Source organism: Thermostichus sp. MS-CIW-36 (assembly GCF_054059035.1).
Window position 1 is genome coordinate 1 of sequence record NZ_JBSSBR010000009.1, and the last position, 104,832, is coordinate 104,832.

Below are 104,832 nucleotides of genomic sequence, written 5' to 3' on the forward strand. Positions count from 1 at the left end.
TGAAGACTTCTTTACTACTGATCAATCCATCCTCCTTCCGAAGTTGGTTTGCTAAGTGCTGCTATTGTACCCCTTGAGCCCTTAACAGGCTGTATTCAGAAATGCCGCAATACTCTCTTGAAGCTGAGGTAACTGCGAAATTAATGTCAGGCCCAGCACTGCGGTCATACTGGACAGGAGAATAACCGTAATAAAAGTTACCAAATAAACTGAGAAATTGTGAGAGAAAAAGCGGCTCAACCAACCCACTGGATAGCTGAGCAAATAGGCCAGAATAGCCGCCAACACAAAAATAGTGATGACCAGCTCAAAATAAGCCAGCACTTGGGATATCGCCCAAGCACAAGCCAAGGTCAGTAAAATGCGCAACAACTGAGAGTTGTTGAGTTTAGCCCAACCAGGCCAACGGGAAGGGGCAGGCATCAGGCTCCCGTCTGAATGGTTTTCCTATCTTGGCTTAATCTCTTGCGGTATCACATCGGGATGTTGATTCGGGTAGATCTGGGTGTCTGCCTAGCTAACAGTGCTCATTGGGACAAGGCCAGCGGACTGGTTTCCAACCTATTCCCAAGTTAGCCATCCAGGCGGCCAAGAAAACTCCACCCACGCCACCAACTGGCCACCCCCGTAAGCAAGGGGAATGTCGAACAAAAACATGCGGGTCAAGGACGTGACCGGTAAGATCCAAGCAGGGATCCCAGAAAAGAAGTAGAAACCAACGTGCGACATCAAGTTTTGGGGTTAGGCATTGCGGGGCTGGCGGCAGCGCGACTGTTGCGGGCCCAGGGCTATGAAGTGCTGGTTTGGGATGAGCAAGATTCCCCTCTTCTCAGACAGCGGCAGGCCGAGCTCAATCAGGAAGGGATCCCGGTTCGGCTGGGGCAGCCTTTTCAACTGGCCGAAGGAGTGGAGCAGGTGGTGGTCAGTCCGGGCATTGCCTGGGATCACCCGCTGCTGCAGGCGGTGCGTCAACAGGGGATCCCGGTGGTGGGAGAGGCGGAGCTGGCCTGGATCTATCTTGACCACCTACCCTGGGTGGGGATCACCGGCACCAACGGCAAAAGCACCACCACGGCTCTGGTGGCGGAAATGTTCAAGGCGGCGGGGTTGCAAGGGATCCCCTGCGGCAACATTGGCCTGCCCCTGTCGCAAGTGGCTTTGGCAACGCTCCAGGGAAAGCTCAAGCCGGATTGGATCGTGGCGGAGCTGAGCAGCTATCAGTTGGAAGCCAGCAGCCGCCTCATGAGCAGTACTCCTGGAGGCCCGCCGCGTATTGGGGTGTGGACCACCTTCACCCCCGATCACCTAGAACGGCATGGGACGCTGGAGCGCTATGCCAGCTTTAAGGCTCGCCTTTTGGATCGGGCCCAGTGGCGGGTGCTCAACGGCGAGGATCCCTACCTGTGCTGCCGCCGGCAGGACTGGGAAAATACCTATTGGACTTCCCTTGTTGCTACCCAAGGCTGTTGTGACCGGGATCCCACCGCAACCCTTGACCTGCGGGAAAACCGCCTCTACATCCAGGGGGAGATGGTGGCGGAGCTGGAGGACTTTGCAGAACGCTGCCCTGGCCAACACAACCTGCAAAACCTGCTCTTGGCGGCAGCAGCAGCACGTCTAGCTGGGCTCCCCAACGCTGCCATTCAAAAAGCCATCCGATCTTTTGCCGGCATGCCCCATCGACTGGAGCGGGTGGCGCAAATCCAGGTGGGATCCACCCCTATCCGCTTTGTCAACGACAGCAAGGCCACCAACTACGAGGCCGGCTGGGTGGCGCTCAACGCCCTCTCCCCACCCATTATTCTGATTGCCGGGGGAAGGGCCAAGCAGGGGGATCCCAGTGCCTGGCTGCAGTTGATTCGGGCCAAGGTGGCCCGCGTGGTGCTGATGGGGGAGTCTGCCCCAGCCCTGGCGGAGGCCCTCCAGGGGATCCACTATACTGACGTTGAGCTGGTGCCAACCCTAGATGTAGCGGTGGAAAGAGCCTTTGCAGCGGCTTGTTCCCTTTCCCGTCAAGCTCAGAGCTTGGGGAAGCCCGCTCAACCCATCACCGTTTTGCTGTCCCCCGCTTGTGCCAGTTTTGACCAGTACTCCAGCTTTGAACACCGTGGCAACCATTTCCGAGCCTGCTGCCAAGCCCTTCAGGGATCCCTGGAATGCTGAGGCTCGCTGGCTGCGCTGGCTCACCTTGATCTGGCTGGTGCTGGGGCTGCTGATGCTGTTTTCCGCTTCCTACCCGGTGGCTCAGCGGATCACCGGCGATGGCCTCTACTTTTTCAAGCGGCAATTGCTCTGGGCCGGGTTGGGTCTGGGCTGTTTCTGGGCTCTGGTGCAGATCCCGCTGCGGCGCTGGTTCCCCTGGGCCGGGATCCTCTGCTTGCTGGGAGTTGGCCTGGTGTGGGCCACCCAGGTGCCGGGGTTGGGGGTTTCCCGCCTGGAAGCCAGCCGCTGGCTGGATTTGAAGGTGATCCCTGTTATCCAGCCCTCGGAATTGCTCAAGCCCCTGTTGGTCTTGCAGGGATCCTGGATCTTTGGCCGCTGGTTTCACCATCCCCTCTGGTTCCGCATCCTCTGGGTGGTTATCTTCGCCTTTGCGCTCTTGGGGATCCTCGCCCAGCCCAACCTGGGCACCACGGCCATCTGCGGCCTCACCCTCTGGGCTATGGCTTGGACCGCCGGGATCCCAGCTTTCACCCTTTTGGCCACAGCGGGGCTGGGGATTCTGGCGGCTGTGGTGAGCATTCTCAGCAAAGATTACCAACGACGGCGCATCCTGGCCTTTTTGGATCCCTGGGGTAACGCCCAAGGGGATGGCTATCAGTTGGTGCAAAGCCTGTTGGCCATTGGCTCCGGCGGCCTGTGGGGCAAAGGGTATGGCCTTTCCCAGCAAAAGCTGTTCTACCTGCCCATCCAATACACCGACTTCATCTTCTCGGTGTATGCAGAAGAGTTTGGCTTGGCCGGATCCCTGTTCTTTCTGGGGTTGCTGACTTTCTACACCTTGCTGGGCTGGCGAGTGATGGGGCGCTGTCGAGAGCTGACCATTCGCTTAGTAGCCTGCGGCTGCCTGATGTTTTTGGTGGGTCAGTCACTGATGAACATCGGCGTGGTCACTGGGATTTTGCCCACCACAGGCGTGCCCCTGCCTTTGTTCAGCCATGGGGGTAGCTCCATTCTGGCAGGGCTGATCACAGCAGGATTGTTGGTGCGGGCAGCCCGCGAAGCAAGATGAAGGGATCCTTTCACCCAAGCAGCAAACCCAGAGGGCCAGGGATCCCTATTGGTTGGCCTCTGCTTTAGACCGGCTTCTTATGCGGCAAAATCCAGAGCTGACGTTGCAACCGAGCCTAGATCCAGCCCATTTCATCCAAAACGAGGGCAAATACGGTCGCACAACAAGCCACCAACAGTGACACATGAGCCGGTTGACCGTGGGCAATGCAAACGCCGGCTGCCACCGAAGCGCCCGTAGCAGCGGAAAAGGTGCGACCTGCCCAATTGCCTTTGGAGGGTTTGTCAGAAGGATTGAATTTGTTAAACATTTTTACAGCAGAAAGAGGATACAAAAGGAATAAACTTCATTAGGAAACGGCCTCAGATTATCACCCCCCGACCTGACTCAAGAAGGATCCAAGGCCATTCTCAATATTTCTTCGCTTAGGCTTCAATCTTTCGTAAAATTGCGCTGAGATGCTCATAATCATCCCGCAACAGAGAGCTCAACTGCCGACCTGCCTGTAAAAGCCAGTTGCGATCTCGGTTCAGGATTCGGTAAGTCTGGCGGATCACGGCAGCCACCAGCTCATCGGTTGGGATCCCGTTAACCTGTAGTAGGGTGCGCAAAAACTCGAAAGAGCGGCAAAATTCCCTCACTTCCGTATCGGAGCAGAGATAAACCGGCTGGTGAATCTGGGGAGGCCGTGGCGGCAAGTACTGGTAGACTCGTCCCCCGCTGACAAAGCCGACAATGGCCGCGCGGAAATCGGTGCGCAACATGGCAAAAATTTGGGGCTGTTGCTCCCGCAGCTCCTGAGGGGAGAGGCCCAAAGCCCTGGCGCGGTGGACGGTGTCGATGGGGGCGATGGCGGCATAGCAAACCACCCCGTAGATTAGGTTGCCGGTCTCTTCGTCTTGGGAGCGCGTCCAACTGCCGAGAGCAGGCATGGGTGGGAAGGTCAGACGTTCCGGCTCGAAGCACTGGGCCACAAAGGTTGTGGTGTTGGCTTCCACCACTTCTCCAAAAGCAGAGGCTGGCTGGGGGGCTCTCATCGGGATCTCAGACTTCTCAAGGGTTGCTGCTGCAGAGGCCGGCGAAGGGAGGTGGAATTCAGACCCACAGACAAGTCAAGAGAAAATAGAATCTTTCTAGGTTTTAAGACTTGTGAAGATAGGGGCAATCCCCTCGCTCAACCTTTTACCCCTTCTGCAACATTTTTCCCATCCCCGGACGGCAACTCAGCAACTCAACGGCTTATGAGATCCTCATTGCTAAGAAAGTTAGCCGATTTTGGGGATCCCTGCGTAATATATTTTTTCACACGCTCCCGTGCAAATTCGCCATCCTAAATATTAGCCATTCTAAGTATTGAGCAGTTTGCGAGCGGAGGGAGAAACAATGAATGCTCAGCAACGCGGCCAAATCATCGCTTCTGAGTGGATGATCGACAGCCAAAACCCGGTACACTCCATTTCTCGGCTCAAGCGCCGGGCAACCTATTCCGATGTAACCCTCTGGTGGTTGGTGGTGCAGCTAAACCTGATGGAACAAAACTCTATTCATACCGATCACCGATAGAATGGACGGCGCAAGAACAATCGGCCACAAGAAAATCCCAGCCCAGGGATATCCCGGATCCCAAACCCAACCTTAAAACTTAAAAAAAACAAAAGAAGAGCTGAATGTTGAGTGGGGCTGCTCCTCAAACACCAGCTCTTCTGGACAGAGAAGAAGTAGATAGAGAAAGACCGAACAAAGGGAAGCCGAGCCCTCGACCTCCTTTCAATCCTCCAGGGGCAGAGCTGCCACCTGGGCCGGTTGCACTGGCGAGGGGAAGAAAGGCCGCTGCACGATTTCAGTTGCCAACACACTGCGCAACTGGGCAGCTACCGCCACCGTCGTGACATCGTAGGTTTGGGTAGCCAGGCGTGGGTAGAAGCCAATGCCGAGGATCGGCAACAGCAGACAGAGGGCCACCGCCATTTCCCGCGGGCGCATATCCCCCAGGTAATCTTCCAAAACTAGGCCGGGATCCTGAGCCCCGTAGAACACCTGACGCAGCATGGAGAGCAAGTAAATGGGCGTCAAAATGATGCCCACTGCCGCCAGCAGGGCAATTCCAGCTTTGAAGGTCGGCGCATAGGCATCGCTGGTGGTCAAGCCCAAGAACACCGTCAGCTCACCCACAAATCCACTCATACCCGGCAGCGCCAGAGAGGCCAGGGATCCCGCCGTAAACAGGGCAAAAGCCTTCGGCATCTGCTTGGCCAACCCTCCCAACTTGTCGAGGGCAAGGGTGTGGGTGCGCTCGTAGGTGATCCCCGTCAGGAAGAACAAAACTGCAGCGATCAGACCGTGGGAGATCATTTGCAGCACTGCCCCATTGATGCCCAGCTCCGTAAAGGCGGAGATCCCGATCAACACAAAGCCCATGTGGGCGATGGATGAATAGGCCAAGCGCCGCTTGAGATGGTTCTGACCGAAGGCGGCCAACGCCCCGTAGATGATGTTCACCACACCCAACACCGCCAGCACCGGGGCGAAGTACACGTGGGCTTCCGACAACATGCCCACATTCATGCGGATCAGGCCATAGCCCCCCATCTTGAGCAGAACCCCCGCCAAGATCATGGAAATGGGAGCAGAGGCTTCGCTGTGGGCATCCGGCAGCCAGGTGTGCAGCGGGAAAATCGGCAGCTTCACCCCAAAGGCGATCAGCAAAGCCGCATAGGCCAACAGCTCCAAGGCCACCGGGTAAGACTTAGCGCTCAGCTCTGCCATCTCCAGGCTAAAGCCCTCGCCATAGAAGGCCATTGCCAGGGATCCCACCAGGATAAAAATAGAGGCGGCAGCGGTGTAGAGGATGAACTTGGTGGCGGCGTACTGGCGCTTCGGCCCACCCCAGATGGAGATGAGCAGATAGACCGGCACCAGCTCGATCTCCCACATCAGGAAGAAAAGGAGCATGTCCTGCGCCAGAAACACGCCCACCTGGGCACCGTACATCAGCAGCAGCAAGAAGAAAAACAAACGCGGCTTATGGGTGAGATTCCAAGCCGCCACAATCGACAGGGTTGTGATCAAACCCGACAGCAACACCAGCGGGAAGGAGAGGCCGTCCACCGCCAGCGACCAGTGGAACCCAATTTGGGGCACCCAGGCGTAGCGCTCCGCCAGTTGCAGAGAAAAGTCCTGCAGGTCATAGTGCCGCGCAAAGACATAGACCATCAGGCCCAAATCAAAAGCCCCCACAGCGAGGGCATACCAACGCACCCAACGGCTCTGGGGGATCAAGGGGATCCCGAAGGCTGCCAGCAGAGGCAAGAGCACCAGCACCGACAGCCAGGGAAACTCAAGAGGATTGCTCATGACCAGGAATAAATACTCATGCTCGATACCTCAATGATATGAAGCTGTGTAAACAAATGGGAAGCGATATTTACAAAAAAATCTGCGCAATAGCGCAGATCTCGAGAAGGTTTCTCCAATGCCAATCATCGAGGATCCTCAAGGGATCCGGCGCGATAGCGCTCCGTCGGGTGGATAGGCCGCCCGAGCTGGCCAGGGATCCTCCGGCCAAGCAAGATCTCGGCTCCTGAACTCCCCCGGTACCTGGGGGGGTCTACTCATCTTCGGCAAAGACAAAGCGGTGTAGCTCGTCCAGAGTGGGCTCTGGGCTTTCCAGGGCAAAAAGAACCGCGTCCTCAATCACGGCGCTGACCTCCGCGTGGATGGCTTGGAAGTCTGCCTCGGTCATTAGGTTGTGCTCCAGGGCATAGCGTTCCAGTTGCTTGATGGGATCCCGCTGCCGCCAGAACTCTTTTTCCTCAGGACTGCGCAGCTCGTCAGGGTCGGCCAGAGAATGGCCCCGGAAACGATAGGTGATGCACTCCAGCAAGGTGGGGCCTTCTCCGGCACGGGCGCGGGCGATGGCCTGTTGGGCGGCCTCTCGCACTGCTAGCACATCCATCCCATCCACCTGGTAGCCGGGCATGCCAAAAGCCGGGCCTTTGCGGTAAATATCGGTGTCGGAAGTGGCGCGTTCATGGGCCATGCCAATGGCCCAGAAGTTATTTTCCACCACATAGATGATGGGCAACTTCCAGAGGGCAGCCATGTTGAGGCACTCGTAAAACTGGCCGTTGTTGCAGGCTCCATCCCCGAAGAAGCAGGCGGTTACCTGGTCAGTGCCCCGGTATTTGGCAGAAAAAGCAGCCCCCGTCGCCACTGGGATCCCTTCGGCCACAAAGGCATAGCCCCCCAAGAAATTGTGCTCCGCCGAGAAGAGGTGCATGGAACCACCCCGACCCTTGCTGCAGCCGGTGGCCTTGCCGAACAACTCTGCCATGACCGCCCGCGGCGGGATCCCTGTGCTGAGGGCATGCACATGATCGCGGTAGGTGCTGCACACGTAGTCGGTGGGCTTGAGCGCCTTGATCACCCCCGTAGAGACGGCCTCTTGGCCGTTGTACAGATGCACAAAGCCGAACATCTTGCCCTTGTAGTACATTTCGGCGCACTTGTCTTCAAACAGACGGCCCAGCACCATGTCTTCATAGAGAAGACGAGCCTCTTCGGCAGAAATGCGAGCAGTTGTGGAGCGCGAAGTAAGTTCTTGAACCATGCTGCGGTGCAACGAATCAGAGGTATCTTAGGCGGTCAGCAGTGAGCTTTGCGGTTTGCCCATTATCTCATGCTCCAGTCTGTCTGCCACCTTACCTGGAAATCCCATCCTGCAGGGCCGAAAGCGGTTGTTTCGAGGCCAAGGGAGTTAAACTGAAACGCTAGGGCAAGAGGCGTTTCCATTGCAGCAGCCGCATCAGGACTCCGTCCCGCAAACGCGAATCTTGAACACCAGAGGGGGGGTTTCTTCTGCTCTCGGCTTGGACGTCGATCTGCTGGAGCCGGGGGCAAGAGGTATTTGGCCAGCCAACGTGACGGGGTGCGCCCATGGGAGCCCGTTGGGTTAGCGGTTTTGCGGCGGTGTTGTTTGCGTTGGCGGTCACCCTGCTAGGGGGCTGGTATTTTACTGCAGCCATTGGGCTAATCATTTTTTTGGCCCAGTTGGAGTTTTTTCGCTTGGTGCAAGCCAAAGGCAATGCGCCGGCCATGCGCACCACCATGTTTTCCAGCCAGGTGCTGGTTGTTTTACAGCAGGTCAAGCCCGAGTGGACCAGCCCTGCTTTTATCGTCGCCGGTTCTGTGATCTGCTTTTATCTGCTTTTTAAGCCTAAGCTCGCCACCATTGCCGATATTGCCACCTCAATTTTGGGACTGTTTTACTGTGCTCTGCTGCCCAGTTTTTGGATTCGGGTCAGGGCTTTGTCTTTATCCAAGGGCATTGGCGAAGGGCTATGGATTACGCTGTTGGCCATTGGCTGCGTGATCGCTGCCGATGTGGGGGCCTACCTGTGTGGTCGGGCCTTTGGGCGCACCAAGCTCTCCATCCTCAGCCCGAAAAAGACGGTGGAAGGAGCAGTAGCCGGCATTGCCGCCAGCATGACCCTTGCGGTGGTTGGAGCCTATTACCTGGGCTGGCCGTGGAGCTGGTTGAGTGGGGGCATTCTGGGGTTTTTGATTGGGTTAACCAGCCTGCTGGGCGACCTGACCGAATCGCTGATGAAGCGAGATGCCGGCGTCAAAGATTCCGGGGATCTAATCCCGGGCCACGGTGGCATCTTGGATCGGGGAGACAGCTATGTGTTCACCGCGCCACTGGTGTTTTACTTCATGGAATGGCTCAACGCTTACTCTGGGCTGTAGAGCCAGCTTGCAAGTTTGCCAAACCCAGGAGCGCCCACTAGCCGAAGGTGCGGAAGGCCCTCAATTCAAAATGGCTTGGCAGTCGGGACTCTCTAAAAACACCTCTCGCGAAATGGAGTCTCCGAAGTATCCCAGAGGCGTGACCACTATTCTTGGCTGCTTCAGGCGAAACTCAGTCTCGTCGTAAACCACCAGTTGGCTGATACCGAAAATGGGATCTGCCGCCACCTGGAGAATACGGGCCTTCCGCTGGATAACTTGGGGGGTCTCTACCTCCAGTTCAGAAGGGGTCAGGGGGCGATCCAAACCGAAGAATAGCCGTCCACTTCGACCCACATAAATCTCCTCTGAGTCATCGAACTTCTCTGTACCCACAAAGCAAAAGCTATAGGTGGTGTATGGGATGAAATACAGGCCTACCAACTGGGATTGGCTATTAGACTGAGAGGGGGTTCGCTCGAGGTACGAAAGCAACAAATCTGCTAACAACTGGGGCGCGGATTGGTTATCAGACTGAGAGTAGGTGTAGGAACCCAAACTCAAGCAAGCCTCAAAACCTGCCAAAGAGTCTAGATGAGATACCCCCTGACAAATCAGGATGTCACCATCTAAGCTCTCCTGGTCCTGTTGCGCCAAGGCAGGGATCCCAGGGGATAGAGCCATCAGGGCCATCAGGACCGTTGCCGTCAATGATCTGGACATAACGCAGTACCCAAAGCTGAGGATGGTAGTACCCTAGCTCGAAATCCCTCTCTGGCTGTGTGATCGGGGTCAAGACCAACGGGCCACTCTACCCCGAAGGGCAAGGGGTTAGACTGCTACTCTATAAAGTGATTTATCCTTCTCAGCCGTTGGCCTATTCTCCCCATGACTGCTGCAATTTCCTCTGTCAACCTGCCCAGCCAGTACAACCCCTTCGAGACCGAGCCGAAGTGGCAGCGCTTTTGGGAGGAGAAGGGCTTTTACGTGGCGGATCCCAAGGCGCCGGGAGAGGCCTTTAGCATGGTGCTGCCCCCGCCCAATGTGACGGGCAACCTGCACATGGGCCATGCTTTTGCCTTTACCCTGCCGGATGTGGTGACGCGCTACAAGCGCATGCGCGGCTACAACGTGCTCTGGCTGCCCGGCACAGACCATGCCAGCATCGCCGTGCACACCATCCTGGAAAACCAACTGCGCCAAGAGGGCAAGACCCGCTTCGATCTGGGCCGCGAGGCTTTTCTGGAGCGAGCTTGGGCTTGGAAGGAGCAGTCGCAGGGAGCTATCAAGAGCCAATTGCGGCGGCTGGGTCTCTCGCTGGACTGGACGCGGGATCGCTTTACCCTCGACGAGGGGCTGAGCCGGGCGGTAACCGAGGCGTTTGTGCGGCTATACGAGGCGGGGTTGATTTACCGGGGCGAGTATTTGGTGAACTGGTGCCCGGCCACCCAGTCGGCGGTGTCAGACATTGAGCTAGACGACAAAGAGGTCAAGGGCCACCTGTGGCATTTTCGCTATCCCTTGGCCGAGGATCCCAGCCAGTATCTGGTGGTGGCCACCACTCGGCCCGAGACCATGCTGGGGGATACGGCGGTGGCGGTGAACCCCCAAGACGAGCGCTATTGCCATCTCATCGGCCAGTTCATTCGCCTGCCCATTAAAAATCGCCTCATCCCCATCATTGCGGATGAGTATGTGGATCCCTCCTTTGGCTCCGGGTGTGTGAAAATTACCCCGGCCCACGACCCCAACGACTTTGAAATCGGCAAACGGCACCAATTGCCCTTCATCAACATCCTCAATAAAGACGGCACCCTCAACGAAAACGGGGATCCTTTCACCGGCCTAGATCGCTTTGTGGCCCGAGAAAAGGTGGTGCAGTGGTTTGCCGAACATGGCCTGCTGGAGAAGGTGGAGGACTACACCCACACCGTTCCCCACAGCGACCGCGGCGGCGTGCCCATCGAGCCTTTGCTTTCCATTCAGTGGTTTTGCGATGTCTCGGGGATGGGGGCTCGCTGTTTGGAAGAGGAATACCAACGAAATAGCCCCCGCTTTATCCCTGAGCGCTGGACCAAAGTCTACACGGGCTGGCTGGAAAAGCTGCGCCCCTGGTGCATTTCTCGGCAGTTGTGGTGGGGCCATCAGATCCCAGCTTGGTATCCAGTCCTCAATGGCCAGCTTCTCGAGGATCCCCAAGCTTTTGTGGTGGCCCGCAACGGCGAGGAAGCGCTGCTCAAGGCACGGGAAAAGTTTGGCCCAGAAGTTGAGCGGGTGGAACAGGATCCCGATGTGCTGGATACCTGGTTTAGCTCTGCTCTGTGGCCCTTTTCAACCCTGGGCTGGCCGGAAGAGACCGAGGATTTCAAACGCTACTATCCCAACTCCCTGATGTCCACGGGCTTTGACATCATTTTCTTCTGGGTGGCCCGCATGGCCATGATGGGATCCCAATTTACCGGCCAGATCCCCTTCAAAGATGTGTACATCAATGGCCTGGTGCGGGATGAGCACGGGGCGAAAATGTCCAAGACCAAGGGGAATGGTATCGATCCCCTGGAGCTGCTGGACAAATACGGCACCGACGCCCTGCGCTATGCCCTGGTCAAAGAGGTGGTGGGGGCAGGGCAGGATATCCGCCTGGCCTACGACCGCAAGACCGGCGAGAGCGCCAGCGTGGAGGCCGCCCGCAACTTTGCCAATAAGATCTGGAACGCCTCCCGCTTTGTGTTGATGAACTTGGAGGGACAGACCCCCGCCCAACTGGGATCCCCTGCCCCCGAAGCGCTGGAATTGGCCGATCGCTGGATCCTGTCGCGGCTGCACTCCACGGCCACCCAAGTTATCGCCGAGCTGGAAGCCTATGGCCTGGGCGAGGGGGCGCGCCTGCTCTACTCTCTCATTTGGGATGACTTTTGTGACTGGTACATCGAGCTGGTCAAGCCCCGGCTGCGGGGAGAAAACTTGGCTTCCAAGCGCGCAGCGCAGCAGGTGCTGGCCACCGTTTTGGAAACCATTCTCAAGCTGCTGCACCCCTGGATGCCCCACATCACCGAGGAGATCTGGCAGCTGCTCACCCAGGCCAACCAAACCACCTCTATCTCCGTGCAGCCCTATCCCACCCCGGATCCCACCTGGATCGACCCCCAACTGGAGCGGGAGTTTGGCTTGGTGATCCAAACCATTACCAGCCTGCGCAACCTGCGGGCAGAAACCGGCCTCAAGCCCCAGCAGGCCGTCACCGCCCTCCTGGTTACCGACGATCCCACCCAGCAGCAAATTCTCAGGGCTGCCCAAGCTTATATCCGGGATCTGGTTAAGGCCGAGGCTTTGGAGATTACGGGATCCCTGGCCACGGAGCCCAAACAGGTGGCGGCTGCAGTGGTGGGCACGGTGCAGGTGCTGATGCCCTTGGCGGGATTGGTGGATGTGGAAGCGCTGCGGGCCAAGCTGCAAAAAGACCTGGCCAAACTGGAAAAAGAGGCCCAAGGGATCCGCGCCCGCTTGGAGAACCCCAATTTTCTCAACCGGGCCAACCCTGAGGTGGTGCAAGCCAGTCAGGAACAACTGGCGGAGCTGGAAGCCCAGATGAGGTTACTGGGATCCAGGCTGGAGAAGCTGGGCTGAGGTGGCGTCAGCGCAGGTAGAGCGGCGGGGTGATGAAGGCAATCTTCCCAGGATTTGGAAAAATCGGAGTGGCGAGCCCCTACTTCTGTGTTAGGATGGGGGACGAGATCGTTGTCGGTTGTAGTGCTCGTTTCTTCTAGTCTTGACGGATTTTCACGTTTTGTATTGGCAGACGGCTCTCCGAACATCTCACCCTTTGTTACTCTCTCTTTCGGAGATCGTCTATGTCGATTTATGTTGGCAACCTTTCCTTTAAGGTGACAGAAGCGGATTTGACCGCTGTTTTTGCTGAGTACGGTTCTGTGAAGCGGGTGCAGATCCCCACTGACCGCGAGACAGGCCGCATTCGAGGCTTCGGGTTTGTGGAAATGAGCTCTGAAGCAGAGGAGCAGGCTGCCATTGCTGCTCTGGATGGGGCAGAATGGATGGGGCGCGACCTCAAGGTGAACAAAGCTCGCCCGCGAGAAGAACGCCCCACCTCAGGTTTCCGCTCTGGTAACGCGAACAGTGGCGGTGAGCGGCGGCGGAGTTTTCAATCTCGCTATTGAAACGCCCGCTAGGGCTTCCCGGTAGCTGGCCAGGGGGCACCTAGGCGCGAGCCGGTCTTGGGCTACGATTCCGGGATCCAGCTGTTTCTCTAGCCTGCTTCCATTGTTCCAACAGAGGAGTTGATGAGGGATCCCGATCAACTCCTCTTACTCTTAAGATTCTTCCTTGCTCCCTGAGAGAGGAAAATAAAACGCTTGGCTTGGGTTACGGCGAGTTCGGGGATCCCTCTGGCCAAGGATCTGTCAGGTCGGCGGTCAAGGGATCCCAGTCCCATCCCCAATCGCGGGCAATGGCCTGAGTAATCCCCAGTTGCCCGTGGCCAGGGTAGCGGGCCAGGGCTACCACCAGATCAACAAGCTGCTCACCGGCAGGGATTCGACCAAAGATGTGCAGCCCATCGCGAATCTGAGATTCTTTTAGCTCGCAAAGATAGCCATCCAGGCGATTCCAATCTTCTTCTTTTTCCAGGTTGAACTGTTGGTCTAGATGCTCTGCTCGAACCAGCTCCTGAATCTGGGCGCGAATCAGGGGACAACGACTGGGATCCAACTGTTGGGCCTGCACGTACTCATCCATCAACCGTTCCAAGTCCGCCAGGGGGCCGTACAGCTCAGCACGAGTAAGGGGCGGGGTGAGGTGGTCGATAATCACTGCCTGGGCTCGCCGCTTGGCCTGGGATCCCTCTCCCGGATCGTTGACAATGAAGGGGTAGAAGTGGGGCAGCGGCCCCAGGGCCATCTCCGGGTAGCAGGTGGCGGAAAGGGCGGATCCCTTGCCGGGCAGCCATTCCAGGTTGCCGTGCTTGCCCACATGCACCACCGCTTGAGTGCCGAAGACCTGCCGCAACCACAGGTAAAAAGCCAGGTACTCGTGGGGGGGCACCAGATCCGGGGCGTGGTAGTTCAACGAGGGATCCCGGTCGTAGCCTCGCGGGGGCTGGATGCCAACAAAAACGTGCCCCAACTGGAGACCGGCGATGGGGATGTTTTGGGCGGGCGGATCTCCCCACTGCCGGACGAGGTCGGTCTGGATGGGCTCAGGCAAGCGGGCAAACCACTCTCGATAAAGGGCAGCAGAAAGGCATTGCCGAGCCGGGCGCAGGGATCCCAAGGGGTCGTAGGTCTGGCCTTCGGTTAGCCAATGGATGAGTTCATCTCCAGTCTGGGGCAGGGGATCTACTGAGTAGCCAGCTCCCGCCAAAGCTTTGAGAATTTCCACACAACTGGCAGGGGTATCCAACCCTACCCCATTGGCCAACCGCCCGTCCCGACTGGGGTAGTTGGCCAGGATCAAAGCCAGTCGCCGCTGGGAAGGGGGGGTACGCCGCAATTTCACCCAGTTGGCCGCCAAATCGGCTACAAACTCCACCCGATCCGGCACAGCCGCATAGGCCACCACCTCCGTTTGCAAGTGGGGATCCCGCTGTTGAACCGCTTTGAAGGAAATGGCGCGGCTGATGATGCGCCCATCCACCTCCGGCAAAGCCACATTCATGGCCAGATCCCGCGCCCCCAATCCCCGCGTGGAGTTCTCCCAGCTCTGCCGGGATCCACCGCTGAGGATTACCTGCAAAACAGGCACATCCAACTCCTGCCACAGCCTCACGTCGGGCTGGTGGCTGTCCAACCGCGCCAGAGAAAAGCTGGTGGTGTTGAGCAACAGGTCAATCTGGCTGCCAAAGTGATCCCGAATGGCCTGGGGCAAGTCGGGATCTTGAAGGCTGTAGGTGTAAAGGCACAGAGGCTGCAGCCCCCGCTCCACCAAGGCTTTTGCCAATTGATCCACCGGCTCTGTATTCCCCGCCAGAACATGGGCCCGGTAGAGTAAAATCCCCACCTTGGGAGCTTGGGGATCCGTCGGCGAGGCTACGGGAGGTTGGTAGATCCCAAGACGAGGCAACCCTTGTGGATCCGGCGCCGAATATTGGCCCCCTAGGAACTCCCCAGCCAGCAACAGCAGACAGGCAGCCACATTCTCCGCTCCCCCCTCCAGCCAGTACCGCCACACCCGATCCGCCACCGCCAGGGGCACAGTGGAATGGCTCACCAAATCCCAGTCGGGGCGATCGTCCCCAGGAATGACGATCAGGGTGGATCCCTCCTCGGCGGCCACCTGCTTGGCTACCTCCAGGCCATAGCTCCAGTAGGCCCTTCCCCCCAACAGGCGAAGGAGCACCACCTGCGCCCGCCGCAGCACCTTCTCGGCGTAGTCATCCAGGCTGAGGGGCTGTTGCAACTGCAGCAGATTAGCTGCCCGTATGGCCGGAAAGTCTTGGGGCAAAAGACGGATGGCCGCGCTCAAAGCCGTGAGGTCCGTATCGGCTGCCGAAAGGATAACGATGGGAGCGGGATCCTGCTCCAAGAAAATGACGCCGGATTGGGAAGGATCCCATCCCCCTGGCAAAGCAGCTATTCGGTGCATGGCCGCTCTCCCAAGGGAAGGAAGCTCAGGCTTAGCGACTGTACTTGAAGCACAGAAGCACCCCAGCTCCCAGCGCTCAACTGGTCAGGAAGGGCTCCCGTAGTGGTTCCCGCTACCCAAGCATTGCCCTGTCCAAAGTGCTCCGCACCGCTGGCGCGATCGACAGCAATAGAGTCAGCCACCTCATTCGCAGGAGTTCCGAACTGGCGAGCCCACTCGATTGAATGCGAACCGTAGGCTCTCAGAAGAATTGAACTGGCAAAAAAAGTTAAAGCACTTGCGAAAACTACCCTGCCCACCCTTTTTTTCATATCCTTCAAGTCCCCCCTTGCCGACTAGGGCAGCACCGCCTAGAGCCTAGCATGGGGCAGCTTTCTGCTGGCTACTGGGGTGTTGAGCTGCCGCAGAGGGATCCCGCCCTGGCAAAGCCTCAGCCTAACGAGCGTATTTGAGTACCAAGACATCTTTCATGCCCGCAAGGACTCCGTCCCGCTGACGCGAAAGGACTCCGTCCCGCTGACGCGATCGGGGTTGGTCAGGAAAGGCTCCCCAAGTTACCCCCGCCACCCAAAGATTTCCCCTTCTATCCGAAGCAAGAGAACCGATCCATTGACATTCTCTCCCGCCTAAAGGCGAGGGATTCTTTCCCGGTTTGTGAAACGACTTTCACTTGCCGGGCTACATTGGGCGTGAGGCCAATACCTCAACCCAATGGGGGATGCCATCACCCCAACTACTGGGACGTCAAATGACCCCAGATACTTCCGTCTCAAATTCACTGCACCCACACCGTCGCGGTGAAACCTAAAGCCACAGGCTCGGCAATGATACTCCCTACCACTGGGCTTGTGGAGCATGTTGCAGCGCGGGCACTTCTGCGAGGTGTACCGCTCCTCTTGCAACACCACCCGCATCCCCAACTGCTCTGCCTTGTAGGTGAGCATCCGCCGCACCTGTCCCGACAGCATTTGGTGGATTTTCTGGTTGGCTACCTTGTTGTACTGGGCCGACCGCCGGATATCCCGGATGTCCCCAATCACAACCGTCTGCACGCCTCTTGCTTGGAGCGTGGAGACCAACCTGGTCGTCTGCTTGTGGAGAATGTCCGCCATCTGCTTTGCCAGCCTAGCTAACTGACGCTGCTTAGAACGAACTAACCGCTTCCACCGCCGTGAGTCTCTCTTCTTGCGAGCTACTAGCCTGGAGAGCTTGCCCTTCAGCTTGTTCTGGTAACGCCTTTGGGAACGCAGCAACCGCCCGTTGGCTATGAAAGTTTCCTTCCCATCGTGGGCAACGGCCAGATGCACTTCTCCCAAATCCACCCCTGCCACTTCCCCGGCCTTTGGTGTTTCCTCTTCTTTCCTCTCCGCCTGCCGTTTGCTGAGGTCGTAGCAGGCCCGCAGCTCGTACTGCTTGCCGTCCCAGCCGATTTCTACTTGGACTGGAGTCTCCCACGCCCAAGAAATGACCACAGGCGGGTTGGTCTTGCCGTTGGAAAGAACTAACTTCCCACCCCGAACCCTAATGGCAGAGGACTTCCAGATGACCTTGAAGTAGCGCCGCCGTCTTTTGGGGGGCTTGGCGGTGGGGTCGCTGTTGCGGCGGCTGCGCCAGGATTTCAGGGCAGCACAGAAGCTCTGCACTACGGCGTCAGCACTGTGGGCATGGAGCTCATTTTCTGGGCTGTTGGGGAACCAGCGCATTAAGCTTGCGGGTTTCAACCACAAACCTTTTTTACGGACTACCCGCCAAAAGGAAACGAGGGTTTGGGAATACAGCTGGCCTGCTGCCAAAGCCAACTGGTGCAACTGTGGGGAAGTTCCTAACTTGAGCCTGCGGACGCGATACACTTACTTTCACCGGTGCCCCGACTAAGACAGACTATAGCGCTCTGCGCCGCCGCAGGCGTCCGCGAAAGCGTCACGTAGCGATGAAGTAAAAGCCGCCCTTAAGGGCAGGGCTTGCAACCCAGTTTTCTTGGTCAGGGGTTCCAAACTGGTGGCTCCAGAGTTCATTGCCGATGGCATCGTAAAGGCGCACAAAGGCATCGCTAGGCAACTGACCCGGTCTGCTCGGGAAGAGTTCCACTCGCCGCAGGCACCCAAAAGAGCCGAGCTGGCAAAAGCCAGCCCTAGAGAGACAACCCTCTCCAGCGGTCGCTTCCTGTTCATATGCGTACGGCACCCTGACGGGAAAGGACTCCGTCCCGCTACCGCGATCGGCGCTTCTTGACAAGGGGGCACCGCCTAGAAGTTAGCACGGGATAACTGACGGGATAACTGTTGGATGATTCTCCAACGGCAGGACTGTCCTCTGGCTGGGAACCTTCCTTTAGGCGACTTGGGGTACGGGCTCAGGGTTGGGCAGCAGGCCAGCTAGGCGCGGGGAAAAACGCAGTGCTGCCTGCACAAAGGCTTGAAACAGACGGAAGTGCTCGGCTTCTTCAAAGGTGAACTCGGGGTGCCACTGCACGGCAACAGCCCAGGGGTGGGTTTCGTGTTCAATGGCCTCGATCAGCTCATCTCGAGAACGGGCAGCCAAACGCCAACCTGAGGGCACATCGCGGATGGCCTGATGGTGCCAAGAGACCACAGAGATTTCTTCTGCGCCGACGATTTGGTGTAGCCGTGTGGAGCGGATCAGGCTGACATTGTGGCGAATGGGCTTGCGATCAGCGGGGTTGAAGTGATCCAGCTCGTCGTACACATCAGGCACATGGGGGATCAGCTTGCCGCCACTGACCACATTTAACAATTGCATCCCCCGGCAAATGCCTAAAACAGGGATCCCCTGGGCCAGCACGGCCTGAGCCAAGGCCACCTCAAATCGATCCCGCTCCGCGTTCACATAGCGCACCTGGGGATGTTGCGGATCTTCTCCGTAGGTGCTGGGGCAGAGGTCGCCGCCACCGGTCAACACCAGGCCATCCACCCAAGACAGCAAAACCTGGGGCTCGCTTTCGCCTGGGGGAAAAAGAACAGGGATCCCTCCGGCAGCGCGAATGGCATCCACATAGCGGCCTGGCGCTACAAAGTCTCCCTCGTCATTGCGGTTGCGGGTGGTAACGCCAATGAGGGGTCGATTTGAAAAAGGGGATGTCCGATTCATCCTTCTACGATAACCCCATTTCCCGATGTTGATGGTGCTATGCCTACGGCAGAGGAACCGCACCACTGTCCTGAGCAGAAAAATCCAAAGTTTTCCCCCGCGATAGGAGTTAAATCTCGTTGTTGCGCAACGCTAACGCAAAGGGATCCCAGGAATTGCCGAAGCCAATGAACTACCCCACCGCATAGGCGGATGGGGTTTCTGATGCCCCATCCACTTGACGGCAGGATTTTAGTCTCTTCCTCTGCCCCAGTTGCTTCATAGACCCGCAGGTCTTTGAAGTAGAGCTGAGACATCCAAGACTCACGAGGCTGGTTCCCAACCCCGGTTGCCGATTAGTGGCAACGTTGTACATCACCATCACCGAGCCGCGATCCCTGGGGATTTCAAACCCACAAGCCGAGCAGACATGATAACGGTTGCTCAAGTCCGCCCAGTTCGGGTGTACCGCACCACACTTGGGACAGCGTTGGCTCGGTTTGATGGCCTTGGTGGGAAGCAGGAGAACCAAACCTCCCTTCTGTTCGATTTTGTAGGTCAGCATCCGATTGAGTGTGCCGAAACCCACCGACAAAATCGACTTGTTTAGCCCTGCCTTGCGCTTCCCACCCTTGCGGGTCATCCCTTTGATATTTAGCTTCTCCGTTACGCCGTTCGCCTACGGCGGCGCGGAGCGCTTCGCCATAACGACAAGCTATCTCTGACGTAACTTTGTGTTGCCAGTCTTTGCGCTGACGGGCAACTTTGGCTTTGAGTTGCGCTTCCCGCCGGTGGATTTTCTTCCACCTTCTGGAAGCCTTGACGCCCTTTTTAGGGGCACGCTTTCTGCGCTTCAGTCTGGCGACTCTGCGAATCTTCTCCTCGCTCCGCTGGGTAAAGCGGGGATTGGCGATCTCCTGAAACTCCGCCCCATCAAACAAAGTCAGGGCGGTCTCTGTACCCAAGTCATAGGCAACTATAGATTCGTACTGCAAATCCGACTGCGAACCAAACTTTGGCTCAGGTACTGCCACCTCCACCGTGAACGACGCAAACCACTGCCGTCGGGAGGGCTTGTAAACAAGGGTCAGAGTGGTGGGCACACCCCAGTCTTTGGCTTTACCCCGCATTTTCAGGGTCATGCCCAAGTCATTGAGCGTGACCGTGCCATGCTTTCCCGTGCTATTTACTTTCCAACCTGACTGGGCAGGATACGTCCAGCCTGAATACCGGCGAATGGACTTGAACCTTGGCTTCCTGTTCAGTCCTTGGAAAAACCGTTGGTAAGCCACATCGACTCGCTTGACGGTGGCTTGCAGGGCTTGGGAGTTCAGTTGAGCAAACTCCGGCCACACCTGCTTGAACTCAGGCAGCAGATTCTGTTGCTCCAAGTAGCTAACCGTCCTGCGGTTGCGTTTGTATTCATACTCCCGATGAGCGATGCAGGCGTTGTACAAGTAGCAGTGGAGACGACGAGCAGACAACAAAACCTTTTGTTGTGCTTTGTTTGGATACAGTCGAAATGTCTGCCTTCTTGTTACCACTGCCCTTTTACCTAGCTCTCGCCCTTCAGTCGATTATTAGTATATCAAATTTTTGCGGTTAGGAGAAATTGCCATGACCCAACTAACTTAGGAGCGGCGCTCATGTCGTTTTCAGGATTTACCTGCACATTGTGTTTGTGACCAAGTACAGGCGCAAAGTTTTGACTGAAGCGATGTTAGAGGCGATGAAACCTGTTTTGGAATGGGTACTATCTGCAAACCGATGTTTTCTAACCTGAATTTCAAGAGGAACCGGATCATGTACATTTGCTGATTGACTTGCATCCCGATAACAATATTTCCCATCTAGTTTCGTCTCTAAAGTCAGCATCAAGCCGAATACTGAGGCAGCAATTCAAAGCAGAAATAGACAAGGTGTACTGGGGTAAAGCCAAGCTTTGGCATGATTCCAAGTGCATTATTTCCTGTGGCGGCGCACCGTTGGAAACAATAAAATCCTGTATCTAAAATCAGTCGGGCGGTGCTATCTATCCCCACCCTGTAGAGGGTGGGGAATTCCGCACGTTTTGTTAACCTTTCCCCAGGAAATAGCGGCGGCTGATCCCTTGGGCCAGCAAGACGAACAACACCAGGGATCCCTGAATCACACCGGCCAAAGAAGACTCCAATTGCAAAGAGAGAGGCAGTTGCAAGCTGCCGATGTTAAGACTGCTGAAGAAAAAGGCAATCGGCAAAATCAGCAGGGGGTTAAAGCCTGCCAGCATCACCACCAACAAGGCCAGAAAGCCCAAATTGCTGGAGATATTGGGGATGAGGCGATGGAACAGAGCCAACACCTGCAAGGCGCCCGCCAGCCCTGCTAAGCCCCCACAGCAGGCAAATGCCATGAGCAACCTGCGGGTAGCCGGGATCCCCAACCGGAAAGCAGCTACAGGGTTTTTCCCCACCGCCCGCAACTGCAGGCCGAAGCGAGTGTTGCCCACCACCAGCACCGTCAGGGCCAAAGCCAACAGGGCCAGCAGCAACGCCACCGGACTGGCCTCTGACCGCCCCCAGGTGGGCAACCACAGACGGGGATCCAACACTTCCGTCCCGCTCATGGAAGCCACCCCCGGCCTTTTCCAAGGGCCGAAGATCAGGTAGAGCACCCAACCTTGGGCAACAAAATTCAGCCCCAGCCCAGCGAAGATCTCGTTGACCCGCCCCCACACATTCAGGATCCCAGCCAACAGGCCCCAGCCCGCCCCCCCCAGGATCCCGGCCAAAAGCGCCAAGGTAATGGCCAGTGGCGGCGGCAACCATCCCGCTTCCAGACGCACCAGAAACGTGGCCGCAATTGCCCCGACCACCATTTGCCCTTCGATGCCCAAGTTGTAGAGACCGGCAACAAACGTAAACACCAGCCCACAGCAGCAGAGGACAAGGGGAGCCAGCGTTGCCAAAACCCGGCCAAACTGAGCTTCAGTGCCGAAGGCCCCCTGCCACATGCTGGCCGCCACCTGGAGAGGTGAAGCCCCCGCCAGCAGGATCACCCCCGCCACAAATAGCAGCGCTGCCAGCCAAGCCAATCCCTGGATTACCCAGGTACGCTCTAGAGACACCCACGACCGGCCCGATTCCGCTATTCCCGCCATGCTTTAACACTTCCTAGGATTCTTAAACTTAAGATTTTTAAACTCAAAGAGGCTCCCCGCTGCCCTGCTCCAAGAGGGGATCCAAACGGCGCACCAGTTGCCAGCCCTCCACCGCCGCCAGAGGTTGTAACCCCAAATCCCGGATCTCCACCTGTTCTGCCTGCACCGGAGAAACCCAAAGGTAGTCTCCATATTCCCCTCGTTGCAGAGCCTGATCATCCACCCATCTCCCCGGATTAGGGGTATAAAAAGCGATGGCCTGGGCCTGACAGACATCCGGCAAGCCGCTGCGGCCAATATCCACCACCGTCTCCCCAGCCTCTGTCGAGGACTCCGTCCCGCTAACGCGAACGGACGGGGGCAGCATCTGGCTCCAATCCATGCGGGCAAAAGCAGGGCTGAAGTTGCCGAAATCAGGCCGCAAGACGATGGTGATCATAGCGAGGATCCCGGCCAACAAGAGGGTTCCCACCCACAGACTGCCGGCACAGCGCAACACCCGCCGCCAACTCCAGATCCCCGGCAGCAAGAGGTACAAAAGACCCATCGCCACCAGCGGCCAAGCGTGGGATTGCAGAAGCTCCAGACCGTCTACGCCCAGCCGGACGGCCACCCCCAAACCCAACAGCAGCAGCCCCACCGCTGCCAGGCCCCAGGAGATCACCTGAGCCAGACGGGGCTTTAAGTGCAAGGACTCCGTCCCGCTAACGCGATCCGCACCGCTGACGCGACCCCGCATAGCCAACGCTTGATCCAAGGCTACCCCGGCCAAGAGAGCCAGCCAGGGGTAAAGCTGCACGGTGTAGTAGGGGGTTTTGGTGGGATAAAGCTGCAACAACAACAACAGCAGCAGGGGGAAAGACCAGATCAGCAGCGTGGATCCCGGCTGCTGGCGCACCAGGAGAAAGCCACCCACCAAAGCCAAAACCGTCCACGGGAAGCCATGAACGGGAATGTGCCAAAAGTAGTACCAGCCGGTGGCATCCGCATGGAAGGGCTCTTGCCCCAGATCCCACACCTTCCCCACCAGGGTGGTCAGCACCTGTGGGCCATACACCTGCATGGCTGGACCTAGCCAGAGGCCAAAAATCCCCAAGCCCAGCCCAAGCGCCAGCCAAAATGGGGCGGATCCCATCCAGCGGCGCCGTTGCTGCACGAGATAGGGGATCAAAGCCGCCCCCGGCAGCAGGATCATGGCACTTTTCATCAACAGGCCCAGCCCAAAGGCTACCCCGGTCAGCCAAAACCAAACCTTGTGGCCGTGGATGCCGTTGATCAGCCCCAGGATCCCCAGCAGCTCCAGAAAGGTGAGAGGTACATCCTGCCCCACCAGCCGCCCCTGCTGCACCCAGAGGTAGCACAAGGGCAAAATTGCCATCCCCAAAAGGACCGCCCGCATTGGCAAAAAAGGTCGCCCAATCCAGCCCACCAGGGGAATGGAGAGCAGAGCAGCGAGGATCCCCGGCAGCCGCGCCGCCCACTCATTCACCCCGTATAGGGCAAAACTGAAGGCCACGCTCCAGGTGAGCAGAGGGGGTTTCTCGAAAAAGGGCTCTCCCAAAAAAGTGGGCCCCAGCCAATCCCCTCTCCGCAGCAGCTCGCGGGCCATCTGGGCGTAAAAGCTCTCGTCGCAGCCGGCCAAACTGGGATCCGCCCCCGAGAGCACAAACAGGGGCACCGCCAAGCCCATCATCAGCAGGCTGAGGCCCCAAAAGGGCAGCAGATGAGGATTGCGGCGAAACCGGACAAAGGAGCTGGATCCCAGGGATCCCCTGGGGGGAGAAAAGCCTGGGCTGTTGTGACTACGCAACGCTGACGCGAAGAGGTGACTCAAAGGACGCATGGGACAAGGGAACGACAACAAGCAGCAGCCCTGCCCCAGCTTAAACTCTGCCGTGAGGGATCCGGTCTCCTCTCTTCAAGGAAGTTCCACGGATCCCTGTTCCTCCTGCACGGCGGCTAGCCCCTGAAACCACCCAAAAAATTGGTCGGCATAGGGTTGCAGAGCCGGTTCGAGAAAGTAGAAGTTCTCCCCTCGATCGGTGAACTCCCAGAACGAGGACTCCGTCCGAGTAGCGATAACAGCCGTGGTGGACTGTAGCTCTTGCCGGATGCTCTGTAGGCGCGCCAGGGGCTCGTGCTGCATATCCCAATAGATCAGCTTGGCCAAATCCTCCCGCCCACACCTGAGGAAATAGGCTGCCACCCGCACCTGGGTTTTGCGGATCCCACGCAGGGTAGTTTCCTGTTGCTCGCTTAAGGACTCCGTCCCGCTGACGCGAACGGGGTCTTGATCCAGGCGTAACAAGGCTTGCACAATGGCTTCCGTTGTTTCAGAGCCCAGAGCACAGCTCGACTGGGCCAACATTCCCAAATCGAAGCCAAAGGTTTCGGACAAGAAAAAGAGGCCCGCTCTGTAGGCAATCAGGCTGTAATAGCGAAAGTAGCCAACAATCTGCAAGACCAGAGCCGAATGGCGCTGTTGCAGGGCTGCCTCGGCCAACAAACGGTATTGCTTGAGCAGGTTGTAGCCGCTGCGGATGTCTCGCGCGTTGATGACGGCCCGCAGATAGGTATTGAAAAACTTGATCACCCACCCCGCTACCGTGAGTTGTTGGGTTTCCAGGGCGCGGATCCCCAGTTCCCGGCTGTGAATGGCCACCAGGGTGCTTGCCTGGCGCATGCCGTTTAGCCCCTCGGCAAACAAGGCTTGATACTGCCGCAGTATCTTCAGCTCCAGCCAGGATCCCTCTGCCTCAATCTGGCTCAAGAGTCCCTTATCCACCGAAGCAAAGTCTGGATCCCGCCGCAGAGCCGGGGTAAAGAGAAACCAGGCAGGGGGCAGTTGTGCTTTGTGAGCAGCATAGAAGACCCACAGAGACTTCAAGCTGTCCAAGGCTTCCAGGAGAATGCTCCCCTCCTACTGACGGAGAGCACTGGTGGCGATGCTTTTGATTTCATCCAGAGCCGAGAGGCAGCGCTGATGAGCTGGCGAGCATTCGCCCATTGGAGAGTGCTGCTCTGTTGCTATGCCTACGGCACCCTGTATTCCTGCGCATCGCTGTTGCTGCACAACGTTGTCGTGACGAGGCCGCAGTTGCAGTGAACAACGGGAGAAATAGCCCCTCTTGGATCCGGAGTCCGATCCTGATCTCCTGGAAGCAAGGGATCCCAGGATGGCCTGCCGCACTTGCTGCTCAATGCGATGGATAATCGAAGCCGGCTGCAAAAAGTGAAACACGAAGCGAAAGTAGGGGATCAGCATCAAAAACGAAGCTGTGCCCAGCAGCAGATTCAGACCGATGAGCAGCCCCAGACGTTGTTGCTCCACACCGCCGACGCGAACGTAAAGGCTCAGGGCTGCCGAACTCCACAAACTGACCACATTGGCCAGAATCAGGAAAAAGAAGAGGTAGAAATTGACTTTCTCGCGCAAAAACAGCTCCGTGACCTTGGGGGTGAAGCGATCCGCGCTCAACTGCACCACAATGGCCACCACCGAGAGGGTAAAGCCCAGCACCCCCGACAACACCTGAGCCAAGGTGGTTACAAATTCCTGCAAAGCTTCTGTATCCTGCGTGGATCCCGCCCGAACCAGGTTCAACCCGCTCTGGATCCAGCGGTGCCCACCCCAAGCCCAAAGCAAACCTGCCCCCACCACTGCAGCACTCCAGGGTAGAAAGCGGGGGCGACGCCCAACAAAGCCTGGATCTGTGTGTCTCTCTTTCACAATGGCCCTTCTCAGAGAGGGGGTGCCTCAATACTCGCTTAGAAGAGCTTCCACAAACTCGTAGCTGGAAAAAGGCCGCAGATCTTCTAGCCCCTCGCCGGCGCCGATAAAGCGGATGGGCAGGTTCATCTGCTGCGTAATGGCCAGGGCAATCCCCCCCTTGGCGGTGCTATCCAGCTTAGTCAGGATCACGCCGCTCAACTTGGCAGCCTCGGCAAATACCTCGGCTTGGCGCAACCCGTTTTGCCCTTGGGTGGCATCCAGCACCAGAAGGCTTTCTACCTTGGCTTCAGGAGCTTTTTTATCGACGATGCGGCGGATCTTGGCCAGCTCGTCCATCAGGTTTTTCTTGTTTTGCAGACGGCCTGCCGTGTCCACCAACAGCAGCTCTGTGCCCCTGGCCTTGGCGGCTGTGATGGCGTCAAAAACCACCGCTGCCGGATCGGCATTGGGAGAGGGATTGGCGATCACCTCTACCCCTGCTCGCTCTGCCCAAACCTTGAGCTGCTCCACAGCAGCAGCCCGAAACGTATCAGCAGCAGCAATCAGACAGCGGTACCCAGACTCGCGGGCAACATGGGCAATTTTGCCAATGGTGGTGGTCTTGCCCGCCCCATTCACCCCGACAATCAACCAAATGTTGAGCGTGTCCCGTTGCGGCGCAAAGGTGGGATCCCCCACCGTCAACATCTGCCGCATCTGCTGCTTGAGGTATTTGACGGCCTCCTCTGGGGGCACCACCTCCTCTCGCATACGCTTTTGTAGGGCTTGGATGATCTGCTCGGTGGCGTCGATCCCCACATCGGCCTGCAGCAACAGGGCCTCAATTTCTTCCACAGCCTTCTGATCCAGAGGGCCGCGGCCTACCAGGGCTTTCAACTGGTTGATCAGGTTAAGGCGGGTTTTGCCCAAGCCTCGCCGCAGCTTTTGCAGCCAGGAGATTTCCTCAACGGAAATCTCTTCCGGTTTGCGCCCTTGGGCCGCCAGGATCTCGGCTGACCAGCGGAAGCCCTCATCGAAGACCAGCTCTTCCGGCCCCGTCTCTGGAGAGGGAGCAACGGCTGGAGTCACCGGCTCGGGTTTGGGCTCATCCACGGCGCTGGCTTGCAGGGCTTGGAGACGCTCAGCAGCACGGGGAGCCAGATCGAAAAACGAGGGAGCTGCCGCCGGCTGCACAGGGGGCGATTCTGGAGATGCTGGTTCTTGTGTTGGAGTGGAGGACTGGACGGGTTCACGGGGTTCTGCTTGGGCAAGTGGGCCGGAGTCCTCAGTCGAGGCCGGTGGCTGCAGCTGGACGGATTCTGCAGGGATCCCTTCCGCTGGCGCAGGTGGGACAGAGTCCTGGGTTGCCGGTGGGGCTTGGGCAGCAGCACGGGCCTTCAGGTTGGCATAGGCGGCTTTGGCGAAGGCCAAATAGTCTTCCGGGGAGATCTCCGCCGGTTCCGGGGCCGGTGGCGAAGGCTCTGCTTCACCAGAAGAGTCGGTAGAGTCGGTATAGCGGCGGCGAAACCAATCGAAGGCCATAATCCCATCTCCAGCCTGGCTGATCTTTATCCAGTTTGACAGAGCAGCTCTCCTGCTAGAGCGCAGCCCTGGGGAGCTCATCCCTGCTCAATGGGGATCCCCGTTAGCGGGACAAAGTCCTTTCCAGCGTCTCCACCCGCACAAACCCAATCACCTGCAATTGGTCAGGCTCTATCTCCAGGCTGAGCACCCGCACCAGAATCCCGCTCTCTTCCAGCTCTTGCAGGTCAAACACCTCATTGAGCCCGCCCAAAAACGCTGCTGAGATCTCATCAGGAACCCGTACAGAACCGATCACAAACTCCGGATTCTCCAGCTTTAGGCTGCGCCCTTCCTCCATGCGGATTCCAGCGTTGAACACCACCTCCACTGCTCGCGTTGGCTGGACGGAGTCCTTCTGCTCGGTACCGCCGTCTTCCTCCACCAAAAGGGCAGAGAGCTGAATGCGGTTGGGATCCAAAAACTCGACGCGGGGCTGACGCAGATCGAAACGGCGAGCTTCCCTTCCCGCTCCCCCAAAAGGCAGATCGGCCCGGAGATCCTGAAACTGGCGGAGCACCTCTGGCATGTTGAGGGCAGCATTCAAGTCCTCTTCTCGCACCACCACCCGCACCGCAGCTTGCAGAGGTCGCGTCAGGCGCAAGGGAGCCCCCTGGAAAAAAGAGGGGTCAATTGCCACCGGATCGGTTTCCAGCTCCAGAAGCTCGATGCGGGGAAAGGGCGCTCGATAGAGCCCGCGACCGGCGATCAGCAGGCGATCCGCTTGGCCATTCAGCAGCCGGTAATTGGGCTGGCTTTGGATGCGCACCTCCAAAACCTCTGCCCGATCCAACTGATCCAACAGAAGCTGCCGCGCCGTCTGATCCGCCAGATAGCCCGCTCCTCCTCCCAAGCCCGCCAACAGCCCCAAGAGAACTGCCAGGATCTCCATGATCACTAACCGGATGTGCCCCAACCCAGGTTAGCAAGGGGATCCCTGGCCCACCTTGGGGATCCGGGCTAGCGCATCACCTTGAGGGGGCTGGCCTCAATGGGGCGATTGCCCATAAAGGTTTTGGCAATTTTCAGGCCATCAGCCATTATCGGGCGATTGAGCGCGGGGTCATGGATGAATTTGGCGCCAGAGGCAACCGTTGGGCGTCCCTCGCCCCAGGTGTCCACGACTTTGAGAGTTGCAGCAGTAACTGGACGTCCGTCGGCATAGTAATCCACCACTTTCAGGGTCGAAGCCCCAACCGGACGGTGGTCAATCTCAATTTCGCTGAACTTGACAGGGCTGGGAAACACCGGTGGGCCGGATTTCTCCTCCAGCAGTACCGGCATCTGAGCAGCCCCGGAGGCTCCATCAGCAGGCAGGGGAGCCAGGTTTAGAGCATTACCCGTTTGCGTTGGCGGAAGAGCGTCCTTTCCCATAGAAGAAGCCTCTTGCTCTGGAAGCGTGCCGGAATGACCATTTGGAACGGCCATAAGAAACTCCTGAGTTGGTAGAGATAATAGAGATAATGAACAAAACAGGACGGGAAAGGGCAGGAAGCTAGATCCCAGTGGAGCGCTGCAGAAGAGGGATATCCTTGGCAAGGCTAAAGGTTGGCCTCCCCAAGTTCAAATGAGTGAGACTGAATCTCGAATCTAAAAATATTCTAAACCAAAGTTTGGCATGGGATCCGCCGGCTGTGACCCAACGGTTCCTGAGACGATGCCGGCCAGTCGCGTTAGCGTTGCGCAGCTATGACGTCCTCTTCGCTTCAGCCACTCCCTGGCAAAATCCAAAGCGGACGGTACACTAGTGAGTTAGCAAAGTCTATGGCAGGGATCCCCTATTCCTATTGGCGCTGGGCAAGGTGGGCTACACCGGCTCTGTGGGCGTTGCTGCTTTGGTCTGCTCCTGCGGCTTGGGCTTCTGCCCCGGATGCGCCCCCATTTGACTTGGGTGTCGTCCGCTCCCGTTCTTTGCCGTGGAGACATCCTCTCCTTATTCCCGAGCAGAAGGATCCCATCCCAGCCACTCGCGTTAGCGGGACGGAGTCCTGGGTTGAGGTCGAGGTGACAGAGCATCCCTTTCTGGAGTTCACCCTTGAAGAAAGCAACGCAGCTATTGCCCTATTCGGCTGTGATTGCCCGGCCCACCTCAACCAGTTGCGGAGACTGCGTGGCCTGCCTTTGCTGTGAAGCATAGCTCCACCAGTAGCCATCCCCGACCAAGAAACACAGGAAGTCATCAAGGCCAAAGATTGGGAGCGAGAGCCATTTCAGCCGGCCTTGGGCAGAAGGGATCCCTCTGTGCCGAGTTAGGGCAGGACAGGGAGTAGCGGCAGGATCTCAATCTCGGTGCGTTGGGTTTGTTCGGGGGATCCGGAGGGCCAAATGGAGCCGCCGGAGCCGTGGAGTGGAACGGTCTGACCGGCTGGGCTGACCATGCCGTGCTGAATGATGAGCTGGTTGAGGCGGGCAATGCGCTCCGAGACGGGGGGATGGGTGCGCAGGAACTCTGGCACAGATCCGCGGGATTGCAACTTGGCCAAAAATTGCGGCATGCCCTGCGGGTCAAACCCGGCGCGATAGGCTGCCCCCAGACCTTTTTCATCGGCGATAAACTCGTTTTCACGGCTCTGCGGGCGCCGTACTCCCAATTCCAGGGCCAGAGCGGCCAGGGTACTGTCGTTGAGCCCCAACAATTGAGCCCCAAACTGGGCAGTGGCAGCCTGCTGCAGTTGTTGCAGGCCGTGGCGTTCGCCGATGTGGGCCACCTCGTGGGCCAGCACGGCGGCAATCTGGTCGTCGTTGTCGGCGGCTGCGAGGGCACCAGTGGTGATGTAGACAAAGCCTCCCAGTGTGGCAAAGGCGTTGATGTCGGGATCTTCCACCACTTGAAAGGTGTAGGGCAGATGGGGCCGTTCGCTGTGGGCGGCCACCCGTTGGCCAATGCGGTTCACCCGCTCGACCCAGTAGGGATCCGAACTGAGGCGAAGTTGTCCCCGCGCTTTCAGTTGTCGATCGATCTGGCGGCCTAAGCTCACCTCTTGGGCATCGTTCAACTGGCTCACCTGCAGCCACTGAAGGCCATGAATCAGCAAACGGCCCAGATCTTGGGCATGGGCAGGGGATCCCATCCCAGATGCCGCAAGAATGCTGAGTAGGGCAATGGCGACCGGTCTCACCGCGCGAGAACTCCACCCCTTGGAGAGGAGAGGATCCTGTCCTGCTGGCGCGAGCAGCCTGAGGGTGTGGCGAGGTTTCAACATCAGGAATTGGCTCCATCAAGTACCCTCAAGTTAGCGATCCCGAAGCAAGATTGTCCTGCCACCCAAGCGAAACCGCTTTGCTATCAAGGGCAACCGCCGAGAGAGTTTCCCCTGGCTTGGGGGAATGGAATAGGATAGGGCTCTATATTCAGGCAGACGTTTAAGGGCGGTCATGACGGGATCCCCTACATGGAACCCTGAAATCTCCCCATCTCCAGACTCCTGGGCCACGGGCAGCGTTTACTTTCGGTCGGATGCACAAGGGATTCATCTGCACTTGCCCAGCACCTTACCTTGGGAAGAGCTTTGGGAAAACCTGGTTTGGCAGTTGCGCAGCCGCAAACCCTACTGGGCCGGGGTCGCTCCCCTCACCCTCTGGAGCCAGCAGCGAGAGCTGGACATGCCCACCCTACAACTTCTTGCTGCCCTATTGTCTCAGCATGGACTGCAACTGTGGCGCGTTCAAACTCGATCCCGCTCGACAGCGATTGCAGCAGCGACGTTGGGGTATTCTGTGGAGCAATCTTCCCTTTTGGAGGCAGTTCCCCCTGCTCCCCCAGACACCACACCTCTGTACCTACGTTCGACAGTGCGCTCTGGCATGTCCGTGCGTCACAGAGGATCCGTATTCCTGTTGGGGGATCTCAACCCCGGCGGCGAGATCGTTGCCGGAGGAGATGTTTGGGTTTGGGGACGCTTGCGCGGCTTGGTTCACGCGGGGGCCAACGGCGACAAGGGGGCTGTAATCTTGGCATTGCAGTTGGAGCCCACTCAGTTGCGCATTGCCAATCAGGTGGCCCGTCCGCCAGAAGGCGGATCCCTGCCCAACACCCCTGAAGTGGTTTACCTACAGGAAGATGTCATCTGCATCGCCAGCCTTCAAGATTTTCTGCGGAGAGGAGTATGAGCCGAGTCATCGTCATGACCTCTGGTAAAGGTGGAGTCGGCAAAACCACCGTGACGGCCAACCTGGGCACTGCCTTGGCGCGCTTGGGTCGCTCGGTGGTGGTGGTGGATGCAGACTTTGGCCTGCGCAACCTGGACTTGCTGCTGGGGCTGGAGAATCGGGTGGTGTACACGGCCCTAGAGGTGATTGCCGGGGAGTGCCGCCTCGAGCAGGCTTTGGTGAAAGACAAGCGCACCCCCCATCTCTCGCTGTTGCCGGCAGCCCAAACCCGCAACAAAACGGCGGTGAATCCGGATCAGATGCGCCAGTTGATCGAGAAGCTGGCCAGCAGCCATGACTACGTGCTGATCGATTGTCCAGCAGGGATCGAACAAGGGTTTCGCAATGCCATTGCCGGGGCCAACGAGGCCATCATCATCACCACCCCAGAAGTGGCAGCGGTGCGGGATGCAGATCGCGTGGTGGGCTTGTTGGAAGCCGCCCAGATTTCATCGACTCAGCTCATTGTCAACCGCCTGCGCCCGGACATGGTGGCAGCCGGCCAGATGATGTCGGTGGAAGATGTGGTGGAGGTGCTGGCCATCCCGTTGGTGGGTATTATTCCAGAAGACCGCGAGGTGATCGTCTCCACCAACAAAGGGGAGCCCCTGGTTCTCTCCGCCAATCCAACTCTGGCTGCTCAGGCCATCCAGCGCATTGCCCGACGGCTAGAAGGGGAAGCGGTGGAGTTTCCCAAGCTGGCCAGCTTGAGCGAGTCTTTTTGGGAGCGGGCCAAACGGTTTTTAAACCAAAAGGTGCTCTGACAACTGTTTTGTCGTTTTTCCCCACTTTATCCAGATTGGAATGGCAATTTTGACCTGTTCACAACTTTCACAACTGAGTAACAAGGCCGGCAAAACCTATGCTCCTCGATTTTTTGGATCAGCTTTTTTCTCGGCACTCCGGCAACAGCCGCCATCAAGCCAAGCAACGGTTAAAGCTGATCTTGGCCCATGACCGCGCTGATCTCACCCCAGCGGCACTGGAATCGATGCGCCTAGAGATTTTGGGGGTGGTGTCGCGCTATGTGGAGCTAGATTCAGAGGGGATGCAGTTTCATTTGGCTACGGAAGGGGGAACGACTGCTCTCATTGCCAATCTGCCCATCCGTCGCGTTAAGCCCTTAGAGACGGGTCTCAGCCACCCGGAAGGCGAGAAAGCCTAGAAGGGGAGATTTTTGGCAGCATGTCGATTTGCTTTCAATTCCCAACAGAGCTGCCCAACGCCAGAGTGGTCGTCAAGCCCGCTCTGTGATACGTTGAGGTAGGTCGTGTGTACTGTAGCGAGAAGCAGGCTGAGTGTAGCTTTTGCAACTTCATGGGGCCGACACACATGAGTTAGCTCTGCGTGTTTGGGCTCATGAACTGCTGACGTGATGGGTAGAGCCCCCTTGACGATTGGAGACTTTTCAGCAGTTTGTATTGGCGTTAGCGTTGCGGAGCAACAACGACGTTAACGATGGCAGCGACGAGATTGTTAGCGTTCAGTAGCTGGAAAGGTAAGGGCTCCGTCCCGCTATTGCGTTCGGTTAAGCCTCAATATGCAAGATTCATTTGAGCTGACGATCCTGTTTACGCTAGCCCTGGTGGCTGGGATCGCTGCTCAGGTGCTGGCCAATTTTGTCAAAGTGCCCAGCATTGTATTCCTGCTGCTGTTTGGCCTGTTGCTGGGGCCAGATGGTTTGGGCTGGGTTCATCCCCAAGTCATGGGATCCGGGCTGGAAGCGCTGGTGTCGTTGGCGGTGGCTCTGATCTTGTTTGAGGGGGGACTGAACCTGCGGCTGCAACGTCTCAATCCGGTATCGGATAGCCTGCGCAATTTGGTTTTGTTGGGATCCCTGCTGACCCTGGTGGGGGGAGCGGCAGCAGCTCACTATCTGGGAGAGTTTCCCTGGCGGCTGGCTTTTTTGTTTGGATCCCTGGTGGTGGTAACAGGGCCGACGGTGATCAACCCCATCTTGAAGCGGGTACGGGTCGATCCGGCAGTCAGCACGCTCCTGGAGGGAGAAGGGGTGCTGATCGATCCCATCGGGGCCATTCTGGCAGTGGTGGTGCTGCAGGTGGTGCTCTCCGGCCATCCCAGTTTTCTCATGGCCTTGGAACAGTTGTCCAGCCGTCTGGCCATCGGGTCGGCGGTGGGAGCGCTGGGGGGCTGGCTGATGGGATCCTTCCTGCTTTGGTCGCGGCAGTTTTTAACCGAGGAGCTGCGCAACTCGGTGGTGCTGGCGGGGGCCCTGGGGGTGTTTGCCTTGGCCCAGTCGCTGCGATCGGAGGCGGGGCTGATGGCGGTGGTGATGGCGGGCCTGGTGGTGCGGCAGAAGGCGGCCATTGCCGAGCGGGGTGTGCGGCAGTTTCACGGCCAGTTGGTGGTGTTGGCCATCTCGGTGATCTTTATTTTGCTTACCGCCACGCTCTCCCTCAAGGCAGTGTTTGCCCTGGGCTGGGGATCCCTGGCCACGGTGCTGTGTTTGATGCTGGTCATCCGCCCCTTGAGCGTGTGGCTGTGTACCTGGCGCAGCGACCTGAATTGGCGGCAGAAGCTGTTTGTGGCTTGGCTGGCTCCTCGGGGCATTGTGGCGGCTTCGGTGGCCTCCTTGTTTGCCATTCTGCTGACAGAACGCGGCATTACTGGGGGAGATGCCCTCAAGGCGCTGGTGTTTTTGACCATCTCGGTGACGGTGACGGTACAGGGGCTGACCGCGGCTTGGGTGGCCCGTTGGCTGGGTCTGGATCAGGGCAGTTCCACCATAATCATCGGCGATCATCCCCTCACCAACCAATTGGCCCAGTTGATGCGCTCGCTCAACCAGACGGTCGAGGTGATCCCGTTGGTTTCTGGGTCTTCCAAAAATGGGCACGGCAGCTACAAAGCTCCCCACCCAACAGACGGTAAGGACTCCATCCCGCCATCCCGTAAGTCCTCCACATCCCTGCCAGGAACGCCGAAGCGTCGTCCAGCAGATGGCTTGCCCCCACAACTTCATTCCTCTGACGGCAACGGCACCCACAAGTCTGCCCCAAGCCAGGAAGTCGGCAAGCCAGAAGCCATCCCCGGATCCCTGCAGGAAGCTGTACTGAACGAGTCTGCTTTGTTGAAGGCCGATATCGACCATGCGGAAACTCTGTTGATCCTGACTCTGGATCCGCAGGTGAACTGGGCCATTGCCGAGTTGATGGTGAAACTCTCGGTTTCGGCCACCATCTGGACGGTGTTGCTGCCGGATATGCCCATCTCAGAAGGGATCCGCACCTTGCAGCCTTCCTTCCCCCAACTGCAGCGCTGGGCCGGCTATCTGGAGGCCAACCGGGCTGAGCTGCGCTCGATCACCCTACCCACGTTGGCAGACCTGGGCCTGCCTCTCCCTTTATCGCTACGTGACACTTCTGCGAATGCGGCCTCAACCCTGCCGGAGGCAGTGCGGAGCAATAAAGCTGATGTCTTGACGGCTCAAGAGTCGTTCCCGACAGCGGTGCGGAGCGCTTTTTCAGCACCAGCGCTGCCCAATCCCTTCCTGGCCCAGATGGGACTGGAGGATCCCACCCTTGAACGGCTGCGGGATCAGTTTGCCTATCGAATCAAAGCCGATCTATGCCTGCCCTTGTTGTTGGTGCGCCCGCAGCGGCTGAGGAGCGGCTCATCTCGACCGGGTCGGCTCTTCTACCTGCCTGAGCCAGACATTTGGCGACGCGGGGATCGCATCTACTACCTGGAGCGCGTTTCCAGCCCTGTGGATGCCGGTGCTCTCTCCGCCAAAGAGTCTGATTCCCAAGAATGGGATCCGTCGGCAGCCGTTCGCGTTCGCGACAGCGGTGCGGAGCACAACAGTGGGATAGAGTCTTTGTTGCCGCCCCAGTATGTTGAGGGCGTCAAGCTCCACTTTGATCTCTAGCCAGCCAGCGGCCACTGGGGATGAGGGAACACCCCTGCACCTGCTCAGGCCGACCCAGATAAACCCAGGCAAAGGTGCCGCTATCCAACTGCACCCACTGCCGTTCGTACACCCGCGGGTGGTCTTCCAGCTCGTCCAATCGGGGCAATAGACTCAAGGGGATGCGGTAGCACTCGCCGTAGAGCCGGTTTCGGCCACGAACTGCCATCGGGTAGGGGCCGAGACTGTAAAGATCAATGTGGTTGAGGCTGTCTGTCCCCAAAAATTCTGCCCCCTGCAGCAAGCTGTGGTATTGGCCGCCCCGCAGCAGGGATCCGTAGACAAAAACCACTGTGGTCGGTTGCATAGCGTTGCGGAGTAATACAGCTGCTTCACAGTGCCTTGAAAATTAGGGAGATTGCGTCCATTTTTGGCCAATGCGCGGCTCCGACCCGGCCAGTAGGCGCTCGATGTTGCGCCGATGAGCACCGATCACATACACCCCGCCCGCCAACGCAAACAACAAATAGGGCAAAGGTTGAGCTGTTGCCCACATCACCACCGGAGCCGCCACTGCCGCCAGCAGGGAGCTGAAGGAAACGATGCGGGTGAGGGCGAGCCCCAGCAGCCAGACGCCGAAAGTTGTCAGGGCTACTGGCCAAGCCATAGCCAACAAGATCCCCAGGCTGGTGGCCACCGATTTGCCCCCCCTGAAGCCCAGCCAGCAGGAACGGCTATGGCCGATCACTGCGAACAATGCCGCCAAAACCACCCACCACGCGGATCCCAAGGCCGATCCCAGAGCCACTGCTGCTGCCCCCTTGGCAGCATCCACCAGCAACACCAGCAGGGCGGGCCCCTTGCCCAACGTCCGCAACACATTGGTTGCTCCGGTAGAGCCGGATCCCTGTTGGCGAATATCGATGCCTCCCCACCAACGACCTACCCAGTAGCCGGTTGGAATGGATCCCAGGAGATAGCCCCCCAGCACCGCAAGAAGAGCCGTAAGCAATGCAGGCATAGCAGGATCTGGAACGCTCTTCCCTCACTTTGCCACAGGGTCTGAGCTGCAGCCGGGATCTTACCCCGTCCAGGAGCTTTTGGCTGTTTGCGGCCTCGTCTGCAACACCGTTACGTTCGCGCCAGCGGTGCGGAGCACTTTCCCCCTGCCGTGGGCCCCGAAGAGGCGGGACAGAGTTCTCTCCACCCAATATCGAGAGTCGCTAAATATCGAGAGTCGCTAAATATCGAGAGCCGCCAGATCCAAATGGGCACTGTGGGCCTCAATAAACTCCCGTCGGGGGCCAACGGCATCTCCCATCAAGATGGTGAAAATGCGATCCGCCTCCACCGCATCTTCGATGGTGATTTGTTTGAGGGTGCGCGTTGCCGGGTTCATGGTGGTCTCCCAAAGTTGTTCAGGCATCATTTCCCCCAGACCCTTGAACCGTTGGATGGTGTACTTGGTGTTGGCAGGCAGCCCCCGCAGGATTTGGTCTTTCTCGGCGTCGCTGTAGCAGTAGCGAACATTGTTGCGACCCCACTCGATTTTGTAGAGCGGCGGACAGGCGATATAGACATAGCCCTGTTCCAGAAGCGCCTTTTGATAGCGGTAGAAAAAGGTCAGCAACAGGGTGCGAATGTGGCTGCCGTCCACGTCAGCATCGGTCATGAGGATGATGCGGTGGTAGCGCAGTTGGCTGGGATCAAATTCATCGCCTTTAACTCCCAAACCCAGCGCTGTGATCATGGCCTGAATTTCGGCGTTTTTGTAGATCTTGGCGGGATCCGCCTTTTCAATGTTGAGAATCTTGCCGCGCAGGGGCAACACCGCCTGAAACTGCCGATCCCGACCCTGTTTGGCGCTGCCCCCTGCAGAGTCGCCCTCCACCAAATACACCTCAGATTCCGCCGGGTCGCGGCAACTGCAATCGGCCAACTTCCCCGGCAGCGTAGAAGATTCCAGGGCAGATTTGCGCCGCACCAATTCTCTGGCCCGCCGGGCTGCCTCGGCAGCATTGAAGGACTGGATGGCCTTATCGACGATCCCCCTGGCCACGTTGGGGTTGAATTCCAAGTACTCCGTGAGCGCCTCGGAGACGAGGGTTTGCACAATGCCCCGCACCTCGGTGTTGCCCAACTTGGTTTTGGTTTGCCCCTCAAACTCGGGGTTGGGCACCTTGACCGAGACGATGGCCGTCAACCCCTCGCGCACATTTTCTCCGGCCAGGTTGCTGTCGGAATCCTTCAGCTTGTTGAGTTTGCGGGCTTGGCTGTTGATGGTGAGGGTAAGAGAGGTTTTCAAGCCCTCCAGGTGGGTACCCCCTTCGTTGGTGCGGATGTTGTTGGCAAAGCCGATCAAATTGTCGGTGTACACATCCGAGCACCACTGCAGCGCCACTTCCACCTCCACGCCATCCCGCTCCCCTCGGATGTAGATGATGTCAGAGTGGATGGGCGTTTTTTCGTGGTTGATGAAGGCCACATATTCCTTGATGCCGCCTGCATATTGATAGGTTTCGCAGTGGGGCGGATCCCGCCGCAGATCGCTGAAGGTGATTTTCAAGCCGGCATTGAGGTAGGCCAACTCGCGAAAGCGGGCCGCCAATAGGGCATAGTCAAACTCTCGCTCGGGAAAGATCAGCCCATCCGGCTTGAAGCGCACCTCGGTACCCCGCCGATTGGATCCCTTGGGTTGGGGTTCAGATTTCAGGGATCCCACCACCGCCCCGCGCTCGAACCGTTGAAAGTAAACCTTGCCCTCTCGCCAAACCGTCACCTCCACCCATTCGGAGAGGGCATTCACCACCGATACGCCCACGCCGTGCAGCCCGCCGGAGACCTTGTAGCCGCCACCGCCAAACTTGCCCCCCGCATGCAACACCGTCAGCACCGTAACCAGGGCCGACTGACCGGTTTTGGGGTGGATGTCCACCGGAATGCCACGGCCATTGTCCAAGACGGCTACCGAGCCGTCGGGATGCAGGCTGATCTGAATATCGTCGCAATAGCCGGCCAGGGCCTCATCAACGGAGTTGTCCACCACCTCGTACACCAAATGGTGCAACCCCTTCGGCCCGGTGGAGCCAATATACATGCCAGGCCGCTTGCGCACAGCCTCCAAGCCTTCCAAAACTTGGATCTGCTCTGCACCGTAGTTTTCCGTCATTCCCAACTCCAATCCCGAGGAAGGCTCCCGGCCAAGATCAACAGAAACCCAGAAAAATTGACCTTAAAGGCCAGGAATCAGCTTATCATCAAAAAACTGTCCCCATGATAGCACAAAAGGCTAGAACGGCCACACAGACGCTTCTGAGGGCCAAGTTCAGGATGGGATGCAGGTACCGAAGTCAGGCCGTCTTGTCGAACTCTAACCCAGAAAGCTCTCCACCAACCCAGGCGGCGGCTGCACGTGAAGCGCGCCTTTTTCCAAGTCCACGACAGGCACCAGGGCTTTCACAAAGGGGATCAACACCTGCCGGTGATCAGGGGTTGTTATCTCCAGCACATCCTGGCCGGCTGCCAAAATCCCCGAAACCTGTCCCAGCAGCTCCCCCTGGCGATAGACGGTCAAGCCGATGAGATCGCGGTAGTGGTACTCTTCCGGCTGCAAGGGCAAGCGGTGGGAAGCCGGTACCAGCAGCCTAGCCCCCACCCAGGTCTCAGCCACCGTTCGATCGGGGATCCCTTCCAGTCGCACCAAATAAAGACCCTTAGCCGGGAAAAACTGCCCCTCGATCAAGGGGTGCAGCAGGGGCTCGGGATCCGTATCCCGCTGCAACCAGCGTGGTCCAGGCTCTGTGAGGCGTTCTGGGAAATCCGACCAGCACCTAACCCGCAGCCAGCCCCGCAAGCCGTGAGCCGCCACCACCTGTCCCACCAGCAGCCAATCGGGATCCCGGGCCATCATGGTCGGTCAAACTCAGTCGAGCCGCGGAAAGTCCACTTCGGTTGGGAAAGAAGCCGGGGTACGCAGCTTCTGAGAGGCCGCCGCGCGAGATCCTTCCCCACCCTTGGCCACGTCCACCATGGAGAGCAGCCCTTGCAGGGTGCCAGGGATCGAATTGGGATCCATGAAGATTACCTTGGCGCTGGGACTGCTGCCTACCTTGAAGCCCATGTCGATATAGTTTTGCGCCATCAGGTATTGCAACGCATTGGCTGCCTCTGGATTCTCTTGCAAAGTGGCGGCGATGGTCTTGATGGCTTCAGCCGTGCCCTCAGCCAACAGCAGCCGCTCCCGTTTCTCCGCTTCTGCCCGCAATAGCTGCGCCTTGGCGGCCCCAGCCGCTTGGTTGATGCTGGCCTGCTGCTCCCCTTCTGATTTCAGAATAGCGGCCCGCTTCTCCCGCTCGGCAGCCATCTGCTTTTCCATCGAGTCTTGCACAGTCTTAGAGGGTTGAATGTCCCTGACTTCCACGCGGGTGATCTTGATCCCCCAGGGATCTGTGGCCTCGTCCAGCTCTGTCAAAAGGCGAGCGTTGATCTCGGCGCGGGAGGAAAAGGTTTGATCCAAATCCATACGGCCAATTTCGGCGCGCAAGGCCGTCAGCACCAGGTTAATCAAAGCCCGCTGCACATCCTCGACCGCATAGCGGGCCTTGATCATGTCGGTGATGCGCCAGTAGACCACCGCATCGGCCATCAAAGAGACGTTGTCGCTGGTGATGCACTGCTGAGGAGGCACATCCAACACCTTCTCGCGGATGGTTTCCCGGAACACAATCCTATCGATGGGGGGAAGAATAAAGTGCAATCCTGGGGTCAACTTGCGGTGAAACCTGCCTAAACGCTCTACCAGTGCCTCATATCCCTGGCTGATGATTTTGACCGAGTTGAACAGGTAGCCGATAAAGATCAGGGCAATGGCCGCTAAGATACCTGGCATAGGGCTTTCCTCCTGATGGGGAGTTCAGTCCCCATTCTAGACGGTTGCTAGACGGTTGTTGGGACTGCTCCCTTCACTTGGATCACGCCTCAACAGAAATGTGGTGGACTCAGCAGGATAAGCAGTCCTCGGAACATATAGAGTTTCTTAAGATTTTTCAGGCCGCAGCCAACGACCTGAGATCACCCGGCAAAAAGCTCGTGAGGGGATCCCGTCCATGAAACTGAGCAGCAGGAATCTAGAAGTTGCTTTGAACAAAATCTATGACGTGATCGTGGCCGGAGGAGGAGCAGGGGGACTATCGGCGGCAATCTATCTGGCCCGTTACGGACTGAGTTGCCTGGTGGTGGAGAAGGGCAGAGGCCGATCTTTTTGGATGCAGGATTTGCGCAATTATCTGGGATTGCCTCCGACCACTCCCGGACGAGAGCTGTTGCGACAGGGAACAGAGCACGCCCTCAGTTTAGGGGTAGATTACCTGCGCGGCTTCGTGGAAGATGCCACCGATGAGGGAGACCTCTTTGCGGTCAAAGTCAAGGTGGGAAAAGTTAACAGCCTCTACCCCGTTTTTCGGAGCAAATATTTGATCGCGGCAACCGGCATTATGGATTACTTGCCCCAGTTGTCGGATATGCAGAATGTTTACGACTACGCGGGCTATTCACTGCATGTCTGTATGATCTGCGATGGCTACGAAATGCGGGATCAGAAGGCGGTGTTGATCGTCAATTCGGAAGATCGGATCAATACAGCTTTTGTCCTCAACTGGTTTACACCCTATATCTCGGTGTTGACCCACGGCCTCTGCTCGGTCGGCCCCGACATGCGCAAAAAACTGGCGGATCATGGCTACCCACTCTACGAAACTCCCATTCGTCGTTTTTGGGGAGAAAACCATCAATTGCAGGGTGTGGAGCTGGAAGATGGCACCTACATCGAAGCGACCACCGGCTTGGTGGCGATGGGAGCCAAATACCACAATGCTTATTTGAAAGGGATCCCCGGCTTGAAATGGCAAGGGGAAAACCTGCTAACCGACGAGTGGTGTCGCACTGCTCATCCGCGGCTGTTTGCACTGGGCGATTTGAAGCAGGGCCTGAACCAAGTGTCGATTGCGGTTGCCGATGGCACCCTAGCTGCCACAGCCATTTGGCGGGACATCCGACGGGCCTCACCTGCACGTAAATGGGAAGAGCGCCTGCTCTCGCCACCCAGAAGCCCAGCAGGGCCTTCCGGTTAAATTGATGGGCTCTATCGAGCTTGGGTGGCTTCTGTCCTATGATTGGTTGCGAAGGATTAAGCCATTCCATGCACTCTCTGAAAGCGTTGAAAGCGTTGATATTTTGCCTAGCCTTCCTACTGGTTGGACTGATCTACTACTGCACGGTAGAGGCCCAGCCTCTTTTTGAGCTGAACCTGACGGCCACCTCGGAATACAACCTCATTCTCCCCATCGAAAGCATTCGGGTGGTGCGCGGTGCCAATCCCCAAGATTTGCTCATTTATCTATCAGCTCCTTCGGCAGCCTGGATCCATCAAGAAGAGGTGAACGGGCATTATGTGATCGACATCCCCTACGGAGTCATTACCCATACAACAACCGTCGAGGTCGCTTCGGATCTGCCCTATCGGCTGAGCTGGGGCAACCAAAATGAGCAGACGGGGCGACTGTTGATTACCCCTGCTCCCCCTCGTGTGCAGGTGTTTCTGCAGCATGGCTGGATCCCGGATCCCGACTTTCTCGATCCGGCAGAAAATACTCAACCTTTGCAACTGCCTTTAGAAGAAGTGCTGGGGCCTTTACTGGAAGTGCCACCTCGTTCTGCCTTTCTGACCATTGATGATGGCCCCTGGCCTCAGTCTACCCCCCGACTTTTACAGGTCTTGGATGATCTTCAGATCCCGGCCACTTTCTTTGTTATTGGCACCCACGTTTCCCGATTTCCAGAATTGGCTCAATCGATTCAGGCCCATCACCACACCCTAGCCAATCATACTTTTACCCACGATTATCAACGTCTCTACGGAAGCAATGAGCTGTTTTATGCTGAGGTGGATCAGACGACCCAACTGCTCAAAGCGTTGAACTTGGATCCCCAACTGGTTGTTCGCCCACCGGGAGGTTTTCGCCTAGATTCTGCTTTGCGTCGCTCTCTGGAGCAGGCAGGGTATCGCGTTCTTTACTGGAACATGAGCCCGGAAGATGCCTACGCCGGCCAAAGCGCAGCCCAACTTTTGGAGCGTGTTCGAGCTCAGTTGCCGGCGATCCAGGCTTCCGATCAGCCCCTGGTTTTGCTGCTCCACGATCGCTGGCCCCACACCGCAGAGGCCCTGCCGGATATCGTCGCCGCCATTGAAGGGGCGGGCTATCGCTTTTTGCCCTGGCCGGCCATCAGGGATCCCGTTTGAAGGGCTGGCAACAGGTTTTCTGGCTTGAGGACTCCGACCCGCCTTTACCGGCTGGGGATGTTCAAAGAAGGGCTGCATCTCGCTCAGCTCAGCAGCGTTGCCCAGAGATAACGGAGGCCTGTGCCTTGACAAGCTTTTCCCCAAGTAGCACATTGAAAATTTACAGGACTTGGCTGCGGGCCGAGGAAGATGAGCGAGAGGACATTATTCGATAAGGTGTGGGATGCCCATACGGTGCGGATTTTGCCCTCTGGGCAGACGCAGTTGTTCATCGGCCTGCACCTAATTCACGAGGTGACCAGTCCGCAGGCTTTTGCCATGCTGCGGGAGCGTCATCTGCCGGTTCTGTTTCCCGAGCGGACGGTGGCCACCGTGGATCACATCATTCCCACCGACAACCGGGCACGGCCTTTTGCGGATCCCTTGGCAGAGGAGATGATCCAGGAATTGGAGCGCAATTGCCGGCAATACGGCATCCGCTTCTACAACAGCGGCTCCGGTCGGCAGGGGATCGTGCATGTGATTGCCCCGGAGCAGGGGTTAACTCTGCCGGGGATGACCATCGCCTGTGGGGACAGCCACACCTCTACCCACGGGGCCTTTGGGGCCATTGCTTTTGGGATCGGCACCAGCCAGGTGCGAGACGTATTGGCCACCCAAACTTTGGCTTTGTCCAAGCTCAAGGTGCGCCGCATTGAGATCCACGGCAAGTTGGGGCCGGGAGTTTACGCTAAGGATGTAATTCTGCACATCATCCGCAAGCTGGGGGTCAAAGGCGGGGTGGGCTACGCCTACGAGTATGGGGGCAGCGCCATTGAAGCCATGAGCATGGAAGAGCGCATGACCCTCTGCAACATGTCCATCGAGGGAGGGGCCCGCTGCGGCTACGTCAACCCCGATGGGGTGACCTTTGAGTACTTGCGGGGGCGAGAGTTTGCCCCCCAGGGATCCGATTGGGAAGAGGCGGTAGCCTGGTGGAAAAGTCTGGCCAGCGACGGCAATGCCCGCTACGACGACGTGGTGGTATTCCAAGCCGCAGACATTGCGCCGACGGTTACTTGGGGGATCACCCCCGGCCAAGGTATTGGGGTGGATGAGCGGATCCCTGCCCCAGAAGATCTGCCGGAAAGCGAGCGGGAACTGGCCAAAGAGGCCTATGCCTACATGGACTTGCAGCCAGGGGATCCCATCGTGGGGACACCGGTGGATGTCTGCTTCATCGGCAGTTGCACCAATGGCCGCTTGAGCGACCTGCGGGAGGCAGCCAAGATTGCTAAGGGGCGACGGGTGGCCCCAGGGGTGAAGGCGTTTGTGGTGCCCGGCTCAGAACGGGTAAAGCAGGAGGCAGAACAGGAGGGCCTGCGGGAGATCTTCGAGGCGGCGGGGTTTGAGTGGCGGGATCCCGGTTGCTCCATGTGTTTGGCGATGAACCCGGATCGGCTGGTGGGGCGCCAGATCAGCGCCTCTTCTTCCAACCGCAACTTCAAGGGCCGCCAGGGATCCCCCAGCGGGCGCACTCTGCTCATGAGCCCGGCTATGGTGGCAGCGGCGGCAGTCAGCGGCAAGGTGGTGGATGTGCGGACGCTGCTCTAAGCAACTGTCTCCTAGGTATAGCGGGGACTGGATTTGAACCAGTGACCTTCGGGTTATGAGCCCGACGAGCTACCAGGCTGCTCTACCCCGCGGCGCTTTTCTAGCCTAGCTTGTCCTCCGGCTAACCGGCAAGCCTACGCCTAAGTTTCGCCCTTTTGTGTGGGTATTGTCTTCGGGGATCCCCGTCGCACCTGGATGAGCTGGGCGGTGATGCTGATGGCAATCTCGGCGGGGGTTTCGGCGTGGATCTCCAGGCCAATGGGGGCAAAGAGCCGACTGAAGGCGGTCTCCGGGATCCCTTCCTGGGCCAGGGACAGGCCGCAGTGGCCCGCTCCGACGATCAGCAGGGTGGGGGAAGGGAGGAGGGGCTCGACCCAGGATCCCGCGAGGAGCTGTGGGCGGGATGGCAGGGGGGCAAAGTGCTCCGCACCGCTGTCGCTAAGGCTGAGGTAGGGGAACCCCTGAGGATGGAGGGGAGTGATCAGCCAAGCCCTTTGCCCTTGGGTCAGAGCCTGGAGGATCTGGGCCACCAACGTTTGGGCAAGGGATCCCTGCCATCGCTGTAGCCAAATGTGCATCCGTCCCCCGCAAACGCCCAAGGGAGGGCTGTTGAGATCGAGGGAAACCGGCATCCCAGCCGGCGAGGACTCACCATCGCCATCGCCAACGGGAACAGCGGTCTGCAAAAGGGTTTGCGCTCGGGCAATGACTTCCGCTTCGGCAGCCCCACCGCCAACAGTGCCCAACAGGGTGCCATCGGATCCCACAGCCAGTTTCGCCCCCGCCTGGCGAGGCACAGATCCCTGGGTGCGGATCACGGTGGCCACCACCAGCGGCCCGCGGGAGAGCATGTCTGCCAACTGTCGGTAAAAGGTCTCGTCCACCTCAGCCTCGGTTATGCCTACGGCACCCTAGCGGGAACGGTCAGGGACTCAATGATCAAGAAAGCCCCTCTAGGATGGCCTGATGGAAGGCAACCCGGAAAGCCTGGAATCCGTTCTCCTGCCGACCGTGGTAGACGGCGTTGGTGAGCAGCGTCACCACCAGCTCCCGCTCTGGATCGATCCACAGGGAGGTTCCGGTGAAGCCGGTGTGGCCGAAGGCGCTGGGGCTGAACGGGTAGCTGCTGGCCAAGGGATCCGGGGAGCGCAAGGCAAACCCCAAACCCCGGCGCTTGTGACAGCGGTGGGCATCCCCTTGCTGAGGCAACTGCTCGCGGGTCATTTCCCTCACCGTTTGGGGCTGCAACAGGGATCCCGTCAAAAAACTCTCCCCGAAAGCGGCTACTTCCTCTGCCGTGGCGAATAGTCCGGCATGGCCGGCGATCCCGCCCAGGCGGGCGGCATTTTCGTCGTGAACCTGCCCCTGTAGGCGGCGCTTTCGCCAAGGACACAGCTCGGTGGGGGCACAAGAGCCAGAGACAGGGGGTGGGTCGAAAGGATCCCCCGGATAAAACTGAGTTTGGCTCAGGCCCAGAGGCCGCAAGATCCGGGCATGCAAGATCTGATCCAGAGGGGTTCCGCTCAGACGTTCCAAAGCCAGCCCCAGCAGGATCAATCCAAGATCGCTGTAGACTCTGCGGGATCCCGGCCTGTAGGCAAAAAAGGTGTGCAGGGCCATGTGCCGGGCCGATTCGGCATCGGGCTGTCGAAACAGGGGTCGCCAGGCGGGCAAACCGGCGGTGTGGGCCAGCAACTGCCGCACCGTCACCTGTTCTGTTGCAACAAGCTGGCCTAAGGATTCCGGTTCCACAGCAATCCATTTCCCCGGCTGCAGAGGATCTTCATAGGGGGCAATGGGGCGGGATCCCTGAAACTCCGGCAACAGGAGACTCACCGGTTGATCCAGCAGCAACGCTCCAGCTTCCACCAGGGCCATGCAGGCGGTGGCGGTGTAGAGCTTGGTCAGCGAGGCCAGGTCAAAACGGGTGGCCGAGGTTGTTGGTTGGCGCCGGGTCTCAGGGTCGAGATGGCCTGCCGCCCTTGAGTAAATACACCTTCCCTTGTGGCGGATGGCCACTTGGGCAGCGGGGAAAAGGTGGGGAATGGCAGAGTTGAGCAGCCCCTCCAGCAAGGCTGGATCCCAACCCATCTGCTTCTCCTCCTGGCTTGGGGATCCCCAGTCCAACAAACAACTTGTAACGGTATTTACAAAAGCCTACCGCTTCCCCAGCTAGGATGCCACCACGGCAGGCTACATCATCAAGGGATCCCGAGTGCGGCTGGAGTTGTTGCAAGCTTTTTTGAACGTGGTGGAAACAGGTAGCTTTTTGGCCGCTGCTCGCCTCAGCGGTCTGACCCAATCGGCCATTAGCCGCCAGATCCAGGCCCTGGAAGAAGCAGTGGGCGCTCCGCTGTTGCATCGCAAAAGCCCGGTGGCTCTAACCGTAGCTGGGGAACGGCTTTTGCCCCATGCCCGTCGCATCTGTCAGGAATGGCAGCGGGCTCAGGAAAGCATTCGAGAATGGCTGCAGGGCCAGCAAACCGAGCTCTGCATTGCTGGGATCCATTCTCTGATCGCCCATCAACTGCCGCCGGTGCTGCAACAGTTTTGCCGGGAGTACCCAGAGGTGCAGTTGCGGGTTACCGCTCTGGGCAGCGACCGCGCCTTAAAGGTGCTCAGGGATGGGCTGGTGGACGTGGCCCTGGTAATGGAGAATCCCCTGATGACGCGGGGGGCAGAGCTGGTGGTGGAGCCACTGTACTCCGAGCCGATTCAAGTGTTGATGCCCGCCAACCATCCCCTCAGCCGCTACGAGCGGATCCCCTGGAAGGTGCTGGCGGAGTATCCCCAGGCTGTGTTCAAAGATGGCTATGCCATGCGCTCCTTGGTGGGATCCCATCTGGCCCGGCAGGGGCTTCCCCTGAAAGCAGCCCTGGAACTGAACACCTTGGATGCCTTTCGGGGGGTGGTGCGACAGGGGCAGTTGATTGCCCTCCTGCCGGAGTCGGCCCTGGTGGACTGCTGCGCCGATCCGGATTTGCAGGTGCGACCCACCGAGCCCCCCCTATTGAGGCGACAGGTGGTTATGGTCACCACCAGCGATCGCTATCGGATCCCTCCCATTCGCCGGTTTTTGCAGTTGGCCGCCCAGCTGATTAGGCAGTCTGGTAATGCTGAGCCTGCTTCCGGCGCAGATCCCCATTGGCCCTCTGCTGGGCTGTTGTCGGTTTTGTAGAGACCTTTTGTAGAAATTTCTGGTCAAATACCCATATCGGTAGTTGCAAGTGTTCCGCCCTTATCTCCCCCTATCCTGAGTAGCCCAGCGCTCCCGACCGCCGATGCCATGAGCCAAGAGTTTCGCGAGCTGTTGAAAAAAATCGGCAGCGGCACCCACACCCACCAGGATCTCAGCCGGGCAGAGGCCGCCAGCGCTGCTCGGATGCTCCTGCGGGGGGAAGCCACTCCCGCCCAGATCGGGGCTTTTTTAATTGCCCACCGCATCAAGCGCCCCACTGCCGAAGAGCTGGCCGGTATGTTGGATGCCTACGCAGAAGACGGCCCTCTTCTGCCCCAACGGGATTTGCCCCATCCCTTGATCATCTTTGGCCATCCCTACGATGGCCGCTCGCGGACTGCGCCGCTGGGGGTGCTGGTGGCTTTGCTGCTGGCGGCGGCAGGGTCAGCCGTTTTGCTGCATGGCTCTGGCTTCTGTCCCACCAAGTATGGGCTGCCCTTGGAAGCGGTGTGGCGGAGCTTGGGGGTGGATTGGCGGGGGCTATCCCTGGAGCGGGTGGGGCAACTGCTGGAACAAACCGGGCTGGGATTTTTGTATTTGCCCACCTGTTTTCCCCAGGCTCAGGCTCTGATGGACTACCGGGATCAAATCGGCAAGCGCCCCCCCTTGGCCACCTTGGAACTGGTCTGGACGCCCTACCAAGGCCCCTTTCACCTGGTGGCCGGCTATGTGCATCCGCCCACCGAGGCCACGATGCTGGAGCTGTTTGCCCTGCGGGAGATTCGGCAATTCACCACCGTCAAAGGTTTGGAAGGCAGTTGCGACCTGCCGCGGGAACGGGCGGCCATTCTCAACCAGGGCGGCAAACGGCTGCTCTTGAAGGCCAGAGATTGCCACTTGGCAGGCCCGGAGATTCCCTTCTCCGGAGAGAAAGAGCTGCTCCGGCAGATGCAGCAGGTGCTCAGCGGGGATCCCTGTGAACTTACCCCAGCCGTTCTCTGGAATGGGGGTAGCTATCTGTGGCTCCTCGGCCACGCCCCATCCTTGCCAGAAGGGATCCAACAGGCGGAAGACCTGCTTCGCTCTGGACGGGTGATGGAGAAGCTGAAACAACTGATCCGGGTGATCGACCTGATACATTTACGCTGAACACTGCTGAACATCACTGTTCAACTATGCAGCGATAGCATTCTGTTTGTTTCCATTCGCGTTAGCGGGACGGAGTCCAAACAGAATGGCGGTATCCCGCAAAGCTTTGAGTAGAATACCCAAAGCGCAGTTTCCGTGTCGTCTTACTACCAATTTTCTGCTTTGCTTTGGCTACCATGTTGGCAGACTCGAAAGTAAACAGAAAGATCAACTGGTAGTAATCCGTACTGAACATATTATACATTATTTTCAGTATAGTTGAGCTTATTATTGACTAGAGTCATGCTCTCCTAGGGCTGGGATCCCCTGTTTTGATGGCTGGAGTCAAGCTCTCCAGCCCAGGAAAGAAAGCCCCCCGGCCAGCTCCAGGGGGCAAGAAGGGAAAGGTTGGATCCTTCAGGGCAACAACTCTTCGATGGCCTCTTCTTTGGTGTTGGTGCGGCGGGAGAGGGTGCGGCGGTCGAAGGTCATGTGGATCTCCCGGTTTTGCTCGCCATCGGCAGCCACCGCAAAGATGGGGAAGTCGATGTTGCCGTCTGGGAAAGCCATGTGGAAGCGGAAGGTGCCATCGGGGTTGAGCTGGATCTTGCGCCCGCCAATGGTAACGGTGGCATCCGGCTCTGTGGCCCCATAGACAATCAGCTCGGCATCGGCCACCAACCAGAACTTGCGAGAGCGCTGCGGCAGCACTTCGGAAGCCCCCGAGAACAGGCCCAGGCCGGATCCTGAAGCCATCCAGGGAGCAGCGGGCACTTCGGCCATGGCCATCCCCATCATGCCCACACCCGAGGGGATGATAAACGAGCTGATGGCCTGCTCGGGCACCAATTGGCGGCTGCCCATCTGGTGGCTGCCAAACAGGGATCCCGCCACCCGCATCGCCTCAAAGCCACCCACCATTTCCAGGAAGGGATCGACCGTGGCACCCTGCTGCGGCTCATCGCCCTTGTAGGCCACCACACCCATGCCGGTGGCACTGCGCTTGTAAGGCTCGCTGAGCTGGTAGAGGGTGCGGCCCTGCAGGGCCATATCGAAGGGCACCGTCAGGAAATGCTCTTCAAACCAGTCGGAAGGATAGACCGGCGGCACCATCACTGCAGCCGAGCGGGCCAACATCAGCCAGCGGCCATCTGCCGTCCGGTAGCCAATTTCCACAATGTAGGAACGATCGCTCACCGGGATCGGCAAATACCACTCCCGCGCCAACTCATCACAGGGGTACTCCTGCATGCTGTGGGCCGGCTGGTAGCTGAAATCGATATCCGTCACATCGTAGAGGCGCAGCGCCAATTGCTGACCCCCCTCGCGGCGCTTGCTCTCCTTGGCCTCGTTGGGCACATCCCAATAGGCGTAGGCCCACTGGGGATCCCGCGGCAGCAAAACAATGCGGCTTTCCCCGTAACCGCCCGGCAAATCGCCCAGCCCTTTGTCCACATCGGCCAGATCCGGCTTACCGCCAACCTCTTGGCCCACAAACTTCGTTTGGGTAACCGACTCTTGGCCGCTCGGCTCTGGCATCGTGTCAGCGGGACGACCGCTGCGAGCAGCTTGGGCTTCCCGAATGGCCTGGACAAGTTGCTCCTTGGTCATGCGGCTGTACTTGGGGATCTGATAGCGGGCAGCTTCTTCCCGCAACTGCCGGATGGTCATTTCTTCCAACGGGATCCGCTCTTGTGGCATGGTCGGGGTCTCCTGTCTTCTCTTCGACAAATCGGGCTTTGTGCAATGCTCCAGCTTCTAACCCAAAGGCCGATCCCAGCTTGCGGCTCAGTACAGCCTCGAACCCGCTGGCGTGCCGGCCTGCCTTGCGCTCTCCAGCCGCTGACAACCATCAGGTGGGGATCAACGGGGATCATAAAGAATGATGAACCCATGTTTGCGTATTTTTGCCTGTTGGTCAAGAGCTTGGGGATCGCTGGGGATCAATCTCTTGTTCTCCGACCTACCTTTAGGGAGAGGCCAGGAGCCCCAGCTGCTCTCAAGCCAAGGGGAAGACTGCGCGGGATCCCCTGCCGAACCGGCCTCGCCTGGGTAGCATGGGGGAAAGGTGAGCTGTTGCGAGATGGGCCGCAGATTTCGTGGCCAAGAGGTGTTGGGATGAGGTGGTGGAAGCCTGCCGGGAAAGGTTCCGGGATCCAGATGAGTTGGGCAGCGCTGGGGATCCTGCTGTCGGGATCGGTCTTGCCCATGGAAGCGATCAATGCACAGACGCTGTTTCCTCCCCTTTACCGCTTGCAAGGGGGATCCCCTGCCTTGCCCGCCGGAGAGCAGCCTGCCTCTGAAGCAGCGCCCTGGCGTCCGGCAACCAAGGACTCCATCCCACCCAAGGGAGCGGATCAAAAAGTAGAGCCGGCCCAACCCATCAACGGGGAAGTGGCAGAGGGCCCGGTTTTCGATCTGGATCTGTTGCGGCAGTTCGGCACCAGCCCCGGCGGCAGTGGCTCTGGATCCCGGCAGGGGGAAGTGATCGGGCCGGGCAGCGGCCAGAGTGGGGTGCGCGGAGCCAGTCCTGGCTCAGGGGTGGGCACAGGCCAAGGGCCAGGGGGCGGAACGGGTCTGGAGGCGGGATCCCAGCGGCGGGAACCGCAAGTGACAGGGTTGATTGTGGATGCACGAGGCTTGGATTTCTTGCCTAGCCAGTCAATGCGCTTGTTTGATCCCGATGGCAATCAAGTCTATACCCCCGTTACTCTTGGCCAAGACCTCAACGCGGCCTTTGTGGGCAGCGAGGGCACAGCCGCCTATGCCACCTCGGAAGAGCAGGCCCGCTCACTGGTGAACCGCATCGGGGAACGGCCTCACCGCATTCGTGCCATCCGCACCCTGGGCTACGACCTGGTGATTTCCGCCGAAGATGCTTTTAGTCTGCGCCAGATGAATGCGACAGATGGCTTTCTGGATCGCTTTGCCGTGGTGGTCATCTGGGATGGCAGCCAAGCCAGTCTCCCCTGAGGCCCAGGGATCCCAGCATGGCCATCAAAGCACAGGACAGAGGAATGCTAGCCTAGCAAAAGTGCTCTGTCTGCACCACCCGCACCACCTCCAGCGGGGTTGATATCTTCCTGGGGATCCCAGCCTTATGCAACGGTTTGCCAACCAACCTCTGCGGGAACATCCCCACCTGGCGGTGTTTTCCTCCAGCAAGGTGGGCAATTTTGTGGTTACCATCCCGCTGTTGCGGGGCCTCAAGGAAAAATACCCCGGCTGTGTGCTGGATTTTTTTGGCAGCGAGATTACCCGCGACTTTGAGCTCCACTGCCCCTACATCGACTTCAGCTTTCCTCTCTACAGCCGTCGCCCCGATTACCTCGAGGCCCTAACCGCTGCTGTGCGAGAACGGGTGGCTCAGGCCGGGCCCTACGATCTGGCCATCAACTGCGACGAGTTCAGCGAGCTCAACTTGGTGGCGGTGACGGCGCTGCGTCCTCAATACATTGCCGGAGCCGGTTTGACCTTGGATTTTCGCCGCAAGTTGGATCCCGGCTCCGACCCGGTGCAGCGCATGCTCCAAGACGACGACTGGAACAGCCTGGAGTTTTTGCAGCGCTACAAAGATATCCTCACCAGCAACTACATTGCCGAGATCTTCTGCCGCCTGGCCTATGTGGAGACGGATTTTTTTCGTCTGGAGCTACCCAGCCGGGATCCCGATTTTCCGGTGCCAGAGGTCTTGGTGCACATCACCACTACCCGCCGCGCCAAGATGTGGCCTCTGGAGTACTGGCGGCAGGTGATCCAGTGGTGCCAAGGCCAGGGCCTGCAGGTGGGGCTAATCGGCAGCGCGCCGGAGCTTCAGCGATCCCTCTACCACGGCGGCAGCAGCGAAGACGAACTGCTGGCGCAAACGGGAATGGTTGACCTGCGGGGCAAAACCAGCCTCATCGAGCTGGCGGGGGCCTTGAAGCGGGCGCGGGTTTGTATCTCCGTGGATGCGGGGCCGATGCACATTGCGGCGGCGGTGGGCTGCCCTACCATTGCCCTGTTTGGCAACGATGCCGATGGAGATGGGGCCAGCCCGGTGCGACTGTGGGCTCCTCGTCTGCCCCACGTCTATCTCACCCAAACCGCCTACAAGTGCCGGGTCTGCGCAGAGAACAAGTTCAAAAACGAAACCTGCCTGGTGGAGGGTCATCCCTGTATGGCCCATCTCAAGCCGGAAACGGTCATCGGCTACTTGAAAGAGATTCTCAAGCAAACCTAGAGGTTCCACGCCCTCACCCCCAGCCCCTCTCCCAAAGAGAGAGGGGAGCTATGGAGCGACGGGGTGAGTTGTTTCATGGCTACTTGAAATGGCCATGTCTTGGGATCCCCATCTTTTTCCCCCTGGGAATCAGGGGGGCCGGTGGGCAGCAAGGAGTGCCCAGGGGCGCAGTTCGGATCCCTGGAAGTCCGTTTAAGCTGAGAGTTCAAGGCTGAAAACTTAGTGCCTAAACCATTTGGGTGTGAGCTGTGACTTTGGAGATGTGGTATCGCCACCAGCTGAGCCGCTTTGCAGAGTGGGGAAAAATAAGGCTCTGGCAAGGAGTTGCCCTGAAGCTGCTGGCCACCGCTTGCTTTGCCTGTTTAGGCGCGATCATCCGGCTCAACACTCCCGCCCTTCACCCCTTTCAGATTGTGTTTTTGCGCAACCTATTCGGGTTTCTCGCCCTGTCGCCGCTGGTGTTGCGGGCTGGGATCCAGTCTCTGCACACCGCCAAGATGGAGTTTTACCTCCTGCGCTCGGCGATCAGCACGGTGGGGATGTTGCTCTCCTTTTGGGCAGCCAGCCTGTTGCCTCTGGCAGAAGCTACGGCGCTGAGCTTTGTTCAACTTTTGTTTGCCGGCGCGATGGCGGTATGGGTGTTGGGCGAGCAGATGCGCTCGTCCCGCTGGCTGGGATTGGGCCTGGGGTTTGCCGGGGCTTTGGTGATGTTGAGGCCAGGCTTCCGAGAGTTTTCTCTGGGAACAGGGCTGGCCTTGGGGGCGGCAGCACTCTTTGCCTGGGTGACCATCGTGCTCAAGATCCTCTCCCGCACCGAGTCCAGCCTCACGATTACGGCCTACATGGGCCTGCTGCAGACCCCCCTTTCCTTTCTGGCTGCCGTCTGGGTTTGGACCTGGCCTTCTCCTGAGCAGTGGCTGTGGATGGTGGCCATGGGGCTACTGGGCAGCATTGGCCAGGTGGCCCTCGCCCAGGCCTACAAGCTGGCTGAGGTGACGATGCTGCTGCCTCTGGATTTCTCCCGTCTGCTCTGGGCCAGCCTAATCGGGTTTTGGGTGTTTGCCGAGATCCCGGATGGGTGGACTTGGATGGGCGGAGCCTTGATCTTGGTGGGCGCCACCTCTGGAGCCTACGGCGAAGCCCGCCTGCCCACAATGCCGACCCAGGCCCGTACCGGCGGAGTTGGATAGCAGACAGATATCCTCTGCCAGGACTTACAGCCGAGGGAGAACAGGGCTGGAGCTGGTCAGGTCTGTGGTGGTAAGGGCCACCAACAGGGCTTCTGGACTGACGGGGAAGGGCAGGTGGTGGATGTCGGATCCTGGCTGGCAGGCCACTTGGGCAGCATGCAGCAGGTCGGCGGATCCCAAGTGACCTAGCTTGAGATCCCGCAAGTTGAGGGGCAACCCCACCTGGCGGTAGAACTCCAGCAACTGGGTACGTGCTGCCAGCGCCAACTGGTTTCCTTGCAAGATCTCCTCCAGGCGCAATTGCACCAGGATACCGAAGGCTACTTTTTCTCCGTGCAGGGTGGCCCGGTGCCCCGACAAGTGGGTTAGCCCGTTGTGGACAGCGTGGGCAGCCACCGTCCGACATTTGGCCCCACCCATGCCGCCAACGATCCCTGCCAGGCAAATGCAAGCATCCACCACCTGTTTCCAAGCGGTTCCGCCCGGCTCCCGCAGGGCCGCCGCCGATTGCTGGAGGAGCAAATCCCGCAGGACGCGGGCCTGCTGCACAGCGCCAATCACCAGGGCATCTTCTGAACTGCCGCTGCTGACGGAAGACTCGTACCACTTAGCCAAGGCATCTCCGATCCCAGCCACTAGGGTGCGCGCTGGAGCTTGCAGAATCAGCTCATAGTCCAGGATCAGGGCAGCAGGGGCGCGATCCAGGCTCACATCCTGCTGAAAAGCGCCGCTGTCGGAGTAGATATTGGATAGGGCGCTCCAGGCGGCACAGGTGGCCGCAGAGGTGGGCACGGTAACCACCGGGATCCGCAGCCGGTGGGCCACCAGCTTGGCCGTATCCAGAGGCTTGCCACCCCCCACTCCTAAGATGCCGGTTACCGATTCCGCCGTGGCCAGCGCCTGCAAACGCGCCAGCTCGGACTCGCTGCAATCTACCCCGTAGGTAGTCCAGTGAACTTGGAGGGCGGGATCCCGGGCGAAATTGCGCTGCAGAGGGGACTCAACTACAGCCAAGGAGCGTTCCCCCCCGATCACCAGCACACGGGATCCCAGTACCGCAAGGGGCACAGCTTCCAGAATGCCGCTGCCGCGGTACAGCCGACCTGGGGCCGGAATGGCAAGATCCAATTGGCAAGGAGAGGCGCTCAGCATTGCAAGAAAGGGCGAGAAAAAGGACTCCGTCCCGCTATCGCGAATAGCTCAGTGTTCGTAATACGGATAACGATCCTAGCCGAAAAAAGGGCTCCGCGCTGCTGACGCGAACGCAGATGGCTCACCCAAGGTCTGGCTATAGTTAAGCTGTTCATCCCCTCAACTCTGCAGCCTCTAAGGTCTCTGGCCCCCTGACACGTTCGCAGAAGTGTCGCGTAGCGACAACAGTTCTCAGCAAGGGATCCCACCATGAACCCCACAACTCAACATCAGCTCATGCTCAAAATTGTGGCCGGCTCTGCTTGGGCCGATGGGCATTTGGAACCCCAGGAATTGGCCTACTTGGGATCCCTGCTGCGCCGCTATGGTTTGGAGCACGATACCGAGCTGCGAGAACTGATCCAAGAGCCTATCCCAATGGAGCAAACCGAGCGCTGGATGGCCGATTATCTTGCCCAGGCCAGCGAAACCGAGCGCATGCAACTTTTGGGAGCAATCGGCAACCTGATGATCGCGGACGACACGGTCTCTCCAGAAGAGCACACCCTCTTGGATGACTACTACACCCTCATGGCCGGGATCCCGGCTCGTCCAGAAGCTGCACCCAACCTGGTGAAGGGCGTTGGGCAATTTTTCCGGCGCGTGGCCAAGGCTGTGGGGGGCAGGTGAGCGGGAAATCTGCGCTCTGGGCTTCAAGGATCCATGCTTTTGGAGAGCTCCTTCCCTTGCTGCTCCGCACCGCTGGCGCAAGAGTGTATCAGTCTGTACAGTTGTTCCCCAATGGTCTGGATCCCACTGACAATGCGCTCCTCGGGTTGATAGCTGAAGGCCAGGCGCAGAGCATGGTCTCCTTGGCCATCGGCAAAGCAGTGGGTGCCCGGCAGGAAGGTGACCCCCAGGGCACGGGTAGCCTGCAACAAGGTGCTGGCGCTTAGGGAAGGGGGCAGCTCACACCAGACGAAAAATCCACCCCCAGGGGCCTCCACCTTGACTTCGGGCGGAAAATATTGAGCGATGGCCTCCAGCATCACCTGGCACTTTTCTCGGTAGCGACGGGTGAGGAGTTGAATGTGGCTTTGCAGACGGCCCTCCCCGCAATAGCGGGCCACCACCCGGCCCAGAAAGGGCCCCAGGGATCCCTCGCTGCGAAACATCTCCAGGCGGCGGATGATCTCAGGGTGACCACAGGCCCAGCCCACCCGCACCCCCGGCACCACAATCTTGGAGAAGGTGCCCACATGAAGAACCCAGCCTTCCCGATCCAGCGCAGCCAAGCTGGGCAAGGGATCCCCGGCAAAGCGCAGGTCGTAGTAGGCCTCGTCCTCCACCACCACCACACCGTACTCAGCTGCCAACTGCACCAATTTCTGCCGCCGTGGCCCAGAGAGGGTGCAGCCTTTGGGGTTTTGGAAGGTGGGAATGGTATAGACAAATCGGGGGCGGATCCCTTGGCGAGCCAGATCGCGCAGCACCTCTTCCAGGCGATCCACCACCATGCCTTCCCCATCCACCGGAATCGAGATCAGACGCGCCCCTGCCGCCGCAAAACGGCTGACAGCCCCCATGAAGGTGGGCCCTTCCACAATGACTACATCCCCCGGCTCCACAAAGACCTGAGGCAACAGGCCGAGGATCTGCCCAGAGCCATAGCCGATCAGTAGGTTTTCCGGCTGGGCCTCTACCCCTCTATCCCGCATCAACTGCAGCACCACGTCGATCAGCCCGGCAAACGTGCCGCCGTAATTGAGGGCATTGTCCCCATCCTCTGCCAACACCTCCGCCGTGGCCCGCGCCAAGTCGGCCTTGGGGAACAGACGCGGATCCGCCAGCCCAAAGGTAAAACTGGTAACCACTGGCACCGCCCCTGGGATCTCCGCCCCGAAAGGAGAAGGGATCACAGCCTGAGCCCGTTGGGCAAAAAGGGTTTGCAACAAGGGCCGCGAAGTGCTACGCGGTGCCGATGCGGACGAGGTCTGGGTCATGGCAAGCAAGAGAAAGAATACCTTAGGCCAATGCCTGCCACGATAGCAAGAAAGAACTGCCCAAGAGCAGGGATCCCAAAACCCGCCGCCAGCTCCGGTAGGGGATCTCTGCTAAGACACCACCGGCGCTCAGGCACAGGAAGGGGAGCACCACCAAACCCCAGCGAGCACTTTGCTGTAGGGTGTTCACTTGGGGATCCCAAAACCATGTCGCCAGCGCCCCCATCCAGAGGACATGGCCCAAACCGGCCAAGCTGAGCAGGGCTTGCTGCCGTTCTGCCCAGGGCCAGCCCAACCGCACCAAGCTCAACCCCAAGGGCAGCATCAAAGTAGCCAAAACGGCCAAGCCACCTTGGGAGCTGAGAGGATGGGGAATCACCTCAGCAGAGGTAGCTGGCCAATCAATCCGTCCCAACCAGGAAAAACCCATCACCAGCAGCAGCAAAAGCAGTCCTGATGCCCCGCACTGCTGACGCGAACGCAACGGTTGCCGTGGCCACTGCTGGCTCGTCCACAGCCCCGCCCAGAGCAGAGCCAAGGGCCAAACCTTATAAGACAGGGCACAAGCTAAGGCCAGACCCCACCAGCGCAAGGTGGATCCCGGCCCAACACCACAACTGCAAAGCAAAACCAGGCTGCCCAAAATCTCGCTGCCTGGCTCCAACCCTTGGGTCAACACCCAGGGGCTGAGTCCCCATAGACCGGCACTCCAGAAGTTGCCCCAGCTCCAGCACAACAGCAGAATGGCCAAGCAGGCCATAGCTGAGAAGATGTGCAGGATCCCTTCAGCCGAGATCCCGGTTCCCTGAGCCAGCCAGGGCAGTAGCCTGTCGGCAAAAGCGCTCCGCACCACTGACGCGAACGAGTGGTAGAGAGGCAGTTCCGGTTGGACAAAAGTCAGGGATCCCTCAGAACTGCTCACCGGCAAAACGCGCCACCACTGCAGAGGAGCCGGTTGCCCCCAAGAGCGGAGTCGCTGCCCCAAAAGAAGGCCCATCCCTCCCCATAGCAGCCAGTGGCCCATGAAACCAAAACCAACCAAACGCCGACGGCGATGGTTGTCCCTGTTGGAGGAGCTCAGGCGGGGAAATGAGCCGCGGGGCAGCCGCTTGCCCGGGCGGGGTGTGGCGGGGGGAAACTTCATGGGTAAACCCTAGCCTGTTCGCATGAGCAGTGCAGAACACTATCCCTACACGGGGTGGGCACTCGACCGGCAGCAGAACATCCAACGCCCTCTACTCTTGGCCGGTTGGGGAGAAAAAGTGCCCCTTCGTTACTTCCAAAAGAGAATCTCCCCGCGTGACATACTCCCGCACTCATGCTGACGCAAAGCGCTCCGCGCCGCTAGAGAGAAGGTCTAGTCAACTCTAGATCGCCCGTCAAGGGGCAACCCGACTGTTGCCAGCGGCGGATGGCCTGGGCAGTGAGTCCATTCGTTACATCGCGAATGGGGATCCCCGATCCGGTTACCTGCAGACGCACCAACTGCCAGGGATCCCCAGGAGCAGCCCGCAGAACATAAGCCTCGTAGGCCAGTTGCAGGGTTTCGCTGCGCCGACCGGCCAAGGAGTTGCCCTCCTTTTGGGGGTGTTGGGGCAAGACCAAGCGGCGCTCCAGCGTGGTGAAATACAGCCGAAAAGCTTCTGGCGAAACAGCAGTTGCGGTGTCCGGCAAAACCGGAGCCAGCTCCTGTTGGCGTAAGCGGGCCAGAGACCCTGGAGAGAGCATTTCAACCTCCGGCTTCCCCACCAGCACAACCTGAAACTCAGAGCGGGAGCGGCTCAAGGCCAGATTGAGAAACAAAGGCAACTGCTCCGTTAGAGCCTCAGCCCAAACCTGAGGAGCAGCCAGGCAAGTTTCCCCTCTTGGCGGAACGAAATGCTCCGCACCCCTAACGCGCCCAGGAGTGCTGACCAGGCCCAAAACCACCGACAAACCGACTCCTAGCCAACATCTCCTGCCGGATCCAGCCGGCCTTTTTTCAGGGATCCACTGCACAAGCCTACGGCGTCGTTGCATTACAGAACTACCCCAATAACATCGGGCATCTCCCCACACCCTCACCCGGCAGCATCCCATGAGGCTTGGAAGCGCCGCAAGGCGGCCACGGGATCGGGAGAAGCGGTGATGGGGCGGCCCACCACCAGATAATCGGCTCCTGCCCGCAGAGCTTCGTCGGGCGTGCAGATGCGCTGTTGATCCTCCTCTCCATCCCCCGCCTTGGCTTGGCCCAGACGGATCCCAGGAGTAACCAGCAAAACCTCCGGCCCCAAAGCTTGGCGCAACCGCGAGACCTCCTGAGGAGAGCAAACCAGTCCAGTAAAGCCTTGAGCTTGAGCCAGCCGGGCCAAATGCAACACATAGTCGGCGGGATCCATCTCGATGCCCAGTTCCTGTCGCACCTGCGGGGGGCTGATGCTGGTTAAGAGGGTAACCGCCAACAGCCGACAAGAACTGCCCTGGGCGGCTGCCGCGGCTGAGCGCAACATAGCACTGCCACCGGCAGCATGGACGGTGAGCAGATCCACTCCATAGCTGACGGCCACCGCCGTGGCCCTCCCCACAGTGTGGGGAATGTCGTGCAGCTTCAAATCCAGAAAAATGCGCTTGCCCCTTTCCTTGAGAGCCTGCAGGATGGAAGAACCCGCAGCAGTGAACAGCTCCAGACCCACCTTCCACCACAGCACCTGCGGCAAGGAGTCCACCCACTCCAAAGCCTGCTCTTGAGAAGGAGTATCCAGCGCAACAATCAGGCGGTCACCCTTCATCGGGGCTCATTCCGGGGCTCATAGTGGGGACAGCCCTCACAGGGGCCGTAGGGATTGACGGCACAGCGCAACTCTGGAGAATGGGCATTGTAGCGGCAGGTGGGATCCCCGATGTATTCTGGCGGCGAAGCCACGTAAGTGTAAACAACCACGCCCCCAAATCCTATCGGGCTGACGAAGAAACGACTGGCGGTGAACGATTCGCCCACAGAAGGGTTGAAGGTTTCCTCAAAGGGTTCTGGCTCAGGCTCCAGCTCCACTTCCTCCTCCAGATTCCAGAGGGCTTCCCACTGCCTAAGGGTTTCCTGTAAAGGCACAGCCAAGTGCTCTGCCAGCTCCATCAGGGCAGTCTCCAAAGAGGCCAAACTTTCTTCGGCCACTTGGGCAAAGGCTGCAACCCATTCCTCCAAAAGTTTCTCAAAATCCATGCAGCAGCGACCTAGAGGCTCCTTCTTCACCTTACCGCCAGCCTGGGCAACCTTTAACTTCCTCCCCGGCAAACGGCATCCACTAGAGCTTGATTCACCAATGGAAACAGCTCTGCCAACTCTTCTGTGGAGAGGTTTCCGGTGCAGACATTGGCGCGAATATGCCACTCTGCCCACATTTGTGCCGAAGGAGCAGCAGGATCCCGGCCCTCCTCAGAACCCGAACCGCCCACAGGTACCCGAGGGAGGCTGCGTCCCGACCCAAGGTTCAGTTGCAGTACGCTGTCACGGTTGATGCCGGTTAGAGAGGTTTGAGCATTAACCCCTTCAGGCAAAGCAAGCGCCAGGGACAAAGCCATCCAAGACAATCCACAAAAGGTAACGCTGCGAAACATGGGATCCTCGCCGGCTAGGATTAGTTTATTTTAAGAGCCCTATCTTGAGCGCAATTATAGCCACTGCCTCCGGTTCCTCTGGGCAGAGCCGGGCTAAGTCTTCCTACGACCGCAGGCCGATTCCCGACCACTGCACGCAATGACGGCCCTGCTCATCCTTCAGGGATCCATCGCGGCGGTAGGAAAAGAAATCTTGGGGTTGGCTGAGGGTGCAATGGGGGCTGACGGCAATGTGTTCAGGGGGGATCCCTTGGGCTTGGGCTTGGGCACCGTTGACCCAGCGCAGATCCAGGCGAACCTTGCCAGGCAGAGGATCGGGCAAGAGAGCGGCGCGGGCATCCAGCCCTGGGGGTAGGCTTTGCAGCACCTGCTCCGCCACCTCCTCTGACACCTGATAGACCGACCCCGAAATAGAGGGCCCGATGGCCACGCGGATCCCAGCAGCAGGGATCCCCGCCTGTAAAAACTCCTGCAGCACCTTGGACAAGATCCCCGCAGCAGTGCCTCTCCACCCGGCGTGAATGGCCGCCACCCATTCTTGGCTGGCCACCAAAATCGGCACACAGTCAGCGGTGCAGACCCAGGCAGAATCTCCTTGGCGGCGGGCAATGACCGCATCTGCCTGAGAGCGGGTAGGGATCCCTTGACCAACAGAGCAGTCCTGCTCTCCCTTCTGTCCAAGGGTTTCGGTGATCCCATCTGCCCAAACCCAGTTGCAGCCATGCACCTGATGGCCCCACGCGGCCCGTTCAGGGGGCAGTTGCAGCCGGGCGGCCAACTGAGATGGGGGATGGGGATGACCTTGGCGAGAGCCAAAAGCGTGAGGCCACTCCGCCAAAAGCTGACACTCCAGCCAGCGCCATCTCTCTGCCTGCTGCCAAACCCACAAGGCGGAGCCACTCATCGGCGGGAGCTACCCGGACCAGCAATCGGCGGGGATCCTTGAGACCGATGTTGGGCGCGGAGATGGCCCACCCGCTCTTCCAAACACATCTTTAGCTCGGCAGGGTTAAACAGCATCGGCAAAAAATGAATGCTCCGGGTTTCTCGAAAAAAGAACAACACCGGCAGCGGCGGCCAGAAAATTTGCCAATCCTGCCACTCGCTGTAGGGAAACTCGCGGATGCGCTTGGAGCCGCTGTAGACCTGCAGCGCCGTCCTGGTAAAGGCCAGCCCGATCAGAGAGGTCTGCACCACCAAAAACAGGCCAAACAGGCCCACCCCTAGCCCCGCCCAAAACGAAAGCCAGAACAGCGGCACCGCCAAAGCCAACACCGACAGGCTGAGGCGAAAATCCGGGGTCAATAGATGGGCAGAATTGGGCCTGATCATGCCCCACTCCTCCTCTCAGGGATCCCAGCCCCATTCTAGGCCGCCTCGGCAACTCTTCAGAAGTCAGAGGATCTGTAGGACATAGAGGAGAGAGCCTCTTCTCGAAATCAGGGAACGAGGGGCAAACCGAACCCGTTTTTTGAGTTATCCCGAAAAATACTTGGGATCCTGGGGAAATTGGGGTTTGCCATTGAGCTTCTTCCCACAGCTGGCCGATACAACCGCGCAGGCGGGATGGAATCCTCGCGTAGCTCTCAACTGAGGGCCTCACCGCGTGCGATGGTATACGATAAACTCCAGAGTTCCGCAAGTTTACAGATCAGAACCGGCGAGACATCCCTCGCTCACCCAAACACGGCCTGGGGAAAACCGACATAATACGGATATAACGAGTGCTTACTGCTAACCCGCACAATTCGTTGGGCCTCTCCATGCCTCTCGACCCTCTCTCTCAGTTGCCAGAGGAGCCAACCACTCAGATCCCCTTGGAGTTTTACGAGCGCAGACCCCAGCCTGAGGCAACTGCGGCCTTTCTAACGGTGCTCAGCGGCGCCAATGTGGGCATGACGTTTCCCTTGGCGAGGGGTGGAGTTTTGGGGCGCAGCCACCGCGCGGACATTCAGCTCTTGGATCACGCCGTCTCCCGGCAGCACTGTCGGCTGGAAAGAGAAAGTGAGGGTTATGTTCTCACCGACCTGGAGAGCCTCAACGGCACTTATGTTAACGGCGAGCGCGTCAGCCGCGTTCTCCTGAAGGATGGGGATTACATTCAAGTGGGGGCCAGCACCCTCAAGTTTGCCTACTACAACGCGGCAGAAGAAGCCTTCTTTTTGCAAATGGCCACTGCTGCCCTCTATGACCCGCTAACCGGTCTGTATAACCGACGTTTTTTCCTGGAGCAACTGGAGCTGGAGATCCCCTTTGCCCTTCGCCATCGCATTCCCCTCCACGTGCTCTATCTGGATTTGGATGGGTTTAAGCAAATCAACGACCGCTGGGGGCACTGGGCTGGGGATCAAGCCTTGATCCAGGTGGCGCGGCGACTGCAAGCTCACGTTCGCCAAGACGATCTGGTGGCCCGCTTGGGGGGCGATGAGTTTGCCCTGCTGGCGCGCGGGATCCCGAACTCGCAGATCCTAGGGCTGGCAGAACGCTTGCGGCAGGCTGTCCAGACCCTGTTGGTGCAGGCGGGGACGGAGACCATCTCCCTAAGCTGCAGTGTGGGCATCGCCTCTCTGCTGGAGCTGGGAGAGGGAACTGACCCACAAAGTCTGCTGGCTGCTGCCGACAAAGCCCTCTACCGGGCCAAAGCTGAGGGGGGTAACCGAGAGACTTTGCTGTAGTTCAGGGCCAACTGCTGGAGTTTAGGATCCCTCCACCAAACTGGCGTAGGCTTCGGCGCTCATGGTGTCCTCGAGATCTTCGGGGTTGGCAATGCGCACCTTGATCAGCCAGCCATCGCCATAGGGATCGTCGGCAAGGCTTTCGGGGCTCTCCACCACCGCTGTATTCACGGCCACCACCTCTCCAGAAAGAGGGGCATAGAGATCTTCGACGGCTTTGACCGATTCCACCGAGCCAAAGCTTTCCCCTTTTTCAATCTCTGTCCCTTCTTCGGGCAAGCCCACGAAAACGATATCCCCCAGTTGATCGACGGCATAAGCTGTGATCCCAATCACCGCAATATCATCCTCAACATGGATGTACTCGTGGGTGTCCACGTAGCGCAGATGGGATGGATACTCCAGGGCCATGCCGGTTCTCCCGTAGAACTCAGTGGATTATTCTAGGGTGAACTCTCGGAGATGGTAAAGGGCGGATCCCAAGCCCGGCCCACTAGAGAAACTCCATCAGCAGCCGATTTACGGTTTGCGGCGCTTCCTGTTGCGCCCAGTGGCCGCATTCGGGGATGTACTCCTTGCGCAGGCCGTTGGGGAAAAAGGGATCCATCCCCTCGGTTAGCTCGCGGCTGAGGGCAAAGTCTTCTTCTCCCCAAATCAGCAGGGTAGGGGCGAGGATTTGCCGCATGGGCTGCAAAAACAGGTTCTGCAAGGTGGGCAGGTTAAACAGCTGGCGGTAGTAGTTGAGGGCAGAGGTGAGAACCTTGGGTTTGGAGAGGGCCTCTTGGTAGAGCTTGAGGTCGTGGCGGGTGAAGGCGCTTTTGCGCACCGAGGTTTCCTGGAAAATGCGGCGCACCCAATCTCCCAAATCCCACTGCAGCACCCACTCTGGCAGCCAAGGCAATTGAAAAAAGAACAGGTACCAACTGCGGCGCAGTTGATCCAAGTTGCTCAAGAATTCCCGGCGAAAGCAGGCCGGATGGGGAGAATTGAGGACGGCCAGCTTGCGAATCTCCTCAGGGAAAAATTGCGCCCAGTGCCAGGCAATGGCTCCCCCCCAATCGTGGGCTACGACCACCGCTCTTCGGGCCCCAAAGTGGCTTAGCAAGCCGCGGATATCCTCGGTAAGGGTATCCAGGTCATAGCCGTGATCCGGTTTGTCGGAATCGTTGTAGCCGCGCATATCGGGTGCCACCACGCGAAACCGCTGCGCCAACACCGGAATCTGATGCCGCCAGGAGTACCAAAACTCCGGGAAACCGTGCAACAAGATCGCCAGCTCCCCTTCCCCTTGGGTGACATAGTGCAGTTGAATGCCATTGGTAAGGGCATAGCCGTGCTGCCAGGTTCCCATCTTGGCGGCTACCTCAGGAGGAAGACGGGGGATCCCTGCTTCTGCCATGTCGTCTGCTCTCGAGCTAACCCATGATTTGGTATCCACCCATACTAACCTTTGCCGTTGGTCTTCCCTTCGCCGGTGCAGGTTTTTTGAGAGGCATCCTACGAAGAAAGCTTAAGAGAAAGTCTGCGGGTGAACAGATTAGATGAACACTAGCGCAGAAGGCCAAAGCCCAACATCTCCTCAAAGCGTTGCCATTTTGGGAGCCGGGGCTTGGGGAAGTACCCTGGCAATGCTGGCTCAGGGGCAAGGGCACCGGGTGCGGGTTTGGGATCGCCGCAAGGGCCTGGATTTGGCAGAGGTGCTCCAGGGATCCCAAATCCTCATCTCAGCCGTCTCTATGGCGGGGGTACGCCCTGTGGTGGAAGCGGTGCGCCAAGTGGGGATCCCGCCGCAGGCAATTTTGGTCTCGGCCACCAAAGGGTTGGATCCACTGCAGCTTCTGACCCCTACCCAAATCTGGGGGGCCACCTTCCCGGAGCAGCCCCTGGTGGTGCTTTCGGGGCCTAATCTTTCGGCGGAGATCCGCCAAGGCTTGCCGGCAGCGGCAGTGGTGGCCAGCCGGGATCCCTGGGCCGCTGTGCAGGTGCAGTATGCCCTTTCCTCGGAGCGGTTCCGCCTCTATACCAGCAGCGATCCGCTGGGAGTGGAGCTAGGCGGCACCCTGAAAAATGTTATCGCCATCGCTGTTGGCGTGTGTGATGGCTTGCAACTGGGGGCCAATGCTCGTGCGGCTCTGGTTACCCGCGGCCTGGCAGAGATGATCCGGGTGGGATCCAAGCTGGGGGCACGGGCAGAAACCTTCAACGGCCTGTCGGGGTTGGGGGATCTGCTGGCCACCTGTCACAGTTCCCTCAGTCGCAACTACCGGGTGGGCTACGGGCTGGGCCAGGGCAAGCCTTTGTCGCAGATTTTGGCCGAAATGGAGGGTACTGCCGAGGGCGTTTACACAGCTCCGGTCGTTGTAAAAATTGCCGCCCAACACGGGATCCCCGTGCCCATTACTCAAGAGGTTCACCAGTTGCTGCAAGGGCAGACCACTCCCACCGCCGCTCTCGCCCGCCTGATGGAACGACAACTGACCTCAGAATAGGCTGCCCTCCCCCCCGGCCCCTCTCCCAAAGGAGGAGAGGAGTTTGGGCTACCTGGCATAACCGCAAATCTACGGACAAGGAAAGTTGTCCCTCACGCTACCAGGATTTTTGCAGAGCCGTGGGATCCCAGAATGAGCGATTTGGCGGAGTTTTTTTCCTCAGGGTTTCCCTACACTGCCCCTATAGTTCTTTTACTTGCTCCTGCATCAACTCGGATCTCTGTTGCTCCGGGAAGTGGATAGTGGGCCCGACAGGCTGGGCTGGGTTTTTGCTTGCTTTTTTACAAAGTTATGTCCAAACGCATCCTGGTGATTGAAGACGAACCCTCTATTCGCACCTATCTGCAGAAGGTGTTGCAACGAGCGGGGTACGACACGGTGGCGGCCACCGATGGAGAAGAGGGCTTGCAGATGGTGCGCACCCTGATGCCCGACTTGGTGTTGTGCGATGTGGTGATGCCCAAGCTGAACGGCTATGGGGTGCTGGATGCCCTGAGATGGGATCAGTCTACAGCTCACATCCCCTTCGTCTTTCTCTCCTCGAAAATCTCTCCCGAAGAGATTGAACAGGGGTTATGCTTTGGCTCCGATGCCTATTTGACGAAGCCCGTTGACCAAAAACACCTGTTGAAAGCCGTTGCTGCCCAATTGTCTTGAGTTGACCGCCTTCCGCATACCCGAACGGTCGGCTGGAAACTCTGGGTGCAGTTGTGTTGATTGAACTGGAGACATTCCCCTAGTGCTCCCACCGGATCCCCAGAGCGTTGACGAGGGTGTTAACAGGCCCGAGCCTTCTGCCGTTGTCGCTGTTGGCGTTCTAGAGCTTCAAACAGGGCTTGAAAATTGGCTTCGCCAAAGCCTGTGGCTCCACCCAATCGTTGGATGACCTCGAAAAAAAACGTGGGCCGACCAAACAGAGGCTGAGTGAAGGTTTGCAACAACAGGGGGGGGTGTGGGGAATCAGAAGCAGGCAAGGTGGCATCCAAAAGGAGCTGCTGCTCCACCAAGTCGTGCCAGGAGATGGCGGGGGGCAACCCACCAGAACGGAGTATTGCTCCAGAAGCCAGCTCCCTTGCCAGGTTTGTGTAATACTCCGACGGCACCTGCAGAAAGTTTACGCCCCCCTGTCGCAGCCGGCGCACACCGGCAACGATATCCGAGCTATGCAACGCCGCATGTTGCAGGCCGGGGCCACGATGGGCATCCAAAAACTCTTGAATCTGGGAAGCGGCACAGGTGGGCTCGTTGATGGCCAATTGGATCCCTGCTTCAGGATCTCCCACCACCACACTTTCTAGGCCGGAGTTGTCGGTGCGGATGCTGTAGCGATACAAAGGCCGCCAACCCAGCACCTGCCCATACCAATCCGCTGCCGCCTGCAGGGATCCCCGCTCCACATTCAACACCACATGATCCCAGTGGGAAAACAAGTTCTCCTCGGCGGGAGCTGAATCGAGGATCCCTGAGCCGGGGAGCAAAGAATGCCGAAGTCCATAGGGGGTGCGCAGGCGCAGAGTGGGGCCGCCTTCCTCTTCTGCCGGGATCCACTCCACTTGGGCTCCTCGCCTCTGCAGAAGCTCTGTCAAGCCCGACAGCTCTTGCTCCCCCACCGCTAAGGCCACATCCACCACGCCAGGGGAATGTTGCTGTAAATAGCGATCCACCTCATCCCCAGGGCAAGCAGGCTGAGACAGGCGCAAGCGCAGGGATCCCTGACGCAGACAGAGGGTACTGCCGAGCTGTCCTTCCATTCGGAAGCCCCAAACCTGACAAAAGTGTTCCTGCCAACGGGGCAGATCCCAAAGATAGAAGTGCAGGTGATGGATCCCTTGGACGATTCGATTGGACTGGTTCATAGAGCAAGGCACTGCTAAGGCAAAGGCCGAGTATCCTGACGTTCTCACGGCAACAGACGACCTGGGCCGTCCTACCTCAGCATAGGCCCGCCATTTGCCGATGGAAAAGCGTAAAACAACGTTAAGAAGATATTAAAACAGCATTAAAAAATAGGATGAAAATAAGATTAAAAAATCACGCAACCGAAAATATCCTCAGAGCGCAAGGGACTAAAATTAAATCAGGCGAGGTGTATTTAGAACGCCTAAAAAAGAAACAGAAGAGTTGCTAAAAGCCCTTCGTAGGATCCCTATAAGCCTTGCAGAGATCTATTGGTTCTTTAGCTCTCTTTTGGAGCCTGCGTGGGGCAAAGGCCGGGGTGCTGCCTCGCCCTGTCGATAGATTATCAGGCGTAATAGCCGGGAGGATGGTTATGGTTGCCAGTGTGCAGCGTTCTGTAGCATCACCTACAGAATTGAAGGCGGAACCAAGGACAGGATCCAACGCAGCCGGTCAAAAAGTTTTGAGCGATTTTGCGCCGGGATCCTGGCAGCGCTCCATCGACGTCAGAGACTTTATTCAGCGCAATTACACCCCCTACACCGGTGATGAAACCTTCTTAGCTGCAGCCACCGAGCGCACCCAGCGGCTGTGGGCCAAGGTCAAGGATTTGATGGCTCTGGAGCGAGAGCGAGGGATCCTAGATGCCGATACCGCTGTTCCCTCTACCATCACCAGCCACGCCCCTGGCTATATCGACCCAGAGCTGGAACAGATTGTGGGGCTGCAGACGGACAAACCTCTGAAGCGGGCCATCATGCCCTTTGGCGGCATCCGCGTGGTGGAGTCTTCCCTCAAAGCCTATGGCTACGAGTTGGATCCCCGCACCAAGGAAATTTTTACCCAGTACCGCAAAACCCACAACGACGGCGTTTTTGACGCCTATACCGAAGAGATGCGCCGCTGCCGCCGCTCCGGGATCATCACCGGCCTGCCCGATGCCTACGGTCGGGGTCGCATCATTGGGGACTACCGGCGGGTGGCCCTCTACGGGGTGGATCGGCTCATCGAAGACAAGCAGGCCCAAAAAGCCAGTCTAGACCTGGACACGATGGACGAAGAGACCATCCGCCTGCGGGAGGAGCTCTCCGAGCAGATTAAGGCCCTACAAGAGCTGAAAGAGATGGGATCCCGCTACGGGTTTGACCTGGGCCGTCCGGCAGCCAACGCCCGCGAAGCCATCCAATGGCTGTACCTGGCCTACCTGGCAGCCGTCAAGGAGCAAAACGGGGCGGCCATGTCCTTGGGGCGGGTGTCCACCTTCCTGGACATCTACATCGAGCGGGATCTGCAGGCCGGGATCCTCACCGAGGAAGAGGCCCAGGAGCTCATTGACCACTTTGTTATGAAGCTGCGCATGGTCAGGTTTTTGCGCACGCCCGAGTACAACGAGCTATTCAGCGGGGATCCCACCTGGGTTACCGAGTGCATCGGCGGCATGGGCCTGGATGGGCGGCCTTTGGTTACCAAAACCAGCTTCCGCATGCTGCATACCCTCTACAACCTGGGGCCGGCGCCCGAGCCCAACTTGACCGTGCTCTGGTCGGAGCGGCTGCCGGAAGCCTTCAAGCGCTACTGCGCCAAGGTCTCCATTGAAACCAGCTCCATCCAGTACGAAAACGACGACTTGATGCGCCCCTACTGGGGGGATGACTACGGCATCGCCTGCTGTGTGTCGGCCATGCGCATCGGCAAGCAGATGCAGTTTTTTGGAGCGCGGGTGAACTTGGCCAAGTGCCTGCTCTATGCCATCAACGGCGGTCGGGATGAGATCTCCGGCGAGCAGGTGGCTCCTGCTTTCGCCCCCATCACCGCCGATGTCCTGGACTACGACGAGGTGTGGCCGCGCATGGCGCAGATGATGGCCTGGCTGGCCAAAACCTACGTCAACACCATGAACATCATCCACTACATGCACGACAAGTACTGCTACGAGCGCCTGGAGATGGCCCTGCACGACCGGGACGTGCTGCGCACCATGGCCTTTGGGTTGGCCGGCCTGTCGGTAACAGCCGACTCCCTATCCGCCATCAAATACGCGCGGGTACGGGCCATCCGGGATGAGCGGGGCCTAGTGGTGGATTACGCGGTGGAGGGCGACTTCCCCAAATACGGCAACAACGACGACCGAGTTGACTCCATTGCGGTGCAACTGGTGCAGACCTTCATGGCGGAGCTGCGCAAGCACAAGACCTACCGCAATGCGGTGCCCACCCAGTCCATCCTCACCATCACCTCCAACGTGGTCTACGGCAAGAAAACCGGCAACACCCCCGACGGGCGGCGAGCGGGCGAGCCCTTTGCCCCAGGGGCCAACCCCATGCACGGCCGGGACACCAAGGGGGCGGTGGCGTCGCTGGCTTCGGTGGCCAAGCTGCCCTACGACGACGCTCTGGATGGGATCTCCAACACCTTCTCGATTGTGCCGGCGGCCCTAGGTCGCACAGCGGAGGAGCGGGTTGCCAATCTAGTGGGGCTGCTGGATGGCTACATGCGGGATGGCGGTTTCCACCTCAACGTCAATGTTCTCAACCGCGAGACCCTGCTGCATGCCATGGAGCACCCGGAGCTCTACCCACAGCTCACCATCCGGGTTTCCGGCTATGCGGTGAACTTCATCAAGCTCACCCGCGAGCAGCAACTGGATGTCATTAACCGCACGTTCCATCAACACTGCTAAAAGACCAGCCTGGGGATCCCTGAAGTCCGCCCACACCAGGGTCGAGGGAAGGGATCCCCCATCGATAACCGAGGAGGCCCGATGATCATGACTGTTTGTAGCGCTGCGGATCTGGTCAGCCAGTATGCCTCAGGACGGCGCGATTTTCGGGAGATCGATTTGCAGGGGGCTGAGCTGCAGGGGATCCATTTGGCTGGCGCCGATCTCAGCTATGCCGATTTCAGTGGGGCCAACTTGGCGGGGGCCAATTTGCGGGGGTGCGATCTCAGCTATGCCGACTTCAGCGGAGCTAACCTATTGGGAGCCGATCTGCGGGGATGTCTCCTCTTTGGCAGCGATTTTCGAGAGGCCCTCTTAGAAGGCGCCCTGCTGGATCACGCAGATGTCGATGCCTATACCCATTTCCCGAAGGATTTTGATCCCAAGGCCCATCGCCTACACGGCATCGCGGTGGATACTTCTGTGCCTAGCCCACACGACCCATCGGTCTGAGCTGGGTGGGATCCCCAAGCTGCCCTTTCGGCTTTTTATCCCCCTTTCTCCCTTCCAGCCAGGATAGCAGCGGTCTAGCTAAAAGACCCTAGGGATCTAAAAAAATCTAGCCCCAACCTAATCCAAAGAGAAATGGAAACTGTGTTCTATTTAACCTGATGTGTTCTATTTAACCTGAGTTAGCAATCTGGAAGAAAACCTCAAGATTGATTGATATTTTGCAAAAGTCATCCAGGATAAAAGTATGGATACCGTTATGAACCCCCTGACACCAATTGCTGGGCGCATTCACTCGGTGGAAACCTGTGGCACCGTCGATGGGCCAGGAATCCGCTTCGTAATTTTTACACAGGGTTGTCCACTTCGCTGTTTGTATTGCCACAACCCCGACTGTCGGGATCCGCAGGCGGGACAGCTTGTTACGGTTGAGTCTTTGATTGCCGAGATCCAACGCTACAGGAATTACTTGCGAGGGGGGGGAGTTACGGTTACCGGGGGAGAGCCTTTGCTGCAACCTGACTTCGTGGCCGAGATCTTCCGTCGCTGTCATGAGTTGGGCTTGCACACGGCTTTGGATACTTCTGGCTATGGGCAACTGGAAGCAGCCAAGCCTGTGTTGGAGCATACAGATTTGGTGTTGCTGGATATCAAGTCTTATCTGCCGGAGCTGTATCGAAAGGTTACCGGTGTTTCGCTAGAACCCACTCTTAATCTGGCCCGCTATTTAGACCAGATCCACAAGCCCACCTGGATTCGTTTTGTACTTGTTCCGGGGCTGACGGATCCCGAGGAAAACATTAAGGGCCTGGCCGAGTTTGTGGCCACCTTATCCAACGTGGAGCGAGTGGAAGTTTTGCCCTTTCACAAGATGGGGGAATACAAATGGCAGCAATTGGGATTGCCTTACACCCTTGCCGATGTCGATCCACCCACACCCGAACAGGTGAATCATGCCTTACAAATCTTTCGGGATCAAGGACTGGTGGCTATTTGACAATTCTGCAGTTGCGGCTTGGGTCAGCATAGCCAGGTCACGCTTAGATCCGAAGTGATTCACAGTTAATCTCTAGAACCTCTGCACCGTCTCCAGATTGGCCCTGAGCTGACTGGAATCCAAGTTGATCCCCAGGCTAACTTTACGGACTCTATGTGAACTGAAGAATACCCCAAGAGGAGGGATCCCCAATGGAAGTTTGCGTCACCTACCGCGATGGCGTTCAGTTTCAAGCAGAAAGTCGAGGGCACCGCATTCTCAGCGATCAGCCTTTGGACAACCACGGTCGAGATCAGGGAATGACGCCGCCGGAATGGTTTTTGGCTTCTCTGGGTGCCTGTGTTGGTTTTTATGCCGTCAAATATCTGGAAGCGCGACAGTTGGATCCCAGTGGGTTGGCTGTGGTGGTCACGGCGGAGAAAGTTGAGCATCCGGCTCGCCTAGACAACATTCGCATCCAAGTCAAAATCGGGATCCCGCTGGACGAAAGGCATCAAAAGGGTCTGGAAAAAGCAGTTGATGCCTGCATCATTCACAATACGCTCACCCATCCCCCCACCCTGACCACCGAAATCCAAGTTCCTGCTCCTGTTGGCGCCTAGATTGCCATTCGGGTTATTCGACTATTTCCAACTATCCGATTGTCAATTGTTCCTATCGTCTAAGTCTTGATGAGTTTTGGAGGGATCCACCGATGCCAGTAACCAATCTAGCCGAGCTGGAAACCTTGATCCAGCAGGTGAAGGCTGCCCAAGCTGAATATGCAACTTTCACCCAAGAACAGGTAGACCGGATTTTTCACAAAGCCGCTCTGGCTGCCAACAACGAACGGATCCCGTTGGCCAAGCTGGCGGTACAGGAAACCGGCATGGGCATTGTGGAAGACAAGGTGATCAAAAATCACTTTGCCTCAGAATACATTTACAACAAATACAAACACGAGAAAACCTGCGGGGTTATCGAGCGGGATGAGAGTTTTGGCTACGAGAGAATTGCTGAACCGGTGGGTCTTTTGGCAGGTATTGTGCCGGTAACCAACCCCACGTCAACGACCATTTTCAAGGCTCTGATCACCCTAAAAACCCGCAACGGCATTATCTTTTCTCCCCACCCGCGGGCTAAACAATGCACCATTGCCGCGGCCAAAGTGGTCAGAGAAGCTGCCGAGGCAGCGGGCGCTCCTGTGGGGTTGATCGGCTGGATCGACGAGCCCACCATCGAGCTTTCTCAGGCCTTAATGCAGCATCCTGAGGTGAAGCTGATCTTGGCTACCGGCGGGCCTGGCATGGTCAAAGCGGCCTATTCTTCGGGCCACCCGTCTTTGGGGGTGGGAGCGGGCAATACCCCGGCAGTGATCGATGCCAGTGCCGACATCCCCACAGCCGTCAGCTCGATTCTGTTGAGCAAGACCTTCGACAACGGCATGATCTGTGCCTCAGAACAGGCAGTGGTGGTGGTGGATGCCATCTACGAGCAGGTCAAGGCCGAGTTTCGCCATCGGGGGGCCTACATTTTGGATCTGGAACAAACCGAAGCCGTGCGCCGCATCCTTCTCAAAGACGGTCGCCTCAATCCGGCCATTGTGGGCCAACCGGTGCAAACCATCGCCACCCTGGCCGGGATCCAGGTTCCCGAAGGCACCAAACTGCTGATCGGGGAAGTGGAGAAGGTGGGGCCTGAGGAGCCCTTCTCCTACGAAAAATTGGCCCCCATCTTGGCCCTCTACCGAGCCAAGGATTTTCACGCTGCTGTGGAAGTGGCCGTTCAACTGGTCAATTTCGGGGGCAGGGGGCATACCTCTGTTTTGTACACAGATCCCGCCAATCGAGACGATATTGCCTACTTTGAGAATGCCCTACAAACGGCGCGAGTGTTGATCAATACTCCCTCTTCCCAGGGGGCAATCGGGGATCTCTACAACTTCAAGCTGGATCCCTCTCTGACCTTGGGCTGTGGCACTTGGGGGGGCAACTCTGTCTCCGACAATGTGGGGCCGCATCACCTGCTCAACCTCAAAACCGTGACCCAACGCCGGGAAAACATGCTCTGGTTTCGGATCCCGCCCAAGATTTACTTCAAGCCCGGATGTCTACCCATTGCTCTGCGGGAATTGGCCGGCAAAAAACGCGCCTTTTTGGTGACCGATAAGCCGCTCTTTGAACTGGGCATGTTGCATCCCATCACCCAGGTTTTGGATGAGATTCGCGTGAGCTGGGATGTGTACCACGATGTAGAGCCGGATCCCACCCTCAGCAACGTCAATCGCGGTCTGGAGCAGTTGCGCCAGTTTCAACCGGATGTGATCATCGCGGTCGGCGGGGGATCCCCGATGGATGCGGCCAAGGTGATGTGGCTGATGTACGAGCAGCCCCAGGTGGAGTTTGATGGCTTGGCGATGCGCTTTATGGACATCCGCAAGCGGGTTTACGAGCTGCCCCCACTGGGACAAAAAGCTCAGCTCATCTGCATCCCCACCACTTCCGGCACCGGCTCCGAGGTGACGCCCTTTGCCGTGGTGACCGATGACCGGGTGGGGATCAAATACCCCCTGGCGGACTACGCCCTCACCCCCACCATGGCCATTGTGGATCCGGATCTCACCCTCAAGATGCCCAAGAAGCTGACGGCTTACGGGGGTATCGATGCCCTCACCCACGCTCTGGAAGCCTATGTGTCGGTGATGGCCAGCGATTTTACCGATGGGCTGGCATTACAAGCCATCAAGCTGCTCATGACCTACTTGCCGCGGGCCTATGAAAAAGGTGCTGCAGATCCAGAAGCCCGAGAAAAAGTTCACTACGCCGCCACCATTGCCGGCATGGCCTTTGCCAACGCCTTTTTGGGGGTGTGCCACTCCCTGGCCCACAAGCTGGGATCCACCTTCCATCTGCCCCACGGCCTGGCCAATGCCCTGATGATCACCCACGTCATCCGCTACAACGCCACCGACGCCCCCTTTAAGCAGGCCATCTTTCCCCAATACCGCTATCCCAACGCCAAACACCGCTACGCGGAAATTGCCGATTACCTACAGTTGGGCGGGGCGGATGACGATGAAAAGGTCATGCGCCTGATTGAGGCCATCGAAGAGCTCAAGCGGAAACTGGAGATCCCGGCCACCATTCGCGAGGCCCTGGGGGAGAAAGAGCGGGAGTTTTACGACCGCCTGGAGGCGATGGCGGAGCAAGCCTTTGACGACCAATGCACCGGCGCCAACCCCCGCTATCCCCTCATTCAAGACATGAAGGAGCTGTACGTTTTGGCCTATCGGGGCTGCCGGGTGGATTCTGCTCTCTACCACCAGCCGGAACCAGTGTTGGCCTAAGGAGTAGGGTATGTGGCAACGACTGGATCCCAGTGTGGATATCTGGAGGGCCCGATCCCATCCCCTGAATCCCATTTTTCTGCCCCGTTCGGTGGCGGTGGTGGGGGCCACGGAGCGGGAGGGCAGCGTGGGGCGGACGGTGTTGTGGAACCTCATCAGCCACCCCTTTGGCGGCACGGTCTACCCCGTCAATCCCAAGCGGCACCAGGTGTTGGGGATCCGGGCCTATGAGCGGCTTTCCGCTTTGCCGGAGCCGGTGGATCTGGCCATTATCGCCATTCCGGCAGCGGGGGTGCCCGAGGTGGTGCAGGAGTGCGTAGAAGCCGGGGTCAAGGGCGCCATTGTTCTTTCAGCAGGCTTCAAGGAAACGGGCCCTGCTGGCTGGGAGCTGGAGAAGCAAATTCAGCAGACTATCCAATCGCGTCAGCGGGACGGAGTCCTTGGGAAGCTGCGCTTGATTGGCCCCAACTGCCTGGGGATCCAAAACCCCCACACGGGCTTAAACGCCACCTTTGCTGCCCAGATGGCCCGGCCCGGCAATGTGGGCTTCATCAGCCAAAGTGGGGCCCTGTGCACCTCGATTTTGGACTGGAGCCTGCAGGAAAATGTGGGCTTCAGCGCCTTTATCTCTCTGGGATCGATGCTGGATGTGGGCTGGGGAGACTTAATCGACTACCTGGGCGAGGATCCCCATACCCACAGCATTGTCTTGTACATGGAATCCATCGGGGATGCCCGCTCTTTTTTGTCGGCGGCCCGCGAAGTGGCCCTGAGCAAGCCCATTATTGCCATCAAGGCGGGGCGCACCCAGGCGGCGGCCCAAGCAGCCGCTTCCCACACGGGCTCCCTCACCGGCAGCGACGCAGTGTTGGATGCGGCCTTCCGCCGTTGCGGCGTGCTGCGGGTGGATCACATTGAAGATCTCTTCGACCTGGCGGAGGTGCTGGCCAAACAGCCCCGTCCTCAGGGCCCTCACCTGACCATCCTCACCAATGCCGGCGGGCCAGGGGTGCTGGCCACCGATGCCCTCATTCGCGCCGGGGGATCCCTGGCCGAGCTTTCTCCCCAAACCCTGGAGCAGCTCAACCAGATCCTGCCGCCCCACTGGAGCCACGGCAATCCCATTGACATTTTGGGGGATGCCGATCCGGAGCGCTTTGCCCAAGTTTTGGAAGTGGTGTTGCAAGATCCCGGCAGCCAGGGTTGCCTGGTCATCCTCACCCCCCAAGCCATGACGGATCCCACGGCCACTGCCGAGAAAGTGGTGGAGACCTGGCGGCGCAGTGGATCCCGGCAGCCCATTCTGGCCAGTTGGATGGGGGGAGCTGGCGTGGATGCGGGCGAGCACATCCTCAACCAAGCCGGGATCCCTACCTACCGCTACCCGGATCAAGCGGCGCGGGTGTTCGGCTATTTGTGGCGATTTAGCTACAACCTCAAGGCCCTCTACGAGACCCCCACTCTGCCCCCTTCAACAGCGGTAGAGCGCGACAAGGTGCAGCAAACCTTTAGCCAAGCTCGGCGGGAAGGTCGAACGCTTCTAACCGAGGCGGAGTCCAAAGAGATCCTGGCCGCCTACGGGATCCCGGTGGTGCCGACGCGGGTGGCTGAGAGTCCCGAAGCGGCGGTGGAAGCTGCCGAGGCTATGGGCTACCCGGTGGTGGTGAAACTCTACTCCCACACCCTCACCCACAAGACCGAGGTGGGTGGCGTGCAGCTCAACCTGCCCGATGCCGAGGCGGTGCGGCGGGCTTTTGGGCAAATTTACCGCAACGTTACCGAAAAAGCGGGGCCCGAGCACTTCCAGGGGGTCACGGTGCAGCCCTTTGTGGCAGCGGGACAAAGTCCTTTGGTGGGCACGGATGGCTACGAGCTGATCTTGGGCAGCAGCCAGGATCCCCAATTTGGGCCGGTGTTGCTGTTTGGCAGTGGCGGACAACTGGTGGAGGTGTTTCAAGATCGCTCCATCGGCCTTCCCCCCCTCAACACCACCTTGGCCCGGCGTCTGATGGAAAACACCCTCATCTACAAAGCCCTCAAGGGGGTGCGGGGACGCCCAGCCGTCGATCTGGAGGCCCTAGAACAGCTCTTGGTGCGTTTTAGCCAACTGGTGGCCGAACAGCAGGACATCCGAGAAATTGACATCAACCCGCTGCTGGCTTCTGCCAAGGGGTTGGTGGCCCTCGATGCCCGCGTTATTTTGCGAACGGAGCAGGATCCCCAGGTGCCTTTGGCCATCCGCCCCTACCCCACCCAGTACATCTGGCCCTTCCGGGACGGCATCACCATCCGCCCCATCCGCCCCGAAGATGAGCCTCTGGTGATCGATTTTCACCGCCACGTCTCTGATTACAGCGTCTATCTGCGCTACTTCCACCCGATCAAATACAGCGCCCGTATCGCCCATGAGCGCCTCACCCGCATTTGCTTTAACGACTACGACCGCGAGATCGCCCTGGTGGCCGAAAAACAGGAGCCAAAAGCCAACCGCGCCAGCAAGACGGAGTCCTTAATCCTCGGCATCAGCCGCCTCTCCAAGAAACACGGCCTTCCCGAAGAAGCGGAGTTTGCCATGCTGGTGGCGGATCCCTATCAAAGACAGGGGATTGGCACGGAGCTGTTGACCCGCCTCATTCAGGTGGCCCGCTGCGAAGGGATCCAGCGCCTCACCGGCGAGGTTCTTTGCGAAAACGAGGCCATGCGCCGCCTGTGTCAGCGGCTGGGGTTCCAGTTGCACCCTTCTCCAGAGGATCCTGGCATTCTCAAGGCCACGCTGGATCTCGCTGTCGATGCGGCGATCCCCACCCCCTGTCCTGCCTAGGGATCCTTAAATAAAAACGGTTTGCCGACCGGCTTACCGTAGAATAGGAACAAGGGCCTGCTCCTTCCGCCTACAGCAAGCGGAGCCCCTCTGTCGGAGAGAGGCTGGGGGCGAGGGCGGCCCGAGGTTTTGAGGACGGCTATGGAGGTTACAAAGACAGGCGGGATCCAGAGGCTGCTGGCGAGCGGGGGACGGTGGCTGGGGATGGGATCCCTAATTTTTGGCCTTCTTCTTGGCCTCAGTGGTTGTGTCAGCGGTATGGGCTCAGGGGGATCCAGAGAGGAAGTAGCGATTCTCCTGGCCTCCTTTGCGGTAACTCGAGACGCTTACCGGAAAATCGTTCCTGCTTTTGAGGCCGATTGGCTGGCGAAAACGGGGCAACGGGTGCGCGTAGAAAGCAGCTACGGCGGCTCAGCAACGCAATCGCGGGCGGTCATCGACGGGCTGGATGCCGATGTGGTGGCCTTGGCTCTGGCCCTGGATGTGGAGCGCATCGTGGCTGCCGGTCTCATTCAGCCGGGGTGGGAAGCCCGTACCCCCAACCAAGGGATCGTTACCCGTTCGGTGGCAGTAATTGTAACGCGGGAGGGCAACCCCCAGGGGATCCGCTCTTGGCCGGATCTGGCTCGGCCCGGCTTGCAGGTGGTTACCGCCAACCCCAAAACCTCAGGGGGGGCTCGCTGGAACTTTTTAGCCCTCTGGAGCGCTGTCCCTGAACCTCAGGCCCTGGCCTTCACCACCCAGGTCTACAAAAATGTCCGTATTTTGCCGCGGGACTCGCGGGAGGCCACCGATGTTTTTTTCCAGAAAGGGCAAGGGGATGCCCTGCTCACCTACGAACATGAGGTGATCCTGGCGGGCTTGCGCGGCCAATCCCTGTCCTATGTGGTGCCCGACCCCAACATTTCCATCGACAACCCCGTAGCCGTGGTGGATGCCAATGTGGATCGCAAAGGTACCCGTGCCGTGGCCGAAGCCTTTGTGGACTACCTATTCACCCCAGAAGCGCAGCGGGCCTTTGCCGAGGTGGGCTTTCGCCCGGTGGAGCCGACGGTGGCCCAAGAGTTTGCCTGGCGGTACCCTCCTGTTGAGAAGCTGGTTACCGTCGCCGACCTGGGAGGCTGGGAGGTTGTCCAAAACCGCTTTTTTGCCGATGGGGCCTTGTTTGACCGCATCCAAGCCCAGTTTTGACGCTCATCCCGCTAACGCAAAGCAAGTAGCAGGAGATTCCCCCTTCACCGAGTCTTGACCCGATGCCCTAGAGGACATCCCCGCCAGAACCTCTCCAGGGGCCTTTGAGGACTTCGTCCCCCTGGCGAGCACCTCACCGCGCTCCCCAACCCGATCCCGCAGCACCATCCCACCGGCAACATCCCTGGGCAGCCAACAGCCACAAGAGCACTCATACCAGCGGGTTCTCAGCGCCTCACCCCACGCCGGACACTCCTGAGAGGTGCCTGCCGCCCTCTCTCTGGCTCCAGCCTTGCCCCGCTTGAACCCAACCCAGGGCAGCGCCGAGTTCAGGAACTGCCCATGACCGGCCTCCACCATAGGCTTGCCCAGCACCCTGCGCCTTGAGGGTGGACTCATGGTCAGGGTTGTGATGGGCGCGTTGTGTATCACCACCTGCTGCCTGCCTTCCTGTGGCGGTGCGCCTTTGTCGGTCATCACACAAAAGCCATAGGCTGAGCAGCCAGCGGAGATGGAGGGATTGTTCTTTCTGCTGGCTCGCTGCTTCACCACCCCTGCTGCACGCGAAGCACTGCAATGAATCTGGGTAGAGATTTGCACCTCAATCCTCGCAGTATCCTGCAAACTGGAGGTGTTGCCCCCGCCAGCTAAAATCTCAAGACGGTTCTCGCTGCCTTCACGGATGAAGACTCTGGGAGGTTTTCCAAAAGCGACGGAAAGTGCCCTTGAGGGGAAAGGTTGCCATTTTTTTCCTGGCCCAGCTTGCCATGCCGACCGTCAACTATCTGCGCATCAGCTTGATCGATCGCTGCAATTTCCGCTGCCAGTACTGCATGCCCGACGAGGCAGAGTTGGCCTGGCTGCAAGCCCCAGAGCGCTTGACTGATGAGGAAATCCTTACGCTGGTTCAAGAGGTGTTTTTGCCCTTGGGGATCGATTGCTTTCGCCTCACCGGCGGCGAACCCCTGCTGAGGCCGGGGCTGGAGTATCTCATCCGGGCCCTGTGCAGCCTGCCTGGGGTGAGAGATGTGTCCCTTACCACCAACGGCTTCAACCTCAGCCAAAAGGCCCAACTCCTCTATGAAGCGGGGCTGCGCCGCATCAACATCAGCTTTGATTCCCTCAACCCCGAGACCTTTCGGCTGATCACAGGGCGGGATCGCTGGCAGCAGGTCTGGGCCGGGATCCAAGTTGCCCACCAAGTGGGGTTTGATCCCCTCAAGTTGAATGTGGTGGTGATCCCTGGGCTCAACGAATCGGAAGTGGAAGATCTGGCTGCCCTTACCCTGGAGCGGCAATGGCATGTGCGCTTCATCGAGTTTATGCCCATCGGCAATGCTGCCCTCTTCCAGCAGACGGGCTGGGTAGAGTCTGAGGTGCTGCGACAGCGAATTCGCGCTCGCTTTGGCCTGGAACCCGGGTTTGTGGCCGGCAATGGGCCGGCAGATGTGTTTCGCATCCCAGGGGCAAAAGGCACCTTGGGCTTTATCAGCCAGATGTCGGAGTGCTTTTGCGATCGATGCAACCGCATGCGGCTATCCAGCGACGGTTGGCTGCGCCCTTGCCTGCTCAACGAATCCGGCCAAATCAACCTGCGGGATCCGCTGCGAGCTGGGATCCCTGCCGAAAGGCTAAGACAGCAGGTGCGAGAACTGCTGGACATCAAGCCGGACATCAACTTCAAAGGACGGGACACCGGCAGCCAGGGATCCTACCGGCGCACCATGTCTCAGATTGGCGGCTAGCGGGGATAAGGGATCCGCAAAAGCTGGTTGACCGGTGGGTGGGCCACCTGCAACTGTTTCCCATCCGGCCACTGGATCTGGATTTCCTTGACCCCTGTTTCGGATCCCAGGCCAAAGTGGGCCACCGGCTCCATCTGACAGAGGTAGCCGCTGCCGGCGTCGATGGCCTGGATCTGGGTACGGGTGGAGGTGAGCAGCCTTACCAACGCGCCGCGGGCCGGGGCTCCCTGGCGGGTGAGGGGCAGAACTCTCAGCCAGTTGTTGGCATTGGCCTGAGGGCGATAGAAGCTGAGAGGCTGGGCGCCAGACTCCCCATGGGCAATCAACAATTCCAGACGACCATCCCCATCCACATCGGCCACTGCTGCTCCTGTCCCCAATCCCTGGGGCTCGGCAGCATCTCCAATGTCAATGGCTTGCCAACGGCCTGAGCGCCAAGCAAACAGACGGTTGGGCTCGCCGATGTTGTTGAAAAACAGCTCCGGGTAGCCGTCGTTGTCGAAGTCGGCAGCGATGACCGTGCGAATGCGGGAGGGCCTAGCCAACTCCGGGGGGGCTACATCCTTAAAAAAACCGTCGGGGGTCTGGATCCAGAGGCGATGGGGGCCTTCCCAGTTGCCGTAGAGCAAATCCAGCCGTCCATCCCCATCCAGATCCACCGCCGCCACGCCACGTCCGTGCTCGTCCGGATCCGCCAGGCCCACCTCAGCGGCAATCTCTTCAAAGGTGCCATCTCCCCGGTTGCGAAACAGAAAGTTAGGTCCCTGCTCATTGACGGCAAAAATGTCCATCCGCTGCGAGACCAAGGGCAAGGCCACCAGACCCCGCCCGCCCGTCACCCGATTCAATCCCGCTTCTGGCGCTACATCGGCGATCATTTGGTTAGGGCCCAACTCGTAGAGGCGCATAGGGCCGCCGTAGTTGGCTACGAAAAATCCATAGCTCCCCTGGCCAAGACGATCCACACAGGCTACAGAGCGACCTGCGGTCAAGTTGAGGGCATCTTGGTTTTGCGGCAGGGAGAACAGATCCACCCAGGCGGATCCCTGCCAGTCGAAGAGGCGATCCCCAAAGCGCTTGCGCCCCCCGAAGGTATCGGTATTCAAAACGTAGAGTTCCTCTTGCCCGTCCCCGTCAAAGTCGGCGGCAGCCACCCCAATTGCCATGCGCCCTGCATCGGCCAGGGTGTCGTCTGCTTGATCCACCAGGGTTTGCCCATCCCACTTCAAGACTCGATTGGAGCCGCGGAACCCGCACACAAACAGCTCAAAGGCCCCATCCCGATCCAAATCGCAGGCGGCAACCCCATAGAAAAGGGCAGGTGGGTTGAAGCGGATCTGCGAGCTGCAATCTTGAAACATGGGGATCCCATCGGAGAACAATAGGAACTGGTGGAGCTTCCAGCTCTGATGGTATGCTGGATCTTCGCTGGAACTTCCCCTTCAACCATGCCACGCATCAAATCTGCCATCAAGCGTGTTCAGATCGCAGAGCGGAATCGGCTGCGCAATAAAGCCACCAAAGCCATGGTGCGCGCTCTGATGAAGAAAGTGATCTCCCTCTCAACTGCCTATGCCGCCAACCCACAGCAAGAAACTCTGCAGGAAATCCAGGCGGCGATGAGTGCTGCTTTCAGCCGCATTGATAAAGCTGCCAAAACCGGCGTCCTGCACAAAAACACAGCCGCTCGTCGTAAGGCTCGGCTGGCCCGGATTGTGAAGCTATCTGTGGCTTCCTCGGAAAAATCCCAGGCTGAGGCTTTGGGTGGGCGTGATTGACTTCTCCTGCTGCTTCGGAAGTGGTGCTTGTGCGGGATTTCAGCCGCACGCAAACGAGATTTTGCCTCGGTGCCGGCAGGGATCCCAAGTAGCAGCCAAAACCTAATCTTGAGTATCCAACCTGCGCACCAACCAGCGCCGCAGCGGATGCCACACCGGCAAGGATAGGATCCAGCGGGATTGCTGCTCCAGCATGAGACGCTCCACCGGATACAGGCCGAACAGCTCATAGCGGCTTTGGGCAATCAGGATCCCCATCGTGAAGCTGACACAGAGCAATAACCCCAAAGTCGGCCATCCTGGGCGGTGAAACAGGGCATATCGCAGGCCCGTCCAAGTAAAGTAATCCCACAGGCGGGCTATATCCGCTCGCAAAGCCCAGAGACTGGGGATCCCGACTACCAGCCACAGCAGGCCCAGAAAGATGAAGCTACCACCGTGATAGAGGCGCAACAGGCGCTTGGCTGCCGGAGACAGGGATTGAGTGCCGGAAGAAGCTTTCTTTCGCCCAACTGAGCCAGGATCAGGGAGCAAGGGCATGGGGATCCCAATTTTCGACACCTCAACACCCATTTTGGACTTATCTCCGACGCAATAGCTCGGTTGCATGGGATCCTCGAACTCAAACGAGTACTTTTCTGCTTTCGGCTCGCCCATTTTAAGGGATCGATGCACAGGGAGCCCAGTTGTGGCTCTCCCGCTGCACAGCGCCATCCAAAAAGGCACTGATCAAAGCATCTGCTCAAAGCATCTGCCGTCTGCAAGTCTTCCTTATCCGTACAGTCAAGTTTCCTGAGAGACGCCCAGACGTCCCGTTCCAAGAGCTTGGCAGACGATCTCTTTGACGTTCATATCCTGAGCGAAAACCAACATTCCCATGGTGAAGGGATCCCGCCCTGGCTCCCTAAGGCAAACCGCGCAATTTGCCCAAGCAACACTGCGGAAATCCAAGCCAGAGGCAGGTGGGCAGGGTTGGGGATTGGGAACTTGGTCGGGGATATAATGGCTCTGCATCCTTTTCTTCGGCCTTGCTAGCTCAATGGATAGAGCACCGACCTTCTAAGTCGATGGTTGCAGGTTCGAGTCCTGCGCAAGGCGCTGGCCTTGCCCTCTAAGCCTTGCTTGGGGTTTCCGACAAGCTGCCCTGATGGGGGCACCACATCTGAACCATCACCTGCCGAGAGTGGCTTTCTACCCGCAGGGATCCCTGCAGCAGCTCCACTGCCTTTTGAACCAGCGATAGACCCAAGCCCGTTCCCCCGGCGTTGCGGCAATCCAACTGGGGGAGGCGATAGAACTTTTCAAAAAGGCGGGGCAACGCTTCTGCAGGAATTTCCACCCCTGTATTGCGCACCGTGATCAGCCAGCCGGGACGGCCATTGGAGTTAGCCTGGCTCACACTCAAATAGATGCTTTCCCCAGTGGGGGTGTACTTACACGCATTGTTTAAAAGCTCGCTGACCACCCGCGACAAGAGGCTCTCATCCGTGCAGAGGGGCCAAAGGTCGGGATCCCATTCCACCTGGAACTGTTGGCCTTGCTGCGCAGCCCGCAGCCGGAAGGGCTCGGCAAGATTGGGGATCCATTCCTGGGGAGATAAACAGGTAAGTCTGAGGACTTTGTTTCCGGATTCGAGGGCTTGCAATTCCAACAGGTCGTTGATTAACTCCAGCTCGCGGTTGGTCTCCATCTCCAAAATCTGCAAGTAGCGCCTTTCCCGCTCAGTTAGGTTGGCTTTAGATAGAAACCCAATAGCCAGCTTCATGTTGGTGAGAGGTGTGCGCATTTCGTGGGAGACCATGTGCAGAAACTCATCTTTGAGTTGGTTGAGCTCCTGCAACTGTTGCACCTGACGCTGGATCGTTTGATAAAGACGTGCTTGGCGAATGGCGATGGCACATTGGCCGGCTACCCGTTGGATAAGCCGTTGTTCCCGCTCGGTAAATATCTGCCCCGGTGGACGGGATCCACAAATATTCCCCAAAACAAGCAGTTCCTCGTCTTGCCCTGCCAGATCCCTTTTTTCACAGATGGGGGCGACGATCAGGGTACAGCGGTCATGGTTAGGCCAGCAGGGGTGATGGAGATTGCTGAAGTGGCAAAGCTGTCCGCACTGGAGCTGACGAAGCACATGGGCGAAATCCGCAAACGAAACCTCCAGGGGGAAGCGCCGGATCCCTTCTCCGGCCAAATAGTCCACCGCCAAAACGCTGACCTGCCGCTCTGGGTCATGAAGGGCAATGGTGCAATTGGATAGGTTCAAGCTCAGGGCCAGTTCTCGGGCTACCGTTTCCAAGATTTTTTGTTCATCCAAAGTGGAGCGAATTTCTTCGGTGATGAGCTGGAGTAGCGCTTCGTCGTTGTAAGCTTGTTCGAGCTCTGCATTGCGCACCCGCACTTGGTAATCCAATTCGGCATTGGTCTGTTGCAGCTTTTGATAAAGCTCTGCCTGCTGAATGGCCACCGCCAGGTGCTCCCCAATGGCCTTGGCCAGCTCAATCTCGTCGGTTTGCCAATCCGGATCTGAGGTCAGGCGCCGCAGGGACAGGGCACCCCACACTTTTCCCTGGCAAGCCACTGGGATCACCAACCAAGGGCCCAGGTGGTATTCTCGCTTTTCATGGATAGCAAAGGGATCCAAAACTTGCTCGGGATCCGGCGCATGAAAAACTTGCAGCTGCTTCAAGTATTGGATGGCCACAATGTCTGGACTATCCGGGATGTGCAGGTGAAGGGCAGTGGGCAGATCAGGCGATTGGACGTAGCTGGCAACACCTAACCATACAGCCTCAGCCGGCAGGTACTGGTAAAGGGTAACCCGTGCTGCCTGTAACACTGCCCTCACTTCCCGGACTGCCACATCAAACAGGGTGGGCAAGTCGAGCGAGGCGTTGATGGCCTGAATGAGCTGGCTGAACAGCCTTTCTCGCTGCAATTGCCGCTGCAGCTTCAGCTCGGCTTGCTTACGAGGGGTGATGTTTCTAATGATCATCAGGACTTGATCTTCCCCATAGGGGGCGATGCGAGCCTGCCGATATTGGGGCTGAGGGGATCCCTCTGGGCAGGGGTACTCGATCTCTTGAGCTTGCCGGGTTGCTAGGGCCAGCTCCAGATGCTCGCGAATGGCTTGGGCTGTGGGCTCTGCCGCACCGGCGCAGGCGACCTCAGGAAACAGCTCTTCAAGGGTTTTGCCCAAATAGTAGGCAGGGGGATGGGGGACAGAAAAATGGCTGGGCGGCTTGAACTCCAGACAGCGGCCCTGGCGATCCAGACAAAGCAGCATGTCGGGCAGAGCTTCCAGGATCTGGGGATGGCGACGCTCCCGCTCAGCCAAGGTGGCCTCTAGTTGCTTGCGCTCGCTGATGTCCAGGGTCACGCCGACAACCTGGCCGGGATCCCCTTTCGGCCCCAAGAGCACAATCCCCTGGGAAAGCTGCCAGCGCATCTGGCCGTCGGCCTGGTAAACCCGATATTCCACCGAAAAGTTGGGATCCCCCTCTACCGCCCTGGGCCCAGCCGTCTGCAAAGCTTCTTTCACCCTTTGGCGATCTTCCGGGTGAACATACTGCAAAAACACTTCCAGGGTGAAATCTTGGCCGGGATCCAGCCCGTATTTGGCCTTGCATTGGGGAGAGGCACTCAACTTCCAGGTGCGCAAATCCAGTTGCCAATAGCCCAGTTGGGTGGCTTCTAAGGCCAAATAGAGATGCTCTGGATAAAAGCTGCCGTCTCCTGGCCGCACCGGCACCAGGCGGTATCGAGTTGAAGCCATCTCCCTCACCAGATTCTATGAGCCCTGCCTCATTGTGGACGATTTTCAGAGAACCTGGGAGATCCTATCTATTCGAACTGTTAGCTTATGGGGGTGTGGGGGTAGCTAAGCCCCGCACTGTACCCGTAGGGTCAGTGCCGGGATACAGATACCCCCACATGGTGTATGATAGGAGTAGTTGCACAAAACGGCTTTTGCCGGAATCTGGTGCAACTACGCGGTAGGACATTCCGTGTCTGCTCGTGGAGGGTTCTTGCGTAGGCTCCCCGATGAAGCGAGAAGCCCGCTCCGTACTGCCAGCAGTCGGGGTCGGGAGTATGTCACAAATTCCTAACCTTAAGCATGGCTTCAGGGTAACTCTTAGATATTTAGATATGTGTTCTCCGACACCAAACCTTCAACTTGAGCTGGACTTCAACTTCACGGGGAGAAGGCCTAGGGTCACACCCTGCTGATGCGACCGGGAGGCTTTGGGCCGGGCTTGTGGGAAGGGGGGTGCCTCTGCTATAGTATCGTCAGTTGCATTTCGGATCCCAAGCAGTGGGATCCCCCTGGCAGGTAGGGTCAGGGTAGGCTTCGAGATGTCTTTGCGCTCTTGCGAGAGTTGACGTTGCGTTGAGCTTTCTCGGTGTGATCCTGCCCTTAGCCTGCGTGAAGCGTTTTCTCTTTTTTATGCTTTCCTGTGCAACGCTAAGCCTGACGTTTAATCACAGAAAACTTCTCCTGCTCTCGAGTTTGGGTTTATCTGTAGTAAGACCTGTATTCAGATTTTCCCGATGGGTTGACGGTTTCCTGTTCGCCCTGGCGCGGCTTCTCAAGGTGCCGTTGCCCTCTTCATTTGGTTAGCGGACGGGGAAACAGAAGATTGCTAGATCTGGACAATTAGCAGGGCCGAGGTTGTCTTCACTTCCTTGGGCTTTGGCTTAAGTTTTCCTTTCCCCGGGTATCTCTTGCAAAGTTGCCCGATGTTGGCGATGGCAACAGGATAGTCTGTTTAGCCTGCTGTTAGGTTTTCTGGATTCTCTGAGTTGGGTTGATGGGCTGGCCCGCGGCATGGCGAGCGAAGGGATCCCTTTGACTTTTCTCAGCAGACTTCTCCCTATTTTTTCCTAGCTCAACTCAATCATTTTCCAACTGAAGAATTCAAGGTTATTGCTGTGGTTTGTGAAGTTTCTCCCAGTTTGGATCGACAGCATCAGTCGAGCGAACCTGCATTGTCCCAAGGCCACCCCTTGGATCCCCTCAGTGCTGAGGAGATGCGGCAAGTGGTGCAGATCCTGCGCCGGCAACGGCCCCTCAGTTCTCAGGGGCGCTTTGTAACCATCCAGCTACAAGAGCCGGAGCGGCCTTGGATGGAAGCGTGGCAGCCGGGGCAGCCGTGGGATCGGCAGGCTTTCGTGGTGCTGTTGGATCCGGCCAGTGGCAACACCTACGAAGCCGTGGTCTCTCTGTCAACACAGCAGGTGCGCTCTTGGCAGCTCGTTCCGGGCGTGCAGCCCCCCCTGTTGGATGATGAGGTGTACGCCTGCGACCGCCTGCTCAAGGAGGATCCCCAATTTTTGGCGGCTCTGCAGCGGCGGGGGATTGCCGATGTGGATTTGGTGATGGTGGACTACTGGACGGTGGGCTACTTTGGGATCCCGGAAGAAGAAGGGCGGCGGCTGGTGCGAGGCTTTTGTTTCCTACGTACTTCCCCTTGCGACAACGGCTATGCCCGCCCCATCGAGGGGCTCTACCCCTGGATTGACCTCAACCGCATGCAAGTCGTCAAGGTGGAGGATCGGGGTCTGTGGCCCTTGCCGCCGGAGTCCGGTAACTTCGACGAGCTGTTTTTCAAAGATTTTCGCCAAGACTTGAAGCCGCTAGAAATCACTCAGCCCCAAGGGGTGAGCTTCCAGGTGGACGGCCACCACATCCGCTGGCAGAAGTGGGATCTGCGCATCAGCTTTAACCCGCGAGAAGGGCTGGTGTTGCACCAAGTGAGCTATGAGGATCAAGGCCGCCTTCGCCCCATTCTCTATCGGGCTTCGGTAGCCGAGATGGTGGTGCCCTACGGGGATCCGCGGGATCCCCACTGTCGCAAAAATGCCTTTGATGTGGGGGAATACGGCATTGGCATGCAGGCCAATTCCCTGCAGCTGGGCTGCGACTGCTTGGGAGAGATCTACTACTTCGATGCCTGGTTGCCCACCAACAGCGGCGAGCCCATGCTTTTGAAAAATGCCGTCTGTATGCACGAGGAGGACTTTGGGGTGCTCTGGAAGCACACCGACTGGCGCACGGAACGGGCGCAGGTGCGGCGCTCGCGGCGGCTGGTGCTTTCCTTTTTCACCACCATTGGCAACTACGACTACGGCTTTTTCTGGTACTTCTACCAGGATGGCACGCTGGAGTTTGAAGCCAAGCTCACCGGCATTATCAACACTTGCGCTACGTTGCCGGGGGAAGAGCCGGAGTTCGGCGTCTTGGTGGCACCCCAATTGTCTGGCCTCAACCACCAGCACTTTTTCACCGTTCGCCTGGATATGGCGGTGGATGGGCCGTGCAACTCCCTCTATGAAGTGCATGCAGAACCTCTGCCTCTGGGGCCGGATAACCCTCACGGCAACGCCTTTCGCGCCCGCTCCACCCTGCTCAAAACCGAGCAGGAGGCTAAGCAAACGGTGGATCCCTTGCGGGGCCGCTATTGGAAGATTGTCAACCCCAATCGCCACAACCGCCTGGGACAGCCGGTGGCCTACAAACTGATACCGGGGGAAAACGTCCAGCTTTTGGCCCACCCCGACTCTTGGCTGCACCGACGGGCAGGATACCTGGCCCACCACCTCTGGGCCACGCCCTACCATCCCGGCGAGAAGTTCCCAGCAGGGAACTACCCCAACCAACACCCCGGTGGCGAAGGGCTGGTGAAATGGACGCAAGCGAACCGATCCCTGGAAAACACCCGCCTGGTGCTCTGGTATAGCTTTGGCTGCAATCACTTCCCCCGCACCGAAGACTGGCCGGTGATGCCGGTTAGCTACATCGGCTTTATGCTCAAGCCCCTGGGCTTCTTTGAGTGCAACCCAGCTCTGGATGTGCCTCCTCCCCCGCCGAAGACCAAAGGCTGCTGCAGCTTGAGTCATTCCAACCAGCAGTGAGCGCCATATCCACCCCCTGTCCCTCATCGCGCTGACCGAATCGGGATCCAACGGATTTGGGTGGGCTGTCAAGAATATCAAAAAGCCCAGAAGCCTTGCTGTGTAGGAACTTCTGGGCATTGTTCAACTTTGGGAAATGGAGCTGACGGGAGTCGAACCCGTGTCCGAGATGGGTACTGAGGGATCACTCATTCACAGGTTTAGCCTCTTTGACCCTCGAGGCGGGGATCGCCGTTTGGATCCCAGCGATGGGAGTTCTCCGCCTAATCTTAGTCTCTCCCTCGACGGAGCCAGAGTAGAGAGCTGCACCCGTTGGGGTTGTGATCCGCCCACTTAACGGGGTCGTGAGCAGATCCTCGAGCTCAGAGTAAGTTTTCGGTTACTGAGCCTTAGGCAGCCAAAGCAGCTGCTTTACGAGCAAAGGGTACGACGTTGTTCGCACGTACTTTTTTGAGCCTGGTGGTAACGGGATAAGCTCAATCCCGACCTGCCTCATGAACCCATGTTCGCCACCCCGTCGAAACCGTTACAGCCCCAGGGTTGACTTGAGTCCAGCATAGCAAGATTTTTGGGGATACGGCCAGAACCTTTGCGAATGTGACAGAAGCTTTGCTAATATGACAAAGCTGCAAACTTGGGTCGGTAGCTCAGCGGTAGAGCACTCGGCTTTTAACCGATTGGCCCAGGGTTCGAATCCCTGCCGACCCATGTCAGTCTTCCCCTTCCAAAATGCGGGGCACCTTGAAGAACATGTCTGCCCGGTCAGGGGCGTTGGCCAGGATCCCTTCGATATCCGGGTAGGGCTCGACTTCATCGGGGCGGGTGGGCAGTTCCATGTCCAGGACGTGAAAGGTGGGCTCTACCCCCTCCGTGTCCAGCTCCTTCAGTTGCTCCACGTAGGCCAAGATGTCTGCTAGCTGCTCTGTGAACTGGATCTCTTCCTCCTCGGTCAGCTCCAGACGAGCCAAGTGAGCAACATGTTGGACTTCTTCCCGTTTCAGCATCCTCTCCTCCGGCTCCCAGATTATCGACTTGACTTAGCCCAGGGTAGCCGAGATCAACCGTTCGCGTTAACGGAACGGAGTCCTTCTGCAGGAAAGCTCAGTACACCTCCAGGTTGGCGCGCCCGGTGGTTTTCAGCCAGTTTTGGGCCTCGATGTAGTTGTTGGGGGCAATGCGAATGGCCCGAATCCAGTACTGGGCAGCCTCGTTGAACAGGGCCTCTGCTGTTTCCTCATCCCCGGCTTGCAGGCTCAGCTCGCCCTTGTGGTGCAGCAATACGGCAATGTTGTTCAGGGCAGAGCAAAGTCTTGGGTTTAACTCCAGAGCTTGGTGGTAGTGATCGAGGGCTTTGTCAAGCTCGCCGTTGCTCTGGTAGATCAGGCCCATGTTGTAGAGAATGTAGCTGCGGTCTTCTTCCCCTTGCTCGAGGGCGAGGGCTTCTCTGTAGTTTTCTAGGGCCTCGGCGTATTCTCCTTCGCTCTGAGCGGCCATGCCATCCCGGTAGTAGGCAAAGGCTTTCTTTTCCTCGGAACTCACCCCTGGCAGCAGTTTCAGAATTAGATCGGCCATGACGGTGAAGGTCTTGTCAATGAAGTTGTCGTTCTTCATGCTGCGCGGCATGGCTGACCCCTTTTAAGTTTAGGACTAAGGATCTCTACTCTTGCGTTGTATCACGCCCAAGGCGGGATCCGAAACACAACTCCATGAGGGCTCTGTCTCAGGCTACGGCAGGGGAACTGCAACGCTGTCGCGACGAGGCCACAAACGGCCTTGTCAAGGAACTTCCGACCTGTCAAGACCGTGTCGAGGAGCGCTTGCTCAGGCGCACAGGATGCCACTGCACGGTTTCGCCGGGGGAAACTTCGATCTCACAGGCGGTGTCGATCAGCCGCTGTGCCTGCGCTTGAGGGGTGGGATAGCGGGCCAGATCTGCATCCACCAGGTGGGGATGCTCCTGCAACAGCCGCACGAGAAACTCCTGCAATTCCTCAGGGCTGAGAAATTGCTCCGGCAAGCCCGGGATCAGCAGCACATAGTGGTTGGCAGCACGCAACAGTTCGGGTTCAGAGTCTGACATGGTGTGCGGTTGGGCATCTTCCTTCCATCATGAACCAACAGGTTGCGCCTCTCTTGATATCCTGAAAAAGACTTTCCTTGCTCTTGTCCTCCGTCTTGTTGGCGTTTGAGATCTGCTTTCCCTATGGCCAAGCCGCGCACCCTTTCTGGCATTCAGCCCTCTGGCGAACTGCATTTGGGCAATTACTTGGGGGCGATTAAGAATTGGGTGGCCGAGCAGGAGCACTACGAGAACTTTTTTTGCATCGTCGATCAACACGCCATCACCGTCCCTCAGGATCCCAAGCTGCTGAGGGAGCGTACCCGTTCGCTGTTTGCCCTTTATTTGGCCTGCGGTCTCAGCCTGGAGCATTGTGTGCTGTTCGTGCAGTCCCATGTGCCTGCCCATACGGAGCTGGCCTGGCTGTTCAACACCATCACCCCCATGAACTGGGCGGAGCGCATGATCCAATACAAGGAGAAGAAAGAAAAACAGGGAGAGGAGACCAGCGTTGGCTTGTTCAGCTACCCGATTTTGCAGGCGGCGGATATTTTGCTCTACCAACCCAAGTATGTGCCGGTGGGGGAGGATCAGCGGCAGCATATTGAGCTGTGTCGGGACATCGCTCGCCGCTTCAATGACCGTTTTGGAGAGGTGTTTCTGATCCCAGAGGCCCTGATTCGTCCGGAGGGGGCGCGGGTAATGAGCTTGACCGATGGTACGCGCAAGATGTCCAAGTCGGATCCCTCGGATTTCAGCCGTATCCATCTGCTGGATGACCCAGATACCATCCGCAAGAAGATCCAAAAATGCAAGACCGACCCCATTCGGGGCATTACTTTTGACGATCCGGCTCGTCCCGAAGCCCACAATTTGTTGACGATTTACATGCTCACCTCCGGCAAAAGCAAGGAGGTGGTGGCGGCTGAGTGTGCCGAGATGGGGTGGGGGCAGTTCAAGCCCCTCCTTGCCGACAGCATCATCGCTGCCCTGGAGCCCATTCAGCAGCGCTACCGGGAACTGTGGAGCAACCCCGACCACCTGCTCGTTCTGATACGGGAGAATGCCGCTAAGGCCCGGGCCATCGCCGAGCAAACGCTAAAAACGGTGAGAGAGGCCATGGGGTTCTTGCCCCCCTAAGGGATCCCTGCCCAAGCTTTGATCAGTCGGGGTTGCCATCGCGGATCTCGACGGTGCTCAAGGCGCTCACCAGCCAGTCTAAACCCAGCTCTGAGAGGATCCCTTTCCAGCCCAGGCGCAGGCGCTCCTGCCATTCTTGCCGGTGGTTAATCAAATACACGCAGACCAGAGTGATGCCCACTCCCAGCCATTGCAGCCGCGTCAGCGATTCCCCCAGAAAGGTGCTGCCAAACAGCAGGGCAAAGATGGGGGTGAGGAAGGTCAGGGAGCTGAACTCGGTGAGGTTTTCCTGGGAGGCGAAATAGAAGAAGAGGGCATAGGCCAAGGCGCTCCCCATCACCGAAGCGTAGAGGAGGCCCAGCCAGTGGATCCCGCTCAGGTGTTGCCATTGCTGAGTCTCCGTCAGTCCCGACAGCAGGATCAAGGGCAGGCTGCCCAACACCATGTGCCAGCCCGTCGCCAGCACCGGATCCGCCACCTCCGCCACCTTGGGCATCATCACGGTGCCGATGGCCATCGACAGGGAGGCCATCAACATCCAAACGACGCCGGCCCCCAACTGCAGGGATCCCCCACCGGATAGGCCGATGAGGCCAATGCCGAAAACTCCCAGCCCCAGGCTCAGCCAGCCTAGGGATCCCATCCGCTCTCGATAAAACCAGGTGGCCATCAAAGCCACCGCCAGCGGCTGCGAGTCAATGAGCACGGATCCCAGGCCTGCCCCTGTCTCTTTCAGCCCTTGGGCCAAAAATCCCTGAAAACATGTGCCATCCACCAGCGCAAACGCCAACACCCATAGCCAGCCGCGCAGCCCTCTGGGATGCCAGGCGTGAGAGGCCGCAGAGCCCCGCCCCTGCCAGAGCCGAAAGGCAAGAACCAGGATCCCTGCCGGCAACAACCGCAGAATGGCAATGAAGAGGGGGGTGGTCTCGGAGAGGGCATCTCGCATCACCACCATTGCTGAGCCCCACAGGAAAAAGGGGGCAATCATCAGGAGGCGTTGCCAGATAGGCTGAAAGAACAGGTCAGACTGAGCCATAGGTGCTTCAAACTTGGAGACGGAAGTTAACCCCATGTTAAGCGCTGGGGCAGCTCAGTTACAAATCTTAACTGTTGATGCATATTATGCCTGGCATGGGATCCCTGGAGGGCTTTCTCAACCTGGACAAGCCGGCGGGGCTCACCTCCCACGACTGTGTGGCAGTGGTGCGGCGGGTCTTGCGCACCCGCAAGGTGGGGCATGGGGGCACCTTGGATCCGGCGGCAACGGGGGTTTTGCCCATTGCTGTGGGGCGAGCGACACGCTTTTTGTCGTTTTTGTCGGGAGATAAGGTGTATCAAGCAACCTTCCGATTGGGACAGCGTAGCGACACCGACGATGCTGAAGGGCAGATCCGGTTGGGATCCCCTTGTCCTGGGTTGAGTCGCGAGCAGGTAGAGCAGTGCTTGCGGGAGTTTACCGGCGAGATCTGGCAGGTGCCGCCCCTCTACAGCGCCCTTAAGCGCCAGGGGAAAAAGCTCTACCAGTTGGCCCGTGCCGGCGTGGAGGCTGCGGAACTCCAGTTGGAACCCCGACGGGTGGTCATTCGGCAACTGCGCATCCTGGGCTGGCGAGCCGGAGACTTTCCGGAAGTGGATCTGGAAGTTGCCTGTGGCCCCGGCACCTACATTCGTGCCCTTGCCCGCGATGTGGGGGAAAAATTGGGCTGTGGAGGGCTGATGAGCCGGCTGCGACGGCTGCAAAGTGGCCCCTTTCGCATCGCAGAAAGCCTGCCCCTGGAGAAATGGCAGGGATCCGCGGATCCCGCTGCCGCCCTGTTGCCCATTGAGTGGGGATTTGCCGATTGGGAGGCAGTAGAACTCTCTTCCGCCAAAGCGGAGCAGTGGCTGCAGGGTCAGGCCATTCCCCTCGACCGGCCCATTATCGGTGCCCCTACTTTGCGGGTGCTGGATGAGGAGGGCAAGTTTTTGGGCTTGGGGTACGGTCAGGCAGGTCAGCTCAAGCCGCTGCGGGTGTTGTCGCCGGATCCCTAGAGTGTTGCAGAAAGGTTACATTTTTGTAACAACATTGGCCATTGTCTCAGGGGGAAGTGGGAAAGAAACCCCCGCATGCTAAACTTCTGAGGGCGAATGGGAGCCTGAAGCGTTGCCGTTGCCGGGCTCTGGTTCAATTCTCCAGGGCTGACCTTTGGATGTTGTCCGGCAAAATCTCTTCTCATTTTTTCATCTCAAGCTACTTTGCAAAGTAAAGTCACAGGAACGGAGTTGGGGATATGCGGGATGCCGTAACCACGCTGATCAAAACCTACGACCTGACGGGCCGCTACTTGGATCGGGAGGCAATGGATGCGCTCAAGGCTTTTTATGACTCGGGGCTGCGGCGCATCAAGGCCGTGAACGTGATCAATCTCAACTCGGTGGATATCGTCAAAACGGCTGCTGCGGCCATGTTCGCCCAGGTGCCAGATCTCATTCGTCCGGGAGGCAACGCCTACACCACCCGCCGCTATGCCACCTGTTTGCGGGATATGGACTACTTCTTGCGCTACGCTTCCTACGCGCTGGTGGCTGCCGATAACAGCATTCTGGATGAGCGGGTGTTGGCGGGCTTGCGGGAGACCTACAACTCCCTCGGCGTGCCCATCGCCCCGACGGTGATTGGGATCCAAAACATGAAAACCCGCACCCTGGAGCTGCTTGGCTCTGGCGAAGACTACAGCTTTGTGGCCGAGCCCTTCGATTACCTGAGCGCTAAGCTGAGCGAAACCGATATCTAAACCGATATCTAAGCGCCTGCTCTTATTCGTCGGCGTAGGGATTGGCCGGCACCGGTATCGGCTCCACCTGCTCGGCAGCGATTACCAACTGAGATTGGCCATCCCGCTGCTCCACGGCCATGCGCCCCTCCAGACGCAGCCAACTGTCGGCAGTTAACTGCTCTGCCTCTGGCCAGCGCACCGGCAAGCCCACGGGGTAAGCATCGGCAGCACAGCAGCTAACCAAAAACCGAGCAATAACAAAGTGGTCGGGTTGCTCGTCAGGAATGACGAACCCCTGCACCCGCACCGGCTGGTCTTCATAGGTGTAGGGATCCGGGTAAACATCCAAGGTGCGCACCCAGTCCAGCAGAGTACGCTGACGCGGGTCGAGCTTGGGGCGAAAAGCCTGCGGCTGGCTACGAGATACCCCCAGATAGGGAGATACCCCTCGGTTGAGGGCAGTTTGGCTGGAGAGTGGTCGTGGCTCGACCCAAAACCCCAGCAGGGCCGTCAGGATCAACAGTCCTGCGCCCAGCCGCGGCCCCAATAGTGAGGCATGGACTTCAGAAGAGGCAACTTTGGCTCCTCGCCAACGGCCAATCCCCAAGCCCAACAGACACAGCCCGGCCAACAGCGCCACATTCACGTAGCCGGGATTGATCAACATCAGCAGGGTGCCCCGCCAGCGATAGACGATCAGCAGGATCCCTAGCAACATCAACCCAACCGCCTCCCAGTAGGCTATATTGCCCCACCGCAACGGTTTGGACTCCGTCCCGCTGACGCGACCGACAGGCCGAGACATACCCTTGGTTTTCGCGTGCGGTTCCTCTGGATTTTGTTTTTCTCGAAGACGACCAGAACTGCTTTTGGGCATGGGTTGTAGCTTTTTCACACCACTCCGAGCCTAAGTTTAGCAATCCTCGCGGAAGTGCCCACTGCCGGCGTTGGGGAATGCCTGTGCTGCCAATTTCCCAGTCACAGGTATCGGGTTGCCCGAATAAGGCAAGGACTCCGTCCCCCTAACGCGAACAGCAAAACATTTCGTTTGGCTCACGTTCTTTGATTGCCGTCTTTACAGCTTCAGGGATCCCATCATCAATTCAACAAATCCAGCCACAGATAACCTCACATTGATATCCCATTGATAACGGACTTTAGCGTGATGGACAGGGTTGTAGGCGGGTGTATAAAGCCTAGGGAGTTGCTGCAATTTTGGCGGTCTGCTCTACAGTGGGATAGACGCAACTGAGATAGCACACGCGAATGTTGGCAAGGATACCTAGCTGGCTGCGGGGCGTGAGCTACGCCATCTATGGTTTTCTCTACCTGCCAATTCTGCTTATTGCGGTCTATTCCTTTAACCGCGCCCGCTTTGGGCTGGTATGGACGGGCTTTACCTTCGATTGGTACTTGGCTCTCTTTCGGAATGCCTCGATCTGGCAGGCGACGCAGAACACCCTCGTCTTGGCCGTGGTCAGCACCCTGGTCAGCACGCTGCTGGGATCCCTGCTGGGCTATGGGCTGTATCGCTATCGCTTCCCCGGTAAAAAGATCCTGCAGGGGCTGATGCTGTTGCCGGTGATCGTCCCCGATATTGTGATGGCCATCGCGCTGCTGCTGTTCTACCAGTTTGTGCGCTTTTACACGGGCCTCTTTGAGCTGGGCTTGGGGACGATGATCTTGGCCCACATTACGTTTCAGATTGCTTTTGTGGCTATTGTGGTGCGCAGCCGTCTCCAACTTTTGGATCCCGCCCTGGAAGAAGCAGCCTATGACCTCTATGCAAACACCTGGCAAAAGCTACGCTATGTCACCTTGCCCTTGGTCATGCCAGGGATCCAAGCTGCCGCTTTGCTGGCTTTTACCCTTTCGATAGATGATTTTGTCATCTCCTTTTTTACCAGTGGGCCGGAGAGCCTGACCTTGCCAATTTTGATCTACAGCACGGCGCGACGAGGAGTTACCCCGGAAATCAATGCCCTCTCCACCTTGATCATTCTGGTTACCTTGATCTTGGTCGTGGGCTTCCCCCTGCGGAGTGCTCCGCACCGCTGACGCGAACAGCCGCTCCCGCCTGGGATCCCGCTAGCCGTTCTCGACAGTTCCCCCTCTTCCCCTGAGAGAGGTTGGAGATGAGGGCGTGACATACTCCCATCGCTGACCCTACGGGTACAGCGTGGGCTTCTCGCTTCATCGGGGAGCCTACGCAAGAACCCTCCACGAGCAGACACGGAATGCCCTACCGCGTAGTTGCACCAGATTCCGGCAAAAGCCGTTTTGTGCAAGTACTCCCATCATACACCATGTGGGGGTATCTGTATCCCGACACTGACTCTACGAGTACAGTGCGGGGCTTAGCTACCCCCACACCCCGACAAGCTAAGCCTAAGTGTTGAAGTAGCGGGCTGCCGGATGGTAAGCAACGATGGCGGTGGTGGACTGTTCCGGATCCAATTGATCGCTTTCGTCCATGGTGAGGCCAATGCGCTCGGCCTGGAGCACCTGCAGCAGAACCCGTTGGTCGGCGATGTTGGGGCAGGCGGGATAGCCGAAGCTGTAGCGGGATCCCCGATAGCCCTGGTGCAGGATCTTGCGGATGTCGGGGCTATCTTCGTGGCCGAACCCCAGCTCCCGCCGGATGCGGGCATGGCACCATTCCGCCAGGGCTTCCGCCAGGGTCACAGCCAGGCCGTGGAAATACAGGTAGTCGGTGTACTGGCCTTCGGCAAACAGGCGCTGGGCATAGGCGGTGGCTTCTGCCCCTACCGTGACCGCCTGCATGGGGAAGACATCTACTAGGCCAGTGGAGCGATCGGCAAAGAAGTCAGCGATACAGTAGCGGTGGCCGCTCTTTTGGCGGGGGAAGGTGAAGCGGGCCAATTCCCGCACCCCTGGAGAGAGTTGCGGGCGCTCCACCGTGGGCAGTTGGAAATAGGTGGTGGAGCCTGGCTCCAGGGAAAACAGCTCCGGGAAGCTGGCCGGGTCGAACAGGATTAGAGTATTTCCTTCCGCCTGGGCCGGGAAATAGCCGTAGACCACTTGGGGGTGCAGCAGATCTTCTGCCAGGATCCGCTCTTTCCAGCGCTCGATCACCGGCTCCACCTGGGTGGCGATAAACTCGGCAAACTCCTCCGCCGACTGGTCGCGGGGCTTGCGAATCTGCCACTGGCCGGCTACCAGGGCCTGCTTGTCGATGTAGAAGAAGACCTCTGGCCAAGGGATCTGATCTGAGGCGAGAAGTTTGGATCCCCAGAAGGGCGGGATAGGCCGTTCGGTCTCGAGGGCAACGGCTTCAGAGCGGCGGGTGTCTTGGGACTCGGAGAGGGTGAGGGCGGGAGCAGCTCCCACGGTGGTCTCCGCAGGGGGCAGGCTGGGATCCGTTTCCTCTGGAACCCAAGAAGCCTCTTTCTGGCCATTGGCAGAGGGGGATCCCTGCTCCAAGTCATCCAGAAAACCCAGCCGGTCGTCCCAGCGTCCGGCAGCTTTGGCCTGCATCAGCCGATCCATAAAGTGGAGATCGACGAAGGCGTCGCGGCCATAGATCACCTGGCCTTTGTAGGTCTGGCGGCAGTCTTCTTCCACAAAGCGGCGGGTGAGGGCCGCCCCTCCCAAAATGACGGGAACCGTGATGCCCCGCTCGTTAAACACCTCCAAATTCTCTTTCATAAAGGCCGTGGATTTCACCAACAGGCCGCTCATGGCAATGCAGTCGGCCTTGCTCTTTTCATAGGCTTCGATGATGTTCTCCACCGGCTGCTTGATGCCCAGGTTGATGACTTTGTAGCCGTTGTTGGTGAGGATGATGTCCACCAAGTTTTTGCCAATATCGTGGACATCCCCCTTGACGGTGGCAATCAAAAGAGTGCCTTTGCACACTTCCCCTCCCACCTTTTCCATGAAGGGCTCCAGGTATTTCACCGCCGCTTTCATGGTTTCTGCCGACTGCAGCACAAAGGGCAGTTGCATTTTGCCAGCGCCGAAGAGCTCCCCCACCTCCTTCATGCCATCCAGCAAAAAGGTGTTGATGATCTCCAGGGGAGGATATTTCTGCAGTGCCTCCGCCAGGGTCTCCTCCAGGCCAATCCGCTCCCCGTCAATGATGTGCCGCCGCAGGCGCTCCTCCAGAGGCAGCGTGGCCAGGGATCTGGCTGCCCGCAGCTCTTGGCTGGAAACTCCCGCAAACAGCTCCGTCAGCCGCGCCAGAGGATCGTAGGTGCAAATGCCCGAGGACTCCGTCCCGCTAACGCGAACGGCGTTAAACTGCCGCCGATCCCAGATCAGATCCCGACACACCTGCTGCTGCTCTTCGGGGATCTTGTTCAGGGGCAGGATCTTGGCGGCGCTGACGATGGCGGCATCCAGGCCGGCCTCGCGGCACTCGTGCAAAAACACCGAGTTCAACACCACGCGGGCTGCCGGCGAGAGCCCAAAGGAGATGTTGGAAATGCCCAAGAGAATGTGGGTCTCCGGGAAAGCCTGGCGGATACGGCGGATGGCCTCCAGGGTGGCTGCCCCGTTGGCCCGGTCTTCCTCGATGCCGGTGGAAATGGGCAAAGCCAGGGGGTCAAAGAAAATCTCGTAGGGCGGGATCCCGTACTCAACCGCCTGGCGATAGGCCCGCTCGGCAATCTGGAACTTCTTGTCGGCGGTGCGGGCCATGCCCTCTTCGTCGATGGTGCCGATGACCACCCCGGCGCCGTAGGTTTTAGCTAGCTCCAGCACCTTGAAGAAGCGCTCTTCCCCGTCTTCGTAGTTGGTGGAGTTGAGCAGGCACTTGCCCCCCGCCACCTTGAGGCCCGCTTCCATCTTTTGCCAATCGGTAGAATCCAGCATCAGGGGAATTGGGATTTGGGTAACCAGCCGCGAGACCAGCTCCCGCATATCCCGCACGCCATCCCGGCCCACGTAGTCCACATTCACGTCCAGGATGTGGGCTCCCTCCCGCACCTGCTCCCGCGCTAGGGCCACCAGGCCGTCCCAGTCTTCGGCATTAAGCAGCTCCCGCATCTTTTTGGAGCCGCTGGCATTCAGCCGCTCGCCGATGATCAAAAAAGAGTTCTCCTGCAGGTAGGGCTGAGGGGCATAAATCGAGGCAGCAGCCTGGATCCGTTCGATGCTACGACGTTTGGGCCGCAGCCCCTGCACAGCTTCCACCAAGGCGGCAATGTGCTCCGGACGGGTGCCGCAACACCCTCCCACCACCGCTACCCCCAGATCCCGCACAAAATGCTCCAGGTGGAAGCGCAACTGCTCCGGCGTGAGCTTGTAGTGGGCTTTGCCGCCGATGTTTTCCGGCAGGCCAGCGTTGGGGATGCAGGAGATGGGGAAAGGAGAATGGCGGGACAGATAGCGGATGTGTTCGACCATCTTGTCTGGGCCAGTGGCGCAGTTGAGGCCCAGCACATCGATGGGATAGGGCTCCAGGATGGCCAGGGCCGCCCCGATCTCCGTGCCCACCAGCATTGTCCCCTGTACCTCAAAGGTGAGGGACACCACCACCGGCAGGCGGATCCCTCGCTGGGCAAACTCCTGCTGCACGGCCACCAGGGCCGCCTTGGTCTGCAAAATGTCCTGGCAGGTCTCGATGATCAGCAGATCCGCCCCACCGTCAACTAGCCCCTGCACCTGCTCCTCGTAGGCAGCCCGCATCTCATCAAAGCTGATGTGCCCCAGGGTGGGCAGCTTGGTGGTGGGGCCAATGGAGCCGGCCACAAAACGGGGCTTTTCCGGCGTCGCAAACTCGGCTGCTACCCGCTTGGCCAGTCGCGCCGCCGCCACGTTCAGCTCGTAGGCTTTTTCCGGGATCCCGTACTCGGCCAAAACGATGGAGGTGGCCCCAAAGGTATTGGTCTCAACAACGTCGGCCCCCACTTCCAGAAAGCCGCGGTGTACCCGCTCCACCGCCTCCGGCTTGGTCAGCACCAGCATCTCGTTGCAACCCTCCAGCTCCGGCCCACCAAAATCCGCTGCCGTCAGGTTCTGGGCCTGGAGGGAGGATCCCATCGCCCCATCAAAGACAATCACACGTTCCTGGAGATGCTGCAGGAAGGGATGGGTCATAGAAGTCAAAGTCAGGCAGGGTGTCATCGACCTAGAGTCTGATTTAAGTTAGCATCGAGCCATTTGCTCGGACTAGGCCGAAGGATGGATCCCTGGCCAGGGCTTCCATTCTGGCCATTGTTGAGGCGAATTTAACATTTTCTTTGCCTGCCCCGTTGCTGTTTCCCCCAGGTCGGGCTAATTTAGGGAAGACGTTTTGGTGTGAACGGCTACAGTTGCTCGCAAGTGTTCCTCCCAGGGTCACTTGCCGCCTGCTGTAGAGCGATCTTCTCCTCGCGGGTTGGAGTGGTTGAGGTGCTGAATGTTCCGCCCCCCCAGTGAAGTGCCTCGCACCCCGTCGCAGGATTGGCGAAGAGAAAGATCCACCTCTCGCCATCTTGAGAGGTTCCGCCCACCAAGATGACGGGTCTTGCGCCAGTTCAGTTGAGCCCCATGAGCGATATCTGCTTCCAGATTGACCCGAGCAATCGGTTATCCAGAAGCGGGCAGGCTTGCCTAGGGCAACTCAGGCTTTGGCTTGCGGATATCGGCTCCCTCACTCTGGCGTTGTGGGATGCAGCAGGGCTGCAACTTGCTCCTCTCCCTTTGGCGTCTAAGCTCCCTTAGTCACCTTTAGTTGTCTGTGATTAGGATCACGAGGAACTCAGCATGGCTCAAGCAAAGGAATTGGTGAAATCTGGTCAAACAGCTCTTCTCGAATCGGATCTGGAAAATCCACCTTCTGGCACCCTGGAGTTGGACACGGAGACAGATACCCTCGAGAGCGAACTGGATACCGGTGACACTGATGCTTTTGATGAGGATGACGACGACGAAGAGGCAGCAGAGGAGGATGGAGAGACTGCCGCCGCCGGTGCCAAAGGTCGCTCAAAGCGCAAGGCGGCCAGTAAGAAAAAGCCCTACACCGATGACTCTATCCGGGTCTATTTGCAAGAAATTGGGCGTATCCGGCTGCTGCGGGCCGATGAAGAAATCGAGCTAGCCCGAAAAATTGCCGATCTGCTGGAGCTAGAGCGCGCTCGCGAGGCCGTTTTTCAGCGTATGGGCCTCTGGTCAGACCCAGAAGAGGTGCCGGACACCCTCTGGGCAGAAGAGGTCAAGATGTCCTTGCCGGAATTTCGGCGGCGGTTGCATCGGGGGCGGCGGGCCAAAGAAAAGATGGTGCAGTCTAATCTGCGTTTGGTGGTGTCCATCGCCAAAAAGTACATGAACCGGGGCCTGTCTTTTCAGGATTTGATTCAGGAGGGATCCCTGGGCCTGATTCGGGCAGCCGAGAAATTCGACCACGAGAAGGGCTACAAGTTCTCCACCTATGCGACGTGGTGGATTCGACAGGCCATCACCCGCGCCATTGCCGACCAATCCCGCACCATTCGCCTGCCTGTCCACCTCTACGAGACGATCTCCCGCATCAAAAAGGTAACCAAGTTGCTTTCCCAGGAATTGGGCCGCAAGCCCACCGAAGAGGAGATCGCCACCCGCATGGAGATCACCATCGAGAAGTTGCGCTTTATCGCCAAGTCGGCCCAGCTTCCCATCTCTTTGGAAACCCCCATCGGCAAGGAAGAGGATTCTCGGCTGGGAGACTTTATCGAGTCGGATGGGGAGACGCCGGAGGATCGGGTGGCCAAAGTCTTGCTCAGAGAAGATCTGGAAAGCGTTTTGGAAACCCTCACCGCCCGCGAACGGGATGTGTTGAAGTTGCGCTACGGCTTGGATGATGGCCGCATGAAAACTCTGGAGGAAATCGGCCAGATCTTTAATGTCACCCGTGAGCGAATCCGCCAGATCGAGGCTAAGGCTCTGCGCAAGTTGCGCCACCCCAACCGCAACAGCGTGTTGAAGGAATACATCCGCTAACTCTGCGGTCTGTTCCAGCTTCGATAGAGAGCCGGGGCAAGGGATCCAAGAGAGTTCCCGGCCCCCTAGGACAGACTGAGTTGGAACTGCCAACCCGCGCGATGGAGCATGCCTCTAACCCCCAAAACCCTGAACTTTGCTGAATTTACTGAGCTTTAGGCGGTTTGGCAAAAGTCATTGAGAGGGATATAGTAGACCAAGTTTCCCCCTGATCCTTGAGTCCACCGCAACGGTTGCCGGGAAGTGAAGGGGGAAAGCGCTCGGGGGGTATTCCTCAGGGCTTTGCGGGATACCGCCTTCCTGTTTGGACTCCGTCCCGCTGACGCGAACAGAGATAGGCAGGATGCGATCGCTTCTTTCCTGAACCATGTTCAGGAGAGTTCAGCGTGAATGTATCAGGATCTTCAGCATGAACTCGAACCAGACTCCGCGGATCCCAGTCTTTCTGAAAAAGCAGCCCTCTTTCTGGTGTTGGCCGCGGTGGGCGCCATCGGAGCTTTGGTGGCCAAGCTCACCATTGTCAAGCTCACCATTGTGGTGGGGCGCACCGTTCGCAAGGATTCCTATTTTCTCTCCCAGAGGGCTGGATTGGCGGATCCCTTTACACAGACTCAAGGACTGAGCGATTGCGGCGCTTCTGGGCAGCCTTGACTTTCTACACGGCCCTGCCTCTGGGGTGGGTCGGAGACTTGCCGTTTGAGGGCATTGCCGCCTGGCTGCCAGGGGTAGGTGTGTTGCTGGGCGGGATCCTCTCCCTGGCCGGGATCCTGCTGCAGATTTTCCCCAATCCGGTGCGGGCCGCTTTGCTCTTGGCCCTGTGGGTTCTCTTGACCGGTGGACTGCACCTGGACGGGGTGGCCGATACTGCCGATGGCTTGGCGATCAATGTCCACAAGAATCCTTACAAAGGGGATCCGGAACGGTCAACTGAGGATGGGCAAAAATCTGACTTGCAGGGATCCCGTCGCCGTCTGCAGGTGATGAGCGATAGCCACACCGGGGCCTATGGGGTACTGGCCTTGGTGCTGCTGCTGCTGCTGAAATTTGCTGCCCTGAGCAGCGTTCGAGCTTGGCCCCTCTTGCTGCTGGTGCCTGCTTGGGGGCGTTGGGGCCAGTTGCTCGCCATTGCCCTGTACCCCTACCTGCGCGAGCAGGGATCCGCCCGCTTCCTCAAAGACTCCACTTCCCTGCCGGGATCCCTGTGGCCGGGCACTCTGCTTGTGCTGGCCATCACCGGGGGGTTGGGCTGGGCTGGGATCTTGGCTTGGCCCCCTTTGCTGCTCTGGACGCTGGGATCCGCCCTGGGGGCTTGGGCCGTGGGCTACTGGATCTACCGCCAGTTGGGAGGGCACACGGGGGACACCTACGGGGCTACGGTGGAATGGTCAGAAGCGATAGCATTGCTGTGGGGATCCCTTATTGGGCCATCATGAATCTGATACATTTACGCTGAACACTGCTGAACATCACTGTTCAACTATGCAGCGATAGCATTCTGTTTGTTTCCAAACAGAATGGCGGTATCCCG

Annotated in this window: 88 protein-coding genes, 3 tRNA genes, 1 other RNA gene and 1 pseudogene; 43 read left to right on the plus strand and 50 right to left on the minus strand. The window is 58.5% G+C overall.

Annotated features, from left to right (window positions below):
• Positions 1 to 81: 81 nt before the first annotated feature.
• Complete coding sequence (locus tag ACVWVQ_RS05860; RefSeq protein ID WP_457507387.1) at positions 82 to 423, minus strand: hypothetical protein; 342 nt, start codon at positions 421 to 423, stop codon at positions 82 to 84.
• Positions 424 to 720: 297 nt separating this feature from the next.
• On the opposite strand from ACVWVQ_RS05860, the gene murD reads away from it, so the two are divergent.
• Together murD and ACVWVQ_RS05870 are read left to right on the plus strand one after the other, a co-directional pair.
• Positions 721 to 2,163 (plus strand): UDP-N-acetylmuramoyl-L-alanine--D-glutamate ligase, encoded by a 1,443-nt coding sequence (gene murD, locus ACVWVQ_RS05865; protein WP_457502210.1) that lies wholly within the window; start codon positions 721 to 723, stop codon positions 2,161 to 2,163.
• A complete protein-coding gene (locus ACVWVQ_RS05870) occupies positions 2,108 to 3,232 on the plus strand; it encodes an FtsW/RodA/SpoVE family cell cycle protein (protein WP_457502211.1) in 1,125 nt (374 codons plus the stop codon). The genes murD and ACVWVQ_RS05870 overlap by 56 nt, the downstream gene beginning before the upstream one ends.
• Before the next feature lie 115 nt (positions 3,233 to 3,347).
• Here the strand turns inward: ACVWVQ_RS05870 and ACVWVQ_RS05875 are convergent, their stop codons facing one another.
• On the minus strand, positions 3,348 to 3,542 hold the full coding sequence (locus ACVWVQ_RS05875) for a hypothetical protein (protein ID WP_414409501.1): 195 nt from the start codon (positions 3,540 to 3,542) through the stop codon (positions 3,348 to 3,350).
• Between the two features lie 115 nt (positions 3,543 to 3,657).
• Positions 3,658 to 4,269 carry a hypothetical protein gene (locus tag ACVWVQ_RS05880; protein WP_457502212.1) on the minus strand — a complete coding sequence of 204 codons (612 nt, stop codon included), beginning with the start codon at positions 4,267 to 4,269 and terminating at the stop codon, positions 3,658 to 3,660.
• Between the two features lie 346 nt (positions 4,270 to 4,615).
• Between ACVWVQ_RS05880 and ACVWVQ_RS05885 the strand changes: the two genes are divergently transcribed.
• Positions 4,616 to 4,795, plus strand: a complete 180-nt coding sequence (locus ACVWVQ_RS05885; RefSeq protein WP_011431964.1) for a hypothetical protein — start codon at positions 4,616 to 4,618, stop codon at positions 4,793 to 4,795.
• Positions 4,796 to 4,999: 204 nt separating this feature from the next.
• Here the strand turns inward: ACVWVQ_RS05885 and ACVWVQ_RS05890 are convergent, their stop codons facing one another.
• Positions 5,000 to 6,586 carry an NAD(P)H-quinone oxidoreductase subunit 4 gene (locus tag ACVWVQ_RS05890; RefSeq protein WP_414374422.1) on the minus strand — a complete coding sequence of 529 codons (1,587 nt, stop codon included), beginning with the start codon at positions 6,584 to 6,586 and terminating at the stop codon, positions 5,000 to 5,002.
• A gap of 253 nt (positions 6,587 to 6,839) precedes the next feature.
• Positions 6,840 to 7,841 (minus strand): pyruvate dehydrogenase (acetyl-transferring) E1 component subunit alpha, encoded by a 1,002-nt coding sequence (gene pdhA / locus ACVWVQ_RS05895; protein WP_011431966.1) that lies wholly within the window; start codon positions 7,839 to 7,841, stop codon positions 6,840 to 6,842.
• Between the two features lie 326 nt (positions 7,842 to 8,167).
• Between pdhA and ACVWVQ_RS05900 the strand changes: the two genes are divergently transcribed.
• Positions 8,168 to 8,980: a phosphatidate cytidylyltransferase gene (locus tag ACVWVQ_RS05900; protein ID WP_457507389.1), complete on the plus strand. Its 813-nt coding sequence runs from the start codon at positions 8,168 to 8,170 to the stop codon at positions 8,978 to 8,980.
• A 60-nt stretch (positions 8,981 to 9,040) separates the two neighbouring features.
• Here the strand turns inward: ACVWVQ_RS05900 and ACVWVQ_RS05905 are convergent, their stop codons facing one another.
• Positions 9,041 to 9,682 (minus strand): hypothetical protein, encoded by a 642-nt coding sequence (locus ACVWVQ_RS05905; protein ID WP_457507391.1) that lies wholly within the window; start codon positions 9,680 to 9,682, stop codon positions 9,041 to 9,043.
• Between the two features lie 165 nt (positions 9,683 to 9,847).
• Between ACVWVQ_RS05905 and ACVWVQ_RS05910 the strand changes: the two genes are divergently transcribed.
• Both ACVWVQ_RS05910 and ACVWVQ_RS05915 read left to right on the plus strand, forming a co-directional pair.
• On the plus strand, positions 9,848 to 12,586 hold the full coding sequence (locus tag ACVWVQ_RS05910) for a valine--tRNA ligase (RefSeq protein ID WP_457507393.1): 2,739 nt from the start codon (positions 9,848 to 9,850) through the stop codon (positions 12,584 to 12,586).
• A gap of 224 nt (positions 12,587 to 12,810) precedes the next feature.
• The gene (locus ACVWVQ_RS05915) at positions 12,811 to 13,134 is read left to right on the plus strand and encodes an RNA recognition motif domain-containing protein (RefSeq protein WP_011431969.1); all 324 of its coding nucleotides are present in this window, start codon (positions 12,811 to 12,813) and stop codon (positions 13,132 to 13,134) included.
• A gap of 205 nt (positions 13,135 to 13,339) precedes the next feature.
• Here the strand turns inward: ACVWVQ_RS05915 and cobN are convergent, their stop codons facing one another.
• The 5 genes from cobN to ACVWVQ_RS05940 form a co-directional block, all read right to left on the minus strand.
• On the minus strand, positions 13,340 to 15,556 hold the full coding sequence (gene cobN / locus ACVWVQ_RS05920) for a cobaltochelatase subunit CobN (protein WP_457507395.1): 2,217 nt from the start codon (positions 15,554 to 15,556) through the stop codon (positions 13,340 to 13,342).
• 626 nt (positions 15,557 to 16,182) lie between these two features.
• Entirely contained in the window at positions 16,183 to 17,406 is a 1,224-nt protein-coding gene (locus ACVWVQ_RS05925; protein ID WP_457507397.1) for an RNA-guided endonuclease InsQ/TnpB family protein, read from the minus strand.
• A 481-nt stretch (positions 17,407 to 17,887) separates the two neighbouring features.
• Positions 17,888 to 18,664 (minus strand): gamma-glutamyl-gamma-aminobutyrate hydrolase family protein, encoded by a 777-nt coding sequence (locus ACVWVQ_RS05930; RefSeq protein ID WP_414389413.1) that lies wholly within the window; start codon positions 18,662 to 18,664, stop codon positions 17,888 to 17,890.
• A gap of 172 nt (positions 18,665 to 18,836) precedes the next feature.
• Positions 18,837 to 19,166: a zinc ribbon domain-containing protein gene (locus ACVWVQ_RS05935; protein WP_457465763.1), complete on the minus strand. Its 330-nt coding sequence runs from the start codon at positions 19,164 to 19,166 to the stop codon at positions 18,837 to 18,839.
• Complete coding sequence (locus ACVWVQ_RS05940) at positions 19,051 to 20,127, minus strand: RNA-guided endonuclease InsQ/TnpB family protein (protein WP_457507399.1); 1,077 nt, start codon at positions 20,125 to 20,127, stop codon at positions 19,051 to 19,053. Before ACVWVQ_RS05940 ends, ACVWVQ_RS05935 begins: the two co-directional genes overlap by 116 nt.
• A gap of 176 nt (positions 20,128 to 20,303) precedes the next feature.
• On the opposite strand from ACVWVQ_RS05940, the pseudogene tnpA reads away from it, so the two are divergent.
• Positions 20,304 to 20,655: pseudogene (gene tnpA, locus ACVWVQ_RS05945) on the plus strand (IS200/IS605 family transposase).
• A gap of 62 nt (positions 20,656 to 20,717) precedes the next feature.
• Here the strand turns inward: tnpA and ACVWVQ_RS05950 are convergent.
• The 7 genes from ACVWVQ_RS05950 to ACVWVQ_RS05980 all read right to left on the minus strand — a co-directional run bounded on the left by ACVWVQ_RS05950 (position 20,718) and on the right by ACVWVQ_RS05980 (position 28,503).
• The gene (locus ACVWVQ_RS05950) at positions 20,718 to 21,782 is read right to left on the minus strand and encodes an ABC transporter permease (RefSeq protein WP_011431976.1); all 1,065 of its coding nucleotides are present in this window, start codon (positions 21,780 to 21,782) and stop codon (positions 20,718 to 20,720) included.
• Between the two features lie 43 nt (positions 21,783 to 21,825).
• Positions 21,826 to 23,625 (minus strand): ArnT family glycosyltransferase, encoded by a 1,800-nt coding sequence (locus ACVWVQ_RS05955; protein WP_457507401.1) that lies wholly within the window; start codon positions 23,623 to 23,625, stop codon positions 21,826 to 21,828.
• Between the two features lie 75 nt (positions 23,626 to 23,700).
• A complete protein-coding gene (locus ACVWVQ_RS05960) occupies positions 23,701 to 24,669 on the minus strand; it encodes a hypothetical protein (RefSeq protein WP_457507403.1) in 969 nt (322 codons plus the stop codon).
• 33 nt (positions 24,670 to 24,702) lie between these two features.
• On the minus strand, positions 24,703 to 25,512 hold the full coding sequence (locus ACVWVQ_RS05965) for a DUF2254 family protein (RefSeq protein ID WP_457507405.1): 810 nt from the start codon (positions 25,510 to 25,512) through the stop codon (positions 24,703 to 24,705).
• A gap of 27 nt (positions 25,513 to 25,539) precedes the next feature.
• Complete coding sequence (gene ftsY, locus ACVWVQ_RS05970) at positions 25,540 to 27,036, minus strand: signal recognition particle-docking protein FtsY (protein WP_457465611.1); 1,497 nt, start codon at positions 27,034 to 27,036, stop codon at positions 25,540 to 25,542.
• A 103-nt stretch (positions 27,037 to 27,139) separates the two neighbouring features.
• Positions 27,140 to 27,967 carry an LmeA family phospholipid-binding protein gene (locus ACVWVQ_RS05975; RefSeq protein ID WP_414356175.1) on the minus strand — a complete coding sequence of 276 codons (828 nt, stop codon included), beginning with the start codon at positions 27,965 to 27,967 and terminating at the stop codon, positions 27,140 to 27,142.
• 68 nt (positions 27,968 to 28,035) lie between these two features.
• Positions 28,036 to 28,503: a hypothetical protein gene (locus ACVWVQ_RS05980; protein ID WP_457507407.1), complete on the minus strand. Its 468-nt coding sequence runs from the start codon at positions 28,501 to 28,503 to the stop codon at positions 28,036 to 28,038.
• Positions 28,504 to 28,839: 336 nt separating this feature from the next.
• On the opposite strand from ACVWVQ_RS05980, the gene ACVWVQ_RS05985 reads away from it, so the two are divergent.
• The gene (locus tag ACVWVQ_RS05985) at positions 28,840 to 29,205 is read left to right on the plus strand and encodes a hypothetical protein (protein ID WP_457507409.1); all 366 of its coding nucleotides are present in this window, start codon (positions 28,840 to 28,842) and stop codon (positions 29,203 to 29,205) included.
• Between the two features lie 119 nt (positions 29,206 to 29,324).
• Here ACVWVQ_RS05985 and ACVWVQ_RS05990 read toward each other — a convergent pair whose 3' ends face one another.
• The gene (locus ACVWVQ_RS05990; RefSeq protein WP_011431982.1) at positions 29,325 to 30,278 is read right to left on the minus strand and encodes a M48 family metallopeptidase; all 954 of its coding nucleotides are present in this window, start codon (positions 30,276 to 30,278) and stop codon (positions 29,325 to 29,327) included.
• 172 nt (positions 30,279 to 30,450) lie between these two features.
• Between ACVWVQ_RS05990 and minC the strand changes: the two genes are divergently transcribed.
• The 4 genes from minC (at position 30,451) to ACVWVQ_RS06010 (ending at position 35,113) form a co-directional block, all read left to right on the plus strand.
• The gene (gene minC, locus ACVWVQ_RS05995; protein WP_457507410.1) at positions 30,451 to 31,185 is read left to right on the plus strand and encodes a septum site-determining protein MinC; all 735 of its coding nucleotides are present in this window, start codon (positions 30,451 to 30,453) and stop codon (positions 31,183 to 31,185) included.
• Positions 31,182 to 31,988 (plus strand): septum site-determining protein MinD, encoded by an 807-nt coding sequence (gene minD, locus ACVWVQ_RS06000; RefSeq protein ID WP_414356180.1) that lies wholly within the window; start codon positions 31,182 to 31,184, stop codon positions 31,986 to 31,988. Before minC ends, minD begins: the two co-directional genes overlap by 4 nt.
• A gap of 98 nt (positions 31,989 to 32,086) precedes the next feature.
• Complete coding sequence (minE, locus tag ACVWVQ_RS06005) at positions 32,087 to 32,389, plus strand: cell division topological specificity factor MinE (protein ID WP_414356181.1); 303 nt, start codon at positions 32,087 to 32,089, stop codon at positions 32,387 to 32,389.
• A gap of 375 nt (positions 32,390 to 32,764) precedes the next feature.
• On the plus strand, positions 32,765 to 35,113 hold the full coding sequence (locus tag ACVWVQ_RS06010) for a cation:proton antiporter domain-containing protein (RefSeq protein ID WP_457507412.1): 2,349 nt from the start codon (positions 32,765 to 32,767) through the stop codon (positions 35,111 to 35,113).
• Here ACVWVQ_RS06010 and ACVWVQ_RS06015 read toward each other — a convergent pair.
• The 5 genes from ACVWVQ_RS06015 to ACVWVQ_RS06035 all read right to left on the minus strand — a co-directional run bounded on the left by ACVWVQ_RS06015 (position 35,091) and on the right by ACVWVQ_RS06035 (position 39,980).
• Positions 35,091 to 35,459 (minus strand): gamma-glutamylcyclotransferase family protein, encoded by a 369-nt coding sequence (locus tag ACVWVQ_RS06015; protein ID WP_414329655.1) that lies wholly within the window; start codon positions 35,457 to 35,459, stop codon positions 35,091 to 35,093. The genes ACVWVQ_RS06010 and ACVWVQ_RS06015 overlap by 23 nt on opposite strands.
• 42 nt (positions 35,460 to 35,501) lie before the next feature.
• Positions 35,502 to 36,113 (minus strand): glycerol-3-phosphate 1-O-acyltransferase PlsY, encoded by a 612-nt coding sequence (plsY, locus tag ACVWVQ_RS06020; protein ID WP_041436109.1) that lies wholly within the window; start codon positions 36,111 to 36,113, stop codon positions 35,502 to 35,504.
• A 219-nt stretch (positions 36,114 to 36,332) separates the two neighbouring features.
• Positions 36,333 to 38,261, minus strand: coding sequence for a DNA topoisomerase (ATP-hydrolyzing) subunit B (gene gyrB, locus ACVWVQ_RS06025; RefSeq protein ID WP_457507414.1), 1,929 nt, complete (start codon positions 38,259 to 38,261; stop codon positions 36,333 to 36,335).
• Positions 38,262 to 38,462: 201 nt separating this feature from the next.
• Positions 38,463 to 39,002, minus strand: coding sequence for a ribosome maturation factor RimM (gene rimM / locus ACVWVQ_RS06030; RefSeq protein ID WP_457507416.1), 540 nt, complete (start codon positions 39,000 to 39,002; stop codon positions 38,463 to 38,465).
• A 12-nt stretch (positions 39,003 to 39,014) separates the two neighbouring features.
• Positions 39,015 to 39,980 carry an SPFH domain-containing protein gene (locus tag ACVWVQ_RS06035; protein WP_457507418.1) on the minus strand — a complete coding sequence of 322 codons (966 nt, stop codon included), beginning with the start codon at positions 39,978 to 39,980 and terminating at the stop codon, positions 39,015 to 39,017.
• 217 nt (positions 39,981 to 40,197) lie between these two features.
• Here ACVWVQ_RS06035 and ACVWVQ_RS06040 point away from each other — a divergent pair, with 217 nt between their 5' ends.
• The 3 genes from ACVWVQ_RS06040 (at position 40,198) to leuC (ending at position 43,982) form a co-directional block, all read left to right on the plus strand.
• Entirely contained in the window at positions 40,198 to 41,220 is a 1,023-nt protein-coding gene (locus tag ACVWVQ_RS06040; RefSeq protein ID WP_457507420.1) for an NAD(P)/FAD-dependent oxidoreductase, read from the plus strand.
• Between the two features lie 68 nt (positions 41,221 to 41,288).
• A complete protein-coding gene (locus ACVWVQ_RS06045; RefSeq protein ID WP_457507422.1) occupies positions 41,289 to 42,389 on the plus strand; it encodes a polysaccharide deacetylase family protein in 1,101 nt (366 codons plus the stop codon).
• 189 nt (positions 42,390 to 42,578) lie between these two features.
• On the plus strand, positions 42,579 to 43,982 hold the full coding sequence (gene leuC, locus ACVWVQ_RS06050; RefSeq protein ID WP_414329830.1) for a 3-isopropylmalate dehydratase large subunit: 1,404 nt from the start codon (positions 42,579 to 42,581) through the stop codon (positions 43,980 to 43,982).
• Between the two features lie 18 nt (positions 43,983 to 44,000).
• On the opposite strand, the gene ACVWVQ_RS06055 is transcribed toward leuC, so the two are convergent.
• From ACVWVQ_RS06055 to ACVWVQ_RS06065, 3 genes are all read right to left on the minus strand, one after another.
• Positions 44,001 to 44,074: transfer RNA gene (locus tag ACVWVQ_RS06055), tRNA-Met, on the minus strand.
• Between the two features lie 48 nt (positions 44,075 to 44,122).
• Positions 44,123 to 44,866 (minus strand): XdhC family protein, encoded by a 744-nt coding sequence (locus tag ACVWVQ_RS06060; protein WP_457507424.1) that lies wholly within the window; start codon positions 44,864 to 44,866, stop codon positions 44,123 to 44,125.
• 55 nt (positions 44,867 to 44,921) lie between these two features.
• Positions 44,922 to 46,073 (minus strand): serine hydrolase domain-containing protein, encoded by a 1,152-nt coding sequence (locus tag ACVWVQ_RS06065; protein WP_457507426.1) that lies wholly within the window; start codon positions 46,071 to 46,073, stop codon positions 44,922 to 44,924.
• Positions 46,074 to 46,197: 124 nt separating this feature from the next.
• On the opposite strand from ACVWVQ_RS06065, the gene ACVWVQ_RS06070 reads away from it, so the two are divergent.
• Together ACVWVQ_RS06070 and ACVWVQ_RS06075 are read left to right on the plus strand one after the other, a co-directional pair.
• On the plus strand, positions 46,198 to 47,160 hold the full coding sequence (locus ACVWVQ_RS06070; protein WP_414387804.1) for a LysR family transcriptional regulator: 963 nt from the start codon (positions 46,198 to 46,200) through the stop codon (positions 47,158 to 47,160).
• 108 nt (positions 47,161 to 47,268) lie between these two features.
• Positions 47,269 to 48,309 carry an anthranilate phosphoribosyltransferase family protein gene (locus ACVWVQ_RS06075; RefSeq protein ID WP_457507428.1) on the plus strand — a complete coding sequence of 347 codons (1,041 nt, stop codon included), beginning with the start codon at positions 47,269 to 47,271 and terminating at the stop codon, positions 48,307 to 48,309.
• A gap of 396 nt (positions 48,310 to 48,705) precedes the next feature.
• Here ACVWVQ_RS06075 and ACVWVQ_RS06080 read toward each other — a convergent pair whose 3' ends face one another.
• Entirely contained in the window at positions 48,706 to 49,989 is a 1,284-nt protein-coding gene (locus ACVWVQ_RS06080) for a DUF4912 domain-containing protein (RefSeq protein ID WP_457507430.1), read from the minus strand.
• A 417-nt stretch (positions 49,990 to 50,406) separates the two neighbouring features.
• Here ACVWVQ_RS06080 and ACVWVQ_RS06085 point away from each other — a divergent pair, with 417 nt between their 5' ends.
• The 3 genes from ACVWVQ_RS06085 to ACVWVQ_RS06095 all read left to right on the plus strand — a co-directional run bounded on the left by ACVWVQ_RS06085 (position 50,407) and on the right by ACVWVQ_RS06095 (position 53,700).
• The gene (locus ACVWVQ_RS06085) at positions 50,407 to 51,261 is read left to right on the plus strand and encodes a hypothetical protein (RefSeq protein WP_457502233.1); all 855 of its coding nucleotides are present in this window, start codon (positions 50,407 to 50,409) and stop codon (positions 51,259 to 51,261) included.
• A gap of 127 nt (positions 51,262 to 51,388) precedes the next feature.
• Entirely contained in the window at positions 51,389 to 52,510 is a 1,122-nt protein-coding gene (locus tag ACVWVQ_RS06090) for a glycosyltransferase family 9 protein (protein ID WP_457507432.1), read from the plus strand.
• 248 nt (positions 52,511 to 52,758) lie between these two features.
• Positions 52,759 to 53,700, plus strand: a complete 942-nt coding sequence (locus tag ACVWVQ_RS06095) for a DMT family transporter (protein WP_457502234.1) — start codon at positions 52,759 to 52,761, stop codon at positions 53,698 to 53,700.
• 24 nt (positions 53,701 to 53,724) lie between these two features.
• Here ACVWVQ_RS06095 and ACVWVQ_RS06100 read toward each other — a convergent pair whose 3' ends face one another.
• Positions 53,725 to 54,852 carry an iron-containing alcohol dehydrogenase family protein gene (locus ACVWVQ_RS06100; protein ID WP_457507434.1) on the minus strand — a complete coding sequence of 376 codons (1,128 nt, stop codon included), beginning with the start codon at positions 54,850 to 54,852 and terminating at the stop codon, positions 53,725 to 53,727.
• A 249-nt stretch (positions 54,853 to 55,101) separates the two neighbouring features.
• Between ACVWVQ_RS06100 and ACVWVQ_RS06105 the strand changes: the two genes are divergently transcribed.
• Positions 55,102 to 55,521: a tellurite resistance TerB family protein gene (locus ACVWVQ_RS06105; protein ID WP_457507436.1), complete on the plus strand. Its 420-nt coding sequence runs from the start codon at positions 55,102 to 55,104 to the stop codon at positions 55,519 to 55,521.
• A gap of 23 nt (positions 55,522 to 55,544) precedes the next feature.
• On the opposite strand, the gene ACVWVQ_RS06110 is transcribed toward ACVWVQ_RS06105, so the two are convergent.
• The 8 genes from ACVWVQ_RS06110 to ACVWVQ_RS06145 all read right to left on the minus strand — a co-directional run bounded on the left by ACVWVQ_RS06110 (position 55,545) and on the right by ACVWVQ_RS06145 (position 61,757).
• Entirely contained in the window at positions 55,545 to 56,834 is a 1,290-nt protein-coding gene (locus ACVWVQ_RS06110) for an aminotransferase-like domain-containing protein (protein ID WP_457507438.1), read from the minus strand.
• Between the two features lie 22 nt (positions 56,835 to 56,856).
• Positions 56,857 to 57,978, minus strand: a complete 1,122-nt coding sequence (locus ACVWVQ_RS06115; RefSeq protein ID WP_457388910.1) for a hypothetical protein — start codon at positions 57,976 to 57,978, stop codon at positions 56,857 to 56,859.
• Between the two features lie 200 nt (positions 57,979 to 58,178).
• Complete coding sequence (locus ACVWVQ_RS06120) at positions 58,179 to 58,763, minus strand: hypothetical protein (protein ID WP_457507471.1); 585 nt, start codon at positions 58,761 to 58,763, stop codon at positions 58,179 to 58,181.
• A 131-nt stretch (positions 58,764 to 58,894) separates the two neighbouring features.
• Complete coding sequence (gene pyrF / locus ACVWVQ_RS06125; RefSeq protein WP_457465643.1) at positions 58,895 to 59,602, minus strand: orotidine-5'-phosphate decarboxylase; 708 nt, start codon at positions 59,600 to 59,602, stop codon at positions 58,895 to 58,897.
• Positions 59,599 to 60,030: a DUF6464 family protein gene (locus ACVWVQ_RS06130; RefSeq protein WP_457465645.1), complete on the minus strand. Its 432-nt coding sequence runs from the start codon at positions 60,028 to 60,030 to the stop codon at positions 59,599 to 59,601. The genes pyrF and ACVWVQ_RS06130 overlap by 4 nt, the downstream gene beginning before the upstream one ends.
• A 53-nt stretch (positions 60,031 to 60,083) precedes the next feature.
• Complete coding sequence (locus tag ACVWVQ_RS06135) at positions 60,084 to 60,425, minus strand: hypothetical protein (protein WP_414374986.1); 342 nt, start codon at positions 60,423 to 60,425, stop codon at positions 60,084 to 60,086.
• Positions 60,426 to 60,528: 103 nt separating this feature from the next.
• Positions 60,529 to 61,329 carry a peptidoglycan editing factor PgeF gene (gene pgeF, locus ACVWVQ_RS06140; protein WP_457507440.1) on the minus strand — a complete coding sequence of 267 codons (801 nt, stop codon included), beginning with the start codon at positions 61,327 to 61,329 and terminating at the stop codon, positions 60,529 to 60,531.
• Entirely contained in the window at positions 61,326 to 61,757 is a 432-nt protein-coding gene (locus ACVWVQ_RS06145; protein ID WP_457465649.1) for a DUF3119 family protein, read from the minus strand. The genes pgeF and ACVWVQ_RS06145 overlap by 4 nt, the downstream gene beginning before the upstream one ends.
• Before the next feature lie 431 nt (positions 61,758 to 62,188).
• Between ACVWVQ_RS06145 and ACVWVQ_RS06150 the strand changes: the two genes are divergently transcribed.
• Positions 62,189 to 63,100: a diguanylate cyclase gene (locus ACVWVQ_RS06150; RefSeq protein ID WP_457507442.1), complete on the plus strand. Its 912-nt coding sequence runs from the start codon at positions 62,189 to 62,191 to the stop codon at positions 63,098 to 63,100.
• Positions 63,101 to 63,121: 21 nt separating this feature from the next.
• Here ACVWVQ_RS06150 and gcvH read toward each other — a convergent pair whose 3' ends face one another.
• Together gcvH and ACVWVQ_RS06160 are read right to left on the minus strand one after the other, a co-directional pair.
• On the minus strand, positions 63,122 to 63,511 hold the full coding sequence (gene gcvH, locus ACVWVQ_RS06155; RefSeq protein WP_011432013.1) for a glycine cleavage system protein GcvH: 390 nt from the start codon (positions 63,509 to 63,511) through the stop codon (positions 63,122 to 63,124).
• A gap of 82 nt (positions 63,512 to 63,593) precedes the next feature.
• On the minus strand, positions 63,594 to 64,499 hold the full coding sequence (locus ACVWVQ_RS06160) for an alpha/beta fold hydrolase (protein ID WP_011432014.1): 906 nt from the start codon (positions 64,497 to 64,499) through the stop codon (positions 63,594 to 63,596).
• A gap of 142 nt (positions 64,500 to 64,641) precedes the next feature.
• On the opposite strand from ACVWVQ_RS06160, the gene ACVWVQ_RS06165 reads away from it, so the two are divergent.
• Complete coding sequence (locus ACVWVQ_RS06165; protein WP_414355725.1) at positions 64,642 to 65,589, plus strand: NAD(P)H-dependent glycerol-3-phosphate dehydrogenase; 948 nt, start codon at positions 64,642 to 64,644, stop codon at positions 65,587 to 65,589.
• A gap of 291 nt (positions 65,590 to 65,880) precedes the next feature.
• A complete protein-coding gene (locus ACVWVQ_RS06170; protein ID WP_457465653.1) occupies positions 65,881 to 66,246 on the plus strand; it encodes a response regulator in 366 nt (121 codons plus the stop codon).
• 119 nt (positions 66,247 to 66,365) lie between these two features.
• Here ACVWVQ_RS06170 and ACVWVQ_RS06175 read toward each other — a convergent pair whose 3' ends face one another.
• Positions 66,366 to 67,445: a VOC family protein gene (locus tag ACVWVQ_RS06175; RefSeq protein ID WP_457507443.1), complete on the minus strand. Its 1,080-nt coding sequence runs from the start codon at positions 67,443 to 67,445 to the stop codon at positions 66,366 to 66,368.
• A gap of 413 nt (positions 67,446 to 67,858) precedes the next feature.
• Between ACVWVQ_RS06175 and pflB the strand changes: the two genes are divergently transcribed.
• The 8 genes from pflB to moaA all read left to right on the plus strand — a co-directional run bounded on the left by pflB (position 67,859) and on the right by moaA (position 80,733).
• Positions 67,859 to 70,165 (plus strand): formate C-acetyltransferase, encoded by a 2,307-nt coding sequence (gene pflB, locus ACVWVQ_RS06180; RefSeq protein ID WP_457507445.1) that lies wholly within the window; start codon positions 67,859 to 67,861, stop codon positions 70,163 to 70,165.
• 81 nt (positions 70,166 to 70,246) lie between these two features.
• Positions 70,247 to 70,657 (plus strand): pentapeptide repeat-containing protein, encoded by a 411-nt coding sequence (locus ACVWVQ_RS06185; protein ID WP_457507447.1) that lies wholly within the window; start codon positions 70,247 to 70,249, stop codon positions 70,655 to 70,657.
• Positions 70,658 to 70,901: 244 nt separating this feature from the next.
• Positions 70,902 to 71,651, plus strand: a complete 750-nt coding sequence (gene pflA, locus ACVWVQ_RS06190; RefSeq protein WP_457507448.1) for a pyruvate formate-lyase-activating protein — start codon at positions 70,902 to 70,904, stop codon at positions 71,649 to 71,651.
• 191 nt (positions 71,652 to 71,842) lie between these two features.
• Entirely contained in the window at positions 71,843 to 72,253 is a 411-nt protein-coding gene (locus ACVWVQ_RS06195) for an OsmC family protein (protein ID WP_457507449.1), read from the plus strand.
• Between the two features lie 92 nt (positions 72,254 to 72,345).
• Positions 72,346 to 74,976, plus strand: a complete 2,631-nt coding sequence (gene adhE, locus ACVWVQ_RS06200; protein WP_457507451.1) for a bifunctional acetaldehyde-CoA/alcohol dehydrogenase — start codon at positions 72,346 to 72,348, stop codon at positions 74,974 to 74,976.
• Positions 74,977 to 74,986: 10 nt separating this feature from the next.
• On the plus strand, positions 74,987 to 77,797 hold the full coding sequence (locus ACVWVQ_RS06205) for a bifunctional acetate--CoA ligase family protein/GNAT family N-acetyltransferase (RefSeq protein WP_457507453.1): 2,811 nt from the start codon (positions 74,987 to 74,989) through the stop codon (positions 77,795 to 77,797).
• 204 nt (positions 77,798 to 78,001) lie between these two features.
• Complete coding sequence (locus ACVWVQ_RS06210) at positions 78,002 to 78,988, plus strand: sulfate ABC transporter substrate-binding protein (protein WP_457507473.1); 987 nt, start codon at positions 78,002 to 78,004, stop codon at positions 78,986 to 78,988.
• Between the two features lie 767 nt (positions 78,989 to 79,755).
• A complete protein-coding gene (gene moaA, locus ACVWVQ_RS06215; RefSeq protein WP_457465768.1) occupies positions 79,756 to 80,733 on the plus strand; it encodes a GTP 3',8-cyclase MoaA in 978 nt (325 codons plus the stop codon).
• Here moaA and ACVWVQ_RS06220 read toward each other — a convergent pair.
• Positions 80,730 to 82,094, minus strand: coding sequence for a CRTAC1 family protein (locus ACVWVQ_RS06220; RefSeq protein ID WP_457507455.1), 1,365 nt, complete (start codon positions 82,092 to 82,094; stop codon positions 80,730 to 80,732). The genes moaA and ACVWVQ_RS06220 overlap by 4 nt on opposite strands.
• 87 nt (positions 82,095 to 82,181) lie before the next feature.
• On the opposite strand from ACVWVQ_RS06220, the gene rpsT reads away from it, so the two are divergent.
• A complete protein-coding gene (rpsT, locus tag ACVWVQ_RS06225; protein ID WP_414331315.1) occupies positions 82,182 to 82,511 on the plus strand; it encodes a 30S ribosomal protein S20 in 330 nt (109 codons plus the stop codon).
• Positions 82,512 to 82,613: 102 nt separating this feature from the next.
• Here the strand turns inward: rpsT and ACVWVQ_RS06230 are convergent, their stop codons facing one another.
• Entirely contained in the window at positions 82,614 to 83,051 is a 438-nt protein-coding gene (locus ACVWVQ_RS06230) for a hypothetical protein (RefSeq protein ID WP_414329770.1), read from the minus strand.
• Between the two features lie 485 nt (positions 83,052 to 83,536).
• Between ACVWVQ_RS06230 and ACVWVQ_RS06235 the strand changes: the two genes are divergently transcribed.
• Positions 83,537 to 83,609: transfer RNA gene (locus ACVWVQ_RS06235), tRNA-Arg, on the plus strand.
• A 13-nt stretch (positions 83,610 to 83,622) separates the two neighbouring features.
• Here ACVWVQ_RS06235 and ACVWVQ_RS06240 read toward each other — a convergent pair.
• Positions 83,623 to 86,283 carry a sensor histidine kinase gene (locus ACVWVQ_RS06240; RefSeq protein ID WP_457507457.1) on the minus strand — a complete coding sequence of 887 codons (2,661 nt, stop codon included), beginning with the start codon at positions 86,281 to 86,283 and terminating at the stop codon, positions 83,623 to 83,625.
• A 1,157-nt stretch (positions 86,284 to 87,440) separates the two neighbouring features.
• Here ACVWVQ_RS06240 and ACVWVQ_RS06245 point away from each other — a divergent pair.
• Positions 87,441 to 89,423 (plus strand): primary-amine oxidase, encoded by a 1,983-nt coding sequence (locus ACVWVQ_RS06245; protein ID WP_457507459.1) that lies wholly within the window; start codon positions 87,441 to 87,443, stop codon positions 89,421 to 89,423.
• A 134-nt stretch (positions 89,424 to 89,557) separates the two neighbouring features.
• Here ACVWVQ_RS06245 and ssrA read toward each other — a convergent pair.
• Positions 89,558 to 89,959: a transfer-messenger RNA gene (gene ssrA, locus ACVWVQ_RS06250) on the minus strand.
• Positions 89,960 to 90,059: 100 nt separating this feature from the next.
• On the opposite strand from ssrA, the gene ACVWVQ_RS06255 reads away from it, so the two are divergent.
• A tRNA-Lys gene (locus ACVWVQ_RS06255) sits at positions 90,060 to 90,131 on the plus strand.
• A gap of 2 nt (positions 90,132 to 90,133) precedes the next feature.
• On the opposite strand, the gene gatC is transcribed toward ACVWVQ_RS06255, so the two are convergent.
• From gatC to ACVWVQ_RS06270, 3 genes are all read right to left on the minus strand, one after another.
• Positions 90,134 to 90,427: an Asp-tRNA(Asn)/Glu-tRNA(Gln) amidotransferase subunit GatC gene (gene gatC / locus ACVWVQ_RS06260; protein WP_414350806.1), complete on the minus strand. Its 294-nt coding sequence runs from the start codon at positions 90,425 to 90,427 to the stop codon at positions 90,134 to 90,136.
• 97 nt (positions 90,428 to 90,524) lie between these two features.
• A complete protein-coding gene (locus ACVWVQ_RS06265; protein WP_414350803.1) occupies positions 90,525 to 91,046 on the minus strand; it encodes a photosystem I assembly protein Ycf3 in 522 nt (173 codons plus the stop codon).
• Positions 91,047 to 91,218: 172 nt separating this feature from the next.
• Positions 91,219 to 91,503 carry a chlororespiratory reduction protein 7 gene (locus ACVWVQ_RS06270; RefSeq protein ID WP_414375195.1) on the minus strand — a complete coding sequence of 95 codons (285 nt, stop codon included), beginning with the start codon at positions 91,501 to 91,503 and terminating at the stop codon, positions 91,219 to 91,221.
• 123 nt (positions 91,504 to 91,626) lie between these two features.
• Here ACVWVQ_RS06270 and trpS point away from each other — a divergent pair, with 123 nt between their 5' ends.
• Positions 91,627 to 92,622, plus strand: coding sequence for a tryptophan--tRNA ligase (gene trpS / locus ACVWVQ_RS06275; protein ID WP_457406440.1), 996 nt, complete (start codon positions 91,627 to 91,629; stop codon positions 92,620 to 92,622).
• Between the two features lie 22 nt (positions 92,623 to 92,644).
• On the opposite strand, the gene ACVWVQ_RS06280 is transcribed toward trpS, so the two are convergent.
• Positions 92,645 to 93,661 carry a DMT family transporter gene (locus ACVWVQ_RS06280; RefSeq protein ID WP_457507461.1) on the minus strand — a complete coding sequence of 339 codons (1,017 nt, stop codon included), beginning with the start codon at positions 93,659 to 93,661 and terminating at the stop codon, positions 92,645 to 92,647.
• Between the two features lie 77 nt (positions 93,662 to 93,738).
• Between ACVWVQ_RS06280 and truB the strand changes: the two genes are divergently transcribed.
• On the plus strand, positions 93,739 to 94,656 hold the full coding sequence (gene truB / locus ACVWVQ_RS06285) for a tRNA pseudouridine(55) synthase TruB (protein ID WP_457507463.1): 918 nt from the start codon (positions 93,739 to 93,741) through the stop codon (positions 94,654 to 94,656).
• A gap of 239 nt (positions 94,657 to 94,895) precedes the next feature.
• A complete protein-coding gene (apcB, locus tag ACVWVQ_RS06290) occupies positions 94,896 to 95,399 on the plus strand; it encodes an allophycocyanin subunit beta (protein WP_011433791.1) in 504 nt (167 codons plus the stop codon).
• A 22-nt stretch (positions 95,400 to 95,421) separates the two neighbouring features.
• Here the strand turns inward: apcB and ACVWVQ_RS06295 are convergent, their stop codons facing one another.
• Positions 95,422 to 96,186, minus strand: a complete 765-nt coding sequence (locus tag ACVWVQ_RS06295; protein ID WP_457507465.1) for a TIGR03943 family putative permease subunit — start codon at positions 96,184 to 96,186, stop codon at positions 95,422 to 95,424.
• 461 nt (positions 96,187 to 96,647) lie between these two features.
• On the opposite strand from ACVWVQ_RS06295, the gene ACVWVQ_RS06300 reads away from it, so the two are divergent.
• Positions 96,648 to 97,439 carry an ABC transporter permease gene (locus ACVWVQ_RS06300; protein ID WP_457507467.1) on the plus strand — a complete coding sequence of 264 codons (792 nt, stop codon included), beginning with the start codon at positions 96,648 to 96,650 and terminating at the stop codon, positions 97,437 to 97,439.
• A 330-nt stretch (positions 97,440 to 97,769) separates the two neighbouring features.
• Here ACVWVQ_RS06300 and metH read toward each other — a convergent pair whose 3' ends face one another.
• The gene (gene metH, locus ACVWVQ_RS06305; RefSeq protein WP_457507469.1) at positions 97,770 to 101,444 is read right to left on the minus strand and encodes a methionine synthase; all 3,675 of its coding nucleotides are present in this window, start codon (positions 101,442 to 101,444) and stop codon (positions 97,770 to 97,772) included.
• Positions 101,445 to 102,092: 648 nt separating this feature from the next.
• Here metH and rpoD point away from each other — a divergent pair.
• The 3 genes from rpoD to ACVWVQ_RS06320 all read left to right on the plus strand — a co-directional run bounded on the left by rpoD (position 102,093) and on the right by ACVWVQ_RS06320 (position 104,737).
• Positions 102,093 to 103,304, plus strand: a complete 1,212-nt coding sequence (gene rpoD / locus ACVWVQ_RS06310) for an RNA polymerase sigma factor RpoD (RefSeq protein WP_414417736.1) — start codon at positions 102,093 to 102,095, stop codon at positions 103,302 to 103,304.
• 390 nt (positions 103,305 to 103,694) lie between these two features.
• Positions 103,695 to 103,955 (plus strand): hypothetical protein, encoded by a 261-nt coding sequence (locus ACVWVQ_RS06315; RefSeq protein ID WP_457388160.1) that lies wholly within the window; start codon positions 103,695 to 103,697, stop codon positions 103,953 to 103,955.
• A complete protein-coding gene (locus ACVWVQ_RS06320; RefSeq protein ID WP_238376764.1) occupies positions 103,952 to 104,737 on the plus strand; it encodes an adenosylcobinamide-GDP ribazoletransferase in 786 nt (261 codons plus the stop codon). The genes ACVWVQ_RS06315 and ACVWVQ_RS06320 overlap by 4 nt, the downstream gene beginning before the upstream one ends.
• Positions 104,738 to 104,832 lie beyond the last annotated feature (95 nt).

Bases quoted from the DNA above. Each gene is read 5' to 3' on its own strand.
- apcB (WP_011433791.1), top strand. From the start codon at position 94,896: ATGCGGGATGCCGTAACCACGCTGATCAAAACCTACGACCTGACGGGC.
- ACVWVQ_RS06130 (WP_457465645.1), bottom strand. From the start codon at position 60,030: ATGGATTTTGAGAAACTTTTGGAGGAATGGGTTGCAGCCTTTGCCCAA.
- ACVWVQ_RS06105 (WP_457507436.1), top strand. From the start codon at position 55,102: ATGAACCCCACAACTCAACATCAGCTCATGCTCAAAATTGTGGCCGGC.
- ACVWVQ_RS06160 (WP_011432014.1), bottom strand. From the start codon at position 64,499: ATGGCAGAAGCAGGGATCCCCCGTCTTCCTCCTGAGGTAGCCGCCAAG.
- ACVWVQ_RS06110 (WP_457507438.1), bottom strand. From the start codon at position 56,834: ATGACCCAGACCTCGTCCGCATCGGCACCGCGTAGCACTTCGCGGCCC.
- ACVWVQ_RS06085 (WP_457502233.1), top strand. From the start codon at position 50,407: ATGAGGTGGTGGAAGCCTGCCGGGAAAGGTTCCGGGATCCAGATGAGT.
- ACVWVQ_RS05950 (WP_011431976.1), bottom strand. From the start codon at position 21,782: ATGGCGGGAATAGCGGAATCGGGCCGGTCGTGGGTGTCTCTAGAGCGT.
- ACVWVQ_RS06010 (WP_457507412.1), top strand. From the start codon at position 32,765: ATGCAAGATTCATTTGAGCTGACGATCCTGTTTACGCTAGCCCTGGTG.
- ACVWVQ_RS05900 (WP_457507389.1), top strand. From the start codon at position 8,168: ATGGGAGCCCGTTGGGTTAGCGGTTTTGCGGCGGTGTTGTTTGCGTTG.
- ACVWVQ_RS05955 (WP_457507401.1), bottom strand. From the start codon at position 23,625: ATGCGTCCTTTGAGTCACCTCTTCGCGTCAGCGTTGCGTAGTCACAAC.
- ACVWVQ_RS06065 (WP_457507426.1), bottom strand. From the start codon at position 46,073: ATGGGTTGGGATCCAGCCTTGCTGGAGGGGCTGCTCAACTCTGCCATT.
- metH (WP_457507469.1), bottom strand. From the start codon at position 101,444: ATGACCCATCCCTTCCTGCAGCATCTCCAGGAACGTGTGATTGTCTTT.
- ACVWVQ_RS06115 (WP_457388910.1), bottom strand. From the start codon at position 57,978: ATGAAGTTTCCCCCCGCCACACCCCGCCCGGGCAAGCGGCTGCCCCGC.
- ACVWVQ_RS05930 (WP_414389413.1), bottom strand. From the start codon at position 18,664: ATGAATCGGACATCCCCTTTTTCAAATCGACCCCTCATTGGCGTTACC.
- ACVWVQ_RS06045 (WP_457507422.1), top strand. From the start codon at position 41,289: ATGCACTCTCTGAAAGCGTTGAAAGCGTTGATATTTTGCCTAGCCTTC.
- ACVWVQ_RS06040 (WP_457507420.1), top strand. From the start codon at position 40,198: ATGAAACTGAGCAGCAGGAATCTAGAAGTTGCTTTGAACAAAATCTAT.
- ACVWVQ_RS05880 (WP_457502212.1), bottom strand. From the start codon at position 4,269: ATGAGAGCCCCCCAGCCAGCCTCTGCTTTTGGAGAAGTGGTGGAAGCC.
- plsY (WP_041436109.1), bottom strand. From the start codon at position 36,113: ATGCCTGCATTGCTTACGGCTCTTCTTGCGGTGCTGGGGGGCTATCTC.
- ACVWVQ_RS06315 (WP_457388160.1), top strand. From the start codon at position 103,695: ATGTATCAGGATCTTCAGCATGAACTCGAACCAGACTCCGCGGATCCC.
- ACVWVQ_RS06075 (WP_457507428.1), top strand. From the start codon at position 47,269: ATGAGCCAAGAGTTTCGCGAGCTGTTGAAAAAAATCGGCAGCGGCACC.
- ACVWVQ_RS05990 (WP_011431982.1), bottom strand. From the start codon at position 30,278: ATGTTGAAACCTCGCCACACCCTCAGGCTGCTCGCGCCAGCAGGACAG.
- ACVWVQ_RS05885 (WP_011431964.1), top strand. From the start codon at position 4,616: ATGAATGCTCAGCAACGCGGCCAAATCATCGCTTCTGAGTGGATGATC.
- ACVWVQ_RS06270 (WP_414375195.1), bottom strand. From the start codon at position 91,503: ATGTCAGACTCTGAACCCGAACTGTTGCGTGCTGCCAACCACTATGTG.
- ACVWVQ_RS05980 (WP_457507407.1), bottom strand. From the start codon at position 28,503: ATGGCCGTTCCAAATGGTCATTCCGGCACGCTTCCAGAGCAAGAGGCT.
- pdhA (WP_011431966.1), bottom strand. From the start codon at position 7,841: ATGGTTCAAGAACTTACTTCGCGCTCCACAACTGCTCGCATTTCTGCC.
- ftsY (WP_457465611.1), bottom strand. From the start codon at position 27,036: ATGGCCTTCGATTGGTTTCGCCGCCGCTATACCGACTCTACCGACTCT.
- leuC (WP_414329830.1), top strand. From the start codon at position 42,579: ATGAGCGAGAGGACATTATTCGATAAGGTGTGGGATGCCCATACGGTG.
- ACVWVQ_RS06165 (WP_414355725.1), top strand. From the start codon at position 64,642: ATGAACACTAGCGCAGAAGGCCAAAGCCCAACATCTCCTCAAAGCGTT.
- ACVWVQ_RS06135 (WP_414374986.1), bottom strand. From the start codon at position 60,425: ATGTTTCGCAGCGTTACCTTTTGTGGATTGTCTTGGATGGCTTTGTCC.
- ACVWVQ_RS06240 (WP_457507457.1), bottom strand. From the start codon at position 86,283: ATGGCTTCAACTCGATACCGCCTGGTGCCGGTGCGGCCAGGAGACGGC.
- ACVWVQ_RS05910 (WP_457507393.1), top strand. From the start codon at position 9,848: ATGACTGCTGCAATTTCCTCTGTCAACCTGCCCAGCCAGTACAACCCC.
- ACVWVQ_RS06185 (WP_457507447.1), top strand. From the start codon at position 70,247: ATGATCATGACTGTTTGTAGCGCTGCGGATCTGGTCAGCCAGTATGCC.
- ACVWVQ_RS06205 (WP_457507453.1), top strand. From the start codon at position 74,987: ATGTGGCAACGACTGGATCCCAGTGTGGATATCTGGAGGGCCCGATCC.
- ACVWVQ_RS06035 (WP_457507418.1), bottom strand. From the start codon at position 39,980: ATGCCAGGTATCTTAGCGGCCATTGCCCTGATCTTTATCGGCTACCTG.
- truB (WP_457507463.1), top strand. From the start codon at position 93,739: ATGCATATTATGCCTGGCATGGGATCCCTGGAGGGCTTTCTCAACCTG.
- ACVWVQ_RS06150 (WP_457507442.1), top strand. From the start codon at position 62,189: ATGCCTCTCGACCCTCTCTCTCAGTTGCCAGAGGAGCCAACCACTCAG.
- ACVWVQ_RS05890 (WP_414374422.1), bottom strand. From the start codon at position 6,586: ATGAGCAATCCTCTTGAGTTTCCCTGGCTGTCGGTGCTGGTGCTCTTG.
- ACVWVQ_RS06015 (WP_414329655.1), bottom strand. From the start codon at position 35,459: ATGCAACCGACCACAGTGGTTTTTGTCTACGGATCCCTGCTGCGGGGC.
- ACVWVQ_RS05905 (WP_457507391.1), bottom strand. From the start codon at position 9,682: ATGTCCAGATCATTGACGGCAACGGTCCTGATGGCCCTGATGGCTCTA.
- rpoD (WP_414417736.1), top strand. From the start codon at position 102,093: ATGGCTCAAGCAAAGGAATTGGTGAAATCTGGTCAAACAGCTCTTCTC.
- ACVWVQ_RS05915 (WP_011431969.1), top strand. From the start codon at position 12,811: ATGTCGATTTATGTTGGCAACCTTTCCTTTAAGGTGACAGAAGCGGAT.
- ACVWVQ_RS06265 (WP_414350803.1), bottom strand. From the start codon at position 91,046: ATGCCGCGCAGCATGAAGAACGACAACTTCATTGACAAGACCTTCACC.
- ACVWVQ_RS05975 (WP_414356175.1), bottom strand. From the start codon at position 27,967: ATGGAGATCCTGGCAGTTCTCTTGGGGCTGTTGGCGGGCTTGGGAGGA.
- trpS (WP_457406440.1), top strand. From the start codon at position 91,627: ATGGCCAAGCCGCGCACCCTTTCTGGCATTCAGCCCTCTGGCGAACTG.
- ACVWVQ_RS06100 (WP_457507434.1), bottom strand. From the start codon at position 54,852: ATGCTGAGCGCCTCTCCTTGCCAATTGGATCTTGCCATTCCGGCCCCA.
- moaA (WP_457465768.1), top strand. From the start codon at position 79,756: ATGCCGACCGTCAACTATCTGCGCATCAGCTTGATCGATCGCTGCAAT.
- ACVWVQ_RS06080 (WP_457507430.1), bottom strand. From the start codon at position 49,989: ATGCCACAAGAGCGGATCCCGTTGGAAGAAATGACCATCCGGCAGTTG.
- rpsT (WP_414331315.1), top strand. From the start codon at position 82,182: ATGCCACGCATCAAATCTGCCATCAAGCGTGTTCAGATCGCAGAGCGG.
- rimM (WP_457507416.1), bottom strand. From the start codon at position 39,002: ATGATGGCCCGGGATCCCGATTGGCTGCTGGTGGGACAGGTGGTGGCG.
- pflB (WP_457507445.1), top strand. From the start codon at position 67,859: ATGGTTGCCAGTGTGCAGCGTTCTGTAGCATCACCTACAGAATTGAAG.
- ACVWVQ_RS06295 (WP_457507465.1), bottom strand. From the start codon at position 96,186: ATGTCTCGGCCTGTCGGTCGCGTCAGCGGGACGGAGTCCAAACCGTTG.
- ACVWVQ_RS06280 (WP_457507461.1), bottom strand. From the start codon at position 93,661: ATGGCTCAGTCTGACCTGTTCTTTCAGCCTATCTGGCAACGCCTCCTG.
- minE (WP_414356181.1), top strand. From the start codon at position 32,087: ATGCTCCTCGATTTTTTGGATCAGCTTTTTTCTCGGCACTCCGGCAAC.
- ACVWVQ_RS06210 (WP_457507473.1), top strand. From the start codon at position 78,002: ATGGGATCCCTAATTTTTGGCCTTCTTCTTGGCCTCAGTGGTTGTGTC.
- ACVWVQ_RS05985 (WP_457507409.1), top strand. From the start codon at position 28,840: ATGGCAGGGATCCCCTATTCCTATTGGCGCTGGGCAAGGTGGGCTACA.
- gyrB (WP_457507414.1), bottom strand. From the start codon at position 38,261: ATGACGGAAAACTACGGTGCAGAGCAGATCCAAGTTTTGGAAGGCTTG.
- ACVWVQ_RS06175 (WP_457507443.1), bottom strand. From the start codon at position 67,445: ATGAACCAGTCCAATCGAATCGTCCAAGGGATCCATCACCTGCACTTC.
- pgeF (WP_457507440.1), bottom strand. From the start codon at position 61,329: ATGAGTGGCTCCGCCTTGTGGGTTTGGCAGCAGGCAGAGAGATGGCGC.
- gcvH (WP_011432013.1), bottom strand. From the start codon at position 63,511: ATGGCCCTGGAGTATCCATCCCATCTGCGCTACGTGGACACCCACGAG.
- minD (WP_414356180.1), top strand. From the start codon at position 31,182: ATGAGCCGAGTCATCGTCATGACCTCTGGTAAAGGTGGAGTCGGCAAA.
- pflA (WP_457507448.1), top strand. From the start codon at position 70,902: ATGGATACCGTTATGAACCCCCTGACACCAATTGCTGGGCGCATTCAC.
- pyrF (WP_457465643.1), bottom strand. From the start codon at position 59,602: ATGAAGGGTGACCGCCTGATTGTTGCGCTGGATACTCCTTCTCAAGAG.
- gatC (WP_414350806.1), bottom strand. From the start codon at position 90,427: ATGCTGAAACGGGAAGAAGTCCAACATGTTGCTCACTTGGCTCGTCTG.
- ACVWVQ_RS05875 (WP_414409501.1), bottom strand. From the start codon at position 3,542: ATGTTTAACAAATTCAATCCTTCTGACAAACCCTCCAAAGGCAATTGG.
- ACVWVQ_RS06220 (WP_457507455.1), bottom strand. From the start codon at position 82,094: ATGTTTCAAGATTGCAGCTCGCAGATCCGCTTCAACCCACCTGCCCTT.
- minC (WP_457507410.1), top strand. From the start codon at position 30,451: ATGACGGGATCCCCTACATGGAACCCTGAAATCTCCCCATCTCCAGAC.
- ACVWVQ_RS06230 (WP_414329770.1), bottom strand. From the start codon at position 83,051: ATGCCCTTGCTCCCTGATCCTGGCTCAGTTGGGCGAAAGAAAGCTTCT.
- ACVWVQ_RS06145 (WP_457465649.1), bottom strand. From the start codon at position 61,757: ATGATCAGGCCCAATTCTGCCCATCTATTGACCCCGGATTTTCGCCTC.
- ACVWVQ_RS06170 (WP_457465653.1), top strand. From the start codon at position 65,881: ATGTCCAAACGCATCCTGGTGATTGAAGACGAACCCTCTATTCGCACC.
- adhE (WP_457507451.1), top strand. From the start codon at position 72,346: ATGCCAGTAACCAATCTAGCCGAGCTGGAAACCTTGATCCAGCAGGTG.
- ACVWVQ_RS06090 (WP_457507432.1), top strand. From the start codon at position 51,389: ATGCAACGGTTTGCCAACCAACCTCTGCGGGAACATCCCCACCTGGCG.
- cobN (WP_457507395.1), bottom strand. From the start codon at position 15,556: ATGCACCGAATAGCTGCTTTGCCAGGGGGATGGGATCCTTCCCAATCC.
- ACVWVQ_RS06195 (WP_457507449.1), top strand. From the start codon at position 71,843: ATGGAAGTTTGCGTCACCTACCGCGATGGCGTTCAGTTTCAAGCAGAA.
- ACVWVQ_RS05860 (WP_457507387.1), bottom strand. From the start codon at position 423: ATGCCTGCCCCTTCCCGTTGGCCTGGTTGGGCTAAACTCAACAACTCT.
- ACVWVQ_RS06300 (WP_457507467.1), top strand. From the start codon at position 96,648: ATGTTGGCAAGGATACCTAGCTGGCTGCGGGGCGTGAGCTACGCCATC.